The 115,343-nt window shown below is 50.7% G+C and carries 101 protein-coding genes (2 of these 101 cut by a window edge); 73 read left to right on the top strand and 28 right to left on the bottom strand.

The window, feature by feature from the left end; translation table 11 throughout:
* The 7 genes from ACQKPA_RS10620 to ACQKPA_RS10590 form a co-directional block, all read left to right on the top strand.
* Nucleotides 1–1,696 carry the 3' portion of a sensor histidine kinase gene (locus ACQKPA_RS10620; RefSeq protein ID WP_427491984.1) on the top strand. 104 nt of this gene lie to the left of the window's left edge, so the window shows 1,696 of its 1,800 coding nt (coding positions 105–1,800); the start codon falls outside the window, past its left edge; its stop codon occupies nucleotides 1,694–1,696.
* Nucleotides 1,697–1,700: 4 nt separating this feature from the next.
* Complete coding sequence (locus ACQKPA_RS10615) at nucleotides 1,701–3,341, top strand: response regulator (protein WP_427491981.1); 1,641 nt, start codon at nucleotides 1,701–1,703, stop codon at nucleotides 3,339–3,341.
* Nucleotides 3,342–3,538: 197 nt separating this feature from the next.
* A complete protein-coding gene (locus ACQKPA_RS10610; protein WP_427491979.1) occupies nucleotides 3,539–5,110 on the top strand; it encodes an extracellular solute-binding protein in 1,572 nt (523 codons plus the stop codon).
* A gap of 33 nt (nucleotides 5,111–5,143) precedes the next feature.
* Nucleotides 5,144–6,106 (top strand): ABC transporter permease, encoded by a 963-nt coding sequence (locus tag ACQKPA_RS10605; protein ID WP_427491977.1) that lies wholly within the window; start codon nucleotides 5,144–5,146, stop codon nucleotides 6,104–6,106.
* A 14-nt stretch (nucleotides 6,107–6,120) separates the two neighbouring features.
* On the top strand, nucleotides 6,121–7,014 hold the full coding sequence (locus ACQKPA_RS10600; RefSeq protein WP_427491974.1) for a carbohydrate ABC transporter permease: 894 nt from the start codon (nucleotides 6,121–6,123) through the stop codon (nucleotides 7,012–7,014).
* Nucleotides 7,015–7,066: 52 nt separating this feature from the next.
* Entirely contained in the window at nucleotides 7,067–9,082 is a 2,016-nt protein-coding gene (locus ACQKPA_RS10595) for an alpha-L-arabinofuranosidase C-terminal domain-containing protein (protein ID WP_427492776.1), read from the top strand.
* A 228-nt stretch (nucleotides 9,083–9,310) separates the two neighbouring features.
* Nucleotides 9,311–9,808: a pyridoxamine 5'-phosphate oxidase family protein gene (locus ACQKPA_RS10590; RefSeq protein ID WP_427491972.1), complete on the top strand. Its 498-nt coding sequence runs from the start codon at nucleotides 9,311–9,313 to the stop codon at nucleotides 9,806–9,808.
* Between the two features lie 82 nt (nucleotides 9,809–9,890).
* Here ACQKPA_RS10590 and ACQKPA_RS10585 read toward each other — a convergent pair whose 3' ends face one another.
* Nucleotides 9,891–13,007, bottom strand: coding sequence for a glycoside hydrolase family 2 TIM barrel-domain containing protein (locus tag ACQKPA_RS10585; protein ID WP_427491970.1), 3,117 nt, complete (start codon nucleotides 13,005–13,007; stop codon nucleotides 9,891–9,893).
* Nucleotides 13,008–13,285: 278 nt separating this feature from the next.
* Here ACQKPA_RS10585 and ACQKPA_RS10580 point away from each other — a divergent pair, with 278 nt between their 5' ends.
* From ACQKPA_RS10580 to ACQKPA_RS10540, 9 genes are all read left to right on the top strand, one after another.
* Nucleotides 13,286–13,879 carry a TetR/AcrR family transcriptional regulator gene (locus tag ACQKPA_RS10580; protein WP_427491968.1) on the top strand — a complete coding sequence of 198 codons (594 nt, stop codon included), beginning with the start codon at nucleotides 13,286–13,288 and terminating at the stop codon, nucleotides 13,877–13,879.
* 27 nt (nucleotides 13,880–13,906) lie between these two features.
* Nucleotides 13,907–14,686: an alpha/beta fold hydrolase gene (locus ACQKPA_RS10575; protein WP_427491965.1), complete on the top strand. Its 780-nt coding sequence runs from the start codon at nucleotides 13,907–13,909 to the stop codon at nucleotides 14,684–14,686.
* Between the two features lie 513 nt (nucleotides 14,687–15,199).
* Nucleotides 15,200–15,703 (top strand): GNAT family N-acetyltransferase, encoded by a 504-nt coding sequence (locus ACQKPA_RS10570; RefSeq protein WP_427492774.1) that lies wholly within the window; start codon nucleotides 15,200–15,202, stop codon nucleotides 15,701–15,703.
* Between the two features lie 109 nt (nucleotides 15,704–15,812).
* Entirely contained in the window at nucleotides 15,813–16,997 is a 1,185-nt protein-coding gene (locus ACQKPA_RS10565) for an acyl-CoA dehydrogenase family protein (RefSeq protein WP_427491963.1), read from the top strand.
* A gap of 297 nt (nucleotides 16,998–17,294) precedes the next feature.
* Nucleotides 17,295–17,963, top strand: a complete 669-nt coding sequence (locus ACQKPA_RS10560; RefSeq protein ID WP_427491961.1) for a hypothetical protein — start codon at nucleotides 17,295–17,297, stop codon at nucleotides 17,961–17,963.
* A 229-nt stretch (nucleotides 17,964–18,192) separates the two neighbouring features.
* The gene (locus ACQKPA_RS10555) at nucleotides 18,193–18,966 is read left to right on the top strand and encodes a hypothetical protein (protein WP_427491959.1); all 774 of its coding nucleotides are present in this window, start codon (nucleotides 18,193–18,195) and stop codon (nucleotides 18,964–18,966) included.
* 158 nt (nucleotides 18,967–19,124) lie between these two features.
* Nucleotides 19,125–19,895, top strand: a complete 771-nt coding sequence (locus ACQKPA_RS10550) for a MerR family transcriptional regulator (RefSeq protein WP_427491957.1) — start codon at nucleotides 19,125–19,127, stop codon at nucleotides 19,893–19,895.
* 285 nt (nucleotides 19,896–20,180) lie between these two features.
* A complete protein-coding gene (locus ACQKPA_RS10545; RefSeq protein WP_427491955.1) occupies nucleotides 20,181–21,605 on the top strand; it encodes an alanine/glycine:cation symporter family protein in 1,425 nt (474 codons plus the stop codon).
* 142 nt (nucleotides 21,606–21,747) lie between these two features.
* Entirely contained in the window at nucleotides 21,748–22,713 is a 966-nt protein-coding gene (locus tag ACQKPA_RS10540) for an anti sigma factor C-terminal domain-containing protein (RefSeq protein ID WP_427492772.1), read from the top strand.
* Between the two features lie 151 nt (nucleotides 22,714–22,864).
* Here ACQKPA_RS10540 and ACQKPA_RS10535 read toward each other — a convergent pair whose 3' ends face one another.
* From ACQKPA_RS10535 to ACQKPA_RS10525, 3 genes are all read right to left on the bottom strand, one after another.
* On the bottom strand, nucleotides 22,865–23,380 hold the full coding sequence (locus ACQKPA_RS10535; RefSeq protein ID WP_427491953.1) for a DinB family protein: 516 nt from the start codon (nucleotides 23,378–23,380) through the stop codon (nucleotides 22,865–22,867).
* A 74-nt stretch (nucleotides 23,381–23,454) separates the two neighbouring features.
* A complete protein-coding gene (locus ACQKPA_RS10530) occupies nucleotides 23,455–24,060 on the bottom strand; it encodes a class I SAM-dependent methyltransferase (protein WP_427491951.1) in 606 nt (201 codons plus the stop codon).
* Nucleotides 24,053–25,468, bottom strand: a complete 1,416-nt coding sequence (locus ACQKPA_RS10525) for an NAD-dependent malic enzyme (RefSeq protein ID WP_427491948.1) — start codon at nucleotides 25,466–25,468, stop codon at nucleotides 24,053–24,055. Before ACQKPA_RS10525 ends, ACQKPA_RS10530 begins: the two co-directional genes overlap by 8 nt.
* A gap of 205 nt (nucleotides 25,469–25,673) precedes the next feature.
* Between ACQKPA_RS10525 and ACQKPA_RS10520 the strand changes: the two genes are divergently transcribed.
* Together ACQKPA_RS10520 and ACQKPA_RS10515 are read left to right on the top strand one after the other, a co-directional pair.
* Nucleotides 25,674–25,973: a hypothetical protein gene (locus ACQKPA_RS10520; protein ID WP_113058223.1), complete on the top strand. Its 300-nt coding sequence runs from the start codon at nucleotides 25,674–25,676 to the stop codon at nucleotides 25,971–25,973.
* Between the two features lie 381 nt (nucleotides 25,974–26,354).
* A complete protein-coding gene (locus ACQKPA_RS10515; protein ID WP_427491946.1) occupies nucleotides 26,355–27,386 on the top strand; it encodes a lytic polysaccharide monooxygenase in 1,032 nt (343 codons plus the stop codon).
* A gap of 967 nt (nucleotides 27,387–28,353) precedes the next feature.
* On the opposite strand, the gene ACQKPA_RS10510 is transcribed toward ACQKPA_RS10515, so the two are convergent.
* A complete protein-coding gene (locus tag ACQKPA_RS10510; RefSeq protein ID WP_427491944.1) occupies nucleotides 28,354–29,115 on the bottom strand; it encodes a DeoR/GlpR family DNA-binding transcription regulator in 762 nt (253 codons plus the stop codon).
* Nucleotides 29,116–29,477: 362 nt separating this feature from the next.
* On the opposite strand from ACQKPA_RS10510, the gene ACQKPA_RS10505 reads away from it, so the two are divergent.
* The 11 genes from ACQKPA_RS10505 (at nucleotide 29,478) to ACQKPA_RS10455 (ending at nucleotide 42,438) form a co-directional block, all read left to right on the top strand.
* Entirely contained in the window at nucleotides 29,478–30,533 is a 1,056-nt protein-coding gene (locus ACQKPA_RS10505) for an ABC transporter ATP-binding protein (protein ID WP_427491942.1), read from the top strand.
* Nucleotides 30,526–31,404: a carbohydrate ABC transporter permease gene (locus ACQKPA_RS10500; RefSeq protein WP_326112029.1), complete on the top strand. Its 879-nt coding sequence runs from the start codon at nucleotides 30,526–30,528 to the stop codon at nucleotides 31,402–31,404. The genes ACQKPA_RS10505 and ACQKPA_RS10500 overlap by 8 nt, the downstream gene beginning before the upstream one ends.
* 38 nt (nucleotides 31,405–31,442) lie before the next feature.
* On the top strand, nucleotides 31,443–32,276 hold the full coding sequence (locus tag ACQKPA_RS10495; protein ID WP_427491939.1) for a carbohydrate ABC transporter permease: 834 nt from the start codon (nucleotides 31,443–31,445) through the stop codon (nucleotides 32,274–32,276).
* A gap of 61 nt (nucleotides 32,277–32,337) precedes the next feature.
* A complete protein-coding gene (locus ACQKPA_RS10490; protein WP_427491937.1) occupies nucleotides 32,338–33,654 on the top strand; it encodes an ABC transporter substrate-binding protein in 1,317 nt (438 codons plus the stop codon).
* A 26-nt stretch (nucleotides 33,655–33,680) separates the two neighbouring features.
* On the top strand, nucleotides 33,681–34,448 hold the full coding sequence (locus ACQKPA_RS10485; RefSeq protein WP_427491935.1) for a glycerophosphodiester phosphodiesterase family protein: 768 nt from the start codon (nucleotides 33,681–33,683) through the stop codon (nucleotides 34,446–34,448).
* Nucleotides 34,445–35,665, top strand: a complete 1,221-nt coding sequence (locus tag ACQKPA_RS10480) for a sn-glycerol-1-phosphate dehydrogenase (RefSeq protein ID WP_427491933.1) — start codon at nucleotides 34,445–34,447, stop codon at nucleotides 35,663–35,665. The genes ACQKPA_RS10485 and ACQKPA_RS10480 overlap by 4 nt, the downstream gene beginning before the upstream one ends.
* Nucleotides 35,666–36,120: 455 nt before the next feature.
* Nucleotides 36,121–38,088, top strand: coding sequence for a methyl-accepting chemotaxis protein (locus tag ACQKPA_RS10475; RefSeq protein WP_427491931.1), 1,968 nt, complete (start codon nucleotides 36,121–36,123; stop codon nucleotides 38,086–38,088).
* 213 nt (nucleotides 38,089–38,301) lie between these two features.
* Nucleotides 38,302–39,162, top strand: coding sequence for a transporter substrate-binding domain-containing protein (locus ACQKPA_RS10470; protein ID WP_119850065.1), 861 nt, complete (start codon nucleotides 38,302–38,304; stop codon nucleotides 39,160–39,162).
* 318 nt (nucleotides 39,163–39,480) lie between these two features.
* Nucleotides 39,481–40,701, top strand: a complete 1,221-nt coding sequence (locus tag ACQKPA_RS10465; RefSeq protein WP_427491929.1) for an ABC transporter substrate-binding protein — start codon at nucleotides 39,481–39,483, stop codon at nucleotides 40,699–40,701.
* A 52-nt stretch (nucleotides 40,702–40,753) separates the two neighbouring features.
* Entirely contained in the window at nucleotides 40,754–41,620 is an 867-nt protein-coding gene (locus tag ACQKPA_RS10460) for a carbohydrate ABC transporter permease (RefSeq protein WP_127594633.1), read from the top strand.
* On the top strand, nucleotides 41,620–42,438 hold the full coding sequence (locus ACQKPA_RS10455; protein ID WP_427491927.1) for a carbohydrate ABC transporter permease: 819 nt from the start codon (nucleotides 41,620–41,622) through the stop codon (nucleotides 42,436–42,438). The genes ACQKPA_RS10460 and ACQKPA_RS10455 overlap by 1 nt, the downstream gene beginning before the upstream one ends.
* Nucleotides 42,439–42,660: 222 nt before the next feature.
* Here ACQKPA_RS10455 and ACQKPA_RS10450 read toward each other — a convergent pair whose 3' ends face one another.
* Nucleotides 42,661–44,124, bottom strand: a complete 1,464-nt coding sequence (locus ACQKPA_RS10450; RefSeq protein ID WP_427491925.1) for a carboxylesterase/lipase family protein — start codon at nucleotides 44,122–44,124, stop codon at nucleotides 42,661–42,663.
* A gap of 277 nt (nucleotides 44,125–44,401) precedes the next feature.
* On the opposite strand from ACQKPA_RS10450, the gene ACQKPA_RS10445 reads away from it, so the two are divergent.
* The 7 genes from ACQKPA_RS10445 to ACQKPA_RS10415 all read left to right on the top strand — a co-directional run bounded on the left by ACQKPA_RS10445 (nucleotide 44,402) and on the right by ACQKPA_RS10415 (nucleotide 51,792).
* Nucleotides 44,402–45,400 (top strand): Gfo/Idh/MocA family protein, encoded by a 999-nt coding sequence (locus tag ACQKPA_RS10445; protein WP_427491923.1) that lies wholly within the window; start codon nucleotides 44,402–44,404, stop codon nucleotides 45,398–45,400.
* Nucleotides 45,397–46,392 (top strand): Gfo/Idh/MocA family protein, encoded by a 996-nt coding sequence (locus ACQKPA_RS10440; RefSeq protein WP_427491921.1) that lies wholly within the window; start codon nucleotides 45,397–45,399, stop codon nucleotides 46,390–46,392. Before ACQKPA_RS10445 ends, ACQKPA_RS10440 begins: the two co-directional genes overlap by 4 nt.
* Nucleotides 46,393–46,856: 464 nt before the next feature.
* Nucleotides 46,857–47,756 (top strand): helix-turn-helix domain-containing protein, encoded by a 900-nt coding sequence (locus ACQKPA_RS10435; protein WP_427491919.1) that lies wholly within the window; start codon nucleotides 46,857–46,859, stop codon nucleotides 47,754–47,756.
* Nucleotides 47,757–48,063: 307 nt separating this feature from the next.
* The gene (locus ACQKPA_RS10430; protein ID WP_427491917.1) at nucleotides 48,064–48,369 is read left to right on the top strand and encodes a hypothetical protein; all 306 of its coding nucleotides are present in this window, start codon (nucleotides 48,064–48,066) and stop codon (nucleotides 48,367–48,369) included.
* 223 nt (nucleotides 48,370–48,592) lie between these two features.
* Nucleotides 48,593–49,405: a MurR/RpiR family transcriptional regulator gene (locus ACQKPA_RS10425; RefSeq protein ID WP_427491915.1), complete on the top strand. Its 813-nt coding sequence runs from the start codon at nucleotides 48,593–48,595 to the stop codon at nucleotides 49,403–49,405.
* A 224-nt stretch (nucleotides 49,406–49,629) separates the two neighbouring features.
* Nucleotides 49,630–51,120 carry a PTS transporter subunit EIIC gene (locus tag ACQKPA_RS10420; protein ID WP_427491913.1) on the top strand — a complete coding sequence of 497 codons (1,491 nt, stop codon included), beginning with the start codon at nucleotides 49,630–49,632 and terminating at the stop codon, nucleotides 51,118–51,120.
* Between the two features lie 27 nt (nucleotides 51,121–51,147).
* Nucleotides 51,148–51,792, top strand: a complete 645-nt coding sequence (locus tag ACQKPA_RS10415) for an N-acetylmannosamine-6-phosphate 2-epimerase (protein WP_246059855.1) — start codon at nucleotides 51,148–51,150, stop codon at nucleotides 51,790–51,792.
* A 141-nt stretch (nucleotides 51,793–51,933) separates the two neighbouring features.
* Here ACQKPA_RS10415 and ACQKPA_RS10410 read toward each other — a convergent pair whose 3' ends face one another.
* From ACQKPA_RS10410 to ACQKPA_RS10385, 6 genes are all read right to left on the bottom strand, one after another.
* The gene (locus tag ACQKPA_RS10410) at nucleotides 51,934–52,776 is read right to left on the bottom strand and encodes an undecaprenyl-diphosphate phosphatase (RefSeq protein WP_427491911.1); all 843 of its coding nucleotides are present in this window, start codon (nucleotides 52,774–52,776) and stop codon (nucleotides 51,934–51,936) included.
* A 104-nt stretch (nucleotides 52,777–52,880) separates the two neighbouring features.
* A complete protein-coding gene (locus tag ACQKPA_RS10405) occupies nucleotides 52,881–53,492 on the bottom strand; it encodes a DedA family protein (RefSeq protein WP_427491909.1) in 612 nt (203 codons plus the stop codon).
* 41 nt (nucleotides 53,493–53,533) lie between these two features.
* Nucleotides 53,534–55,483: an FtsX-like permease family protein gene (locus ACQKPA_RS10400; protein WP_427491907.1), complete on the bottom strand. Its 1,950-nt coding sequence runs from the start codon at nucleotides 55,481–55,483 to the stop codon at nucleotides 53,534–53,536.
* Nucleotides 55,458–56,228, bottom strand: a complete 771-nt coding sequence (locus ACQKPA_RS10395) for an ABC transporter ATP-binding protein (RefSeq protein ID WP_427491905.1) — start codon at nucleotides 56,226–56,228, stop codon at nucleotides 55,458–55,460. Before ACQKPA_RS10395 ends, ACQKPA_RS10400 begins: the two co-directional genes overlap by 26 nt.
* Nucleotides 56,229–56,384: 156 nt before the next feature.
* The gene (locus tag ACQKPA_RS10390) at nucleotides 56,385–57,419 is read right to left on the bottom strand and encodes a HAMP domain-containing histidine kinase (protein WP_427491903.1); all 1,035 of its coding nucleotides are present in this window, start codon (nucleotides 57,417–57,419) and stop codon (nucleotides 56,385–56,387) included.
* Complete coding sequence (locus ACQKPA_RS10385; protein ID WP_427492771.1) at nucleotides 57,416–58,117, bottom strand: response regulator transcription factor; 702 nt, start codon at nucleotides 58,115–58,117, stop codon at nucleotides 57,416–57,418. The genes ACQKPA_RS10390 and ACQKPA_RS10385 overlap by 4 nt, the downstream gene beginning before the upstream one ends.
* Before the next feature lie 402 nt (nucleotides 58,118–58,519).
* On the opposite strand from ACQKPA_RS10385, the gene ACQKPA_RS10380 reads away from it, so the two are divergent.
* Both ACQKPA_RS10380 and ACQKPA_RS10375 read left to right on the top strand, forming a co-directional pair.
* Nucleotides 58,520–59,179 carry a TetR/AcrR family transcriptional regulator gene (locus tag ACQKPA_RS10380; RefSeq protein WP_427491901.1) on the top strand — a complete coding sequence of 220 codons (660 nt, stop codon included), beginning with the start codon at nucleotides 58,520–58,522 and terminating at the stop codon, nucleotides 59,177–59,179.
* Between the two features lie 112 nt (nucleotides 59,180–59,291).
* The gene (locus tag ACQKPA_RS10375) at nucleotides 59,292–60,437 is read left to right on the top strand and encodes a choline esterase (protein ID WP_427491899.1); all 1,146 of its coding nucleotides are present in this window, start codon (nucleotides 59,292–59,294) and stop codon (nucleotides 60,435–60,437) included.
* Nucleotides 60,438–60,637: 200 nt separating this feature from the next.
* On the opposite strand, the gene ACQKPA_RS10370 is transcribed toward ACQKPA_RS10375, so the two are convergent.
* Both ACQKPA_RS10370 and ACQKPA_RS10365 read right to left on the bottom strand, forming a co-directional pair.
* A complete protein-coding gene (locus ACQKPA_RS10370) occupies nucleotides 60,638–62,140 on the bottom strand; it encodes a sensor histidine kinase (RefSeq protein WP_427491897.1) in 1,503 nt (500 codons plus the stop codon).
* Nucleotides 62,137–62,823 carry a response regulator transcription factor gene (locus tag ACQKPA_RS10365; RefSeq protein WP_427491895.1) on the bottom strand — a complete coding sequence of 229 codons (687 nt, stop codon included), beginning with the start codon at nucleotides 62,821–62,823 and terminating at the stop codon, nucleotides 62,137–62,139. The genes ACQKPA_RS10370 and ACQKPA_RS10365 overlap by 4 nt, the downstream gene beginning before the upstream one ends.
* 237 nt (nucleotides 62,824–63,060) lie before the next feature.
* Here ACQKPA_RS10365 and ACQKPA_RS10360 point away from each other — a divergent pair, with 237 nt between their 5' ends.
* The 4 genes from ACQKPA_RS10360 to ACQKPA_RS10345 all read left to right on the top strand — a co-directional run bounded on the left by ACQKPA_RS10360 (nucleotide 63,061) and on the right by ACQKPA_RS10345 (nucleotide 66,223).
* Complete coding sequence (locus tag ACQKPA_RS10360) at nucleotides 63,061–63,825, top strand: pirin family protein (protein WP_427491893.1); 765 nt, start codon at nucleotides 63,061–63,063, stop codon at nucleotides 63,823–63,825.
* 335 nt (nucleotides 63,826–64,160) lie between these two features.
* Complete coding sequence (locus ACQKPA_RS10355) at nucleotides 64,161–65,048, top strand: C40 family peptidase (RefSeq protein ID WP_427491891.1); 888 nt, start codon at nucleotides 64,161–64,163, stop codon at nucleotides 65,046–65,048.
* Between the two features lie 193 nt (nucleotides 65,049–65,241).
* A complete protein-coding gene (locus ACQKPA_RS10350) occupies nucleotides 65,242–65,439 on the top strand; it encodes a YwbE family protein (RefSeq protein ID WP_053490029.1) in 198 nt (65 codons plus the stop codon).
* 169 nt (nucleotides 65,440–65,608) lie between these two features.
* Entirely contained in the window at nucleotides 65,609–66,223 is a 615-nt protein-coding gene (locus tag ACQKPA_RS10345) for a hypothetical protein (protein ID WP_427491889.1), read from the top strand.
* Between the two features lie 69 nt (nucleotides 66,224–66,292).
* Here ACQKPA_RS10345 and ACQKPA_RS10340 read toward each other — a convergent pair whose 3' ends face one another.
* Together ACQKPA_RS10340 and ACQKPA_RS10335 are read right to left on the bottom strand one after the other, a co-directional pair.
* Nucleotides 66,293–66,655, bottom strand: a complete 363-nt coding sequence (locus ACQKPA_RS10340; RefSeq protein WP_216532558.1) for an AMP-dependent synthetase and ligase — start codon at nucleotides 66,653–66,655, stop codon at nucleotides 66,293–66,295.
* Between the two features lie 75 nt (nucleotides 66,656–66,730).
* Nucleotides 66,731–67,216: a GAF domain-containing protein gene (locus ACQKPA_RS10335; RefSeq protein ID WP_427491887.1), complete on the bottom strand. Its 486-nt coding sequence runs from the start codon at nucleotides 67,214–67,216 to the stop codon at nucleotides 66,731–66,733.
* A 189-nt stretch (nucleotides 67,217–67,405) separates the two neighbouring features.
* Here ACQKPA_RS10335 and ACQKPA_RS10330 point away from each other — a divergent pair, with 189 nt between their 5' ends.
* On the top strand, nucleotides 67,406–67,711 hold the full coding sequence (locus tag ACQKPA_RS10330) for a hypothetical protein (protein ID WP_427491884.1): 306 nt from the start codon (nucleotides 67,406–67,408) through the stop codon (nucleotides 67,709–67,711).
* 101 nt (nucleotides 67,712–67,812) lie between these two features.
* Here the strand turns inward: ACQKPA_RS10330 and ACQKPA_RS10325 are convergent, their stop codons facing one another.
* Entirely contained in the window at nucleotides 67,813–68,835 is a 1,023-nt protein-coding gene (locus ACQKPA_RS10325) for an alpha/beta hydrolase (RefSeq protein WP_427491882.1), read from the bottom strand.
* A gap of 224 nt (nucleotides 68,836–69,059) precedes the next feature.
* On the opposite strand from ACQKPA_RS10325, the gene ACQKPA_RS10320 reads away from it, so the two are divergent.
* The 12 genes from ACQKPA_RS10320 to ACQKPA_RS10265 all read left to right on the top strand — a co-directional run bounded on the left by ACQKPA_RS10320 (nucleotide 69,060) and on the right by ACQKPA_RS10265 (nucleotide 85,266).
* Nucleotides 69,060–69,641: a GNAT family N-acetyltransferase gene (locus ACQKPA_RS10320; RefSeq protein WP_427491881.1), complete on the top strand. Its 582-nt coding sequence runs from the start codon at nucleotides 69,060–69,062 to the stop codon at nucleotides 69,639–69,641.
* Between the two features lies 1 nt (nucleotide 69,642).
* Nucleotides 69,643–70,401, top strand: coding sequence for an energy-coupling factor transporter transmembrane component T family protein (locus ACQKPA_RS10315; RefSeq protein ID WP_427491879.1), 759 nt, complete (start codon nucleotides 69,643–69,645; stop codon nucleotides 70,399–70,401).
* A 123-nt stretch (nucleotides 70,402–70,524) separates the two neighbouring features.
* Nucleotides 70,525–71,115: an ECF transporter S component gene (locus ACQKPA_RS10310; protein WP_427491877.1), complete on the top strand. Its 591-nt coding sequence runs from the start codon at nucleotides 70,525–70,527 to the stop codon at nucleotides 71,113–71,115.
* Nucleotides 71,116–71,119: 4 nt separating this feature from the next.
* Nucleotides 71,120–72,703, top strand: coding sequence for an ABC transporter ATP-binding protein (locus ACQKPA_RS10305; protein WP_427491875.1), 1,584 nt, complete (start codon nucleotides 71,120–71,122; stop codon nucleotides 72,701–72,703).
* Between the two features lie 168 nt (nucleotides 72,704–72,871).
* Nucleotides 72,872–74,392: an MDR family MFS transporter gene (locus ACQKPA_RS10300; RefSeq protein WP_427491873.1), complete on the top strand. Its 1,521-nt coding sequence runs from the start codon at nucleotides 72,872–72,874 to the stop codon at nucleotides 74,390–74,392.
* 261 nt (nucleotides 74,393–74,653) lie between these two features.
* On the top strand, nucleotides 74,654–76,444 hold the full coding sequence (locus ACQKPA_RS10295; protein ID WP_427491871.1) for a sensor histidine kinase: 1,791 nt from the start codon (nucleotides 74,654–74,656) through the stop codon (nucleotides 76,442–76,444).
* A complete protein-coding gene (locus ACQKPA_RS10290; protein WP_427491869.1) occupies nucleotides 76,425–78,062 on the top strand; it encodes a response regulator transcription factor in 1,638 nt (545 codons plus the stop codon). The genes ACQKPA_RS10295 and ACQKPA_RS10290 overlap by 20 nt, the downstream gene beginning before the upstream one ends.
* A gap of 97 nt (nucleotides 78,063–78,159) precedes the next feature.
* Nucleotides 78,160–79,848 (top strand): sugar ABC transporter, encoded by a 1,689-nt coding sequence (locus tag ACQKPA_RS10285; protein ID WP_427491867.1) that lies wholly within the window; start codon nucleotides 78,160–78,162, stop codon nucleotides 79,846–79,848.
* A 173-nt stretch (nucleotides 79,849–80,021) separates the two neighbouring features.
* Complete coding sequence (locus ACQKPA_RS10280; RefSeq protein WP_427491864.1) at nucleotides 80,022–80,912, top strand: ABC transporter permease; 891 nt, start codon at nucleotides 80,022–80,024, stop codon at nucleotides 80,910–80,912.
* Between the two features lie 21 nt (nucleotides 80,913–80,933).
* A complete protein-coding gene (locus ACQKPA_RS10275) occupies nucleotides 80,934–81,812 on the top strand; it encodes a carbohydrate ABC transporter permease (protein WP_427491862.1) in 879 nt (292 codons plus the stop codon).
* 40 nt (nucleotides 81,813–81,852) lie between these two features.
* On the top strand, nucleotides 81,853–83,925 hold the full coding sequence (locus tag ACQKPA_RS10270) for a beta-galactosidase (RefSeq protein ID WP_427491860.1): 2,073 nt from the start codon (nucleotides 81,853–81,855) through the stop codon (nucleotides 83,923–83,925).
* A gap of 321 nt (nucleotides 83,926–84,246) precedes the next feature.
* Nucleotides 84,247–85,266, top strand: coding sequence for a glycoside hydrolase family 53 protein (locus ACQKPA_RS10265; RefSeq protein WP_427492769.1), 1,020 nt, complete (start codon nucleotides 84,247–84,249; stop codon nucleotides 85,264–85,266).
* A 74-nt stretch (nucleotides 85,267–85,340) separates the two neighbouring features.
* Here ACQKPA_RS10265 and ACQKPA_RS10260 read toward each other — a convergent pair whose 3' ends face one another.
* Complete coding sequence (locus ACQKPA_RS10260; RefSeq protein WP_427491858.1) at nucleotides 85,341–85,811, bottom strand: MarR family winged helix-turn-helix transcriptional regulator; 471 nt, start codon at nucleotides 85,809–85,811, stop codon at nucleotides 85,341–85,343.
* Between the two features lie 207 nt (nucleotides 85,812–86,018).
* Here ACQKPA_RS10260 and ACQKPA_RS10255 point away from each other — a divergent pair, with 207 nt between their 5' ends.
* Nucleotides 86,019–86,750, top strand: coding sequence for an ABC transporter ATP-binding protein (locus ACQKPA_RS10255; protein ID WP_427491856.1), 732 nt, complete (start codon nucleotides 86,019–86,021; stop codon nucleotides 86,748–86,750).
* A gap of 14 nt (nucleotides 86,751–86,764) precedes the next feature.
* Nucleotides 86,765–88,027 (top strand): ABC transporter permease, encoded by a 1,263-nt coding sequence (locus ACQKPA_RS10250; protein WP_427491854.1) that lies wholly within the window; start codon nucleotides 86,765–86,767, stop codon nucleotides 88,025–88,027.
* A gap of 157 nt (nucleotides 88,028–88,184) precedes the next feature.
* Here ACQKPA_RS10250 and ACQKPA_RS10245 read toward each other — a convergent pair whose 3' ends face one another.
* A complete protein-coding gene (locus ACQKPA_RS10245) occupies nucleotides 88,185–89,462 on the bottom strand; it encodes an NAD(P)/FAD-dependent oxidoreductase (RefSeq protein ID WP_427491852.1) in 1,278 nt (425 codons plus the stop codon).
* A gap of 211 nt (nucleotides 89,463–89,673) precedes the next feature.
* On the opposite strand from ACQKPA_RS10245, the gene ACQKPA_RS10240 reads away from it, so the two are divergent.
* The 3 genes from ACQKPA_RS10240 (at nucleotide 89,674) to nadE (ending at nucleotide 93,173) form a co-directional block, all read left to right on the top strand.
* Complete coding sequence (locus tag ACQKPA_RS10240) at nucleotides 89,674–91,398, top strand: ATP-binding protein (protein ID WP_427491850.1); 1,725 nt, start codon at nucleotides 89,674–89,676, stop codon at nucleotides 91,396–91,398.
* A 325-nt stretch (nucleotides 91,399–91,723) separates the two neighbouring features.
* On the top strand, nucleotides 91,724–92,158 hold the full coding sequence (locus ACQKPA_RS10235; protein WP_071220893.1) for a BrxA/BrxB family bacilliredoxin: 435 nt from the start codon (nucleotides 91,724–91,726) through the stop codon (nucleotides 92,156–92,158).
* A gap of 205 nt (nucleotides 92,159–92,363) precedes the next feature.
* A complete protein-coding gene (nadE, locus tag ACQKPA_RS10230) occupies nucleotides 92,364–93,173 on the top strand; it encodes an ammonia-dependent NAD(+) synthetase (protein ID WP_427491847.1) in 810 nt (269 codons plus the stop codon).
* A 69-nt stretch (nucleotides 93,174–93,242) separates the two neighbouring features.
* Here nadE and ACQKPA_RS10225 read toward each other — a convergent pair whose 3' ends face one another.
* On the bottom strand, nucleotides 93,243–93,794 hold the full coding sequence (locus tag ACQKPA_RS10225) for a dihydrofolate reductase family protein (RefSeq protein ID WP_427491845.1): 552 nt from the start codon (nucleotides 93,792–93,794) through the stop codon (nucleotides 93,243–93,245).
* A 192-nt stretch (nucleotides 93,795–93,986) separates the two neighbouring features.
* Here ACQKPA_RS10225 and acpS point away from each other — a divergent pair, with 192 nt between their 5' ends.
* The 3 genes from acpS to ACQKPA_RS10210 all read left to right on the top strand — a co-directional run bounded on the left by acpS (nucleotide 93,987) and on the right by ACQKPA_RS10210 (nucleotide 96,856).
* On the top strand, nucleotides 93,987–94,382 hold the full coding sequence (acpS, locus tag ACQKPA_RS10220) for a holo-ACP synthase (protein WP_427491843.1): 396 nt from the start codon (nucleotides 93,987–93,989) through the stop codon (nucleotides 94,380–94,382).
* A gap of 25 nt (nucleotides 94,383–94,407) precedes the next feature.
* On the top strand, nucleotides 94,408–95,556 hold the full coding sequence (gene mutY / locus ACQKPA_RS10215; protein ID WP_427491841.1) for an A/G-specific adenine glycosylase: 1,149 nt from the start codon (nucleotides 94,408–94,410) through the stop codon (nucleotides 95,554–95,556).
* A gap of 64 nt (nucleotides 95,557–95,620) precedes the next feature.
* Nucleotides 95,621–96,856 (top strand): MFS transporter, encoded by a 1,236-nt coding sequence (locus ACQKPA_RS10210; RefSeq protein ID WP_427491839.1) that lies wholly within the window; start codon nucleotides 95,621–95,623, stop codon nucleotides 96,854–96,856.
* A gap of 100 nt (nucleotides 96,857–96,956) precedes the next feature.
* Here the strand turns inward: ACQKPA_RS10210 and ACQKPA_RS10205 are convergent, their stop codons facing one another.
* Nucleotides 96,957–97,565 (bottom strand): superoxide dismutase, encoded by a 609-nt coding sequence (locus ACQKPA_RS10205; protein ID WP_427491837.1) that lies wholly within the window; start codon nucleotides 97,563–97,565, stop codon nucleotides 96,957–96,959.
* Nucleotides 97,566–97,891: 326 nt separating this feature from the next.
* Between ACQKPA_RS10205 and ACQKPA_RS10200 the strand changes: the two genes are divergently transcribed.
* The 9 genes from ACQKPA_RS10200 to folE all read left to right on the top strand — a co-directional run bounded on the left by ACQKPA_RS10200 (nucleotide 97,892) and on the right by folE (nucleotide 108,372).
* The gene (locus ACQKPA_RS10200; RefSeq protein WP_427491835.1) at nucleotides 97,892–100,459 is read left to right on the top strand and encodes a hypothetical protein; all 2,568 of its coding nucleotides are present in this window, start codon (nucleotides 97,892–97,894) and stop codon (nucleotides 100,457–100,459) included.
* A gap of 27 nt (nucleotides 100,460–100,486) precedes the next feature.
* Nucleotides 100,487–101,254, top strand: a complete 768-nt coding sequence (locus ACQKPA_RS10195; protein WP_071220886.1) for an ABC transporter ATP-binding protein — start codon at nucleotides 100,487–100,489, stop codon at nucleotides 101,252–101,254.
* A 50-nt stretch (nucleotides 101,255–101,304) separates the two neighbouring features.
* Nucleotides 101,305–102,600, top strand: a complete 1,296-nt coding sequence (locus ACQKPA_RS10190; protein ID WP_427491833.1) for an ABC transporter permease — start codon at nucleotides 101,305–101,307, stop codon at nucleotides 102,598–102,600.
* A gap of 33 nt (nucleotides 102,601–102,633) precedes the next feature.
* The gene (locus ACQKPA_RS10185) at nucleotides 102,634–103,722 is read left to right on the top strand and encodes an efflux RND transporter periplasmic adaptor subunit (protein WP_427491831.1); all 1,089 of its coding nucleotides are present in this window, start codon (nucleotides 102,634–102,636) and stop codon (nucleotides 103,720–103,722) included.
* 438 nt (nucleotides 103,723–104,160) lie between these two features.
* Nucleotides 104,161–104,583, top strand: coding sequence for a GNAT family N-acetyltransferase (locus tag ACQKPA_RS10180; RefSeq protein WP_012819018.1), 423 nt, complete (start codon nucleotides 104,161–104,163; stop codon nucleotides 104,581–104,583).
* Nucleotides 104,584–104,787: 204 nt separating this feature from the next.
* Nucleotides 104,788–105,390 (top strand): signal peptidase I, encoded by a 603-nt coding sequence (gene lepB, locus ACQKPA_RS10175; protein ID WP_071220882.1) that lies wholly within the window; start codon nucleotides 104,788–104,790, stop codon nucleotides 105,388–105,390.
* A gap of 43 nt (nucleotides 105,391–105,433) precedes the next feature.
* Complete coding sequence (gene queG, locus ACQKPA_RS10170; protein WP_427491828.1) at nucleotides 105,434–107,275, top strand: tRNA epoxyqueuosine(34) reductase QueG; 1,842 nt, start codon at nucleotides 105,434–105,436, stop codon at nucleotides 107,273–107,275.
* A 142-nt stretch (nucleotides 107,276–107,417) separates the two neighbouring features.
* Complete coding sequence (locus ACQKPA_RS10165) at nucleotides 107,418–107,654, top strand: YneF family protein (protein ID WP_009594912.1); 237 nt, start codon at nucleotides 107,418–107,420, stop codon at nucleotides 107,652–107,654.
* A 124-nt stretch (nucleotides 107,655–107,778) separates the two neighbouring features.
* Nucleotides 107,779–108,372: a GTP cyclohydrolase I FolE gene (gene folE, locus ACQKPA_RS10160; protein ID WP_427491826.1), complete on the top strand. Its 594-nt coding sequence runs from the start codon at nucleotides 107,779–107,781 to the stop codon at nucleotides 108,370–108,372.
* Nucleotides 108,373–108,482: 110 nt separating this feature from the next.
* On the opposite strand, the gene ACQKPA_RS10155 is transcribed toward folE, so the two are convergent.
* From ACQKPA_RS10155 to ACQKPA_RS10135, 5 genes are all read right to left on the bottom strand, one after another.
* Entirely contained in the window at nucleotides 108,483–108,755 is a 273-nt protein-coding gene (locus ACQKPA_RS10155) for a hypothetical protein (RefSeq protein ID WP_076325903.1), read from the bottom strand.
* Nucleotides 108,756–108,788: 33 nt separating this feature from the next.
* Entirely contained in the window at nucleotides 108,789–110,063 is a 1,275-nt protein-coding gene (locus tag ACQKPA_RS10150) for a lipase family protein (RefSeq protein WP_427491824.1), read from the bottom strand.
* A gap of 71 nt (nucleotides 110,064–110,134) precedes the next feature.
* Nucleotides 110,135–110,413: a hypothetical protein gene (locus ACQKPA_RS10145; protein WP_071220877.1), complete on the bottom strand. Its 279-nt coding sequence runs from the start codon at nucleotides 110,411–110,413 to the stop codon at nucleotides 110,135–110,137.
* Between the two features lie 470 nt (nucleotides 110,414–110,883).
* Nucleotides 110,884–112,059, bottom strand: a complete 1,176-nt coding sequence (locus tag ACQKPA_RS10140; RefSeq protein WP_427491822.1) for a Fe-Mn family superoxide dismutase — start codon at nucleotides 112,057–112,059, stop codon at nucleotides 110,884–110,886.
* Between the two features lie 133 nt (nucleotides 112,060–112,192).
* On the bottom strand, nucleotides 112,193–113,185 hold the full coding sequence (locus ACQKPA_RS10135; RefSeq protein ID WP_427491820.1) for an alpha/beta hydrolase: 993 nt from the start codon (nucleotides 113,183–113,185) through the stop codon (nucleotides 112,193–112,195).
* A gap of 221 nt (nucleotides 113,186–113,406) precedes the next feature.
* Between ACQKPA_RS10135 and ACQKPA_RS10130 the strand changes: the two genes are divergently transcribed.
* A complete protein-coding gene (locus ACQKPA_RS10130; RefSeq protein WP_427491818.1) occupies nucleotides 113,407–114,147 on the top strand; it encodes an IclR family transcriptional regulator in 741 nt (246 codons plus the stop codon).
* Between the two features lie 202 nt (nucleotides 114,148–114,349).
* On the opposite strand, the gene ACQKPA_RS10125 is transcribed toward ACQKPA_RS10130, so the two are convergent.
* Nucleotides 114,350–114,505, bottom strand: coding sequence for a hypothetical protein (locus ACQKPA_RS10125; RefSeq protein ID WP_427491816.1), 156 nt, complete (start codon nucleotides 114,503–114,505; stop codon nucleotides 114,350–114,352).
* A gap of 183 nt (nucleotides 114,506–114,688) precedes the next feature.
* Nucleotides 114,689–115,343, bottom strand: partial view of an aconitate hydratase AcnA gene (acnA, locus tag ACQKPA_RS10120; RefSeq protein WP_427491814.1) — the end only. It continues 2,063 nt past the right edge of the window; the window shows 655 of its 2,718 coding nt (coding positions 2,064–2,718); its start codon lies beyond the right edge, outside the window; it ends in the stop codon at nucleotides 114,689–114,691.

The following is a 115,343-nucleotide window of genomic DNA, read 5'->3' as shown; positions in this document are numbered from 1 at the left end:
TACGGTCATCGTATATATGAGCATGCGCGAGACGATCATGCAGAATGCGATCACCTCGGTTTCGGACAGCATCAGGCAGGCGGATGAATCGCTGAATATGATGCTGGAAGAGATCGACCGGCTGAACACCGTCGTGGTGACCAACAAAAACACGGTGATCGACACCCTGCTGAGCCCTCATGAAGAAATTAGTTATGAATGGTTTCAAGAGCAGAAACGGATCGATGAGTTTCTATCCGTTCTGATCGATTACAAGCCTTATATTTCTCGGATTGCCGTAGTCGGTTTAAACGGCAAGGTGTTTTTCTCAGGTGGTCCGTGGCTGGATAAGACGGTCTTGGGGACCGGAATGATGGATTATATGCTCCAGAATGGATCGCGTCACGCGTACTTCAAGCAGACCGGGGTGTCCGATGTCATCACGGTCGGGCGGGAGATTCGATATAACCGTGAACCGATCGGGGTTGTCATGGTGGATTTGAATTATGATTTCATCCAAAAAACATACGGCGTGAAGCCGACCACCGATAGCATGATCTACGTGCTGGACAAGCAGGGCGGGTTTGTCTACGAGGCTGAATCGGCGCCGTCCTTTGCCCCTTCGTTCGAGAAGATCCTCAACATTCATGGGGAACTCGCAGGGGATGGGGACGCCATCAAGCAAGCCATTGACGGCAGAGACTATATCGTAGTCAGCCGCCAATCCGGTTATACGGGCTGGACCACCCTGGCTTTGATACCGATGGATTCGCTGCTTAGCGAATCAACAAAACTCCGTAAACTGTTGGCGGAGGTATCGGTTATCGTCTTCATTGTAGTCCTGATCGGTTCGCTGCAGGTGTCTTCCCGAATTACCCTCAACATCCGGAGGTTGAAATCCTTAATGATGTTCGTGAAGGAAGGGAATCTGACGTTTCCGAGAAAGGAGATAACCAGCGAGGACGAGACCGGGCAGCTATACCGCGTCTTTGTCAGCATGGTGGAGGAATTGAAGCGACTGCTCGAAGGGATTCGGGTCAGCGAGAAGGAGAAGCGGGAGGCCGAATTGACGGCGCTACAGGCGCAAATTCATCCGCATTTTTTATACAACTCGCTTAACACCATCAAGTATTTGGCCAAGATGAACGGCGTGCCGAATATCGAAGAGGTGTCCGGATCGCTGATTGAGCTCATGCGCGGCGTTCTGGGCAATTCTAGCGAATTTCTGACGGTGAGGGAGGAACTGGATTATGTTGAACGTTATATCTCGATCGTGAAGTACAGGTATATGGAGCCGATCCGGATGGTCACCCAGGTTGAGGACGATGCTTTGCTGGAATGCCGGGTGCTGAAGCTGATGCTGCAGCCCCTTGTGGAGAATGCCGTCATTCATGGTATCGGCGCGATGGAGCAGGAAGGGCTCGTGCTGATACGCGTATGCGATGAGGGCAGTGACCTGAAGATTGAAGTGATCGACAATGGCAAGGGCATAACGGAAGGGCAAAGGGCGCACCTGCTGGGCGAGACGGGCAAGAAGGGGGAAACCTCCCGTTTTAGCGGTATGGGCGTGCGGAGTGTGCATGAGCGGATCGTTCACATGTACGGCGATTCGTACGGCGTCAAGCTGTACAGTGAGCCGGGTTTATATACGAAGGCCGAGGTCCGGCTGCCGAAAAAAATGGAGAGTGCGGACAAATCCCGACAAGAGGTGATATAAAGTCATGTTTCAAGTGCTGCTCGTTGATGACGAGCCATTGGTACGGCATGATCTGCGCACGTTATTGGACTGGAATGAGCATGGATTCGAATTATGCGGCCAAGCGCATAATGGATTGATGGCCTTGGCCATGATTGAGCAGTCTCCCCCGCATATTGCGATCATTGACGTGAATATGCCCGAAATGAACGGCGTAGAGCTCAATCGGGCGATCCAGGAGCGGTTTCCGTTCATTCAGACGATTATGCTCAGCAGCTATGATGATTATGATTACGTCAGGGAGTGCCTAAAGAACGGCTCCATCGATTATCTGTTGAAGCATCGGCTGGACGGTGCAGCGCTGGTTGCCTTGTTAAACAAAGCAGTCCTGGAATTACGGCAGGAGGATCGGCTGGAAGAACGCATGACTCATGAGGCCGTGGCCGAAAGGCTGAATCCCGCGCTGATCCGCGATTATATCGTGTACCTGGTTAGCGGACGGAAGGTTGCAACCACGGAGGTTAAGGCTTTTTCACAAAAAAACAGCCTGTACACCCACGCGTTAAGCTATGCGGCAGCGGCCGTGCAGATTGTTCCGTTCCTGCTGCTGACGGAGTCATACAGCGACGTGCAAACGAACCGCCTGGTTCAGCAGGCGGTCGATATGATGCAGCAGAGCTTGGGGGATATTCAGGAGCGGACGGCAGCTTACGTGGAGGATGGGCGGTTTATCGTCGTGTTTGCGTTCAAGGAGCGGAGCGAACATGCCATAAAGAACGAGATCGCCGGACGGATGAGGAAGCTTCAACATGCGCTCGAGCTGTTCCTTAATTTAAAATGCGTGGTCTCCGTCGGACATGTGTGCACCAGCTTGTCACAACTCGGCTCAAGTTATAGCTCCGCTGAGCGGGTGCTCGACGCTTCCACCATGGAGCCGTCCGGAAGCAATGCGGTTTCAAGGATGCCGGGCCGGGCCGGGGGACTTGCCGGCGGAAACCATCAGCGCGTATCTTTGACAATCGAGGAACACAAGCAGCTTCTGCTTTCAATTGAAAGGCTGGATATCGATGACGTGCACGGGTTAATCTCCTCCATCTTTGCTTCGATCCGCCATCTGCCGGTCCATTCGCATACCATTCAGATGATCGTCAGCGAGCTCATGTTAACCGGGGATAAGGTATGGAAGACATGGTTGCCATCTGCGGAAGCCGTGAAGGAGAAGCTTCCTTCAAGAAGCGAACTTGGAAGAATCGGCAATGTCGGGGAGCTGGTGCAATGGCTGCAATCCTACTATGCAGGTCTGCTTGACCTGCTGAAGCAGCACCGTGCGGCGGGACCGTATTCACGGCATGTCACGCAGGCCGTTCATTTTATTCTGGAGAGGTATCCGGGTTATGTCACGCTGGAGCTGGCCGCGGGTGCCATCGGCTTGAACTCTTCTTATTTAAGCAGGATCTTCAAGGAAGAGACGCAGCGGACGTTCTCGGAGTATCTGAATCAGGTTCGGATCGATGCAGGGCGGAAGCTGCTGGAAAGCGGCAAATACTCGATCAAGGAAATCAGCAATCAAGTGGGTTTCACGACCCATAACTATTTTTTTAAAGTATTCAAGGAAATAACAGGGGTAACTCCGCAGGAGTATTTGAACCGCTTGGGAAGAGGATAGGCAAAAACCCCAGTATTCGGATCGGCAGGTGGAGCATGAAGCGATGCTGCCGTTCACAGATCGTAAAATATGTGGAGTAAATGGTCATATTTTTGTAATGGGCCGTCTTAAAGGGTGAATTATAATAATCACACACCAGGTGGTAAACGCTTACAAATGTCGCTTGGTGAATGAAGGGATATGGGGGTCGCTTATTTATGCGTAAACGCTGGGGAAGAAACGCGGTCATCACGATGATCGCTTCCAGCTTGATGCTGGCCGGATGCAGTTCCGATGGAGGTTCGAAGAAAGAAGCTGCACCCGAAGGTACAGAGAATGTTGTTCATACTACAGGGTTTCCAATCGTAGAGCAGACTGTAGATCTCAAAATGTTCACCCGGATTGCGCCCGTGAACGGTCCGTTCAAGGAGATGCCGGTGTTCCAGGATTATGAGAAATTGAGCAACGTCAAGGTGGAATTCATCGAAGCGCCGACGGACGGTTTTCAGGAGAAGAAAAACCTGCTGTTTGCTTCCAACGAGCTGCCTGATGCCTTGTTCCGCTCCGGTCTGTCGCCGCTTGAGGCTGTTCGTTACGGATCGGCAGGCCAGCTGATCCCGCTGGAAGGCCTTATCGATGAATATGCGCCGAACCTGAAAAAATTGATGGAGGAATATCCCGAAATTCGCGCGGGCATCACGACGCCGGAGGGGCATATCTATGCGATTCCGGGCATTGTGACGCTGGGCGCGGCGCGGACGGATAAGAAATGGATCAACCAGATGTGGCTGGAGAAGCTGAATCTGGAGGTGCCGGAGACGACGGATGAACTGTATGAGGTGCTGCTTGCCTTCCGGGATGGTGACCCGAACGGCAACGGGAAGCAGGATGAAATTCCGATGACGGCCCGTGTCGGATTGGCGATCGTGGCTGCGATGAGCGGCTCATTCGGATTGGATACGCAGCTCGGGTATAACATCAATATCGACAACGACCAAGTGAGAATCTGGATGGGCAGCGACAAGAATAAAGAGATGCTCATGTACTTAAACAAGCTTTACAAGGAGAAGCTTCTGGATCCCGAGATCTTCTCGCACACCGAAGCGCAATATTTGGCCAAGCAGGGCTCGGGAAATGCGGGATTCTTCTTTGATCAGACCAACAATAACTTCTTGTCGATCCAGGACCAGTATACCGGAATAGCGCCTCCGGCTGGCCCAAGCGGAGATCGAATGCAAAGCCAGGCCTTGCCGATTGCACGGGATTTTGGAGCTTTTGCGATCACGTCCATTAATAAATACCCGGAAGTCACGATGCGCTGGATCGATTATTTCTATAGTGACGAAGGTTCGACGCTTCTGAGGTTCGGCAGGGAAGGGGAGCACTACGAGCTCAAGGACGGAATTCCGTACTATACGGAGGACTTCCTAAAGGATATTACCAATCAGGCCAAAATCACGCCTTATGCGGGAGGAGGGGCACCTCACATCATTAGCGAACAGGTTGCCTCGTTCATCAACCCGCCGCAGGTACAGGAGGCGCAGCAGCAGCTGGATCCGTTCATGCCGAAGGTTCGTTACTCCGCCCCGATGTTTGATGAGCAAACCGCGCAGCAGGTCAACATTCTTCGCAACGATATCGACAAATATTACGAAGAGCAAAGCACGAAATTCATTGTTGGCGCGCTTAGATTCGACAAGTGGGGAGAATTCCAATCCACGCTCCAGAAGATGAAAATCGGCGAGCTGGAGAAATTGTATCAGGATGCCTATGACAAGATGCAGCAATAATGCTGCTACACCATGGATAAGGAGTGGATGCCCATGAAGCGTGTCAAAGCCGATTCATCGATGGCTCTGCCTCGAAGCGATTCGAGGCGGGGTTCCCGCCTATTAAGGCAAATGGCCAAGCGATATGACCTGTATCTCATGCTGCTTCTGCCGGTCGTCTGGTATCTGGTCTTTCACTATGGTCCGTTGTACGGGCTGCAAATCGCGTTTAAAAATTTCAATCCGGCAAAAGGTATCCTCGGCAGCAGCTGGGAGGGCTTCGGGCATTTCGAACGCTTCTTTGATTCGTATTATTTCTGGCGGCTGCTGTGGAATACGCTGTCCATTAATTTGTTTTCCTTGTTGATTGCCTTTCCGATTCCCATCCTGCTGGCGTTGATCATCAATGAAATACGCAGCAAAACCTTCAGCAAATGGCTGCAGAACATTACGTACATACCGCATTTTATTTCGGTGGTTGTGATCGTTGGCATTCTAAACGTGTTCCTCTCGCCCAATAGCGGTCCGATCAATCTGTTAATCGAGGCCGTCGGCGGTACGCCGATCCGTTTTCTCGAGGAAGCCGGCTGGTTCAAGACCATCTTTATCGGCTCTAACATCTGGCAGAACATGGGATGGCAATCCATTATCTATATTGCGGCGCTAAGTGGGGTGAACCCGCAGCTCTACGAGGCGGCTAAGATGGACGGGGCATCGAGGCTGCGGCGCATCTGGCACATCTCTTTGCCGGGAATCGCGCCTGTCGTTATCATTTTGCTCATTTTGGATATCGGCCATTTCATGAACATTGGCTTTGAGAAAATATTGTTGATGCAGAACAACCTGAATCTGGAATCGAGCGACGTCATCTCCACTTTTGTCTACACGACAGGCATTTTAAAGGGAGAATACAGTTACACGTCAGCGATCGGACTGTTTAATTCGGTCATCAATCTGCTCCTGCTGCTGTTCGTAAACCGGATTGCGCGCAAGACGTCAGAGACAAGCTTATGGTAAAGGGGGGACGCGCCATGTCCAAGCCGTCGACAGTAAAAGAGGCCACGAATGAACGGGTATTCGATGTCATCATATACGTGATCGCCGCGATCATTATCGTCATTGTGCTGTACCCGTTGATCTTCATTGTCAGCGCTTCGTTCAGTGATCCGACCAGGGTATTGAACGGCGAAGTCTGGCTGCTGCCGAAAGGCGTAACGCTGGATGCCTACACGAATATTTTGCAAAACGAAAAGATTTGGACGGGATATCGTAACACGATCTTCTATACGGTCGTCGGCACAGTGATCAATATCATCATGACGATTTTGGCGGCCTACCCGCTATCGAGGCCTGACCTTCCGGGGCGAAATGCGATCATGGTGTTTATCACGCTGACGATGTTCTTCAGCGGAGGGTTGATTCCAACATATCTGCTAGTTAAGGATTTGGGAATGGTCGATTCGATGTGGGCGCTGATTGTTCCCGGCGCGATTGCCACATACAATCTGATCGTGATGAGGACCTATTTCCAATCGAGCATTCCTTGGGAGCTGCAGGAGGCCGCCCATATCGACGGCTGCTCCAACTGGAGGCTGCTTTTCAGTATCATTCTGCCTCTATCCAAGCCGATTCTGGCGGTGATGGTGTTGTTTTATGCGGTAGGCCACTGGAATTCGTTCTTTAATGCGCTCATCTATATTCGTAACGAGAATTTGCACCCGCTTCAGCTGGTGCTGCGCGAAATTTTGCTGATCAGCCAATCGGATGCCGTGGACGGCAGCGTGGGACTGGAAGAAAGCATCCTGCTTGCCGAAAGCATCAAATACGCGGTCATTATCGTCTCCAGTTTACCTGTACTGCTGATGTATCCGTTCGTGCAGCGGCATTTCGTTAAAGGCGTCATGATTGGCTCGATTAAAGGTTGATTCCCGATACCGATGCACGGGCCAGCCTAAAATTCCTTTGGGAGGTTTTATGTTGAAAACGAACGCAACGATTACCATTGATTGCAGCCGAAAGAGCGAGCATGAGATTAATCCGTATCTGTTCGGTCATTTTGTGGAGGATATTCGGGATCATATGGAGGCGATGCTTGCGTTTCCACTGAGGGACATGGATTTTGAAAGCGAGCCGGAGACCAAGACGCCGGTATCGGGAAGCTGGCGCGCTTATACCAACGGGCGCAACACCGGGTACGCCATGGAAGCCCCGGCGCCCCGGCATTCGGGACGTGCCCAGCGCATCCGGATCCTGAGCGATGATGAAGCCTATGCCGGCATCGCTCAGAAAGCGGCATTAAAGGGCCCGATGAAGTATACGGTCCGGATTGTTGCCCGCGCTTCCATCGAGCTTCAATACGCGATGGTCGAAGCCGTGGACCGGCGTACGGAAGAATCGCTTGGACAGCTTCGCGTGGAGCTCGGCAGCCACAACTGGCATGAATATGCGGGTGAGCTGTCTATAACACGCGCTTGCAGCGATGCCGAGATCCGGGTATATGTTCCGGCTGAGCATCCAAGGTGGATCGATCACGTCTCCACCGGCATGCTCTGGATCGATCACGTGTCCCTGCTGCCGATCGATAGCATCGCGATGGTAAAGCGTGAAGTGATCGAGATGACGAGAGGGCTGAATGCGGGCATGATGAGGCTCGCAGGCAATTACATCAGCGCTTACCACTGGGAGCATGGCATCGGTCCGGTTCTGGAGAGACCGGTCATGTACAACGAAGCCTGGGGAGGATGGACCAGCAAATATTTCGGCACGGACGAATTCATCCGTTTTTGCCGAGAGCTGCAGGTGGAGCCCCTGATTTGCGTGAATGATGGATCGGGTGCCCCTGAAGAAGCTGCGCAGTGGATCGAATACTGCAATGGGAGTGTGGATACACCTATGGGCGCTTTGCGTGCCCGAAACGGTTTCCCTGAGCCATACAACGTGAAGTATTGGGAGATCGGCAATGAGGTATGGGGCCAATGGCAGGTCGGCACTTGTACGGCAGAACAGTTTGCGAAGCGGACCATATCGTTTGCCAAGGCCATGAAGGAGGCGGACGCTTCCATCGTGCTGCTGGCCTGCGGGCATTACGAGCAGGAATGGAACCGGACCGTGCTGGATCTGGCCGGCGAGTATATGGACTACTTGACGCTGCATTTATATCACGGCTATGGCCCCTTCGGCATGAACCGGGATACACCGGCAGAGGAACGCTATAAAGCGATTGCCTCTTATCCCGAGTGGACCCGGCACCATATCCGGAAGACAACGGAGTTGATCCGATCCCAGTCGAAGCATAGTCATGTGAAGCTGGCGATCACCGAATACAACACGATGTACTATCCAAATACGGTGCGAAAAGGGCTGCCGAACGAGCATACATTAGGTGCCGCGGTGGCCAATGCCGCCAACCTAAACGAAATGATTCGCTGCAGCGACATGGTGCATATCGGCAGCTTCTCCGATCTTGTGAATGGCTGGCTCGGAGGATGCATACGGGTCGGGGACTACTACGCGGATCAGTATTGCGGCAAGGAGCCCGGATGGAGCGGGCTTCCGCTCACGATATACGGGACGCCAACCTATGAAGTGTTAAAGCTTTACGCGAATCGCGACGTCCGTCGTCTTCTCCCCGTCCAAGCGGAATGCGGCACTTTCTCCGTGGCATCAAACAAAGAGACGCCTATGGAACTTGATGCGCTTCCGGAACTGGACATTGTGGCCGGGACGAATGACGACGGCAGCCAAGTCACCGTATTTATCGTTAACCGCAGCCTGGAGGAGGTAACGGCCGTACTGGATTTGCAGGCTTTCGAGGCTTCCCGGGAAACGACCCTTTATGAAATCACCGGCGATTCTTATGATGACATCAACTCCGTATTCCGGCCGGATCATATCGTGTGCCAGGAAAGTAAAGTGCCGGCAGAGGCATGGCAGCGGGGGCACCTGTTACGACCTTCATCTATTTACGCGCTTGAATTCAAAGCGCGCTCATAGTGTGGCGCAAGGTACAAAGAAGAAGTAAGCTTCACAACGAATCGATGCACCAAAAAAAGTCGGACTGCGCTGGCAGCTTCCGGCTTTTTTTGGTGCAGGCGACGGTTAAAACTTTGTCTAATCATAATGGATGACTTTCAAAGGAAAACGGAGTTCTAAAGGATTCATCGTTTAACTTATTTTGGGGAAGTGTAAATAGAGACTAAATACAAGGATGGGGTGATTGAGATGTCAAACGGAACCGTAGTGAACCAGGAAGCGGTTGAGACCGTAAAGGATATTATCAAGGATATCGAAACGGCGATGTTCTCCACGATATCGGAGGGCGGGATCAATTCCAGACCGATGCAAACGCAGGATATCGAATTCGACGGCGATTTGTGGTTTTTAACGAAAAGGGATACCAGCAAATATCAAGAAATTATGGCCAATCCCAACGTAAATGTCGCTTATGTCGGTAAATCCTACGTATCGATTCGGGGAACGGCCCAAGTCGTGGATGATGTTGAGCGGAAAAAGGAGCTCTGGAACGCGGCATATGAGAAGTTTCTGCAGACGTCTTACGACGATCCCAACATTATTCTGATCAAGGTGGATACGGACACCGCAGAGTATTGGGAAACCGGAAACAAAACCAAAACGGTGAAAGCCTTCTTCAAGAAAATGGTGGGCCAAGAGCCGGAGGGCGACTCGGATATTAACAAAACCGTTGATCTGAATTCATGATCGCGGAAAGATAGCTATAGCAAAAAGAGCAGCTTCGATCTTCAGAAGCTGCTCTTTTTGCATTTGTACTATATTAGAGGGTTCAGCGTGCCGCCCCCATCGTAAAGCCGAAGCTGTACGTACGGTTCGCGGGCAGCGTGAACTCTTTATGGATTGGCGCTCCCCAGCTGTCGTCGCCGCCTACGCCCATTTGTTTGTAGTTGATGCGGAGGACGGTTTTATCGCTTGGCGGGAGCTTGTACACATGGTCGCTGCCCTCGAGTTCATCCGGCGTCCACAGCAGGGCGCACAGCTCCATGAGGGAGGAGCTTTCGAACCGCAGACCTTCCCCGCTGTTTCCTTCGGTAAGGCTCGCGAAGCGGACATCCGTTTTGTTCCCGCATTCTTGAGGTCTCAGATAAGGAACGAACTGATCGGCTACCATGCCCGTATATCGACCGATTTTGGCTCCTGTCTTCCGGTCCCAATAGCTGTCATGAGGACCCCGCCCGTACCAGCTGAGAACATCGAGACCTTTATCCAGCAAGAACAGCATCCCGATTTCCGGAATGTCAGGCAGGCCGCTGCCCGGAACAAAGGTTTCTTGCACGCGGATGGTTCCATCCGGGAAGATTCGATACTCCAAGGTCAGTCCGGATATGGGAGTCGTTTCGATTTGATAGTGGCTGGAGACCACGACGACAGGACCTTCCGCATGCCAGCGCAGGGACAGCAGTTTTCGCTGATCATGGGCCGTTCTCCACACGCCGCAGCGTTCAGGGAGCCGGTTGCCGAGATCGTTATCGGTGACGGCCCGCCAGAAATTCGGTCTGGCCGGTGCCAGCAGGCATTCCTTGCCGAACAGCGCATAGGATGTCAGATCGCCGGTGCCAAGGTGGAAGCGTAACGAAACGGCAGGACTCGTGATGCGAAGCTCTTCATCCGACTTGGTAACTTCCAGAGCCTTCGCGCTTGAAAGAGCGTCTGTTTCCGGTTGATCCGCTATATACGGCGTCAGCACAAATTGCTCCCAAGCCTCTTCATGTCCTGCAGGTGCCCACTTGGCGCTCTCCTTCCGAACCAGGGAGACGGTGAGAACCGCTTCTTTTCCACCGTCCTCTATAGGGGAATACGGAATCTCGATATCCGTTTGCTCACCAGGCTGGAGCGAGAGCTGGAGCGTGCCGGATTGGCTGACTTCTCCGTTTAGCGTTACGTCCCACTTTACAAGATACTGTTCGAGATTGGTAAACAAGAAACGGTTGCTGACCCGAATCCGACCAGCAGCAGCGTCCAAACATTCGAATTTGACGTTCTGGTAGCATTTTTTTACTTCGTCCAGCTTGGGGGTTTTGCTGCGGTCCGCGAAGATCAGGCCGTTTCCGCTGAAATTGCCGTCATGCGGCCTTTCGTTGAAATCCCCGCCATACGCTAAATATTCGATACCGTCGGCCGTTTGGGTGCGAATCGCTTGATCAATCCAGTCCCATATAAAGGCTCCCTGTAAAATGTCATACTTCTCAAACAGCTCCCAATACAGGTGAAGCCCGCCGCAGGAATTGCCCATCGCGTGACTGTATTCGCAAATGATGTAAGGCTTGCTCGGGTTGCTGATTGCATACTTCTCCACTTCCTGGGGTTTTGCATACATGGTGGATTCCATATCGCTGGCCGCCTCGGACGCCCTGTAATGGAAGATCCCTTCATAATGAACGAGCCGCGACGGATCGGCCTCCTTCAGGAAATCGTGCATCGCAATGAAGTTGTCGCCCCCGAAGGATTCATTGCCAAGCGACCAGATGATGACGGAAGGGTGATTCTTGTCTCGTTGAAACATCGAATTGCAGCGATCCAAAACATTGTCGCGCCACTCGAGCTTGCTGCCGGGGACCGTTTCTTTCAGCTCCTGCTGCCCGTACTCCCATGTTCCGTGCGTCTCCAGATTCGTCTCATCGATCACATATAAGCCATATTCATCGCAGAGGTCATACCATGCGGATTGATTCGGGTAATGTGAGGTCCGTACCGCATTAATGTTATGCGTCTTCATCAGCTCAATATCGGTGATCATGTCTTCGCGGCTAAGCGCCCGTCCGGTATCGGGGGAGAATTCATGCCGGTTCACGCCTTTGAATAGAATGCGCTGACCATTAATCCGCATCAATCCGTCCTTCAGCTCGAAGCGGCGGAAGCCGGTGCGGCAGCTTACGGCTCCGCGGCAAACTCCATCCGTATCCTTCAATGCCAGAACGACGGTGTACAAATAAGGTGATTCCGCGCTCCATTTTCTTGGTTCGGGGACGTTCATACTCAGGGTGAAGGTGCTCTCCTCCATAATGTAATCCGCTATGGTGAGCGTTTGTTTCCGAACCAGCTGACGGTCCTGGTCGTATAGAAGCGCCTCAAGCTGAAGCTTGTCCTTATCGATGGTTTCATTAAAGTAATTCGTAACGGTTGCATCGATCTCCAGCTCGGCATCCCGATATTCTTCATCAAGAACTGGCCGCACGAAGAAATCGGAGATATGGACGGCAGGGACCGAATAGAGGTAGACTTCACGGAAGATCCCGCTAAGCCTCCAGAAATCCTGATCCTCCAGCCAACTCGCGTCACACCAGCGATACACTTCTACAGCCAATTTATTCTCGCCATCGATCAGATAGGGCGTAATATCGAACTCGGCCGGCGTAAACGTATCTTCGCTGTATCCGACCATCTCGCCGTTCACCCATACATAGAAAGCGGATTCAACACCTTGGAAGCTTATATACACGGGCTGTTCCTTCCAAGTGTCCGGCACCGTGAATTTACGGATGTAGGAGCCTACGGGATTGTATCGCGTTGGCGCGAAGGGGGCTTTCAATTCAGGCTCCGATTCGGACCAGGGGTATCTAACATTGGTATATTGAGGATAGTCATAGCCTTGAAGCTGCCAATGGGAAGGGACGGGCATATCGGCCCAGCTGCCGGAATCATAATCGGCCTCGTAGAAATGTTGAATGCGCTTGTCAGGGGTTTCGGCAAACGAAAACTTCCACATCCCGTTCAATGACTGATACCAGGGGGACATGGAGTGGGCACGGTTCAGCGCCTCAGACTCCGACGGGAACGTCATCATGTAAGCATGGGCTTTGTGACGGTTCAGTTGAAAAATATTCGGATTATTATTCCATTCGGGATAACCGTTTGCAGGTGCCTGGTAAATGAATTTGGTACGCAATGTGCTCAGCTCCTCCTAGATTATGGTTTCCTTCTACTGTCAGTATAGAGGTTAATTCGCTCCAAGAGTATACAGAAGTTGCGTTTTTCTATTAAAAATGGCGCCGGATTAACGCACCGGAACGGACCGGTAGTGATGAACAGGGCTTTTTTGCCGGAGCCAGGCCGTATTTTGACGCTCAATTTCACCTCTAGGCATTTCACGGTTTACATTGGAGAAGGTTTATGAAACAATGATTAGTGAATGATCATTCACTAATCAGGAAGAGGAGATTAAACATGGTAAGACCTCGCGAGTTTCAAGATGAGGCTATCTTCTACGGTGTCTACCGGGCATTGTGCAAAAAAGGATACGGACAAGCAGCATTAACCGACATCACGCATGAAGTGAATATTTCACCGGCAGCCTTAATGAAGCGATTCGGTTCGAAGAAGAATTTGTTCCTGGCTTACAGCGATTATGTCATTGAATTAACCAGGAATGCCTTTCAGGAGGCTAGCCTATCCGATCAATCTAGACTTGATGCACTAAAGGCCGTATTCAAGCATGCGGTTTTACATATGAAAGATCCCGTTGAATTGGCTAACCATACTTCCTTCTATCTGGAAGGGACGAATGACCCCGATTTGATGGAGAAGACCCGGTACCGACTGCAGCTGATCGATGAGTTTACCCGGCAGATGCTGAGCCAGGCGATTACGAACAAAGAAATCGCAGAATGCGACGTGGCGATGGTTAGCCGGGTACTGCAAGCCGCCATCAGCGGGGCTATGATGATCTGGATTAAAGAGTCAAACCGAACGCTGGAGGAACTGTTTGATGAGTGCTTTCAGGTGATATTTGATCCGTTACGGAATGCCGGTACGCAATAATTCAAATATAGCAAGGAGGATGGTTAGATGCCGATTTTCAAAGGAAGGGAAGTCGATCTGTACTATGAAGTAAAGGGAGAAGGAAAGCCGCTGGTTTTTACGCATGGTGCCTCATGGAATCATGAGCAATGGCGGCCGCAAGTCGATTATTTCTCACGTCAGTATCAAACCGTGGTGTGGGATGTTCGGGGGCATGGTTCGTCTTCTTTGCCGGGCGGAAAGGTGGATTCGGAGGATTTCAGCAGGGATCTGGCGGATTTGCTAAGCGGACTGGGGATTGAAAAAGCGATTCTTTGCGGGCTGTCCCTGGGCGGGCATATTTCACTGCAGACTGCCGTTCGCTATCCTGAGAAGGTTGCAGCCCTGGTACTGATCGGTACGCCGTTCACGAATGCGTTCAATTGGTATGAGCGAATGTTCGTGCCGCTGAATCGCTGGTCAAGTTACTTGATGCCGATGTCCTTATCGGGAAAAATGCAGGGGAAAATGCTATCCAAGTATAACAAGAACAATCAAGCTTATATAGAGAAAGCCTTTCGATCCATCCCGCATTCCAACTGGGTTCGGATATGGGATGCGGTGACCCGGATGGACAGTACGCAGGATCTGTATAAGATTCATTGTCCAACCTTGCTTCTTCAGGGTGAGAGCGACACGATGATCCGAAGGCAGCAGGAGTTCATGCGGAATAGAATTGCGAATTCACGATTGAAAATCATCCGGAATGCTCACCATGCAACGAATTTGGATAACCCGGATGAAGTTAATGAAGCCATTGCTTCATTTCTGACAGAGAACGCGATGTAGACTTATTATCAGAAGGGGTCTATACAGCTTGACGCGCTCATCTGATAATAGGTACAATATGTAAAACCTACTTTAAGGAGAGATTTGTTGTTCTTAACTTTGTTTGAACCTATAGGTTCTGAGGAACGCCTGACATAGCCGCAATTGGCTAGGTTTAGTTCAAGGTGCATTCTTCGGCCGGATATGGAGGAGTTAAGAACTGCGGAGATCAAGGAAGCCTTGGGTAGTCTATCCTATTGCGTCTTGTATCCGCGTTGCTTCTGCAGCGCGGTTTTTTTATTAGATTATTGAATTTGTAAGTTTTCAGCGAAGCTGAACCATTCGATAATCGCAAGAAAAACTTCTTCTAAACGCGGGCTGTCTTCTATGAAGTGCGTCGATGGATGTTTTTCTTATGGATGCAATTAGCACATAGACTTCATATAGAGGCGGAGAATGACTCGAGTTCATTTTCCGTCTTTTTATGTTTTCTAATAGAAATAATCAAAATCTTGAGAAGGACAGGTGAACCACATTATGGAACTGGAAACAAAGCGTTTACTGCTTAGAACATTGGATCTGGATTTGATCGACGCGGCGGCGCGCCGAGATCCGAAGGCATTCGAGGATTTAGGCTACCATAGTAACGGCGAATGGCCGGGACCCGACTTTTATGAGGCATTGCCTTTTTTTCGGGAATTGTTGATCAAGAATAATGGCAGTCGGGGCTTTGACTCATGGATTATCGTGGACAAAGCTACGCGCGATATTGTCGGCGGCATCGGATTTCTGGGAGAGCCTGATCCGGAGGGCAGAATCGAAATCGGCTTTGCCACCAATCCAAGCCATCAGCGGCAAGGGTACTGTCATGAAGCGGCGCAAAAACTATTGGGTTGGGCTTCTCGTCAGCGGGACGTCAAATCCATCATCGCGAGATGCGAACCCGGAAATACGGCTTCTCAGCATGTTTTGCTTAAACTGGGATTCCAGAAGAGTCACGAGGATTCGGAATTCATACACTGGATATATCCGAACTAAAGGGGGAGCGGCGATCGGTGATCCCCTTCATTGACACCCTAAAATAGGGTTGCTACAATTTTAAGTATATATCCATCGGAATACAAGGGTTAGCAAGGAGGGGACGAACTTGAATCGATCCGGTTCCACAGATCCATTCATACGTAATGAACGCGAAGCCATGATCGCAGCTCGGGCCGATAAGCTTGGGGCAAAATTCGCGGAAAGAGCTCCTCGGCACGATTTGGAAGGATCGTTTCCGTTCGAGAATTTTGATGACCTGAAGGAGTCGGGTTATCTGAAGCTGACCGTACCGGCATCCTTTGGAGGAGAAGAAGCCTCCGTATACGAAATGGTGCTTGCCCAGGAACGACTCGCCAGAGGTGACGGCTCTACGGCGCTGGCGGTCGGTTGGCATATCGGGCAAATCCTCCAGCTGCGCCTATCCGGGGCTTGGCCGGAGCCTTTATTTGAGAGGCTGTGCAAGGACGTTGTAGCTGAAGGCGTGCTCATTAATGAACTGGCGAGCGAACCTGCAACAGGAAGTCCCAGCCGGGGTGGAAGGCCGGAGACCACGGCACGGCGAGTGTCGGGCGGCTGGCGCATTACCGGACGCAAAACCTTCAGCACGTTAAGCCCGATCTTGAAGCAGTTTGTGGTTACGGCCGGTATCGAGCATAGCGAGAAGGTTGGTGCATTCCTCGTTCGAAGTGGACCCGGGGTCAAGGTCGAGGAAACCTGGAATACGATGGGCATGCGTGCAACGGGAAGCCATGACATGATTCTGGAGGACGTCTTCGTGCCGGAGGCGGAGGTCATTCGTGGACCCGATTATGAGAAACCTGAATTTCCCGTGCCGACGGAAGGCATTCTGCTTCACATACCGGCATGTTATATGGGGATTGCTTATGCCGCGCGCAATTTTGCCATCGATTTTTCCCGTCATCATAAACCGAACTCCTTGACGGTCCCCATTGCCAAATTGCCGAATATCCAAAGACATATCGCCGAAATCGAAGTGGACCTGCTTACGGCCCGGAGTTATTTGTATCAAACCGCCGACCGCTGGGACAAGGAAGTGGAGAATCGCGCTGCGCTTAAGCCTGAGCTGGGTCTTGCTAAATATGTTGTGACCAATGCAGCGCTCCGGATTGTCGATCATGCGATGCGGATCGTTGGAGGGTTGAGTCTCTCCCGGCAGCTTCCATTGGAACGAATGTACAGGGATGTTCGGGCGGGTCTTCATAATCCGCCCATGGACGATGTCGTGCTGACGAATCTTGCCCGTCGTGCCATTTCGGAAGCGGAAGAGTAGGGGAAGTCAGACGATTGACCGAGTGGGTTGAAAGCATGGAATTCTATATGAAATCGCGAAGGATCTACGAATAAAAACCGCTGGAGAGGGATGTCTCCGGCGTTTTTTTTGCGCTGGACAGAGGATCCTTCTTCGTGACTCCATTAAAAATATCCACATCGTTAGTCCCCCCTGCTTCATATACATACACTTGGGTTAGGATGGCGGACTAACGGGTATAAAACCTATCAGTACGTGCTGCAACAGGATCAATCAAAATCCGATCGTGAGGAGTTAAGATGAAAGGAGATATGGACCATGGATTCTGTACTGTATTTGGGCTTGGCCGTTGTATATGCTGCGCTGCTTCTGTATGGGTGTGTGCTGTTGAAGCGTGATTCTTCGCCGGGTCTTCGGTATTTGCTGCTGATCGTGACGGCCGGACTGGCTTGGGATAACGGCGTGATCGGTATCGGGAAATACATCGGGGAGGGAGATCTGCTGGAGGGGCTGAACGTTACCCGTTTCTGGGTGCATGCGTTGGCAACGCCGCTGCTTGTGCTCGTGTCGTTCGATCTGATCCGCAAGACAGGAAGCCCTTGGGCCAGCAGGCAAGCCGCCGCATGGGGAGCCTGGCTTCTCACTGCAGCTCTAATCGCGCTTGAGGTGATGACGGAGACGCTGCCGCTTAAGCTCCAGCCATCCATGGAATACGGAGCGCTTCGCTACGTTCCGAGCGAATCCGCGGGGCCGCCGCTCATGGTCATCCTGATCCTGATCCCTTTGCTGATGGCAGGCGTTATCGTATGGCGGAGGAAAAAGACGCCGCTGTTGTTCATCGGTACGGTGCTGATGGCTGCCGGGAGCGCCATTCCAATTCCGATCGAAAGTTCGGCTGCCACGAACGTATTCGAGCTGATTCTCCTCTTATCCTTGTGGCTGACGGTTCGCAAGCTGGCCTCCTACCCCACGTTGTCTTTTCGATAGAGAATGGATGCAAGCTGCGTTTACGCTCCGAGGTGAACGCGGTATTTAGCGTCTCGAAGCATGCCCAGGGCCACCCATCGTGTGCACAGGGAGCAGCGCGTCTTCTGGCATTCAGCAAACCTTCAGCTGAGCCTAAGCCTGGCATAACGTTCCCTTAAGTTTACTTTCAGATTCCCTCTCTATACTTCAAATTGTAAGACAAACCATGAACCTAGAAGGAGAGATGACGATGAATCCGATAAGTAAAAAAGTATTAGTAAGCAGTATGGCAGCAGCGATTGTGCTAGGGGGAGCCGGGTATCTTCAGAGCAAAGCTTTTGCCGCGACGAGCACAGACGCTTCCGCCTCGGTATCCGAGGATGGACAGACGGGGACAGGCTCTTCAGCTGCCGATGCAGGCAAGAACCGAGATGGAAAGTGGATGGAACGTAAGGGTGGCGGTCCTCGCGGCGGCAACATCGTCAAAGAGACGGCCGAAGTTCTTGGGCTCACGGAGGCAGAGATTCGCACAGCGCTTGAAGCGGGCAGCACGTTTGCCGAAATTGCTAAAGGCAAAGGAATGACCCAATCTGTGTTCGTTCAGAAGCTGATCGTTCTGGAAACCGCCAAGATTGATGAACGCCTGAGTGAAGGCAGCATTACGGAAACCGAAGCAGCCGAGTGGAAAGAGGGGCTGAGCGACCGCCTTACTCAAATCGTGGAGAGCAGCGAAGCCGGTTTTGGAAAAGGCCATGGCAAAGGCGGCCAAGGCTTCGGCAAATTCGGTAAACCGGAGGAAATCGCGGCTTTGCTCGGACTGTCGGAGGACGAGCTGAAGGCAGAAATGAAGGAAGGGCAGTCGCTAGCCGAGATCGCGGCCGCGAAGGGGATTACGGAGGATCAATTGATTCAGAAGCTGAAGGATCAAATGACCGAGCCGTTGAAGCAGTGGGTGAACGAGAAGCATACGAACGCTGATGAAGCAGCAGATCCTGCGGCAGACACGGAAGCGGACACGGAGTAACATACTGAATTGGATCGTTGGGGAGACTGGATGATATTCTGTTAAGAATACATTCAGTTTCTTTTTTATTTAAGAAAATTATAATTTTTTTCTGTACAGAGTGTTGACCTTAACGTTACGTAAAGGTGTACATTGATGTTGTCAGGAGGTGAGAAACCATGGAATACACGGTGCAGAAGCTTGGAAGGTTGGCAGGAATAAGTACCCGTACGCTCCGTTATTACGATGAGATCGGTATTCTAAAGCCGGCCAGAATCAACTCGTCGGGATATCGGATCTATGGGCAGGAGGAGGTCAATCAATTGCAGCAGATCTTGTTTTACCGGGAGCTCGGACTTCAATTGGACGATATCAAAGCGATTATGACCTCACCCTCCTTCAACCGGACCAAGGCGCTCCAAGAACACCATGCGCAGCTCCTAGACAAAAGAAGGCAATTGGATTTGCTGATTACCAATGTGGAGAACACGATCGCCTCCGCCGAAGGGAGAATAACCATGAGTGACCAAGAGAAATTTGAAGGATTCAAGCAGAAGCTGATTGATGATAATGAGAAGAAATACGGTAAGGAAATTCGCGAGAAGTATGGCGATGAGATTGTAAATAAATCCAATGCCCAGCTGAAAAATATGACGCAAGAACAGCATGAGGAAGTAACGCGTCTGGCCGATGAGCTGTACGAGACGCTGGCCGAAGCGTTCAAGCAAGGCGATCCTGCCAGTGAGCTGGCTCAGAAGGCGGCCGATCTTCACAAGCGCTGGCTCACTTATTATTGGAACGATTACAGTAAAGAGGCCCACGCAGGCCTCGCCCAGATGTACGTTGACGATGAGCGTTTTACCGCCCATTACGATGAGAAGCAGCACGGAACGGCAGCATTCCTCCGCGATGCAATTCTGATCTACACGGGCACGAATCCTTCATCATAGTAAGGCAAAGTTGTAGTAGCAGCCTTGCCATACTGACAAGACCCTTTCCCTGCGCTAAACCCGCGGAGGAGAGGGTCTTTTTTAATATGAATGTTCGAAAATCCCGCCTTGAGATCAACAAAGGATCGCCACGAATAAGAAATGAGGTAACCGCCCAGGTTAGGTGCAGCATTTTCCACAATTAACCTCTTGTATTGGAAGGGGAAGTAATGGTTAGATGAAACGTGGACTATTTTACACAAAACCTACACCATGGGTGATGACTTATATAGCGAGGGTAGAATTATGGATCAAATTGTACAGCATGTAGTGAATATCTTTAATGATTTTTTATGGTCTAAGCTGCTCATCGTATTGCTGATTGCCGTTGGCCTGTATTTCACGGTGGGGACCAAGTTTCTGCAATTTCGCCTAATCGGCGAGATGTTCCGGGTCATCCGCGAACCCAAGAGTAAAGCGAAGGGGAGCATTTCGCCTTTTCAGGCATTTGCCATCAGTATGGCAGCCCGTGTCGGGACAGGGAATATAACCGGGGTGGCTCTGGCCATCTCGCTTGGAGGACCCGGGGCCGTATTCTGGATGTGGATTATTGCGCTTATCGGTTCGGCATCCAGTTTTATCGAGAGTACGCTGGCCCAGATTTATAAAGTAAAAGATGGGGCGGGTGGTTATCGCGGCGGTCCCGCTTATTACATGCAGCAAGGATTAAAGAAACGGTGGATGGGCGTGTTGTTTGCGATCCTGATCACCTTGTCCTTCGGTCTTGTCTTTAATGCGGTTCAATCCAATACGATTACGATTGCCTTCGAGAATTCATTCGGAACCGATCGATTAACCATCGGCATTATTATGGCGGTTATCTTCGCGGTTATCATCTTTGGCGGCGTGAAGCGGATTGCCAAAATGTCGGAGCTGATCGTTGTGGTATTGGCTGTCCTATATGTCGGTGCCGCGCTGTTTATCGTATTGGCGAACATCACCAAGCTGCCGGAAGTTTTTGCGCTTATCGTCAAAAGCGCGTTCGGCTATGAGCAGGTTGTTGGCGGGTCGATCGGTGCCGCTCTCATGAACGGGATCAAAAGAGGGCTGTTCTCCAACGAAGCCGGCATGGGGAGCGCGCCTAACGCAGCGGCTACCGCAACAACAAGCCATCCAGCCAAGCAAGGGCTGGTGCAGGCGCTGGGCGTATTGATCGATACGCTGGTCATATGTACAAGCACCGCCTTCATCATTCTGTTTACCGGTGCCTATCAGCAGACCGGACTTGATGGAATCGCCCTGACGCAGGCCGCGCTGGGCATGGAGATGGGGGCATGGGCGTCCGACTTCCTGGCCGTTATGGTCTTCCTGTTTGCGTTCAGCACGCTGATCGGCAATTATTACTACGGGGAAACCAATATCGAGTTTTTGAAGTCGAATCGGGCATGGATATGGGTCTATCGGGCTTCTGTGCTGGCCATGGTCATCTTCGGTTCCGTTACCAGCGTGAAGCTGGTGTGGGATTTGGCTGACCTGTTTATGGGATTGATGGTGATTGTGAATCTTGTGGCTATCACGCTGCTATCCCGAACCGCCTTTGCTGCGCTTCAAGATTACTTGAAGCAGAAGCGGGCAGGCCTGAATCCTGTCTTCACCAAGGATAGCATCAAAGGGCTTGATGATGTGGAGTGCTGGGACGGACAGAACGCCCCATTCACTGAAGTGAAATAATATACAATATTCGTCATATGGAATCGTTACGGTAGCTGCGTGTCTTCAGCTGCTGTAACGATTTTTCTTATTTTACCGTAACATTTGCGGGATCAAACCGTTGTCTACATGAGAAGGTAGAGAGGAGATGGATACGGAAGTGATGAATCGGATAACCTGGCGGACAAGGGTGAAGGAGCTTATGAATGCTTTGTTAGCTGTGTTGATGGTATTTTTGATTTATGGCTTGTATTATTCAGCCGTCTACATCTATCATGAACAATTTGGCCTGAACGATAAATTTTTAAGGTCTGTCATGACAACGGTTGAATTGCATGAGAGTGGACTTATGGTAGATAAACGCGGCTTGTCTTCGGTAGAAGTGACGCCCTTCCTCACCCAGAAGAAAACGCTGAAAGTGTATAAGGATGTGGGGGAATGGCAGTTGATTGTCGGAGAGCTTCACGCGAAGAAGAGGTTATGGGGAGAACTAACCTATTCAGTTGAAGAACAGGGGCCTTATTTGAACCGAGATGAAAGGGATCCTTATGTTCTGCACTCTGCGCTGCTGGAGGGTGGGAAGATTACAGACTCCTCTCATCCGAATGGTGCAATGAACCAGTTAGAGAAACTTGAAGACGGCAACGTAGCGGAATTATTCTTCTCGCTTCAAACGCTTAAGTCACCGGAGCAGGTCTTGGAACTCCTGTCGGACTATGATGTTAGAGCGACTAATATGGCTGTTTATGCTGGTGAACTGAGGGAAATCAAGCTGGGTAATTATAGCTCTAGCAGCGCTGGTCACACGATTCCCCATCTTACATTGAGGCCTAGGCATCAGTTTGACGATAACCACTTCCTTTCTGCATGGCATACTTTTTTCTCGTCGGAGGCAGGAATATCGGACGATGTGCAGCAGCTGATCGCCGACGTTGAATGGATGACCAACAATATCAAATATAACGGTGTGGATGAAGACGCAAAGCGTCTGGCTTATTTAAGAAAAAATGGGGTTCAAGTTTACGGAGCAACCGTCACGGGACCTGTGCGGGAGCTGGAGAAGCTGAAGGAGGAGTCGGAATTCTGGGGATTCCGTTTGGGCCGCATTGAGGTGTGGAATTGGAGTTAAGACAGCCATGCTCTGCTAAATCATTCACATAATATGGCAGGAAAAAAGGCCTCAGCTTGAGGCCTTTTTAAAGGGGGAGTGAATGTGAATCGGCAGCATGCCAAGGGGCATCCTTCCAGGCCAAATGCCGTGCAAGGATGCCCCTTATAAACTAAGTTAAATATTTATCCCGTAGAATATTCAGGTGATGAAGCTCATGACCGGCAATGACATAGGCGGCTGCCCGGGCGGAGAGCGGGTAATTGTTGAATGTGCCCTGACGCAGCAATGCTTCCTCCGTTAAGCTTCCAACCAGCGTAATGGTAGACTGCCGAACGGCAGCATAATCCTTAAGGGCTTCCCGTAACGGAAGATGGCTGAAGGGTGAATTTTGGACAAAAATCTCCCGGTCGTACCCCGAGAATTCACGGGCATCTCCACGCGCGATGTAGAGAATGCGGTAGTTCCATAAGCGCTCTACATCGGCGATATGTCCGACCACCTGTTTTAGACTCCATTTCCCTTCCGCATAGCGAACATTCGCTTGTTCTTCCGTCAGATCGCTGAGCGATCGTAACGTTTCATCATGCTGGCGCTGCAAAACTTCGGCAATATGGCCTTCGGGGACAAGAGAGACGTATTTTTCGGCGAGGGGCAAATATTCATTAGATTCAGGCCTTGTGTTCATAACAAGTTCCTCCAGATTAATTAATAAGAGCTTACGTTAAAATTTATGCAGACAGGCCAAAATGAATGAATGGATCAGGTTGCCTGCGCCCAGATCAGATGAACGATGCCGTTCCAATAGCGTTCCGTCTTCACGATGTTCAGTTCCGAGGCATTCGCAATCTGGATCATGTCCCTATTATAATGACAGCCGGATATCCGCCGTGCTGCAGGGTTAATCAGATGCTGCATGACGCCAAGGAATCGGTTCGTGCTCATGCCATGCTCCAGTAAATAAACGCGGCCGCCAGGCTTGGCCCAGCGGTTGATTTTATTCAAAGCTTTGACCGGATCTTCATAGCCGCATAGCGAAAGGGTAGATACAACGCAATCATAGGAACGTTCCGGCAGCTCCAGCGTTTCGATATCCCGTTCCAGGAAATGGGCCCGAATGCCAAGCTCGGAGGCCATACGCCGCGCACGGCTTAACATCTCGGGACTGAAATCGACAGCTGTTATGTTCACCATGTCGGGATGATAAAAGGGGAAGTTCGCGCCGGCGCCGACAGCTACTTCAAGCACGTTGCCCTCTACATCCTGAAGCAGCCGCTGTCTCCATTCACCGAGCCTGCGCTGTCTGGTGTTTCTTTCATATATCGCTGCCTGCTTATTGAACTTCCGAATGAGGGTTTTCTTATTCACGCGGGATTCTCCGGGCAACGCCGGTTTTTACCGCCGCTTTCACGACAAGCTCACGAATGGCTTTCACGACGTTCTGGTTAAATACGCTTGGAATAATATACGACGGGTTGCGTTCCTCATCCGATACGGCGGATGCGATGGCTTCGGCTGCGGCCAGCTTCATCTCCTCATTAATCGTGGTCGCTCTGCAGTCCAGGGCCGCACGGAAAATACCCGGGAAGCAGAGGACGTTGTTAATTTGGTTCGGATAATCCGAACGCCCGGTTGCAATGACGCCTACAATATCCTCGACCTCTTCCGGCTTAATCTCAGGCGTAGGGTTAGCCATTGCGAACACGATCGGATCTTTAGCCATGGCTTGTACATCCTCACGACGCAGGAGCCCGCCGGCAGAGAGGCCGATGAATACGTCGGCACCTTGGATCACTTCGCGCAGGGTACCTTCGACTTTATTCGGATTCGTATGCTCTGCGTACCATTGCCACATACTATTACTATATTCTTTTCCAGCAACCAGCGCTCCCTCGCGGTCTACGCCAATGATGTCCTTGACACCGGCCGACAGGAGGATTTTGCTGCATGCCACGCCCGCAGCGCCGATTCCGCACACAACGATCCTAACGTTATCGATTGATTTTCCGACAATTTTCAGGGCATTGATCAGTGCCGCATACAGAACGACCGCTGTGCCGTGCTGGTCATCGTGGAACACGGGAATATCCAGCTCATCCCGCAGTCGTTGTTCGATCTCGAAGCAGCGCGGGGAGGAGATATCCTCCAGGTTAATGCCGCCAAAAGCCGGAGCCATTGCTTTGATGCAGGCAATAATCTCTTCTGTATCCTGGGTATCCAGGCAGATCGGGAAGGAGTCTACGCCCGCAAACTGTTTGAAGAGCATCGACTTTCCTTCCATGACCGGCATGGCCGCATAAGGCCCGATGTTGCCCAAACCGAGCACGGCGCTACCGTCCGAGATGACGGCCACCGTATTTCTTTTAATGGTAAGTGTAAAGGCTTTTTTTGGGTCCTCTTGGATGGCTGCACATACGCGGGCAACATCAGGCGTATAGACGCGCGACAGATCATCGCGGTTTTGGATTGGAATTTTGGGCTGGGTTTCGATCTTGCCGCCGAGATGCAGCAGGAAGGTACGATCCGAAACGTTGACGAGCCGGACGCCTTTTAGATTTTTTACGGCATCTGTAATTTTTCCGATATCGACGCTGTCCGTTACCGTAATGGTAATATCGCGTACGGTAATGTGGCCGCTCGCCTGAATGACGTCGATGGCGACCATGTCTCCCCCGGCTTCAAATATGGCGGATGCTACCTGACCGAATTTGATTTCTTGTGTATTCATTTCTAGTCTGAGGATAATGCTCTTTCCTCCGAGTCCGTTGTTTTCCATTGTTACCTCCAAATGTTTGATCGATTTCGTCATTCTCAGTGTATGTAACTGTGCAAAATGTTAACGTTATCATAGTTCGCTGAGCAGTGGTCAATTTCCTGTTTCATTGCAAAGAAACCGTGATATATATAAGAAGGATTTTTTGGAAATGCAAAATGTCAGGGAAGTATAATCAAAAGCAGCTTATTGTGAAGGAGAGAGCGCCATGAATGCCAGAATCGAGGAACTTGAAAAGCGTCTGACGACCCAGCATCATAAGGACCTGTTCCTTCAGATGAAGCATACGTTGAAAGCCGTTGACGATTTGGCCGAACAGCACCGGATCTACCAGGCCGTTCAGGCACTCAGCGGCACACGCATTGTAGGATCGGAGGAGAACGTGTATTTTGATACGTTGAATCAGGTCAAGGAACAGATCATTCATACCCTGGAGCTTACGATCGAGGATTTGGAACACAAAGGGGATAAACATTATAAGAAGCATTTTAAGGACGGTGTGGAATAGGAGTCGTTGCGCGGTTTGAACGGATAGAACAGCATGGAATGAAAGCATGGTTCCCCCAGGGGAGGCATGCTTTTTTTGTGATTTTTTTCTGCAATTTCTGTGTGTTTTCATAACATTTCAGGTTACATATTTATCCAATTTCATTGAAATGTGTAACAAATCGTTGATTAGTGTTATGGGATACGGCTTTCAGATGCTTTAAAATAATGATAGTACTGGTAAAGCTTGGACGATGGTTGTGGAAGATTTCCAAGTTCAGTCAAGTTATCAAGCAAGTTAAGAGGGCAACTAAGGTATCAAAGAGAGGGAGGTGGCCTGATCAGCCGGAGGTTATGTAAGCGTTTTATTTATTATCTTTTATATTAAAGGAGGATTAATTGTATGACTTTAAGTTTACCGAACAAAGCTTGGCTCAAGCATCTAATCATTGCCGGTTCCACGATGTTAGTGATGACCTTGTTCATGGTTTTATTTGCAGATAAAGCTTTTGCCCACGGATATGTCGATTCCCCAGGCAGCCGCGCCATTCTGTGTAAGCAGGGGCAAAACACCGATTGCGGCGCAATCGTGTATGAGCCTCAAAGCTTGGAAGCTCCTAAAGGCTGGCCGAACGCAGGCCCTGCCGATGGCAAAATTGCCAGTGCAGGCGGCGCGTTCCCTAAACTTGACGAGCAATCCGCAACTCGCTGGAGCAAAGTAAGCATTTCCCCGGGAACCACAACGTTCCAATGGCATTTGACAGCCAACCATGCGACGGCAAGCTGGAAATACTACATTACAAAAGACGGCTGGAATCAAAATGCTCCGCTGAGCAGAGCTTCGTTTGATCTGACGCCTTTCTGCTCCATTGACTACGGCGGTGTAAAACCTCCGACAAACTATGCATCCACTTGTAACGTTCCTGCAAAGTCCGGTTACCATGTCATTCTGGCGGTATGGGAAGTAGCTGACACAGCTAACGCTTTCTATAACGTTATCGATGTGGACTTTGGCGGTGGAACTCCGAATCCAGGCGTACCAGCACCGACAGGACTTACTTCCCCATCCCAAACCAACAACAGTGTTTCCTTGGCATGGGCAGCTTCCACAGGTGCTTCCAGTTACGAAATCTACCGTGACGGATCCCTTGTAGGTACATCCACTACAACCTCCTATACCAATACGGGGTTAGCCGAAGGAACGTCCTATACGTATACTGTGGTAGCCGTAAGCAGTACGGGCAGCAAATCATCAGCATCCCCTCCGCTTACCGTATCAACATCCGGAAGCGCAGCGACCTATCCGGCATGGAGCGCAACAGCCGTTTATTTAGGTGGCAGCAAAGTCAGCCACAACGGCGTGAACTATGAAGCAAGATGGTGGACTCAAGGCGAAACTCCTGGATCTGCCGAAGTTTGGAAGGTCATTCCTTAATCGATAGTGTGAGAGGTCCGGCGTCTTATGACTGCCGGATCTTTTTTAAGCAGCCGGCTGGAAATGAGAGAGTGGGGGAATCTTTCCTTTTGTTGCTTCCATTAATAAGTGTAGAGGAAATAGCTTCCATCTGTACGCATTGACCCTGGTGGCGCTTGGAATTACCTATAGAAATGTTGGGTGGGTTCACGGACTGTCGATGTTCTTCATTCGATGATTTCATGGCTTTCGTCAACTTTAACGGACCCTAGTTCCGTTATTTAAGATTATAACCCGATTTTTCACAATGTACCGGACTCCAGATCCGCTATTATGAGAATTACGGGAGCAAATACCGATTAAAACAGCAAATAAGGTCCGCTGGGTCCGCTAAAGTTACTAAAAGGGTTGTTTTCTATGAAATAAGGTATTCTGAGTCCGTTAGGAAGTCCTTATACCATTGAACAAGTACATCGTGCGCACTGCTCCCTGTGCGCACGGTGCGTGGTCCGGGGCATGCTTAGATTGGCTGTCGACCGTTGAGTTTTGGACATATTGAATGATATGGCGATCGTATTTTGGGGCGTTCAGTGAATTTCTGCTTATTGCTCTTTTGGTCTAAGCTAAGGGGGGGATCGCGAAAAAAAGCGAGTATGGATGGTAAACATAACAGTGGAATAAAAATAAACAAGCTGCCGGCAAGCAGCAGCTTGATCAGGCACCCCTAGGGGTGCCTTTTGTGTTTTCTGCAGGAAGGATATTCAGATATGCCGAGGTACGCCAAGGTATGCATTTATGAAAAGTATGCCAAGGTATGCAAGGTGTGCAAGGTACGCAAGGTATGCAAGGTGTGCAAGGTACGCAAGGTGTGCAAGGTACGCCAAGGATGCAAAGGTACGCAAAAGGTACGAAGGTATGCAAAGGTGCGAAGGTATGCAAAGGTACTCAAAGGACGCAAGGTATGCAAAGTGTGCAAAGTGTGCAAGCCTCAAACCCTGTACACGGTAATGCCCCGTTCCTGAAACGGCTTGATATCCGAGTCGGAAGCCTCGCTGCCGGTGACAAGGGTATGTATCGCGCTGTTGGGAGCGACCGTGTGCAGAGACAGCTTGCCGATCTTGCTGTGGTCGGTGACAACGACAATTTCGCCGGCGGCCTGAATCATGTTCTGCTTGGCCGGGACGAGCAGTGCTTCCGGGTGCATGAGACCATGCTGAGGATGCAGGGCAGGGGTACCGATAAATGCTTTCTCGACATGCAGGGATTTCAGCACATGGTCGGTAAACATGCCGTTTAGCATGTAACTCGAGGGGTACAGCTCCCCGCCGGTCAGGATGACTTTGATGCCTGGAGCATCACGAAGTTCGACGGCGACGTTCATATCGTTCGTAATGACCGTAATGTCCGAGCGGTGCACAAGATGCGTTGCAATATGAAGGGTGGTTGTTCCCGAATCAATGATGATATTCTCCCCGTCTTCCACAAGTGAAGCCGCGAGCTGGCCGATGCGTATTTTCTCGTCCCGGTGAAAGTTGGTTCTCTCATTAAAGGACGGCTCGTTATGCGTCCATTGCTCCATGATGACCCCGCCATGCGTGCGCTTCAAAGCGCCTTCCTGCTCAATCTCCGCCAGATCGCGGCGGATGGTGGCCGTGTGAACACCGAATTCAGATGCCAGCGCAGCAACCGTTGCCGTTCGATATTGCCTTACATAATCAATAATCCTTTTCTTTCGTTCATGTGCCAGCAATCGATAATTTCTCCCTTCCTAAATAGACAATGAGCGGTGCAGGTACGTTAGTACATACAATGCGCACTTTTGCTCTTTTATGCTTAAGGATTCCATGTCTATCTAGTGTACTCCCATTATGTTAATGCCATGTTAAATCCCTTGCTGCGAAGCGAATTTACACAATCCGTACGAAGGTCTAACACTCTCCTAATATTGCACATCTACAATCGAATTAAATAAAAATGAACAAAAGTGATCATTACCTGTGCATTTGATGCGTACTTATTATCAGATGCATGTAAGGGATTTCATTTTTATGGATTCATTTATTTTTCGCTTGTCATGACAGCATCATTACACTTTCGTGAGGGGGATCGCTCTTGGCATCCATTGAATTTGTGAAAGTAAGCAAGTCGTTTGATCGTCAAACCGTCATACAGGACCTGGACCTAACCATCGAGGACGGAAAATTCACCGTGCTGGTCGGTCCGTCAGGCTGCGGGAAAACAACGCTCCTAAGGATGATCGCGGGCATTGACCCTCAAACCTCCGGTTCCGTTCTTATCGATGGCAAGGATGTTACGCGCATTGCGCCGGGTAAACGCGGCGTGGCCATGGTATTCCAGAATTACGCGATCTACCCGACAATGTCGGTCCGCGAGAATATTGAGTTTGGTCTCGTGAACAACAAGGTTCCCAAAACCGAGCGAACACGTCTGGTGGAGACCATAGGGGCAACCGTTGGACTGAACGATTACTTGGATCGCAAGCCATCCACCTTGTCCGGCGGACAACGGCAGCGGGTGGCTTTGGCCCGGGCGATGGTTAAGAATCCGTCCGTTTTCCTGATGGATGAGCCGTTGTCCAATCTGGATGCCAAGCTCAGGGTTCAGATGCGGATCGAGCTGATTGAGCTGCACAAGAAGCTGGGAACGACCTTTGTCTATGTGACCCATGACCAAATCGAGGCCATGTCGATGGCAGACACCATCGTGCTTATGAACAAAGGCGTCATTCAGCAGGAAGCGCCGCCAGAAGTAGTGTACCGGGAGCCCAGCAATCTGTTTGCCGCCCAGTTTATCGGGGTTCCCCCCATGAACATTGCGCCGCTTGGCGACGATCGCTCCACATTCGGATTCCGTCCGGAGAGCGTCGTGATTGGCACAGAACCGGAGTCGTTTCTTTATACGACCAAGGGGGAGGTCATCACGCGCGAAATGCTGGGATCCGAGACGATTTATCAGGTGAGGACAACGGAGGGCCAGGCATTCATGGTGAAGTGTCAGGATGACCAGTTCCATGTCGATCAGGAGGTATATCTCGGCGTACCGGCGGATAAGTTGTTTTTCTTCGGAGCGGATGAGAACCGGATCGAAGCGCAGGACGTCCGCTATAGGGAGTTCATGGAGCGGCTGAGAGGGCTGGCTCATGGATAAGAAGCGGATCTGGGAAGGGATCAGGCCCTATGTGCTGATCGCGCCGGCCATGGCGGGTATCATGCTGTTTGTGATGTATCCGGTAGGTTATCTGATTTACTTAAGCCTGTTCAAATACAACCTGATGAACAAGGACAAGAGCAAGTTTGTCGGACTGGACAATTTCACCCAGATTCTGGGTCGCGGGGATTTCTACAAAGCGCTCTGGAACACCTCCGTCTATACAGTTGGCGTCGTGATTCTTACCATGCTGCTGTCCCTGTTGATTGCGGTGTGGCTTAACAAGAAGGGCCGTTTCAATTCGGTCGTTCAGGCCGGGATTTTCACGCCGCACGTCGTTTCGATTGTGTCGATCTCACTGGTCTGGCTGTGGCTGATGGAGCCGAATCAAGGACTTCTCAACTATCTGTTCAAGCTGGTTGGGCTCCCGCCGTCCGCATGGCTGCAAAGCTCCAAGACCGCATTGATATCCGTCATTATCGTATCGGTCTGGCAGGCCATCGGTTATTACACCCTGATTATCGTGGCAGCCCTGCAGAGCATATCGCCAAGCATCTATGAAGCGGCAGCGCTGGATAATGCCAGCAGGTTCAAGGTGTTTTACAAAATCACATTGCCGATGATTTCGCCGCAGCTGTTTTTTATCCTGATCATCATGACGATCGGTTCCTTCAAAGTATTCGATACCGTTCAGGTGATGACGGGCGGAGGACCGAACAATGCAACGACGACGCTTGTGTATTACATATACGGATTCCGAACGACCAATATCGGTTATTCGGCCGCGACAGGCGTTGTGCTCATGGCCATTATCGGATTGCTCACGTTCATCTATTTCCGGCTGTTATCCAAGAAGGTCCACTATCAATAAGGCTGTAAGGCTTTGGCCACGAAGAAAGGAGGCGCGGTTTGAAGACCTTTGACTTAAAAATCGTATGGACGGCGCTGGGCTATTTGCTGAAGGCGGCAGTGCTCATGATATTCATCTTTCCGTTCCTGTGGATGATCTCCACATCGCTCCAGACATTCCGGGAGACGATGACGTTTCCGCCGACGTGGATTCCGGCATCGCCGCAGTGGGGCAACTTCGCGGAGGCGATGAATGCGGGGCCTTTCCTGACCTATTTCAGGAACTCGGTTGTCGTCACCGGTTCTATCATCGTACTGCAGTTCCTGATCATGATTCCAGCCGCGTATGCATTTGCCAAGTATAAGTTTCCGGGAAAAACGCTGCTGTTCGGCATGATTCTGCTGGCCTTCATGATCCCGGGACAGGTTACGTTCATTCCAGTTTATCTGATGATGGCGGATTGGGGATTGGTCAAAACCCTGCTGCCGCAGATCATCCCGTTCATCTCGAATGCCTTCGGCATCTTCCTGCTGCGGCAGTACTTCATGCAGATTCCGGAGGAAATCATTGAAGCGGCCCGTCTTGACAATGCGAGTGAATTCAAAATTATTCGGAAAATCATGATTCCCATGTCGAAGCCGGCACTAGCTACCATCGCGCTGTTCAGCTTTGTCAGCCACTGGAATGACTATTTCTGGCCGCTCGTCATGACCGATTCAGCTGCTGTCCGGCCGTTGACCCTGGGGATCGCCATGCTAAGGGAGACCGAGGGCATCAGCAACTGGCATATTATTATGGCCGGGAATGTGATTCTGGTGGTGCCCATCCTGCTTGTGTATGTATTCTGCTCGAAACACATCGTGAAGGCTTTTGTTTATTCAGGCATTAAATAATTACAGGAAATGACAGGGTTCAGCAATTCATAATCGAATAATTAATGGAGGAATGAGTCATATGAAATCCAAATGGTATACACTGCTATCCGTCATCATGCTGTTCAGTTTGCTTGCCGCATGCGGTGGCGGGGGAACTTCCAGTGATCCTGGCGAAGCCCCGGGCAGCGGGGGAACCGAAGCACCGTCCGGAGACAAAGGAAAAACCACGGTTCAGTTCTGGCACTCGCTGGGCGGCAAGAACGGGGAATATATGGACGCTCTCATCCAGCGTTTTAATGCATCCCATGAGGACATCGAAGTGATAGGCACCTTCCAGGGAAGTTATGACGAGACGGTAACCAAGCTGCAGCAGGCGATAGCATCCGATACCGGTCCGGATGTCAGTATGCTGGAGCGAGCCTACGTTCAGATGTTCGCCGATTCGGAAGTGCTTGAAGATCTGACGCCTTATCTTGAAGGCTCTGGCATCAGCGTCGATGACTTTACGCCGGGACTGATGGGACACTCCACCTTCAATGATCAATTGGTATCGCTGCCGCTGAACCGTTCCACCCCGATTCTGCATGTGAACAAAACCTTGCTGGATGAGCAGGGCCTTCAAATTCCGACCACATGGGAGGAACTGAAGGAGGTCGCCAATGCGCTGGTGGTTAAGGAAGGCAGCGAGTATAAGCGCTACGGCGTTACGATGCCTTATGACACTTGGTATCCGATTGCCATGATCTCGCAGGCGGGCGGCACTTTCTTCAATGATGATAATACGTCGATCGGCTTTTCGGATAACGGTGCAGGCGTCAAGATGTTCACTTACCTTAAAGATCTGCAAAGCACAGGCGCCTTGTATTATCCGCCGGCTCAGGATTCCGGCAACATTGTGAACAGCATGTTTGTGGAAGGCAAGGTCGGAATGATGTATCAATCTACGGGATCGATTGGCGGGCTGTCCAGCGCGGTGGATTTCGATTACGTGACGACATTCCTGCCTAAGGACGAAGTGTATGCGAATCCGACCGGAGGCGCAAATGTGACCATGCTGTCCTCTTCCAAGAACAAGGAAGCGGCATGGGAGTTCATCCGGTGGATGGAGATGGAAGAGGAAGGCGGTCTTGAATTTATTTTACAATCCGGGTACCTGCCTTTCACGAAGAAGATGGTGGAGTCGGAGAAGATCCAAGAGCTGTGGGCCAAAGAACCGAACCGCAAAGTCGCCTATGATCAGCTGGAATTTGCTACAGATACCAATAAGGACGTGGCATGGCCTGAGATTATGCATGAGTTCTTCTCGGCCATGGAAGCGATCATGTATGACAGCAAGGATATTCCGGCTACGCTGGATACCTTCAAGAAAGAGACGGAACGGATTTTGGCCCAATAACAACTGGTAAAGGAGTGGCAGGACATATGATCGAACGACTACGGGAACCATCCTGTACGATGGTGGCTGCACACCGCGGGTATAAATCAGCTTATCCGGAAAATACGCTGCTGGCTTTTCGCAAGGCGCTGGAGTTAGGGGTAGATATGCTGGAGTTTGATCTCCGGCTGACGCGGGATAAGGAAGTGGTGGTTATCCATGATGCAACGGTTCAGCGTACGACGAGCGGCACTGGCGAGGTGAGGGATTATACGCTTGCAGAGCTGAAATCCCTCGATGCGGGCAACTGGTTCGCTCGGGAGTTTGAGGGATTGAAGATTCCGACGCTTGCGGAGCTATGCGAACTGCTCCGGGAATATCCCGAAGTTCTGTGCAACGTGGAGATTAAGCCCAGTCCCGATGCCCAAGAGGCCGCCGACCTGGCGATTGACATACTGAACCAGTACGGGTACCTGCCGCGCTGTGTATTCACCTGCTTCGATGCAGAAGTTCTGACCCATATTCATGATACGCATGGTCTGAAGACACAGGGTTTTCCTGGCGAGAAAATGTCCCGATTTGTCTTCGGCGAGGATGGAACCTACTCCAAGATGTGGGCAATCGGCGTGGAGATGTCGCTGCTTACGCCGGAGCTCGTTGCCCGGTTTCAGGAACAGGGGCTGCTGGTCTGGAGCTATTGTCCGGACGATGAGAAGGGTGTTCGCTATTCGCTGGAATGCGGGGTTACCGGCATGACCTGCAATGACCCGCTGCCGGCGATGGCTGTGATCGGAAAGAAGGGCACCCCGATATGACCTCCATTTTATCGAATGTCCGAAGTTTGGCGGCGAACTTACCTGCTAGGCAGCTTTCGAATCTGGACGAAGTGGAGCTGGTTCAGATCCAGTCCGGAGCTCTGCGCGAGGTCGCGGGTTACCTTGAGACGAAACGCTGGACCTCGGCGGTGATGGTCGTAGACGGCAATACCTATGACGTAGCGGGCCAGGCGCTTGCGAGCCTGCTCACGAAATCCTCGATTCAGGTCCAAGTCACCAGGCTTCTTCCGGACCGGAAGGGAGATGTTATAGCGGATGAGGTTTCCCTGATTCAGGTCATACTGGATATCCAGCAAAGCGGGGCGAAGGCGGTGCTGGCGGTAGGCGGGGGAACGATTCACGATATTAGCCGGTATGCTGCTTATACCGCGGGCATTCCGTTCATCTCCATACCCACGGCCGCTTCGGTGGATGGATTTAATTCCAAGGGAGCACCCGTCATTATACGAGGGGAGAAAAAGACGATACCAGCCATTGGACCGAGCGCGATTTTTGCTGACGTCGATATTCTCATGTCGGCTCCCCCACAGCTTACCGCGGCAGGGTTCGGGGATATGCTGGGCAAATATACCTCCCTGTTCGACTGGAAATTCGGAAGCCTGGTGGCCGATGAACCCTATTTGCAAATCTCAGCGGATATTACGCGATCTGCGCTTAACCAGTGCGTGAAAGGGATAGAACAGATTGCGGAGCGAACCGAGGAGGGGGTACGCCTCTTAATGGGTGCGCTCGTCGAATCCGGCTTAGCCATGCTGCTGTTCGGTCAATCCCATCCGGCTTCAGGCTCGGAGCATCATCTGTCCCACTATTGGGAGATGGAGTTTATCCGGCTGGGGGAGAAGCAGCTGCTGCACGGTGCCAAGGTAGGTGCCGCCTGCGTGGAAATCTCGAAGCTGTATCATCGTCTGGGGGAACAGGGGCTTGAGATGAACAGAGACGCCTCCCAGAGTGCGAATGATGCTGCACTTCGGATCACGCAGCACTGGAATGAAATCCGGTCGCATATAACACAAATCCCGGAACCGGCTGAGCTGGCTGAGATGATGCGAACGGTCGGCGGACCGTCTGGGGTGTCGGAGCTTCCGATCAAGAGCGAATTGTTGAAGCGGAGCCTGGGTGAGGCCCACAAGGTTCGAAACAGCAGGTACACGCTGCTCCATGCCTATAATGAACAAGGATATCTGTTCGTAAATTAAGAATCCATTGCAATGAAATAAGGCTGGTTCCCTAAAAGCAGATCATTCTGCTTGATAGGGGACAGCCTTATTTGCTTTTATCCAGACGAGCTTCTATTCCTCCGTTTCATATAAACTCAAGAATTTCTGGAATCTGTTAGCAGGGACTAAAGATGTATGAAAATATTTATATATATTTAAATCTTTTGAACTAGATGGACACCTGAACTTTCGCTTTCTTACGTTAATGTCGAATTGTGTAAAATGTCTCATTAACCTCTCAAAAAACGAACATACCCTACCGATAACTAATAAAGTGGAGTCTTATTTCACCATTTTATACCATGATTTTTCGACGTAATTTGTTCATTTTTGTTTGTAGAGAGAAAGTCCTTACAGAAAAAAGAGCACTTGCAAAAATTTTGGACGAATGATCAGATAGGACCCAGGCACTATTTTTGGGGAGGGTTTACAGCATGCTAAAGAGTCTCAAGCAAAAAATGATTACAATGATTTGTTTGCTCTTGCTCGTCAGTCTTGGATCCGTCTTTGCCGTAACTTACAACCGGTCCTCCGTATTGCTTCAGGAGAGCCTGGACAAAGAAGCGCAGCTTAGCGCGGAGAAACTTGCGCTTCAGATCGACCAGTTTCTTGACGTGGAAATTGCCAAGGTTGAAAGCGTGGGGAAATTCGTCACAGGGAATAAAGCGCAAGACTTGCAATTGATACAAGCGGCGCAGGAAGTGAACCCGGAATTTGAAACCTTTTTCTTCTCGTACGATTTGACCGGGAAGAATGTCATTAACTTTCTGGGTGAAGTGACTGATGTATCCGATCGCGTTCACTATCAGGAGGCCGGGAAGGGCGAAGGCAAGCTGGTTGTATCGGAGCCGGTGCTTTCCAAGCGTACGGGCAACAACATCGTAACGATGATCATTCCGTTGATGAAGGATGGAAAACAGTACGGTTACATGGGCTCAACGCTTCCGATCAACGAGGTGCAGAAAAAAGTATCCTCCCAAACCTTTGGAGATACCGGGTACGCATTTCTTCTAAGCAAAGCGGGAACGTTCATGTGGCATCCATCAGAGGATTTCGTCCTTCAAAAGAAGGTCGAAGACGTGGAGAGCACGGAATTATCCCAAGCTTTTGACAAGGTGCGTCAAGGAGAGATGGGAGAATTCGAATATGTTCTGGATAACGTCGAATACACGGCGGCTTTCGCTCCATCCAATTTGAATTGGGGCATATTCGTAACGGCACCGACCAAGGAGCTGAATGCTCCGATCACGGAGATGTCGGTTACGTTAGTCATTATTTCGGTTGCCGCGCTGGTCGTTTCCGCCGGTGCAGCGGTCTGGTTCACGGCACAGATCGTCCGGCCGATCCGCAGGCTCAACACGGCAGTTAAGGAAGTTGCGGCAGGCGATTTGACCAAGACCATTCAGGTTAGCGGCAAGGATGAGGTTGCCGTCCTTTCCGGCGATTTTAACCAGACGGTGTCGCATCTGAAACATCTGGTCCTCGGTGTGAACGATTCTTCCCGACAAGTTATGTCGGTAACGGAGACCGTTTCGAGCGGGGTGGAGACGGCTATGGACAGCGTGGATCGTATCGGCGCCTCCATTCGTCAAATTGCCAGCGGCGCGAATGCTCACGCCTCAAGCTCCAACGAAATCGCAGTATCGATGAGTGACATGGCAAGCGGGATCGTCAAAATAGCCGAAACGTCCTCCATGGTATCCGAAGCTGCACAGGAGGCGGCAAGTCAAGCGGAGACCGGATCGGTTGTCGTTGAACAAGCCGTGAAGCAGATCGGCAACATCGGCGCGGGCACGACCAAGGTCGGCACGGCAATTGAGCGCTTGAATGAGCGTTCTTCCGAAATCGAGCAGATTTTGAGCTTCATCACGGAAGTGACCTCCCGGATTCGTTTGCTATCCTTGAATGCTTCGATTGAAGCAGCCAGAGCAGGCGAGCATGGACGCGGCTTTGCAGTCGTGGCTGAGGAAGTCAAGAAATTGGCTGGACAGTCCGAGGTATCAACCGATCAGATCGCGAAGCTGATTACGGAAATCCGCGAGGACACAATTAACGCCGTACAGGTGATGGACGTAAGCCGGAAGGATGTACAGGATGGAATTGCGCTGATTGAAGAGGTGCGCGAGAAATTCGATAACATTTTGAGTGCGACACGCAACGTGGCTGACCACATTCTGGAGGTATCGGCAGCTTCCGAGGAAATGTCGGCGGGATCCGAACAGGTCAGCGCTTCGGTGGAAGAGCTGAAATCCATCGCAGATCTGACTTCAAGCGACGCCCAAAATGTGTCTGCCGCAGTGGAAGATCAAATCTCAACCATCAAGGAAATTTCGAACTCCGTCAAACATCTGGAGACAGTCGCTCAGGAGCTTAGCAAAGAGCTTTCCAAATTCAGGCTTTAACATTCCGTTCTTATGGACCGCACGTATGGGTACTTGAGAGGGGGGATGCCTGGAAGAAAAGAGGCTCAAATCGTAACGTGTAAGGCAGTAAGTCAGTAAGTCAGGGAAAGTACCAGCAAGACGATGATCAGAGTGTTTCAGGCAGGTCGATGCCGCTGCCAACCAAGGGGCATCAGGATGTACAACTAGATGAAAACTGGAGGAAACGAAGACATGGCTAAGAATTGGAAAAAGGTATTACTTGCAGGGGTAGTCAGCTTATCATTGGTGGCAACGGGTTTTGCTGCAAACGAAGTGCTTACATCACCGGAGGTATCCGCTAAATCGGCTTCGACCAATGCACCTGGACAACTAAAGAAACAAGCGGCTTCCCAGCTTGACGAAATTATCGAAAGAGGCTACATCCGGGTTGGTATGACAGGGGATTACAAACCGTTTACATATTTGAATCCTGCTACAAAAGAGTATGAAGGTTATGACGTCGACGCTATGGAAGAGCTTGGTAAGGATCTTGGCGTGGAAGTTCGCTACGTCAACACCACTTGGTCCAATATGATGAAGGATCTGCAGGCTGATAAATTCGACATCGCAGTGGGCGGCGTTACCCGCAACACGGCAAGACAAAAAACGGCTTATGTATCCCAAGGGTACATTTCCTTCGGTAAAGCACCGTTGATCCGTGCAGAAGACAAGGACAAATACCTGACGATTGAAGACATTAATAAACCTTCGGTTCGCATTGGCGTCAATCCGGGCGGAACGAACGAAGTATTCGTACGCGAGCATCTGACAAAAGCTAATGTAACCGTCGTTCCAAATAACCTGGATATCCCGCATTTGGTAGCAGACGGTACGTATGACGTCATGATTACCGATACGATCGAAGCGATTACGTATGCAAAAGCAGATTCCAGACTGTATGCTGCATTGACGGATAAGCCTTTCACGAACAGCGAAAAAGGCTACATGATTCCTCGCGGCGACTTTGAGTATGCAAGCTATCTGGAAATGTGGATTGACGAAATGAAGCTGCAAGGCAAGTTTGCTGACATTCATAAAAAATGGTTGGAGTAGGTTGAATCGGGCTATGAAATGACAGCCGATTCTCGCCAGCAGATCAGGATGAAGACCCTGATCTGCTGGTTTTTTTTATGTTTATGGAAGGTATCCGTTTCAACGAATCCGAACCATAGGATACTCGCAAAAAAGCTTCCTTTAAACGTAATCTGTCATGGGTGAAGGAACGTCAAATAGACTTTTTTTCTGTTGTCTTACAAGGTATCCGGAGCGCTGTCTTGGAGTCCATGAGGTTTACCAACCAAGCAAAAAGGGTAGTAAATAGACATGGACTTTGACCAAAACTACATCAGGATATGAAACGGGGGGCAGACCATGAAGCTTGGTAAATGGTGCGCGGCGTGTTTGGTGACTGTATTGATGCTGACCGCTTGCGGTGCAAAAGAGGAATCGGGACGCGTGCAGCTTGAATTTTTTCAGAATAAGCCTGAAGCGAAAGGCTCCTTTGATGCACTAATTGAGAAATTTAATCAATCCCAATCCGAGATCAAGGTTGTTCAGGTAAATCCGCCGGATGCGGAGACCGTACTCAAGACAAGAGTCGTCAAGAATGATATTCCTGACATTATCGGGATGGGTGCAACCGACACTTATTCATTGCTGGCGCAAAGCGGCATATTTATGGATTTGACGAATAACCCGCTGCTGAGTCAGGTGGATGAGACCTATGTCCAGATGCTGAAAGACGTAGCCGGGATGGACGAGGTTACGGGGATTCCCTTTTCCACGAACGCTAACGGCGTGATGTACAATACGGAAATTTTCAAGGAATTGGGGCTCAGCGTTCCCAAGACCTGGGACGAGCTGTTAGCTACGGCGCAGAAGGCCAAGGATGCCGGGAAAATCCCGTTCTATTTCACTTATAAAGACGATTGGCAGACGGTGCTGCCGTTTAACGCATTGGCATCCAATCTGGAAGGCATCGAATTTTACATGGATCGCCGGGAAGGCACGGTAACGTTTGCCGAGAAGTATCGAGAGATTGCGGAGAAGCAGCTCGCGCTGATGGACTATGGCCATGGGGATAACTTCGGCAAGAACTACGCGGACGGCAACCGGGGGTTTGCGAGGGGAGAATCCGCCATGTATATCCAGGGGACCTGGGCAATTCCGGAAATCCGGAAGGCCAATCCGGATGCGCCGATCGGCTTCTTTCCGCTGCCAACCGGCGATAATCCGGAGGAGAATAAACTGATCTCGGGCGTTGATACTCTGCTGGCTATTTCCGAGGACTCGAAGCATAAAGAGGAGGCTCAGCGTTTCATTCAGTTTCTGCTGGAGCCTGAGAATAGCAAGCAATATATAACAGAGCAAACGCTGTTCTCCACTGTTGAGGGCGTGACGCAGGATGATCCTGCCGTTGCGGAGCTGCTGCCATATCTGGAGCGGGGCCAAGTCATCGATTTTGCCGATCACTATATTCCTGCGGCCGTGCAGCTGAACTCGGTGATCCAATCCTTCCTCCAGAATAGGGATATCGACGGGTATCTAAAGAAGCTGGACACCGAATGGGACAAAGTAGCGGACAGGCGCTAACGGAGCGTCGACGCTGTTACACGATAACCACGAGCATTGAGGAGGACCCAACATGAACAAGCGTCTTATGCCTTATTATTTGATGACCGTGCCAGCGGTCGTGCTGTTCTTCGTATTTCTGACACTGCCGGCTTTGCAGGGGGTGTATTACTCCTTCACGAACTGGAATGGATTCGGCGATAACTTCGATTTCATCGGATTCAAGAATTACGTCAATCTGTTCAAGGACGGCAATGTGGGCAATGCGTATTGGTTCACATTCAAATTCGCGGTCGTGGTAACCATCCTGATCAACATCTTCAGTCTGCTGATTGCCATGGGGCTGAATGCCAGAATCAAAGCGAGGAATTTCTTCAGAGGCATCTACTTTCTTCCGAATATTCTGAGTGTGCTGATCGTTGGTTACATATTCAACTATCTGTTCTCGAATGTGTTCACCATCTGGGGGCAAAACCTCGGGATCGAATGGCTGTCCACCAATATCCTTGGCAGTGAACAGCATGCTTGGATCGGGATCGTGGTGGTGGCGGTATGGCAGGGAATAGCTTATAACACGATCCTGTATCTCGCGGGGCTCCAGACTATCCCTCACACACTGTACGAGGCGTCCAACCTCGATGGAGCAAACCGCTGGCAGGAATTTTGGAAAATAACGTTTCCGCTGATCGCGCCGTTTTTTACGATCAACATGGTGCTTGCAATGAAGAATTCCCTGATGGTCTTTGACCAGATCGTAGCCCTCACCAACGGCGGTCCGGGCCGGGCGACGCAGTCGATCTCCCACTTGATCTATACCGGCGGCTTCGAGGGAGGGGAGTTTGCTTATCAATCCGCGAACTCCGTGATCTACTTCATCCTGATTGCCACAATATCGATTGTGCAGATTCGGTTCCTGCAGCGAAGAGAGGGGGACATGTAATGCGGACGAAAACCAACTGGACGGTAATGATTCTCATCACATTGGGTACGATATTGATTCTGTTCCCGCTCTACATGACGATTACGATTGCGCTCAAAACGCCGGAGGACATGCTGGCTTCCGTATTCGGCTTGCCGAAGGAGCTGCATTTCGAGAATTTTGCGAATGCCATCCGAATGACCAATTTCTTCAACGCGCTGGGCAATAGCGCGTTGGTAACGACGGCAACGGTAGTACTGACCCTGCTGACCAATTCGCTCGTCGCTTATGCTATTGCTCGCAATATGAACCGGAGGTTCTTCAAGGGTTTATACTTCTACTTCATCAGCGCCATGTTCATTCCGTTCCCGATCATTATGCTGCCGCTGGTCAAGCTGACAGCCGGGTTCAATATGACGAATCTGGTCGGGCTTACGATCCTGCATACTGTATATGCATTGGCATTTAACGTATTTGTGTACGTGGGTTATATCAAATCCATTCCGGTGGCGCTGGAAGAGGCAGCCCGAGTAGACGGTACGTCGACTTGGGGGACATTCTGGAGGATCATATTCCCGATTATGGCGCCAATCAATGCGACAGTAGGCATTCTGATCTGCCTCTCGACCTACAATGACTTCCTGCTGCCGCTCATCATTATCAGCGATACGGATTCCTACACGCTGCCGCTTGTGCAGTATATTTTCCAGGGGCAGTTCAATACAGATTTCAATCTGGCTTTTGCTTCATATCTGATGGCGATGCTGCCGATGATCATCATTTATCTGTTCGCGCAGAAGTGGATCATCAACGGCATTACGCAGGGAGCTGTGAAATAAAGAGTGCTCGGTTCCGATTCAGGGTTCCTAATACGGAGGCTGAACCGGGCGTTGTAAGAAGTACGCCAGAGGTTAGCGGCGTATGTGCATGTGCCGCCTGCAAATAACAAAAAGCTGTATTCCGGCATGATATCCATGATGTCATGCCTGGAAATACAGCTTTTTTGCTGTTATAAGGATCCCCTCCCGCAAAAGAGGGCCCTTGCTTAGGGCTTGTCCATTTTATAATTGCAGCAATTCCCGTTTCTCCGCATCCGGATCCTCGATGATCCTGCTGTCGTTGTTGAATATCATCGTTGAGCGCGACACGGGATCATAAGCTGGCCACGGCAGTGCCTCCGTATCCGGTGAGCCATTGCGCGCAAATGCAATCCATGCATCCTGCATCCGGTCGGACAGGGCTTGCGTGGCAGCATCGACTTGAACACCGATGTTCTGAAACAGCGCCAGCGTGTTGAATACAAACGGTATTTCCAGAGCGTGCATCGCTTTGCCGAGAACCGGATGATTCGGCAGCGTCCAATCGAATCGGTACATCCATACCGGCGCGTGCTTGCTCTGAGCGGAAGCGAACTGCAGGGCCGAGCGCCAGAAATACAGGTCAGTCATAATCTGGGCATGTCCGTCGATGCTGTACGGGTATTCCTTGGTGATAGGGGCAGCATCATGGATGCCGGTCATCATTTCAACGGTGCGGACAAGATCGTCCTCCTTGACAAGCGGCATGTCCGGCCGGAAGAACAAGGCGCCTTCATCGAGATTTGTTCCGATCAGGATCGGCACGTCCTTGGCCCAGCCCGATTGAATAGCCTGCAGCGGATCATGAGGCAGCGTGTCCGGCTCCAGCACCGGCTGGAAGATCATGTTTACGCCGGGTCCGATCCGTTTCTTCAAGCGTTCCCCGGCTTCGAATATTTCTTCACCTGTCAGGGATTCCAGCTGATGGATGTGGTCAGGCGAGATGTCCAGCTCTTTAAGCAAACCAGCCGTTACCATCTTTGCCTGTTCCGGAGCCATGACTTGGGCAGCACCGCTTTGCATGATGGCCCGGTGAAACAACCCTTTGGCTGCCGGCATTGCAAGTAAGGCTGCGATGCTCATGCTGCCGGCCGATTCCCCGAATACGGTAACCCGTTCGGGGTTGCCGCCGAAGCCCGCAATATGATCCCGTACCCATTGTAGGGCCGCTATTTGGTCCAATAAACCAGTATTGGAGGAAAAGGATTCGCCGTATGGGGAGAGATGGAGAAAGCCGAGCGGACCCAGTCGGTAATTGATTGTTACCACAATCACGTCGCCTCGGAGTACGAAAGGCGTGCCGTTATAGCTTGGCAAGCTGCCGGAGCCTGTGACGAAAGTGCCCCCGTGAATCCATACCATGACCGGCAGCGGCTCCGCTGGCGTGTTCAGGGGTGCCCACACATTGAGATAGAGGCAATCCTCGGACACCGTTTTGGTCACTCCTCCGCCTAGCATGCTTGAGGTGGATTCAAGCGGTTGAAGACACATGGGGCTGAAGGCAGTGGTATCTTTTATCCCGTCCCATGGATCGGGGGGCACGGGAGCACGGAATCGAAGCGGGCCAACCGGGGGCTTCGCATAAGGAATTCCCTTCCATACGCGTACTCCGTTTTCCGAACCGCCTTGAATACGCCCGGCTTTCGTTTGAACGACAAGTTCTGACATGTTCACTCTACACCCTTTCTCTCTGTGGATCTTTCCTGTCGACCCTATTCGAATGTTATTCATAAATGGCTGAAGCGTCATATAGAAGATTTTTACTACTCTATGTATACACTTTACCAAGTTAGCCGCATAAGTTCAAAAAAGCACGAATCATGCGAAATAGAGGCAGGAATGTCATGTCACATGAAGAATGTAACAGGGTGGGTCGTATTCGCGGATAACGATTACGGTATCACCTTTTGGTCCAAGTCATTATAGGTATACTGGAGGGATAAGCATGAACATAGCGATTTTGGGCTGCGGAACGATGGGGACAGCCTATGCGCACAATTTGGCGAAAATGCCGGGAGTAACGGTGACAGGTGTGGTTGATATTAACGCCGGGCGGGCTGAGCGGGCAGCAACTTTGACCGGGGCGAAGGCATACACGGATGTAGAGTCGCTGTTTGAACAACAAGGTTTGGAAACGGTTGCGGTGTGTCTGCCCACCTATCTCCATAAACCGTTTGTGCTGAAGTTAGCAGAAAGAGGGCTGCACGTCATCTGCGAAAAGCCGGCAGCATTGACCCTGGAGGATGCACTGGAAATGAAGGCAGCCTGCGAAAAGCATGGAGTCCGCTTGTTTATCGGACATGTCGTTCGATTCTTCCCGAATTATCATGATGCCTATCGGCAGGCCAACTCCGGGAGCATCGGAACACCAAAGATGGCTCACTTTAAGCGGTACGGTTCGTATCCGCAGGGCATGGATGGATGGTATAACGATCCGGGCAAGAGCGGCGGTGTTATCATGGACCTCATGATTCACGATATCGATTTTGCCTGCTGGCTGTTCGGGGAAGTAGAGTCGGTATATGCTTCCACCGTTAAGCGGGCTGAGCCTGAGATGGAGTATGCTCAGCTTACGCTTCATTTTAAAAATAGAGCAATCGCAAGTCTAACCGGCTATTGGGGGTATCCCGGACCGTTTACGACGCAGTTCGAAATTTCGGGAAACCAAGGAATCATAAGATTTGATAGCAATCAGGTGCAGTCTCTGGACATTAAATTGGTGAATGCGGAGGCAGGAGAGGGAGCAGCCGTGCAGGTTCCTTCAAGCCCAAGCTTGTATGACCCATATTATTACGAGGTGCAGCATTTTATCGAGTGCATCCGGAAAGGCAGCGAGCCGCTTGTCAGTATCAAGGATGCTTGTTATGCCGTTGAAATCGCTCAGGCAGCGGAGCAATCGGCTCAGACTGGACAGCCCGTGATGATCGGAGGGACAGTTTCATGAAGAAAGTTAAAGTAGGCTTTATGAGCTTTGCTCATATGCATGCAGCGAGTTATCTCTTAGGCATGCTGAAGCGGGATGATGTCGAGGTGGTCGGAGTCGCGGATGAGAACGCGGAGCGCGTGCGTCCTTACTCTGTGGACCGGGGAATACCGTATTATGCAGACTATAATGAATTGCTGGCACAGGAACTGGATGCGGTTGTCATCTGTTCGGAAAATGCACGACATGCGGAATTTACCAAGCTTGCCGCTGCGGCGGGTAAGCATGTGCTGTGCGAGAAGCCGTTAGGTTTGTCCGAGTCTGAGATGCTGGAGATGATTCAAGTGTGCAAGGATCATGGCGTTCAGCTCATGACGGCTTTTCCTTGCCGTTATATTACCTCCGTGCGTCAGGCGAAGGAAGCGATTGACGCGGGACAAATCGGTGAGATTTTGGCCATGAAGGGAACCAACCGGGGTAGCATGCCTGGCGGATGGTTTATCGAACGGGAGAAGTCGGGCGGCGGAGCCGTATTGGACCATACCGTCCATGTGATGGACCTGATGCATTGGTTTACCGGCAGCAAGGCAGAGGAAGTGTACGCCCATGCGGAAACGCTCTTCAATGACACGGAGATTGACGATGCCGGCATGGTCCACGTCAAATTCGCGAATGGCGTTGTTGCTGTACTGGACCCAAGCTGGTCCCGTAATCGCACCTTCCCGACCTGGGGAGATGTAACGCTTGAGATCATCGGCACCAAGGGTGTGCTGAACATTGATTCCTTTGCCCAGAAGAACGATGTCTACAGCGATGTAACTGGTAAAGCTGCGTGGAGCTTCTGGGGCGATGATATGGATGCAGGTCTTGTCAACAGCTTTATCGACAGCATCCGCGACGGCAAGCCGGTCGAAATAACAGGGGAAGACGGGTACTATTCTGCCCGTGTAGCCATTGCAGCGTATGAATCCGCAAGCACCAAGCGTACCGTTCAGCTGAAACCGCTGGGGTAAATGCGATTTTTCGGCTTTAGCCGTGCAGCAGGATGCACGCTCGGATACGTGTCGCCGTCTACGACACGTATCCTCAAGACGTGAGGTCATGTCGAAATGTCCGACACGCATCCGGCAATATTTGATGCACACTCCCTAAAGGCATGTAATGCGGGAGTGTACCGGGATTCCGGGGTGCAGCTCAGGTTATGCAGGTAGTCGTGATCGATGATTTGCACGATAACCGGCCTTGAGCACTCCTGCAATCGTTGAGAGTAGGGATCGTCGCTAACGATGAATGCAGTATGAGCGCGGTTATAGCTTCTTCATGGCAGGAAGCCTTTCCCGGGATCCATAATGAGAATCGTATCATGGCAAAAGCCTCTTCGATCATTGCAATCGAAGGGGCTTTTTGATGTTGGCAAAAAAGATCAAAAACGTCCTTCTTCCATTTGGTATTCTTAATAACAAAGGAGGGCCTGACCTTGAGTACCCAGCGTATCATCCAAAAAAGCATAGCGTACATGGAGCAGCATCTGGAGGAGCAGCTGACCCTCACGGATATTGCATCCTATGCCGGTTTTTCGCCATATCACTTCCACCGCTTGTTTCGGAAGGAGGTTGGCATGAACATCGCGGATTACCTTAGAAAAAGAAGACTCTGTTATGCAGCACAGCTCTTGCTGCACTCCGAGGCTGCGATAATCGACATTTCCCTGCACTGTCACTTCGAGAGTCAGGAGTCGTTTACGAGAGCATTCAAAAAATTGTACGGCATGCCGCCGGGGCGTTACCGGAAAATCTTTGCGGTTCACGCTCAACACTCAAGCTACCAAAAAGGAGAGGATCATATGCAGCAGAAAACGCAATCCGCATTAAAAGGCTGGTTTCTGAGCGGAAGCCACCCGCATGATTATGAAATCGGCATCGACCGGTCCACTGTCCACCAAGGAAGCACTTCCGGTTACCTAAAAGCTCTTACCCCAATGGAGGATGGCGCTTTTGCCACCATGATGCAGCAGTTCAAAGCCGACAAGTATACGGGCAAGCGGATGCGGTTCTCCGGCTTTGTCAAAACCGAGAACGTCAAAGAATACTGCGGGCTGTGGATGCGCGTTGATAACCGTGCGGAAGACGTGCTTCAGTTCGATAATATGAATGACCGACGCATTGTGGGCAGCACGCACTGGAATCACTATGCGATCGTGCTGGACGTACCCGAGGACAGCGCCACGATCTCGATCGGTGTCCTGCTGATGGGGGGAGGCAAGGTGTGGGTGGACAGCTTCCGTTTTGAAGAGGTGGATCTCAGCGTTCCGACGACGAACCTTGACGTTCATTATGAACTGCTTGAGGAGCCTGCTAATTTATCGTTTGAAGAGTGAAGCGACGGGGTTGCGCCCATCTACGGAAATAATTGATCTTGGCTCGTTGATGGATAGGGGAGTCCCCGTACAACCATTAGGCAGAAGTCCCTCCTTATCGGAGGGCTTTTTCTTTTTTTCTTCATGGATGGATGGTTGCGTTGCACCATATTTACTCCTATGATGGTCTTGAGCAATTATCCCTATCATTATGGCAATCATAGAGAGCATTTAGCGCATTAGAAACCACTTTTATCATCCGCATCTCTTCTTGTCCACGATATTTCTGAAGAGTACGAGCATCTGTTTGCCAAAAGGAGGGTGTACCATGCAGGTAATAACACTATGCGGCTCGACCAAGTTTAAAGCACAGTTTCGGGAAGTCGAAGCTGCGCTTACGTTAAGCGGACATATCGTTCTTAGTGTCGGTTTTTTTGAGCAGAGCGACGGAATCGAGATTACGGAGGAGCAGGAGCGCAAGCTTAAAGAGCTGCACTTCCGCAAAATCGATATGTCGGACGAAATCTTTGTAATCGATGTGAATGGCTATATTGGAGACAGCACTCGGGCCGAGATTGAATACGCCAGCTGTCATGGTAAGAAGATACGGTATTATTCAAAGGACCAACTGTAGTAGTCTGCTCCTCGAAGTCCCCGCATTTATGATATTCGTTGACGGACAGAGCGGACGTTGTTTACTAAAAATCGGTCTTCCAAAACGAGCTCGATATCATTCTCTGTATACCCGTTTTTACGAACTAGGATTCAGGATGGGCACTAGCATTCACGCCCATAGCAATAATATTGAATCCATATGCTTTTTTTGTTATAATTCCCAAATGGCGGTGGTGGATTCAATGGATATTTATATGGTTATTCAGCAGTTATATCCGAATTTCTCGAAGAAAGAACAGTTGGTTGCGAATTATATTCTTCAAGAAGGTCAATCAATTAATAACATGAATATATCTGTGCTGGCGAACCATGTTGGTGTCTCGAATGGGACAATCACGCATTTTTGCAAGAAGATTGGTTGCAATAATTTTGCCGAATTGAAGGTTCAGTTGGGCAGGCTTCGTACTGCGACGGCTCCTTCAGCGGAGGACAATATTCTCATTCAAGTATCTAAATTCTATCAGACGGTCATTGAGCGTTCGAATCAATTGCTGGACATTACATATTTGCATCAACTTGCTGAAGCGATTAAGAGCGCAGCACGAATTTATATATACGGAATCGGGAGCTCGGGACTTTCAGCGAAGGAAATGATGCTTCGCTTGCTGCGTATGGGCTTCAATGTGCAGAGTATTACGGATTCTCATTTAATGCTGATCAATAGTTCGATAGTGAATGAGAATGATTTCGTTATTGCGATTTCCAGTTCAGGGGAAACGTCTGTCATTGTCGATGCAACCAGAATTGCAAAGAATAATGGGTGCAAAGTCATCTGTCTGACCAGCTTCTCCGAAAGTACGCTGGCGCAACAAGTGGACTCTTTTATTTTGGTCTCCAACACATTGTTTGTTGATAAAGAAAGGTTTGTAAATAGTCAATTTTCCGTCATGTATGCGATAGATATTTTATGCATGATCTTACTCGCGGATCCGGATTTAAATAGTCGGATGCAAATTACTGTTAATACGATTCTTGAACACAATCGAATGGATTAATAATAAAGCTTTCATCGTACCTGTGAACCTTAGAAGTTGACGTATTTTTCGTCTACTGGAGGGGCACAGGTTTTTTTATTGTCATTGTTCATACTAAGTGTCATAGATTAATTACCAATTAATAAAATTATTTTAGTTAAATTATATTTACTAAAATAATTTCATGATGTAGAATTGACATATCGCGATGGAATACAATGATTGATCCAATAGGAGGAAAATCCATGTTTAAACAGTTGCAAAAGCTTGGTAAGTCATTTATGTTACCGATTGCAATCCTACCTGCTGCGGGTTTGCTGCTTGGGATTGGGGGAGCCTTATCGAATGCGAATACGATTGCTGCATATCCGATTCTGAATACGCGGTTTTTACAAGCTGTTTTTCAAATTATGTCGGCAGCCGGCAATGTTGTGTTTGCCAACTTAGCGCTAATCATGTGTATTGGTCTTGCCGTGGGGTTAGCGAAAAAAGATAAAGGTACTGCTGCGCTGGCGGCAGCCGTCTCGTTCCTGGTTATGAATGCATCGATTGGTGCAATGATCACGGTATTTAATCCAAGCGTTGAATCCATTGACACCGGAGTTGTAGGGGCTATTGTCATCGGTATCCTGGTTACTTATTTGAACAATCGATACCGGGGGATTCAATTACCTTCCTTTCTTGGATTTTTTGGAGGCTCGCGGTTTATTCCGATCGTCTCATCTTTCAGTGCTATTTTTGTAGGCGGGATTTTCTTCTTAATCTGGCCCACATTTCAAGGCTGGCTGGTAGCGGCGGGGACTGCTATAGCCGGAATGGGATATTTCGGTACCTATTTATACGGATTCTTGCTTCGTCTTACAGGTGCTGTCGGTCTACACCATATGATCTATCCGATGTTCTGGTTCACAGAGCTGGGCGGCGTCGCCACGGTTGCAGGTCAGCAAGTGGTGGGTGCGCAGAAAATCTTTTTTGCCGAGCTGGCTGATCCGAATCATGTTGGAATGTTCTCCGAAGGAACCCGTTTTTTTGCAGGACGTTTTGCTACGATGATGTTTGGTCTTCCTGCGGCATGTCTTGCGATGTATCATTGCGTTCCGAAGCACCGTCGCAAGCTTGTGTTTGGTTTGTTCTTTAGTGCAGCGCTGACATCGTTCCTGACAGGGATTACGGAGCCGATTGAGTTTATGTTCTTATTCGTCGCTCCCTGGTTATATGTGATTCATGCGGCTCTAGATGGTCTATCCTTTATGATCGCGGATATGTTATCCGTTCGAATCGGGAATACCTTCTCTGGCGGGGCCATCGACTTCATGCTCTTTGGGGTTCTACAGGGGAATGCCAAAACTAATTGGATCTATGTCATTATTGTGGGGCTCTTCTGGGCTATCATCTATTACCTTGTGTTCCGCTTCTTAATTACGAAATTCAATGTGGCGACACCTGGACGTGAAAGTGATGGGGAGAGCGTATCGGTTGAATCCAAGGACAGCATTGGAGAGACCGCGATGAAAGTGCTGAATGCGCTTGGTGGCAAGGAGAACCTGGAAGATGTCGATGCATGTATTACAAGACTTCGTGTTGCAGTCAAAGATGTATCGAAAGTAGATAAGGACACAATTAAAGAACTGGGTGCTACTGCAGTGTTGGAAGTAAAAGGCGGGATTCAGGCTGTATTTGGCGCAAAAGCCGACTTAATTAAACAAAAGATAAATGAGGCTATTGGAGAAGAATAAAGAGGATTGGCATGGAGGGAACATATTGTGAAACGAGGATTAATTGTATCATGTCAGGCTTTGCCAGGCGAACCGTTGCATAGTTCATTTATTATGGGACGTATGGCCATTGCGGCAGCCGAATCCGGTGCGGTGGGGATCCGTGCTAACAGCGTTGAAGACATTGAGGAAATAAAGAAGCAAGTTGAGCTGCCCATTATTGGTATTATCAAAAAAGACTATCCGGGCATGCAATCGTTCATTACAGCGACCATGACCGAAGTGGATGCGCTTGTTGGTACGGGGGTTGAGATTATTGCTGTGCAAGCAACGATGGATCAGGATGAGGCATTCCTGCAATCGATCTTTACAAAATATCCTTCGCAGAAGTTCATGGCGGATATCTCCACAACGGAAGAGGGGTTGCGAGCAGATCGATTGGGGTTCCACTACATTGGAACGACACTTATTGGTTATACACCGCAGTCTCAGCATGTGGAGAAGTTCACCGTGCTGGAAGAACTGATTAAGCAGTGTAAGAAGCCAGTCATTGCAGAAGGCAACTTCAACACACCGGAGCAGGCTGCAAAAGCGATTGAAATGGGAGCTTATTGCGTGGTTGTAGGCAGCGCCATAACAAGGCCGCAAATCATCGCGAAATGGTTCTCGAATGCGGTAAACGAAATTCTATAACAAAAGAGATACAGTTGGTACGATAGCTATCCGCGCACCCTTAATAAAAGGCGGGGCTGTCCCAAAAGACATTGAAGATGACTTAGGGACAACCCCGCCTTTTTTCAATCTTGTGCATTCAATAAACATGAACGAACGGTTTTACAGATAAAGCACCAACGCAATAACAGCAGCGAGCACGATCCGATAGATCGCAAACGGCACCAGCTTGATCCGGTTAATCAGCTTAAGGAAGAAGCGGATGGAGATCAAGGCGAAGACGAAGGCTGCTACGAAACCGGCGATGAAGAACGGAAGAGCCTCCAGCGTGAAGTATTCCCAGTTCTTCAGGAGCGACAGCAAGCTGGCTCCGAACATGATCGGCACAGCCATAATGAAGGTAAAGTCAGCCGCCGCGCGGTGACTCATGCCGAGCATGACGCCTCCGGAGATGGTGGAGCCGGAGCGGGAGAAGCCCGGCCAGAGCGATAGACATTGAATCAGACCGACGCTGAATGCCTGTCTGTACGTAATTTGGTCGACAGTGACCACTTTCGGCTCTTTTTTCGAGCTGACTTTATCGGCAACGATCATGAAGACGGCTCCGATCACAAGTCCGATAAGCACCGTTTCGGTAGAAAATAAATGCTCGTCAATAAGGTCTTCGAACAAGACGCCCAGAACACCGGCCGGAATCAAACCGACAATAACCTGGCTGAGCTTCAATCTGCCTGTACCCGCCGGTACGCCGGCTTCAGGCTTTTTGCGTTTGAGTCCCAAGAGATCCAGGAAGCGGTCCTTAAACACAACGAGGACGGCGAGAATGGAGCCAAGCTGAATGACAACCTTGAAGGTGTTGGCTACGTATTTCGTCAGAAACTCCTCGGATTTCAGCCACATATCATCAACGATGATCATATGACCGGTAGAGGATACAGGAGCGAACTCGGTCAGTCCCTCGACGATTCCCAGAATAATTGCTTTGAGGATAGTTAAAAAATCCATGACCTATAGTCTCTCCCTTACAAAAAATATTAAATGTAATGATATGAATGATGAATGGCATGAAGTGCGTGATCCAATCTTCAACTTTTCAGCGGCACCCGATTTTAAGCTGACTTTCTCCGCTTGCGGAAGAAAAGGAACAGAAACGCAATCACGGCCACAGCTATTACAGCATAAGCGATATTGGAATAGACGTCCATGAAGGCCACGATTTTTTCCCATGAACCGCCGACAGCGGCTCCCACGCATACCAGAATAATGTTCCAGATCAGTGTACCGATCGTCGTGAAGAGGAGGAACATGCCGAACTTCATGTTGGACATCCCCGCCGGGATGGAGATCAGGCTTCGGATCAGCGGAATCATGCGGCAGAACAGGACGGTCCAGTAGCCGTATTTATCAAACCACGCATCCGCCTTGCGGATGTCTTCTTTTTTGACGCGGAGGATATGTCCCCAACGATCCACGATTTTTTCAAGCCGCTCGACATCGAGCAGGCGACCAATCCCGTACAGAATAACAGCACCGGCTATAGATCCGATCGTAGCTGCAATAATAACGCCTGGCACCGTCAATTTCGTGTAGGTGGTCATGAATCCGCCGAAGGTAAGAATGACCTCGGAGGGGATTGGAGGAAACACGTTTTCCAGGGCAATCATCAGCAGGATGCCGATATAGCCGAACTGCTCCATAATATCCGTAATCCAGTTTTCCAAAAGATACACCTCTTTCAAAGTAAGAATGCTGCTTGCATCCTTTATATCAGGGTCTGCTTCAGCTTGCGCAGATATTGACTGCGGATGAAGAAGAAATACAGGACCTGCATCATCAGAAAGCTGATCAGCACGATGCCCATTTCTGCCGCAATAGATAAATAGAAGTAGCTCTGCAGCGCGACAAAAGCAAAGATGCTGTGCACAATCGCAAGGCCGATCGGTACAAAAAACAGCAGCGCCAGCTGTCCGGTGACGATCCGCCGGAACTCCTTATCGGTCATTCCAAGCCGGGATATCGTGGCATAATGCCTGCGGTCATAATCCAAATCGGCATAGAGGCGGAAGTACAGGAAGCTTCCCGCCGCGATAAAAAACACCGTACCCACAAGCAGTGCCGCGAACAGCAGCATATTGTACAGGCTGTCCCGGAGGGCAAACAGCGTGCCGCTGACCGCCAGCGCATAAGGCTGGCCCATCTCATAACGCACCGCCCCGCGTGGGGCCAGATGAGGGACGATGCCCTCAGTCTTCGTGAAATCATCCACATAGAAGCCGGTGTAACGCTCTAGCCTGACCGGATTCGTGATGGCGGCGAAGGCTTCGTCACTGACCACAAGCCCGCCAAAACGGGAATCGTTGTCCATTTCCGGCAGCAAATATTCCGGTACGCCGACATGATCGGAATAACCGGTTTCATGCAGGAGGATTTCGGAATCATGGATCCGGTAGGAAGCGTGCTCCCGATGGCGAATATAAGCCCTGTCATTTTGCGAGGCAATGAGGACAAGAGCATCCTCACCGATCAGCGGCTGTTCATCAAACGGCAGCCCCGCCATCACGACGGCCGCCTTATAATCGGAGAACGAGATCAGTGTCAACGGAATCTCCGATGGACCGACCTGCGCCGATGCCAGTACGGCATCCGTATATTTAACGCGAAACGATAGCGTTTCAAACGGTATTTTTCTCGATTCAAGCTCATACCGGATCTCGTTCAAATGCTGCTCCTCGGAGGCATCTCCCGTTATGGCGAGATAACCGATGGCGGCTGGGAAGTCCTCGTTGAACTGCTTCGTGAGCACCGGGATGGAGGCGAATACGCCTACCGAGCAAAAAGACACGGCCAGCACGATCGTTACCATCGAGAACATCTGGGCATGATCCTTAAGCCGGTATTGCAGGCTGGATAGCGAGATCAGCTTGGTCCTTCTCCAGGCTAATCGGCGGCTCTGCCTCAACCTTCGCACGAGAGCGACCCCTAGCTGCGTATACAACAGATAGGTGCCGATCATCGTCATGAAGGTAACCGGGAACATGCGCAGCGCGAGGGTCGACGCGCTTGTCGTAGCCGCCAAGCTGTAGCTGACTACCAGCAGCACGGCTGCCAACATGGATAACCAGGGCGATGTCCTGGGCGCGGTTTTCGGCCGCTGTCCGGACTGAAACAGATCGATCAACGCTTTAGGACGCAGCAGCCAGGATGTGCACAGCGAGATAATGATAAACAGCAGCACGTAACTTGCGACCGTCAGTCCAAGCGCACGCAGGGGCAGTCGAAACGGCAGGGGCGGGATTCCAAGAAAGGCCGAACCTGCCATCAGAAACAGCTTGCCTGTAATGACGCCGAACAGGATGCCCGTTGCAATGGCGCTTACGCCGATGATCATATTTTCGAGAAACACCATCTTGTTAAACTGTCGATCCGTCATGCCATGCATGAACAGAATGCCGAACTCGCGCTTGCGCGTCTTCAGAAAGGCCCCGACGGAATACAGCACGAAGAAAAATGAGAATACATACATGATCAGCTCGGCGCCGAGCATCGCTTGGATAACAACCGGATAGAACATCTCGTCGGCTATCGAAGGATGGAACAGGAACAGCGCGCACACAAAGAATATCATGACGGAGAATGCGCTGCTTAAGAAATAGGCAGCATAGGTCCGCTTATTCCTCAGGACATTCCTAAAAGCGAATTGTCGAAAGGTCATGACTTCCTCCTCCCAGCAGCGCCAGCATGTCGATGATTTTCTGGAAAAAGGCTTGGCGGTTGTCACCGCAATACATTTCATTATATAGTTGTCCGTCCTTGATGAACAAGACGCGGTCACAGTAGCTGGCTGCCACCGGATCATGAGTGACCATGAGAATCGTTGCGGAAGCCTCTTTACTAGAAGCGGAAAGCGTCTGCATCACCTCTTTGGAGGCTTTGGAGTCCAGATTGCCGGTGGGCTCGTCAGCGAGAATCAAGGAGGGCTCCTGAATGAGCGCTCTGGCAATGGCAGTGCGCTGCATCTGTCCGCCGGAAATCTCATAGGTATGCTTATGCAGAATGGACACGATGCCGAGTCGATCTGCGATCCGGCTCAGCCGGCTGCCCATTTCGTCCAGCGGCATGCCTTCCAGCGTCAACGGGAGAACGATATTTTCCTCAACGGTGAGTGTATCCAGCAGATTGAAGTGCTGGAAGACGAAGCCCAGCTCCCGGCGCCGAAACAGAGCGGTGTCGCTTCTGCTGAGGAGATGAGGATTGCGCCCATTGATGATCACTTCCCCGGCCGTGGGCTGATCAATGGTTGCAATCAGATTGAGGAGCGTGGTTTTTCCGCTGCCGGATGGGCCCATAATGCCGACGAATTCCCCTTTGGCGACGTTGAAGTGAATATTGCTTAGCGCTTGGAACGCCACTTTACCCTCGTAGATTTTGGATAGATGCTTGACGCTCAGGATGGGCATATCTTCACTCCTCTATAACGATGATATCATTGTAAAAGATTCGGTCGCCGCCATGCCATATTCGTAACTTACAGTTACCTTACAACCTTGTAAGGTTTCTTGAACTGCCGTAAGTTTGATCAGGGACTGGTCACCGCCATAGTATCCGAACGGGCACTAATCAGCTGCTCTGCTTGCCATTAAGCTATTGTGCGATGTGCCTGCAGAATCCGCAAAAACGATGCGGACCGTCGTTCCTTCATCGACCTTGGATTCGATCTCGAAGGCATGTCCAAGCTTATCGCATATTTGTTTGACCAGAAACAGCCCCATGCCTGTCGATTCCTGGAACCTGCGACCGTTCTCTCCGGTGAAATAGGGATCGAATACCCGCGGCAGGTCGCTTTGGGGAATGCCGATGCCTTCGTCCCGGATCTCAAGCACAACTTGATTCTCCCGGGTGTAGCCGTTAAAAAAGAGGGTGCCTTGTTCCTTCAGCGTATATCGAACCGCGTTGGTCAGCAGCTGCGTCAGCACAAAGGAGAGCCATTTCTCGTCCGTGGCTACCGTTAATCCGGAATCGATCCGGATGGACGGGTATATTCTCCGCCGGATAAACAGCCGCTTTTGCTCGGACGTGACATGACGGACGATTCGCTGAAGAGGCAGGTTTTCCACATGGAAATCATGCTCGAACGTATCGAGCCTGGCAGTATACAGCACCAGATCAAGCCCTTTTTTGAGCCGGTCCAGCTCGTCGCCGATCGCGGCAAAACGGGGCTCATCGTCATCCTGAAGGATCAGGTGAATAACCGAAATCGGCGTTTTCATCTGGTGGGCCCATTGGTTGATGAACTGTAGATGGCCTTCAATCTTATGCTTATAGTTATGCAGATCCGTGGTGTAATGCCGGAACTGGGTTTTCAGCAGCTGATGAAGCGCTTCGGCGAGCGGGGTATGGGAGGATTCTGCCGAGGATTCGCCGGTTAGGGAGTCTCCCGGGAGCGGCTGCTCTAATCGTTTATAGAAGGAACGGTTGGCAATGAACCGGAAGGCCAGATAGCCGAGCAGCAGCAGCAAGCTGATGATGCCCGCGTACAGGCTGACCGTCAAATTGCGATAACCATCCAGCCTGTAGATCAGGGTTACGACAAGGAGCTGGGCGATATAGACAATCATTAAGGGACGCTGCTCTTGCAGAAATAGCCTCATGCTTCGTCCCCCCAGCTCGGTACCAGCCGATAGCCGCGCCCGCGCACGGTTTGAAGATCGTCCTCGATTCCGAGGGCGGTGAGTTTCTTGCGGACGCGGGTGATGTACACATTCAGCGTATTATCGTCCACAAAGGCCTGATCATCCCATATTTTCTCCAGGAGCCGGTCCCTGCTGACGATCTGCTCGGGCTTCTTCATTAATTCGTCCAATATTTTGGCTTCGGTGTGGCTGAGCTCCGCTTGGGTCTGTCCGAGCGAAACGGAGAGACGCTCAACGTCAAGCGTGAGTCCGGCAACGCTGAGGACACGATCATTCTGACCGGCAGCATAGGACCCGTAGGCCCGCCGGAGCTGGCTTTTGATTTTGGCCATGACAATCTCGTAGTCAAAGGGTTTGGTTATATAATCGTCGGCACCGTTCTCCAGCGCCATCACCTGATCCATTTTCCCGTCGCGGGCGGAGATGAAGATGATCGGGCAGGTGGAGAGGCTGCGGAACTGTCGGCACCAATAATAGCCGTCGAATTTAGGCAAATTGATATCCAGGAGCACAAGATGAGGCTCATAAGATTCAAATTGATCGCGTACCGTCTCGAAGTCATGAACGGACTGCGTCATGTAACCGAATTTATGAAGATACTCTTTCAGCAGGTTAACCAGTCCGGTATCGTCTTCGACAATGAAAATTTTGAACATATCGATAATAGTCCCTTCATTTGACATTCTCGTACCGTCTGTATTGTACCAAATTGTCAGGATATAAGGAAAAATTACGTGAGCGAAGACAGTAGGTGACATTAGGGTGTTAATTTAAGGTTTATATTGCACTTATTTGAAATTTTATTTTGCACTAAAAAGCAAAAAGAGGATTTACGAATAATTTAGCTCACAATCCTTTTGGGTTAACTATTTAAATCCCTATAACTAAGCTATCTCTCGGAGCCTCTACAACAACTCCATTAACTTATCTCTTTTGGAAGGATAATGTTCTATGCAATGGTTTTAATCTTTTATATTAATATTTCAATACTACTTGACATGTGAATCAATTATCAGTATGGCGTGAATGGATTCACACTTCACATTAAGGAGTAATCTATGCCAAAAAGTACTTTCTTTCGTTTAGATGAAGCAAGGCGCGAGGAAATATCTAATAGCGCTATGCATCTTTTTGTAGATAATTTTTACGAGGATATAACTATGAAGATGGTTTTGGATAGCTTGTCCATGCACCCCGGAACATTTTATCGGTATTTTGAAGACAAAGATGACCTTTATTGTCTCTTAATACGTAATGTGACCCAGAAAAGAGCTGCGTATTTTAATAACATTAATGAAGATTCCCTTTTCCGGTTTTTCCTTACTGGCTTATTCGGTAACGTTAATGGCATTGTGACCGAGCCACTGAATGAGTTGGAAATCAAACTCACTAAAACATTTTTATACATTCCTGAGAACATTTTGCTCAAAATATATCTGAATGTGCTAAAGGGCGAGTCATTCCCCTTAATCAAGGACATTTTACGCCGTATGAGGGTTGATGGATATCTCCGACCTGATATTGACGACGACCTGATTTCTTTTATGTTTGAGTCAATGCAGTTTAATTTAGTCATGTTTTTTAGGGAATTCGATATTAAGGACTCTAAGCTGCAACATAAGATTAGCAAGTACTTTGCTGACTTTATGAGTCATGGGCTGCTTGAAGATCATAAATATTCTGAAATTGTTAGCGATATCAAGAAAGCCAAGGAGTAGATATGATTCACTGAAGATAGGATGTAATCGTTTCACAGTTTTGAAAAGCGCTCATAGAACAATGTATGTATTTCACATTCGCCACTTTTATTAATTAAGGGGGAACAAGAAAATGAAAACTTATGACGCATTTCCAGAACCAATTGGCGGCTATACTGTCGGTCGAACCCAGATGGATTTTGAGTACACGGCATCAGATCACTCAAAAAGAGAACTGACGGCGTTTGTGTACTATCCGTCCAACAGTAGCGAAGGTAAGACTACATCAACGTACATGTTTCCTGAAGTCTACGAAATGCTTAATGAGCAGCCACTTATCACTGCGTATCTTAAAGGGAAGGATGTTTTCTCTATAGATATCAAGACCCAGTGTTACGACGACCTTGCTCTCTCCGGGAAGGAAAAGCGCTATCCGGTGTTATTCTATGTTTGCGGCGGGGGCGGTTCTCCAGAATGGGGTACAGTGATCTGTACAGACTTGGCAAGCATGGGATATGTTGTGGTAAGCATCGGCCATCAGAATAGCACGATGTATAAGCGTAAAGATGGGCGCCTGGTTAATGTATCAAAGGATTTTTCAGATGTCATTATGGCGTTTTCTGAAGATCCGGAGATGCTGGCGTTGGCTGGTAAAATGGAGATGCGGCCTGACGATGAAACTGCCATTGAGATGTGTCATAACGTGCTTACACTGCCGATACTTGCCAAGTTAACAGAGTATAGTGAATTACAGGCAGAAGATGTAAGGTATGTAGCGGATTATCTTTACAAACTGGACTCTGGAGAGCTGAATTCCATCCTTAAGGGCAGATTGTTGCTTGACATCGGCATGGGCATAGTCGGACATTCTTATGGAGGGCCTACGACGGCGATTGTTTGCCGGGACGACGACCGGTTCGCCTGCGGGATTGGCTTGGATAGCGGTGCGTTCGGCCTTCAGGGCAGCGACCTTAAGAAACCCTTCTTGCTACTGTTTTGTGAACCTAACTATAACATGAATGCGATAATTGGCGCTAACAATAGCATGGAAACCTATTATTTCTCTGTTGATCGTGTTGCGCATTTAGATTACTGTGACATCGTGTTTACCAGTGTTAATGAGGAACTCAGAGGCGAACGGGATGCTATGGAGATGCGAAATCTTGTTACAGACTATACGAAGAACTTTTTTGATCATTACTTACTGCAGAAGGCTGCAAGTGTGGAAAGTCTGGCATACGATGGCGTAGACTTGATCAAGAAGACCAGCAACAAGTGACATAACCGAGAGGGTGCTGATAAACGCATATCAAAGAGCTAGCCGTACAGACACAAAGCCGAGAACCCTATTACGCGGTTATCGGCTCTCTCATATTTCAGGCATTTTTTTCTATTTGAGTATCTATCGACCGGTCTATTGGAGATCATGATCATTCATGATCTCTTTTTGTTGTTTTCTGATTTCGTGTTATTTAGCAATCAAGGAGGGGATGAATGGATACCCGGCCATTCCGCACGAAAAACCGTTCCTTGGTTGACCGTGCTGTTCACGCTCATCTGCCCCCCATGAGCGGAAATGATGGATTGGGTAATGGATAATCCAAGACCCGCACCACCATACTGTCTGGTCCGGGATTCGTCGATTCGGTAGAAACGCTCGAACAGATGAGGGAGATGCTCCTTCGGAATCCCGGCTCCGTTATCGGCAACCAGCAATACGACCAGCTCCTTGGTTTTATTAACCGTTACGGTAATCTGCCCTGTGGTAGAGTCCGTATGCTGTACCGCATTATGAAAGAGGTTATAGATGACCTGTTTGATCTTATCGGGGTCACATTGGCACAGCACCGGTACCGCTTGAATCGCTACACTCCTGCCTTGGGCAAGCATCCTGAGATGAGGCTCCATTTCAAGCAGCAGCTGATCCAGCCGGGTTTCCTGCAGATGGAGCTCCGGCTTGCGATCAAGCTTGGCTAACAGAAGTAAATCCTCGACCAATTTCTTCATGCGCTTGGATTCCCCGTGCATGCTGGATAGTGCAGCATGCAGCTGCTCCGGGTTGTCGGCGGCGCCGCGGCCCAGCACCTCCAGAAAGCCGTGAATCGAAGTCAGCGGCGTTCGCAGCTCATGGGAAGCATCGGCAATAAACCTCCGCATCTGCTCTTTGGCTTCGCGTTCGGCTTCAAACGCATCCTCGAGCCTTTCCAACATGCCATTAAACGATTCGGCCAAGCGGTCAATTTCCCGTTGACCCTGAACGGCGGGAAAACGCTCCGCCAAGTTTCCGGCATCCGTGCGTGCTACCGTTTCGACCATTCGGTTCAGCGGGTGGAGCGTCCGGCGCAGCAAAGGCAGGTACAATGCAATCCCCGCAGCCATGGCAAGTAAAGCCAGTACGGCAAAAATCAGCAGCTGCCGCAATAGAACGGCATGCAGCGGCTGCGTATCCAATCCAAGCTGCAGCACACCTGAGGGGCTGTTTGGGTTGCCGTAAGGACGAAAGACTATGATCTGCTCGGTGCCTTCGGCATTATCGATCACTTCATACGAAATAGGCTGACGCCCCTGAAATTTCTTCAGAATCGCTGAATAAGCCTCTGCTGTCAGCTGTGGTGCGGACAGACCATTGCCAGCAGCGAGGTCGGTGTAGCCTCCGTCAGCTTCTATCTTGGCAAGCGACATATTCGGCAGAAAAAACATAGGTCTGTCTCCCTGACGCGGATTTTCCGGAAGGGCTTCGTTATTTCGCCCTGCAGACCGATTGCGCGGCTCCCGATCAGGCTCCCACACCTCCACGGGGATAGAGCGAGCCTGAAGGGAAAGCGCCTCGGCTTGATTGCGGAACAGGGCATTTTTCATTAACACATATTGCAATGCGCCGATCAGCACGAGCAGAAGCGCCAAGACGATGAGGGATCGTGACAAGAGCTGCGTACGTAGAGACGTAGGTCCGGATGAACGTGTACGATTTCGCAAACTCATGGCAAATCAACCCGGTAGCCGGCTCCGCGAAGCGTGCGAATGACCCGGTGTTCCTTATCGCCGAGCTTCTCGCGCAGGGATCGGATATAAACCTCCACGATGTTGTCCTCTCCGCCAAAGTCATAATCCCACACAATATTCAAAATGTTCGGTTTACTCAAAACGCTGCCGTGTTTGGTCACAAGCAGCTTAAGCAGCTTATACTCCGTGGGTGAGAGCTCAAGAGCCTCCCCTTGGTATGCAATTTCTTTCTTGCGGTCATCGACGGTGAATGGGCCAAGCTGGAGTTCACCCAGCAGGCTCGGGAACTGATTGCGCAGCCTTGCTTGAATTCGGGCAAGCAGCTCTTCGAAACTGAAGGGCTTGGCCATATAATCATCCGCGCCGATCAGGAGGCCCTTCACACGGTCATCAATCTCGTCCTTTGCGGTAAGCATGATGATCGCGACATCCCGGCCCTCCTCCTTCAACCGTCTGCATACCGCAAGTCCGTCTATTCCCGGCATCATCACATCGAGAACGATGATATGCGGCTCGAATAGGCTTGCTTCCATTATTGCACGTTCCCCATCGGGGGCTGTTCGCACCTCAAACCCTTCATTATGGAGACCAAGCTCCAGAAACTGCAGGATATGCGGCTCGTCATCCACGAGCAAAATGCGAATACGATGCATTGATTCCATAACACAAAACTCCCCTTATCTCATTCCTTCAACTTTATCATACGTGCTCATCCTGAATGAAGACTGAACGTAAACTGAAAATATACTGAAAAGTGATTCGCAAATATGCATCCTCAATAAGGGAATTTAAGGATGTTGATATATATTCTGTTATCGTGGATACTATCTTAAAGCCGAGACAATCAAAGCAGCACCTGTTCAAGGTCATCATGGATGGGTGAAAGGAGGAGACTGGACATGATAGGAAGTGTATATCCACCCGAGGATCAGAGCAAGGGCTCTCTCGATGGAGGAAGGATAACGGAGCAGAAGCCGATCGGTTTCTCCGGAGAAGGGTCTGCCGTGACCCGGGTGGGGCCGCTTTTCTATTGGTCCTGGTTCCGTTCGCCCGTCGAAGGTTATATCGCGCCTCATCCCCATCAGGGTTTTGAAATCGTAACTTATATGATTCAGGGGAAGGGCGTTCATAAGGATTCGCATGGCACGCACAATGAGTTGGGGCCTGGAAGCCTGCAATTGATGAGGGCGGGTTCCGGACTAACACACGAGGAACGTCTCACTGGGCCGGATGCCGAAGGATTTCAGATTTGGTTCGAGCCGTATCTTCGCGATTCATTGAAACAGAATCCTGCCTGTCGTCAGTATCGACCGGATTCCTTTCCGGTAACCCGTATACAGGGTGGGCTGGTTAAAATGATAGTTGGCGGTTCTGCACCAACTGATTTGTCCGTTGATGTGAGGATGCTGGATATTCAGATTCTGGCCGGGAACGAAGCTCAGTATGAATTGAAGTCCGGCAGGAGAGCGGCTGTGCTTGCGGTGAGGGGAGCGGGCAGCTTTTGTGCCGAAGAGGAAAGTCTCCTATTTCGTCAGCGGGACTTTATGGTAATGGATACGGAGCATGGCGAGACGTTAAGCCTTAAGGCGCAAGAGAATGTCAGGGTCATCCTGATTGACGTACCGGAAAACCCTGGATATCCGCTCTATTCCAAGAGGCCATAAGGTTAAATGTTTACAAAATTGTAGTGGAATGAAATTTAGGATGTACGATAAACTAGAGTCTGTCAGATGGGTACACCCGTCTGGACAGGCTTTTTTTAGCTGTCGGAAGGATCCAAATATATTCTCTCATGCAACAATAATAAGAAAAGTTACGTATATATGGTAAGTAGAAAGACCCAACAGAGAAATCCGGAGTTCGTTATACCGGATTAGTTGGGTTATTTTGGTATGTTTTATTTCTAAAATAATCTATTTATACTAAATTAAAGTATAAAAAGTGACTATAGTCCCCCTCTTTACCAATAGTTGGCATGCGTTTTTGTGAGGATGGTAGCATGCGTCCCGAGACATGGCCTGTCTATAATGATTGCGGGATCACGAAAAATGACAATTTCGTCATTCCACAATCTAACGAGATGGGGGAGATCATTATTTTCTCGAAAAAAAGCTTTAAACAATTGATGGCCGGAGCGCTTCTATCAGCAGCGGTTCTTGGTTCTTACGGATATGGGTCTGTGAATGAAGTGGCTGCTGCCAGCGTGCAGTCAGTAACCAAAGGTGTAGCAAGCTCGAATGTGTATATGCGCAATCAGCCTTCGACTTCGGGTAAAGTCTTGGACCGTGTGTATAAAGGTGACAGCGTTCAAATTTTGGGCAGCAGCTCAGGCTGGTATAAAATCAAAACTTCGGACGGCAAGCAAGGTTATGCTTCGTCTAAATATATTAACCAAAGTAACGGCTCTTCTAACAATTCCGGCAATTCGGGAAGTACCGCGCCCTCTACCAATGCCAGCGTTGAAAAAGTAATCAGTGCAGGGATGAAGTATCTGGGCACGCCATATGAATTCGGTTCTAACCGCAATTCAACGAAAACCTTCGACTGCTCCGCATTTGTTCGCCGTGCATTCATGGACGGTGCTAACATTACGCTGCCAAGCGATTCCCGCAAGCAAGGGCAGTACATCAAGGACAAAGGAACAGCTGTTTATAACGTGAATCAATTAAAACGCGGGGACCTGGTATTCTTTATGAGTTATAGAGGTTCATCGGCGTCCGCTTATGCCGGATTGGACAAGTCCAAACAGCGGATCACCCATGTAGCTATTTATCTGGGAGACAATAAGCTGCTGCATACGTACTCGAAACAATCCGGTGGTGTCCTTGTAGGTACCTTCGGTGATTCCTGGAAAAATCGCTTCGTGCATGGCGGAAGCGTCCTGTAACGCATCATTATCATTTTTTTTCATTGAGTATATTCCATACTTAGAATGAGATAGAAGGACTGTCCGATTAGGAGATCTGAATGATCTTTAACGGGCAGTCCTTTGTTATTTGGGATTTGCTTTTCACCTTTGATTTCAGTAAGGTGGACAATAGAGAACGGACAGCACCAAGAAATGGACAGGAGGGACGACGATGAATGGTGGGCAGCGTTCCAATATCAAACCGGGACTTGAGGTTGATATCGTATTGAAGCAGGATCAGCGAACGGGCAAATTAACCCGCGGCGTGGTCAAGGATATTCTGACCAATTCCCCGAACCATCCGCATGGCATTAAAGTACGCCTTCAAGATGGCCAGGTGGGACGGGTAAAGAACATTTACGAGTCTTGAAATTCGATGCAGTCCTGCGGCTTCACAATTCAGGCTGCCATTAATTAATAGTACAGTTTGATTATAAGTCGATCCAAAACTTCGCAAATCTGAGGAGTCTTGGATGCGGATTTTTTGCATTTCTATGCAACATTGCCCTCAGATCATCCGTCTGGAGGTTGAGGTGAAAATGAAGATGAAAAGATACCTTTATATGGGGTTTATCTTGATGTTGATTATGTTAACAGGTTGTGTGAAGCAGGAGACACTAGGGGCGGCTCCGTCTGATCCTGCATTGAATAAATCTGCCAGGGGAAGTCAGGCGGAAATGACCGACGGCGACTTCGTGTATCGACTCGTTAGCGAGAAAGAGAAGTATGAACGGGGAGATCAGGTTCAAGTATACGGGGAGCTGGAGTATATCGGAGAAAAAGATGAGATTACGATCGGCCATGCGGCCTCCGCTTTTTATTTCCCGATGAAAGAGCTCACAAGAGACTACAACATCAGTTATGCCATGAACGAGCCCTATATTACAACCAAGCTGAAAAAGGGCGAGCCACTCCGCGAATATTACAAAATCGGCGGTGGATACGACAGCAGGGACGACAAGAAATTCAAAGATTTCATCCATTCGCTGAAGGATGGTTTCCCGGGCGGGCGCTACGTCGTCTACGGATCCGCCGATTTCGTGATTGATTCACAGTCGCACGGGGCGGACCAGGGCGGTTCGAATGGGGAAGAGCCAAAGAGGTATAAGATACAAGCCGAGATCGAATTCAGCGTAAGTGAAGAGAAGAAGTAAATAACGATGGAAGGGGTATCTCGCAGGTCTTATCGACCTATGAGATACCCCTTTTTAACATTCTTATGCTTATTGGAAGCCTTGGCCTTGATGTGTGTTAGGAAAACCCTGTTGGCCAAACGAAGGCTGAATGTGCTGTGTTTGGTTATGAGCTTGCACGGAATTCTCGACTTGCCGAACGATTTGGGAGATTTGCTGATACTGCTGCATCGCTTGTTGATGGCCTTGAAGGGCAGACTGGATCATCTGTGCCGCTTGGCGCTCACGTTGAGCGAGCTCCTCCAGGCGGGCTGCATTTTGCTGCTCCTGCTGCATCAGCTGCTGGTACATAGCCGAACCCTGCTGCGTTTGCTGTGTCAACTGCTGAAGAATCTGCTCGCACTGACGAATTTGCTGCGAAAGTTGCGAGTAGTTGTTATTCATTTGATACATAGCGTGTATTCCTCCTAAGAATTGTGGTTTCAAATCCTTGGTTAGTGTACGGAAGAATACGTGAAAACATCCTGATTATAAAGTGAGCTGGCCCTCCAATATATGGACAAACTCCTCCAGAAAAGATTGGTCCTCCTGGTCGAAACGGTTCTTTAGCGGACTATCGATATCGAGAACGCCATACAATGCCCCATCCACCATGATCGGAACGACAATCTCGCTGTTCGAAGCTGCATCACAGGCAATGTGCCCGGGGAATTCATGTACATCGGGAACAAGCAGTGTCGTCTGTTCAGCCGCAGCCGTGCCGCAAACGCCACGATTCATCGGAATCCGAATGCAAGCGGGCAGTCCTTGGAACGGCCCGAGCACCAGTTCTTTGCCATCATAGAGATAGAAGCCGACCCAGTTCGTATCCGATAGAAACTGCTTGAGGAGCGCAGAGGCATTGGACAAATTGGCAATGGCATTGGGCTCATCGTGTATAAGTGCTTTTAACTGGTTCAGGACCTGGGCGTACTGCTCGCTCCGGGTGCCTTCATAAGGTGTGTTTTGAAACATGTGGATTTCCGTCCTTCCTATAATCGCGTTGGTTCAATGACCTTAGTATAAGTATATGATATTCGTCAAGGGACAAGCCACGAAGAAGAGAAGAATCAAGTGGATCCGGCTGATTCCTCTTCCAGGTGCAAGGGTAATGTATGACATGACCAGGTGTTTATTTTAATCAGATGGAGGGAGAGAACCTTAATGCGGGCAGACGTACAGAATTTGTTTATCGGTATTCATATGCTCTATCACGCCCATGAACGGGACCTAACGATCAGCGAGATGCAGCCCGAGCTGGAGCGCCATGGATATAAGGTAGGCGACCGGGAGGTTAAGCATGAGCTCGAACGCTTGACCGAGGAGAACTTCCTGACGGCGCACGGGGAAGGATACAGCCTAACGGGAGCCGGGATCGAGGAATTCAAGGAAATTCAGAGCAGGCTTAAGGAGTTATGTGATGAGGTGCTTAAACCGGTGAATCCGAAGAAGGCAGACTCCATGGTGTAGTTAGATAACAGCATAACATTAGAAGAAGCCCTCGACTCACGCTGGTTCCTATGCGTGCAGGCGGGGGCTTTTTTGAAGAGATATAAAGTATCAACACCGGTCTATATCGTTTCAAGTGAGCCGTCCAACTCCAGCTGGAAAGGATGAGGGGCAGGCGCAGCTTCCGTTTCCGGCTGTGAGACTCGTTCAGCGTCCACCTGCGGTGCTCTTACGGGTTGAGCTATATGTTCACGAAGGAAAGAGTGCACGCTCTCCCGATATTGCTTGGGATCAACATGATAAGCGTTCGCATGGATAGCGCCTTCGATAAGAAGAAGTTTTTTCGGTTCCGGTTTGGCCTCAAACATCTCGATACTCATCCGGGTAGGCACGTAATTATCCTTGGTACCATGAATAAACATAACCGGCAGCATGCTGTTCCGAACAGCACGGATCGGACTGACTTGATCGAGGCTGAACCCGGCTTTGCGCCGTATTCTGGCATTGACCCAAGACAGGAACGGCACCGAAGGGATTTTGTTGATGCGCGTAAGCTGATGCCGCATTAAATCCGTCAAATCGGAATACGGACAATCGGCGATGACTAGCTTGACCTGCGGCTCGGCAATGGACAAATATTCAAGCACGGTTCCGCCTCCCAGCGATTGACCATGAAGCCCAATGGCCACATCCTGGCCATACTGTTGAATAAGCCAGCGCACCCACGCCTGCACATCGTGTTTTTCATAATAGCCGTACGTGGTATAACGTCCTTCGCTTCGTCCATGCCGGCGTTGGTCGATGAGAAGGACATTGTAGCCCTCTTCTGTGAACAAATCGATGAATTGGCTGGATACGGCTCGGGATCCGGTATAGCCGTGTGCGAGAAGCATCCAATGCTTGGAGCCGGGATTGTTCTCAATGGCTGCGCCGCACAGCTTCAATCCGTCAAAACTCGTGATGACCACTTCGTTCTTCTGAAGGGACTCATATTGCTCTCTGCTGTACAGTCCGGCTTTTTCCAGCACGGTGAACAGCTTGAGATCGTTCTTTACTCTCATCCTTGTAATCTGCAGATATCCGATTTGTGTAATGGCAGCGGGAATGACAACGACGGCGAACAGCAAGACAATCGCGATATTCATACTCAGATGACTTTCCTCCTTCTTCCGTACTGTACAACGGGGCTGTAACATGCATATTGACGGAAGCCTCCCGAATCCATCAATATAGATACATCCAGCTTCTAAAGATACTGAAGGATGACCAGGACACGGGTTAAATATTCGCTATACTCTTTTATACACGACATAGTATCACCGGAAACAGCCGATACAAGTCAGATTTTTTGCAAGGAGGTGCAAAAACCATGTATGTCTGCAAGGGAATCATTTCGGAAATGAATGGCCGGCGAATACGGCTGCGCAGGATGGAGACGGATGATGCGGAAGCGATGTTCCGCTGCTGGTCCGATCCGAATACGACCGCTTTTCTGGATTTGCCCGCCATGCGTTCGGTTGAGGACGCAAAGGCATTGATTCATTGGCTGCATCTGCTTGCTGAGCAGGACGAGGCCATCCGCTGGGGCATCGAAGCCATCAACACAGGCCAATTGATCGGCAGCTGCGGGTTTAATATTTGGCAGCTGGATGGCGCGTTCAAAGGCGAGTTCGGCTGTGAGCTCATAAGCGCTTTTTGGGGGCAGGGCTTCATGTCGGAGGCGGCCGAAATGGTTGCGGCATTTGGGTACACATCCATGGGACTAAACCGGATTGAAGCTTTTGTTGATTCGAGAAATGAACGGGCATGTCGTTGGTTTACGAGGATCGGCTATACGCGCGAAGGCGTCTTAAGAGATTATCGCCATACGCCAAGCGGTTATGTGGATGCCGTCGTTTTTTCACGGTTAAGAAAAGAATGGGCAAGGCCGATAGAAGGGCAGGAGTTGTAATATGCTGATTCAATATGAGAAGGGTAACACGCTTCTTCATCGATATGATCCATTAAGCAAGCTGGTGATATTATTTTGCACCGCTGTGATAGCCATGCTGCTTGATCAGGCCTGGCAGCAGGCGTTATTCCTTCTGTTATGCATTGGACAAGCTCGATTTGCAGGCCAGGTGTCAGGCAAGCGGCTACTGGGAGGGATCCGGCTGATTGCGATCGTTGCAGTACCCTATTTCATTCTGACCAGCCTGACGGTCAAAGGAGAGACCATATGGCTGCAGTGGGGACCCATCTCCCTGACGGTGGAGGCGCTAAACGCTGCGGGTGCCATGACGCTCCGGATGTTTACCTTGTTTCTAACCTCGATGGCTTATATTTTGACGACAGATCCGAGAGAACTGGTAGCCGAATTGACCAGACGTCTTCGAATTCCTTACCGGTTTGCGTTTGGCATATCCGCTGCGTTAACCTTTATCCCGCTGTTGGAGGAAGAGGGAACCCACATATTAGCTGCCCAGCAGGTAAGGGGCCATCGACCACCCAAGGGCCTTGGTAACCGCATTCGCTACGGCTTGAAGTTTGTATCGGCTGTTCTGCTCAATGCGCTGCGGCGTGTGCAGCAAACGGCGGGCGCTATGGAGTCCAAAGGCTTTGGCGCGTATCCGGAACGAACGTATCGTACGGAGGTTAACATTCCTTTATGGGCGGTCATATCGGCTGTCATATATGTGCTAGCAACTGTTGTTGTGTGGTTGATTGCTTGAATTGTTAACCGTTTATATTCGAAATTAGGTTGACGATTGGGGCGGAAGCATGCAAAATATGAAATGAAGCATCCGAAAGTGCTAGTTACAGCCAATCATGGCTGGAAATAAGGAGGACTACATTTGAATTCAACATCATCCCCAAAAAAATGGTTTGCTTTTACGACGCAGGAAATAATCCTGATGGCGATGCTGGCTGCCGTCAATGCCGTTCTAACTGTATACATAGGGCCGGTTAACAAGCTGCTGAATAGTCTTGGCGGACCCATCGCAACTTCGACAACGACGGGCATCTACATGGTGTATGGGCTCTTGGCATATTACATCATTCGTAAACCGGGGACGGCGGTCGTCACCTTTGCGATTGGCGGCACGATTCAAGCTCTGACCGGTACGGTATACGGCATTGCCTCGTGTTTTGTGGCCGCAGGCTGCTACATGATCGTGGCGGAGACGATTTTCGCGATCTACCGATACAAAAAGTGGAGCGCCGGCGCGCTCATGCTGGTTGGCGGGGCGATGGTACCGCTCTGGTTCCTGTTCGCGGCCAACATGTTCGGATATACGTCCTGGCCGCTCGAAGTGCTTGGCATTGCGCTGGTGGTGCGTATTCTGAGCGGCGTGCTCCTCTGCGGCCTGTTAACCAAAGTGTTAGGAGAGGCGTTAGTGAAGACGGGCCTGCTTCGCCGATTCGCTGTTGCCGTGAAGGGATAGTTCCATGTCGGGAACAACGGTAACATGCCGGGACCTCGGATTTCTTTACGATGGAGATGAGCGCCCGGTTATACAGGATCTCCATCTGGAGATCGAGCAGAACGGGTGGGTCGCGATCCTCGGGGCAAGCGGTAGCGGGAAGTCAACGCTGTGCCAGCTGCTGTGCGGTCTTCTTCCACGGAGCGGCGGAGGTACAAGAACTGGGGAAGTGCTATTGGATGGTTTCGATCCCGCAACAGCGCCGATTGCCGACGTGGCCGAGGCGGTAGGGGTACTGTTTCAAGATCCGGATGCACAGCTCGTTCAGGGCATCGTAGAGGACGAGGCGGCCTTCGGTCCTGAAAATATGCGGGTTTCACCCGCTGAAATCGAGGAGCGGGTGGTGCAGTCCCTTACGGCGGTCGAGCTGCTGGAGCGCCGGATGGATCCGGTGCGCAGCCTGTCCGGCGGACAGCGGCAGCGCACGGCCATTGCCGCGGTGCTGGCGCTGCGCCCGCGGCTCTTCGTCTTCGACGACGCCTGCGCCAGCCTGGATGCCGCGGCGCAGGCGAACTTCCTGCAGCTTTGCCATAAGCTGCAGGCGGAGGGCCGGACGCTCATCACCGCGTCCGGCCGCTTTGACGATGCCGCGCGCGCCGCGGGGCGCGTCATCGTCCTGGACGGCGGGTCCGTCGTGCTCGACGGGCCGCCGGAGGAGCTGCTGCACCGCTGCGGGGAGCAGCTGGTGCAGCTGGGCTTGCTGCCTCGGCCCGCAGGCGAGGCAGCGGGTGCCGCCGCTGGGGACAAGCGTGTCCCGGCGGCAACTCCCCCGCATCTGGCAGCGCGCCATGCGGAAGCGCCGATCCCCGCAGGTTCCGTGCCTGCGGCGGTAACCCGTGCGGAAGGCGCGAGACTGTCTACCGTCTCCCCGCTGCTCCAGATCAATTCGCTGACGTTTGCCTATCCCGGCGGCCGGGAGGCGCTGCGCGATATCGATGCGAAGATTGATCCCGGCGACTGGGTGCTGCTGACCGGGGAGAACGGGTCCGGCAAAACGACCCTCAGCCGGCTGATCATGGGACTGCTGCCGGCTCCGGCAGGCAGCATACGCTGGCAAGGGGAAGATACGAAGGGAATGGCCGTCTACCGCAGAGCCGAGATGATCGGCTATGTGTTCCAGCAGCCGGAATATATGTTTACCGCCCCGAATGTGTGGGAGGAGCTGATTTACAGTCTTCATGGAGGGCTGTCCGTGAAGAAGCGTCCGGAGCTGTCTGCTGGCCAGCAGCAGCGCGCTAGGTTTCTTTTGGAGAAAGCGGGACTTACGGATCGGCTTCAAATGTCTCCCTACCTGCTCAGTCAGGGGGAGAAGCGCCTTCTGAGCATCATCAGCCAATTGATGCTGCAAAGAGCGCTGTACATCCTGGACGAACCGACGTCGGGGATGGACTATGCCGCCATCGATAAGGTGATCGAGCTGTGCCTTTTTGTCATTGGGGAAGGTTCGGCCATATTGATGATTACGCACGATCCCGAGCTCATGAAGAGACATGCCACTTCCTATATTCATCTGCGAAGCGGGAAAATGACTGTGCAACCTTCGCTGTAACCCTTATAATAGAAATGTTACATGATGTGAAAGCGCTCCTGGTATCGGGAGGCGCTTTTATGCTGTTGGCCCCGGTTTTTATCCTAATTAGAAGGACATATCGGAAACCTGATACAGCAGGGACTGGAATCATGCCGGGGCTTTCTAGAGTAAAGGGGACGAAGGAACGTGGGTGTATTAAAACAAGACAAACGCAGTTATATCCTGGTCGGTATTTTGTTATCCACCTTTATGGCTGCGATTGAAGGAACGGTAGTCGGCCCGGCGGGTCCGGCCATTATCAGCAGCTTCGGCAGCGTAAGCCTCATGAGCTGGATTTTTACGGCCTACCTGCTGACGATGGCGGTAACGACGCCGATTTTCGGTAAAATAAGCGATTTATATGGACGCAAGCCCGTATTTTTATACGGCTCGCTGATCTTTCTCGTAGGCTCATTGCTGTGCGGCCTGTCGCAGAACATGACGCAGCTGATCATATTCAGGGCAATCCAAGGAATTGGGGCCGGTGCGGTTATTCCGGTGACCTTCACGATTGTCGGAGACATTTACAATCTGGAGGAACGAGGGAAGATTCAGGGGATGATCAGCTCCGTATGGGGAATCTCTTCTCTGATCGGACCGCTGCTTGGCGGGTATTTCGTGGATTACCTGTCCTGGCACTGGATCTTTGTTTTTAATGTACCGTTTGCGCTGTTATCGATATGGCTGATTTTCCGTTATTTCAAAGAGGAGCGCACCAACCGCGAAGTATCGATCGATTACGGGGGAGCGGCCCTGTTTACCGTGGGAATGACGGCGCTGCTGTTTGCGCTCGCGGTAGGCGGCGGAGAGAGCTATTCCTGGAATTCTCCGTTCATGCTCGGTTTGATGATCGGTTCCGTGGTGCTGCTCGCTGCGTTCCTGGTGGTGGAGAGCAGGGTGAAGGAGCCGATGCTGCCGCTCCATCTGTTCAAGATCCGGGATATTACGGTATCGACGGTAGCCAATATTCTGGTAAGCGCGCTTATCATCGGGCTGACCACGTATTTACCGCTGTGGATTCAAGGGGTTCGGGGCGGCAACGCGACCTTGTCGGGCCTGACATTAGCCCCGATGTCGATCGGATGGTTGATCGGATCGATTATCAGCGGGCGCCTGATCATTAAATCCGGTTCCCGGAAAACGGCGATTATCGGCGTCGTATTTCTAATCATCGGAGCGGTGGGATTGGCGTTCATGCATAAGGATACGATGCTGGGCGTGCTGCTGGTTTTTACGTTCATTTATGGGGTCGGCTTCGGATATATCTCCACCTTGTTTCAGATCATCGCGCAATCCTCGGTGGGTTATGAGGTCCGGGGAGCTTCCACGGCGCTGAACTCCTTCATCCGCACGTTCGGTCAGACCGTGGGCGTAGCGGTGTTCGGATTATGGGTAAATGCGGGAATTGCGGGCAGACTTGCGGCGGAGCCGGATGCCGCAGGCATTACCAGCGACGATATTAATAAGCTGCTCTCTCCGCATAGCATGGCTGAACTGCCGGAAGGGTCAGGCAGCCTGCTGAGCGGAATACTGGAGGGCAGCTTGAATTCCCTGTTTGTGGTGATGGCCGTGATGGCGGTGATCTGTATGCTGATCGTGGCCGCCTTCCGCAATGCGCCTCCTGAGCCCGAGGCGGGAACGGAAGAGACACAGCCGTCAGGCCATTGATGGATGGACTCATGTAAGGCATATATTTTTTCATAGCATATTTAACAGGATCCCGGTCTCTTTGAGGCCGGGATCCTGTTTTTTTGTTTAATGCTGCTCTTTGCGGACTGCAAACGGCCATCTCGCCAACAATCCCCTTCGAAAGTGTCTGAAATCTTGCTTATATGCCCTACACGGCGCAGGGTGAACTCCGATATAATAAACATATTTCGCTCTATAAATGAACTTCTCATACTACATAACCCAAGGGGCTGCCTATGTATGTCCAAATTTAATCTGTTCCGAAAAATCATTCTGTTTATTTTTCTGATGTTGATTCCGATTGTCGGCCTCTATTTCTATTCGAACCAAACCACGACGAACGTGCTCAGCAAGGAGCTCAGCCAATCGAATACGAACCAGCTCGTCTTCTTTCAGAATCAGGTGAATACCAATATCGATATTTTGGCATCGTGGCCGAATTTGCTGCTGCATGACCCGGACATTTCAAGCTTTCGGGATATTTATTTGCAGGATAAATATCTGAACCTGGACGCGATTAACCTGGTGAAGCAGATTCAGACGAAGCTGAGCATACAGGAGAGCTCTTCGAACTGGCGCAGCCATCTGGCCATTTATTCCCCGTCCCTTGGGCGGGTGGTCACCGAAAGCGATGCCGGGTTTTACTCGCCAGAGGAGCTTGCGGAGGACGTGAAGCCGGGCTGGCAGGTCACTCCTTATGATGAGGGGAGCGATCGGCGTTTCCTGTTTGTCTGGTATTCGGTGGCACCGTATTCCACCCAGCATCATACAGGCAGGTCAAATACCGTGATCAAGGTTGAATTCGACAGCACCAACATTCAGGATATGCTGGACCGCTTTAAAAGCGACGGAAGGAGCGATCCGTTCTACTATAAACCGGATACCGGCGTTATATACAACCGTACCGCGGACCAGGAACTGATTAACCATATGATTGCGGAGCTGGGTCGGGAGCCGCTCCAAGACGCGGAGAACCGCGTGAAGGAAGTGGGCGGCAAAACCTATTCGGTCAGCATCGTGTTATCGGAAACGACCGGATGGTATTTGATAGACTATATTCCGCTAACGGACATTGTGAAGCCGATCCATACGTCCAACAGGCTCTTTTATATATCGATCGCCGCACTGCTCTTGATGAGCTGCCTCGCCGCATACCTGCTGTACTCCCAGGTTCAGGTTCCGATCAAGCAGCTGGTTTATGTGTTCCGCAGGCTGCAGGCCGGGGATTACGCGGTGAGGATGAAGGTATCGGGCCGAAACGAGTTCAGTTTTCTGGCTACGCGATTCAACTCGATGGTGGAGCAGATCCAGGAGCTGTTCGAGCATGTATACATGGAGAAAATTCATGTCAGGGAAGCGAAGCTGAAGCAGCTGCAGTCTCAGATCAATCCCCATTTCTTCTATAATTGCTTCTCGTTTATCACCAGCATGGCGAAGCTTCGGAAATACGAAGCCGTCGTGGCGATGTCGCACAACTTGTCCCGGTATTTCCGCTATACCACACGTCAGGAAAGGGAGCTGGTTCCCTTGCCCGATGAGATGGAGTTCGTTACGCATTATTTGGAAATTCAGCAGATGCGGATGAGGCGTCTGCAATATCATCTTGATTTGACGGAAGAAGCCGAAGGCATGGAGATCCCGCCGCTGGTCATTCAGCCTTTGGTAGAGAATGCCGTACTGCATGGTATTGAACCTCATTCGGGTGACGGCGAGATCAGGGTAACCTTCCGAATTCTGGACGGCGTGGCCTGCATCCAAGTGGATGATAACGGAATCGGCATGAACGGGCAAAAGCTGGCCGAGCTGGAGGCTCGGTTGAACAAGCCGATGGATCAGGAGATGGGATGCGGCGTCTGGAATGTTCACCAGCGCATGCGCCTGCGTTATGGCGAAGAAGCCGGCCTGCGGTTTGCGGCATCTCCGCAGGGCGGGGTACGGGCTGTGCTCTATTGGCCGCTGCCGGATCGCTTGGGAGGAATCAATCAAAGTCAGGGCAGGGGGCAGGGAATTAATGAATATCTTATTGGTTGATGACGAGAGTTATGTCACGGAAAGTTTATATCAGACCATTCCATGGCGTGAGCTGGATATTGAAGAAGTGTATCAGGCTTCTTCCGCCTTGGAGGCGATCGACCTGCTGGAGGAGCAGGACATCGATGTGGTGGTCACGGATGTTCGGATGCCGGTCATGACCGGCCTGGAGCTGGTGGAGACCATAACCGAGCGCTGGACGCATATCCGCTGCATTTTACTTACGGGTTATTCAGATTTTGAATATGCCAAGCAGGCGATTCGGCTGCAGGCATCCGATTATATTTTGAAGCCGGTGGATGATGACGAATTCATACGGAGCGTGAGCTCCGCCTTGGCGTCAATCAAGGAGGAGCGGAAGGAGCTTGGGCAGTACCATCAGTTGATGTACAGCCGCAAATCGGATCTCGGCATTCTGCGAAACAGCCTCATGCATGATCTCTTGCTGGGACGCGAGATACCGCGCCCTTCACTCGAACATAAGCTGCATGAATACGAGATCCCACTCCGAACAGACCGGCGGACGGTCATGCTGCTAATCCAGCTCGGGCAGAAATTTACAAGAATGGACGACCATTCGGTGGGCCTGATGGAATATGCCATCGGCAACATTGCGGAGGAGGTATTTGCCGAGCTGCTCCATGTGTGGTCCAGCAAAACGCCGCATAACGGCTTGATTCTGTTGGCTCAGTCCAAGAGCGGGTCCAAGGCAGAGGAAATGGAAACATTCGCGGATTCCGACGCATTGAAACGGTATGTAATCCAGTTTCAACAGGATGTGGACAGCTATCTGAAGGGAAGCATTTCAGTTCTCGTGTCGGCCTCCTTTGATTTTCCAGAGGAATTGGCATCCGTTTATCGGTCGGGATTAAGCTCGCTTTACCTCTGGGGAAACGGAGATTTTGAAGCCATCCGGTTTGCTGAAGACCATGATGGCCGGCTGCGTGAGCCTGTATGGGACGTTACCCAGGCATTTGCCAAACCGCCCAGCCTGCTGCATCTGCTGGAGACAAGGCAGTGGGATGCCGCCCGGGACAAAATAGAACAAGTCTTTGCAGAGCTTGAAACCGCATTCATTGGGCAGACGGCGTTGTATGAAATGTTTTTATCGGTTGCGAATGCCTTTATGTACCTGGCTCATAAGCAGGGCCATTACGTTCATCAGCTGGACCAGGCCGGCTGGGATCCCCTGTATATTCAGCAGGTGGTTCAGTCGGCTGTGAAGCTGCGTTCCTGGTCGCTTGATATGCTGAACAAACTTCATGATATCTCCTCCGAGCAGGAGACAACGAGCAAGAGCCATATCATCAAACAGGTTCAGGAGATGGTGACTGCCGATTCGGGTCATGACCTGTCCGTCAAGACGATTGCGGACCGGGTATTCCTGCATCCGGTGTATTTATCCAAGATTTATAAGAGTGAAACCGGAGAGGGACTTGGCGATTATATCATCCGCAAACGAATGGAGCGGGCGTTATACCTGCTGAAGCATACAAACAAGAAGATTTATGAAATTACCGCTGAGCTTGGCTACCAGAACCCGCAGTATTTTAGCAAGATGTTCCGGAAGCACTACGGGATGACGCCGAACGAATACAGAGACCAAGGATGTTGCTAAAGGTGCAGAAATCTTCGATTCGTGACATAGGATGCAGCTGCCAGCCCCTCTATAATTAAACATGTAATCCATAAGGTGGTAGAAGGGGGATTTAGATATGAACGCTAGAAGAAAGAAATGGTTCCCGATCTTGGCCGCGTCCTTGCTGCTGGCCGGATCCTTGGCCGGATGCTCCGGCGGCGGGGAGTCGAAGCCGGAAGCGGGGCAGCAGCCGGCCGAATCCAAAACTGAAAACGTCTACAAAGAGAAATACGATCCGGAAGTTACGATTACAACGGTGTGGGGCGTCGATCCAACGCTGCAATTCAAGAATGGGGAAACGATCGAGAACAACGTGGCTACGAAGTGGGCCAAAGAGAAGTTCGGCATCAACATCAAATCGCTGTGGTCCATTACGGATACCAACGGCGCTTTTGCAACCAAGCTGCGTCTGGCTATGTCCTCCGGACAGGAGATGCCGGATATCGTCACGCTCGGCACCGAAAATCAGCAGCTGGCCCAGGATTTGATCGATTCCGGCATGTTTGCTGAGGTCGGCACGCTGTTTGACCAGTATGCATCGGAAACGTGGAAGAACGCGATGAATCTGGATTCCAATGTGTGGAATCAGTACAGCCGGGACGGTAAGCGAATGGGGCTTCCGGTACTGGATTTTGCCTATAATCACGACTATGTATTATGGATCCGGCAGGATTGGCTGGACAAGCTGGGGATGAGCGCACCGAAGACGATGGATGAGCTTGAGCAGGTGATGGATGCTTTCAAGAATCAGAACCCATCCGGTCTTGCTCCGGATAAAGTCACCCCGCTGAGTATCGGCTTCAAAACGTCCATGAGCACCTGGATGGGCGATCCGTCGTGGATATTCGGCGCTTACGGAACGCTGCCGCAGCAGTGGAACGTGGCAGAGGACGGAAGTCTGGAATACGGCTCGGTCCATGCAGGGATGAAGCAAGGCTTGGTGAAGCTGAACGAGTGGATGAATAAAGGATATATTCCGAAGGAAGCCGCACTGTGGGATGAGAATAAGACTGCCGAGCCGGCTGTAGCCGGAACGGCCGGGATCATTCCGGGGCCCTATTGGATGAGCGGCTGGCCGCTGATCGATACCGTGAAGAATGCGCCGGAAGCCGTCTGGAAGCCTGTGCAAATTCCGGCTGGTCCTGATGGTACTGCGATGCGGCATGGAACGCAGTATACGAATGGCGTTACCCTGATCCATAAAGACATGGAGCATCCTGAAGCCTTCTTCACGTATCAGAACTACCTGTTTGATAACTTTGCGGTGTCCAAGGAAGGCGGCGAATTTGCCAATGGACTGTTTGAAGGCTATGACTTCGAGCTCGATGCCAATGGCGAAATGGTTCCGAACGATCAAATCGAAGGCGGTTATGTCAATGTCGTCCGTTATTTGCTGGTCCGCGACGGCGCCCGGATTCCGGACGAGCAGATGAAAGCACTGCTGAAGCTGGCAAAAGGGGAGAAGCCGGAGAGCCGTCTCGAAAAAGATGTCGCGGTCAACTATGGCAAGGATACGCCGGCCGCTGCCGAGGTGCTCCTCTCCCAAGAGGAGATCTCCAAGAAGAACATGTTTACGGGGGCGGTTACCGCCACCATGAAATCGAAGTGGGATTATCTCCTGAAGATCGAGAATCAAACCCTGAACGAGATCATTTACGGCAAGCAGCCGGTTGAATCGTTTGATAAATTTGTAGAGACGTGGAAAGCCGGAGGCGGTGAACAGATCACCAAAGAGGTTAACGAATGGTATCAAAGCGTGAAGTAGTTATGGTTACCGATTAATGACGGGCGGCCTGCCAAAGGCCGTCCTTTTTATGCCATTGGGGCCGCCGCAAATTGATTGCTATCGTGCCATGAATATTGGTTTTGTGGGCTACTGCGTCCCGTGGGACGGGTCCTATAATCAAGAGGTAGATTGATTTAACGGGAGGATCTTGGATGAAGAGGATGAAAAAAACATGGCCTTTCCACGTCATGCTGCTGCCAGCCCTTATCTGTCTGTTTTTATTCAGTTATTTGCCGATGGGCGGCATCATCATGGCTTTTCAGGACTATAAGCCGTGGGAGGGCGTTGGCGGCTCCGCATGGGTGGGCTTGGACAATTTTCGTTATTTGTTTGAAAGGCAGGACAGCATGCAGGTCATATGGAACACCTTGGTCATCGCGGTGATGAAAATCGTGTTCAATCTGCTGATTCCGTTCGTGTTTGCCATCCTGCTGAATGAAATCCGAAAAACGGCGCTTCAGCGGAGCATCCAGACGATGATGTATTTGCCCCACTTTTTGTCCTGGGTCATCCTGGGCGGAATTTTGATCGAAATGCTTGCCGTGGACGGCTTTGCCAATCGGATTCTGGCGGCCGTCGGCATCGACCCGATCTTTTTCCTCGGAGACAATAACTGGTTCCGGTTCACGGTGATCGTGTCTGACGTATGGAAGGAGTTTGGCTACAATACGATTGTATTCCTGGCTGCGCTGGCCGGCGTTAGCCCGACCTTGTACGAAGCTGCGGAGATGGATGGGGCGGGACGCCTGAAACAAACGCTTCATATCACGATCCCTTCCATGATTCCCATCACGATCGTTGTCGGAACATTGGCGCTGGGCAACATCCTGAATGCCGGGTTCGACCAAATCTTCAACCTGTACAATCCGCTGGTATACGAGAAAGGCGATATTATCGATACCTTTGTATACCGTACAGCAATCCTGAATGGCGAGATGGGGTTCGGAACGGCCATCGGCTTGTTTAAATCGGTGATCAGCATGGTCCTTATTCTCGTATCCTATCGGCTGGCCTCCAAGTGGGCGGGCTACCGTATATTCTAGCAGAGCGAAAGAGGGAGAGCCATGTACCATAAAACGATGGAATACCGCATATTTAACGTGTTTAATACCTGCTCGCTTGTCGCGCTGGCCATTCTCTGCATCATTCCGCTGCTTCATGTGCTGGCGATTTCGTTCAGCTCCAAAGCCGCTGCCGACGCCAGTCTGGTGGGATTATGGCCGGTCGATTTTTCGCTGGAGGCTTACAAGAAAACGATCAATAACCCGGCGTTTTTGCACTCGATCTGGATCTCTATTGCGCGTACCGTATTAGGAACGGCTCTAACGCTTGCCGTAACGTTCCTGGCCGCATACCCGCTGTCCAAGGAGAACCGCGTCTTCCGCAGCCGCAGCATATACTCCTGGTTGTTTGTGTTCAGCATGGTGTTTAATGGCGGCCTGGTGCCGTTCTATATCGTGATTCAGAAGCTGGGCTTGATCAACTCCTTCTGGGTGCTGGTCATTCCCGGCACGGTGAATACCTTTCTGGTGATCCTGATGCTGAACTTCTTCAGGGGGATTCCTAAAGAACTGGAGGAAGCGGCTTTCATCGATGGAGCCGGCCATTTCAAAACGCTGTTTAAAATTTATTTGCCGATCTCGCTGCCCTCGATTGCCACGATTGCGCTGTTCAGCATGGTGTTCCATTGGAACTCATGGTTTGACGGGCTGCTGTATCTGAACAATGCCAAGGACTTCCCGCTGGCGACCTTCCTGCAGACGGTTATTATCCAGCGGGACATGAGCTCGATGAGCATGAGCCCGAAAGAGATGGAGCTGTTGTCCCAGACGACGGTGAATGCCGCGCAGATCTTTATCGGCGCGGCGCCCATCCTGCTGGTCTATCCTTTTTTGCAGCGTTTTTTCGTTAAAGGGATGACGCTGGGTTCTGTCAAAGAATAAGAGATGCGATCCTATCAGGAAACAGGAGGTTTAACTTACTATGAAACGAACGTTTAATCCGATTAGCTCGCGCGTACCGCACATGCTGCATGGCGCCGATTATAATCCGGAGCAATGGCTCCGTTATCCCGAAGTGCTCGAAGAAGACATCCGGCTGATGAAGCTGGCGAATTGCAATGTGATGTCTGTCGGCATATTTTCATGGGTTTCATTGGAGCCCGAGGAGGGGGTATTCACGTTTGATTGGCTTGACGGCGTTTTGGACCGTTTTGCCGCCAATGGGATTTATGCTTTTCTGGCTACGCCAAGCGGCGCAAGACCGGCCTGGATGTCGGAGAAGTATCCCGAAGTGCTGCGCGTAAACGAGAGGCGAGTCCGTAATTTGCACGGCTTCCGGCATAATCACTGTTATACTTCGCCAGTCTATCGGGAGAAGGTTCATACGATCAACAGGAAGCTTGCGGAGCGGTACGGCAACCATCCAGCCGTGATCGGCTGGCATATCTCGAACGAGTTTGGCGGCGATTGCCATTGCGGCTATTGTCAGGACGCATTCCGGTCTTGGCTGCAGGCGAAGTACGCTACGCTGGATGAGCTGAACCATGCCTGGTGGACCGCATTCTGGAGCCATACGATTACGAATTGGAGCCAGGTTGAATCTCCGGCACCACACGGAGAGACGCAGGTTCATGGAATGAACCTGGATTGGAGACGGTTTGTAACCGATCAGACGGCGGATTTCATCCGACACGAAATAGAACCCCTCCGCAGGGTCAATCCATCCCTTCCGGTTACGACTAACCTGATGGAATATTTTGAAGGACTGAATTACTGGAAGTTTGCCGATCTGCTGGACGTGGTGTCCTGGGACAGCTATCCGACCTGGCATGACCAGGGCGGGAATGAGGCCGTGCAGGCAGCCCGCGTTGCCATGATGCATGATATCATTCGCTCGATCAAAGGCGGACAGCCTTGGATGCTGATGGAGAGCACGCCAAGTCTGACCAACTGGCAGCCGGTGAGCAAGCTGAAGCGTCCGGGTATGCATTTGCTGTCTTCCATGCAAGCCGTTGCCCATGGTTCGGATACGGTGCAATATTTTCAATGGCGCAAGAGCAGGGGATCGAGCGAGAAGCTGCACGGCGCCGTCGTCGATCATGTCGGTCATGAACACACCCGGGTGTTCAGCGATGTGGCCGAGGTCGGGGACTATCTCAAGAAGATGGATGCCGTTGTAGGAACGGGCATTCCGGCGGAAGCGGCGGTCATTTTTGACTGGGAGAACCGTTGGGCTATCAATGATGCGCAAGGTCCACGGAACAAGGGAGTCAAGTATGAAGAGACTGTACAAGAGCATTACCGGGCTTTATGGAAGCAGGGAGTGCCGATCGATGTCATCGATATGGAGCAGGACTTCTCCAGATATAAACTTTTGGTAGCGCCCATGCTGTATATGGTTCGCCCAGGCGTGGGCGAGCGGATTCAACAATTTGTGGAAGCGGGCGGCACGTTTGTTGCAACGTATTGGTCGGGAATCGTCGACGAGTTTGACCTTTGCTTCCTTGGCGGATTTCCGGGTCCCCTCCGTAAGACGCTCGGCGTATGGTCGGAGGAAATCGATGCTCTCCATGATCACGATGTCAATGGGATCGTAACGAATGACGGAGGGGGGCTTGGCTTGGCCGAGGCCTATGAAGCCGTTGAGCTGTGCGACCTCATTCATCTGGAGACGGCGGAAGCACTCGCCGTTTACCGGTCCGATTTCTATGCGGGACGGCCAGCATTGACGGTCAATCAGCTCGGGAAGGGCCGGGCCTATTATATCGCCTCCCGGAACAAGGAGCTGTTTCATTCTGATTTTTACAAGAAGCTTGTTGAACAGACTGGCGTCCTTCGGGCGCTGCCGGTGGAGCTGCCTTCGGGCGTTAGCACATCCATTCGTACGGATGGAGAGTCGGACTACATTTTCGTGATGAACTTCTCTGGCGAAGCAAAGCGGGTCACGCTGGACGGAACCCGATACAACGATTTGATCTCGGGCGAAGCCATAGGGTCAGAGCTTGCGTTGGCGCCTTACGGAGTGAAGGTGATTAAGAAAGGGGCGAGTACGTAAGCCGACTTAGCCTTCCATGTTCCGATTCGTTTCACAACATGCTTCTTCCCAGGGACAGGTGCCTTCGTACGGTGCCTGTCCTTTCTTCAAATACCGCGCAGCTCCTTTGTCTATACCATATGATCGTCTTACCTGCACCGGATCTGACATTTCGCCCCCTTGCGCACGGATTCATTTTGCTTGGAAAAGGACCGGAAATGTTGGCATTATGCCCTGTGGCTACATTTGGAGAGCGCTTACAATAGGGGTGTCACTTGCGCAGTGAACGAAAACCAAGGAGGTATCATGATGACTGAAGTTGCGAAAGGAGTTTGGTTCAGGATGTTTCTATGCGTATCGATGCTTGCGCTATCGTTTGGCTTTTCGGGTAACGGCTCCGCCGAGGCGGCGCCTGCTTTTGCAAAAGGAGCGGACATCAGCTGGGTTCCCGGTATGGAAGCTCAAGGGTATAAGTGGAAGGACAAGTCAGGGGTTCAGCGCGATATTCTGGACATTCTGAAGAACGATTACCAGATCAATTCCGCACGGATTCGAGTCTGGGTCAATCCCAACATGAATGATTACATGAACGGTTATCTGAATGCGGAAAAAGCCGCCGAGCTGGCCCAGCGTGCCAAGAACAAAGGCATGAGCATTATGCTTACGCTGCATTACAGCGATTCCTGGGCGGACCCGGGACAGCAGAACAAGCCCTATGCCTGGCGTAATTTCACCTTTCAACAGCTGATGGATGCGGTCTATTCCCATACCGTTTATGTGATGAACACCATGAAGAACAAAGGCGTGACTCCGGATTGGGTGCAGGTCGGCAACGAAACCAACAACGGGATGCTGTGGGAGGGCGGCAAAGCCTCGGCGAACATGAAGAATTACGCCTGGCTCGTCAATACGGGGCATAATGCGGTGAAGTCCGTCAGCAGCCAGACCAAGACGATCGTTCATTTATCGAATGGCTACGACAATGAATTGTTCAAGTGGAACATTGGCGGCTTGATCAGCAACGGCGCGAACTTTGATATTATCGGCATGTCGCTGTATCCGGAAGCGGGCGATTGGTCATCGAAGGTCGATCAGACGATTGCCAATGCCAAAGACATGACCGCCAGATATGGGAAAAGCATCATGATCAGCGAAATCGGCATGGATTACAATCAGCCGGCGGCAGCCAAGAGCTTCATCCAGAGCATTAAGACCAAGGTGAGAGGCTTAGAGGGAGGTACGGGGCTGGGCGTGTTCTACTGGGAGCCTGAAGCCACGCCGGGATACAATGCGGGATACAACAAGGGAGCCTGGCAGGCGGACGGGAAGCCAACCATTGCCTTGGAAGGCTTTAAAGACTGAGCGTTTCTAACCAGTACATTGAGCAAGAAGAACCCTGTTTCCGAGAAGGAGGAAGGGTTCTTCTCTTTGTTTTTTCAGCCCTGCTGGCGCACGATTTGTACCTGTTCCGCATGTTTCCCCATTTTACTCAGAAGCCCAATCAGTTGATGCTTCTCTTCCTCATCCAATCCACCCAGGGCATGCTGGATGTGACGTTCATGCAGGGGGTAAAGCTTCTGCATCAATTGCTCTCCGGGCGGAGTCAGCTCGGCGTAAATGACTCTTCTGTCCTCGGGACAGGGTTTGCGGCGCACATAACCTTTTTCGACAAGCTTATCAACCACGTAAGTTACGTTTCCGCTCTGCAGGAGCAGCTGGGCCCCGATCTGCTGGATGGGCTGGCGGCCTTTATAGAACAGTACTTCCATTACGGCAAATGAAGTTGGATTAAAGCCTTCGATTTTACTGCCATTCACGACATGTTCGTTGACGCTCTTGAATGACTTGGCAAACACCCGATACAGGTGCATAGCAAGCTGTGTATCGCGTTCATATGACACCTTCATACATTCTCCCGCCTTTGGTATGGACTCATGTCCTGAATTACTTCAAATCTAAGATTACGCTGAAATGAGTAAATTCAACATGTGATTTGTCACAATCCGGCCGAAACATTTTCATTCTAGTATAATGTAAGAATGTTTCGCTAAATGCAACGAATCCTTGTCCATCTGCGTAATACTGGGATAAGGATTAACGGATGGGGTGTTAGGATGCATAAGATTCAAGAGAATGAATTGGATACCGAGCCGGTACTGAAGGTGGATATTCAGCAGGCGGGTTACGAACCAGGCCGCCCGCGTATACGGGATATATCGTTTCAAGTGGCACCCGGCGAACTGCTGGGGTTGATCGGACCGAATGGAGCCGGAAAGAGCACGACCATTAAGACGGTGCTGGGGCTGCTTAAAGATAGTAAAGCCGACGTCTTTATTGCAGGTCAGCCGCCCCGATATGCTTACGTTCCCGAGCAGCCGGTGTTTTATGAGGATTTGACGCTGTGGGAGCATCTGGATTTGGCGGCTGCTGCATTTGGAATGGATGATGAACATTTCGAGAGACAGGCCGATCAGCTTCTTCGTCAGTTTGGAATGGAGTCGGTGCGCAATGAACTGCCGGGAGGCTTCTCCAAAGGGATGAAACAGAAGATGATGCTGATGATCGGATTTCTCTCCAAGCCGGACGTCTATATTGTAGATGAACCGTTTATTGGATTGGATCCCCGGGCCACCCGAGATTTCTTGAATCTGCTGCTTGAGGAGAGACGTCGGGGAGCCGGCGTATTGATGTCCACCCATGTGCTGGATACTGCAGAGAAAATTTGCGATCGCTTTGTGCTCATATCCGCAGGCCGGATTGCCTCGGAGGGCACGTTGGAGCAAATCCGCCAGGCCGCTGATCTTCCCGGTGCATCGTTGTTTGATTGCTTCGATGCGCTGACATGAGGGAGGGAATGGACATGGATCGGTCCTATCATTTTAGCCATCCGGGCGCCCTCTTTTGGCGAAGGGTGACCGCTCATTGGAAGAATCAACGCGACAATCTGGCCACCGTGGTCGACTGGATCGTAATGCTGTACATCATTGTTCCGGGTCTGCTGCTGGGAGGCGGGCTCTACCGCGAGTTATGGACGAGCCCGCTTCCCGGATGGGCACAGTTCTTCCCGCTGCAGGCGGTGGTAGGCCTTCTGCTCTTTATGTTCTCAGGCAGAGTGCTGCTGTTCCTGGAAGAAGCTGACGTATTGTTTCTTCGCCAGCAGCGAGGCTGGATGAAGGGGTTAATGATCAGGGGCATGGCATACAGTCTTACGGTCTCAGCGACCAAGGGATTGGTCGTTACAGTGCTTGCGCTGCCAATTCTGGTCAGGGAACATGAGATAACCGGCATTGCCCTGGTGACCTTGCTGATGATGACGGCTGTATGCGCCTGGTGCGCAAATTTATTAACCGCTATGATTCGCTCCAGCTATAAAGGCTGGCGGAAACATGTAATGACTTATCTCGTACGCTGGCTCTCATTCGGACTGTTAGCGCTGCTGGTTACATTCTGGCTTGAGTCCTATGCTGTATTGTGGGCAGCTGCCTTGATTCTGCTTATGGTGCTGTTTCTTCTTAGCCGCAAGCGGCTTGCCATGCAAGGAACCTTCATCGCAGATGCGCGTGAGGATGCGAAGACAAGGGTCCAGTTGACGGAGAAGCTGCTCGTTCAAGCCGTCGGCAAACCACCAAGTGTACGAAGCAGGACCTGGTTTATGCGCAAGTCCGGCCGATTGTTCAAAGGTACAGCGGAGAAGAGGCTGGCCGATGCGGGGTTAAAGGCGATTTTGCGCCACCCTGAGAGCTTGTTACTGTACATCCAGATTACGTTGGTCGGTATTCCGGCTGTCTGGCTGCCGCCGCCGATCATCAAAATCATCGTATACCTTGCTTTGGTATTGATGATGTCGTATTGGCTGAATACAAGATGGGCGGTGTTCGCCAAAGCCGAGTTTATGCAGGTGCTCCCGTTTACGAATCAGCAGCATCGTTCGGCTGGTGTTCTCGCGGTCCGAACCTTGCTCGCTCTTCCCGCATTTCTTTATTCGCTCGTGGCTGGGCTAACGCTTTTCCAAGGGGGATTGGGATGGCTCGCTGTGCTTGCATTGACTGCGCTGGCAGTCATGGTCGCGCCATCGCTCATGTCTTGGCCGGTCTACAAAGAGGAGAGACACCCGCAAGAATAATAAAAAGCGCGCTGGAATGCTCCAAGGGAATGGGGCATACAGCGCGCTTTTATTCAAGATATCAGAAAGTATAAACTTCGAAGCTAGTGACTTCCTGATATCGCAAGAAAAATTACTTCTAACTGCGGTCGGCCATCTGTGAAAGTACGTCGATAGATTATGATTTGTTTACTCCTGCTGCTTCGGCAGCATGCTTGCCTGCCGTATAACCGGTTGCAAAGGCGGCCGTAATATTGTAACCGCCGGTGTATCCGTGAATATCCAGAATTTCACCGCAGAAGAATAGGCCGGGCATCAGCTTGGATTCCATGCTTTTGGGCTGGATTTCCTTGAGGCTGACGCCGCCGCCTGTCACGAAGGCCTCCTTCAGCGAACGGGTGCCCGACGCGCGGAACGTGAACTTTTTTAGAATGGAGATAAAGGTTGTCAGCGCCGTTTTGGAAATACCGCTGCAGATCATGTCGCTGTCGATGGAGGACTTGGATAGCAGCAGGGGGATCATTCGTTCCGGCAGCATGACCTTGAGCACGTTTTTGATGTTTTTTCTCGGCTCATCCTCCAGCCGCCCTTTGAGTTCGGCCTCAAGCTCCGCTTGGGAGCGATCGGGGAACATATCGATGGCCATGTCCACATTCACGATATCAAACTTTCGCTGCACCTGGCGGATGAACTGACTGCAGCGCAGCGCGATCGGACCGGACACCCCGAAATGGGTGAACAGCATATCTCCCCGGTGGGCAATCACTTTTTTTCCTTTCGGATTCCAGACGGACAGCTCCACATCCCGCAGTGACAAACCTTGCAGCTCTTTAGAGGCAATAAAAGGCTCGGTGGAGACGATAGGCACTTCGGTTGGATACAGCTCCGTGATCGTATGTCCTGCCGCCTCAGCCCAAGGATACCCGTCCCCCGTCGAACCGGTTTGCGGCACAGACTGTCCGCCGGTTGCAATGATCACGCAGGAAGACTTGAACACTTCCCCGGATTTCAGTTCGATCCCGGCCGTCCGGCCGTTCTCATAGAGAACTTTTTTCACCGGACTGTTTGTCCGGATGTCGGTGCCGAGCTCCTTTACTTTGCCAATCAAGGCATTCACGACACTGGAGGCTTTATCCGTCACAGGAAACATGCGCCCATTGTCTTCTTCTTTAAGGCGAATGCCAAGCCCCTCGAAAAAAGACATGATATCCTTATTGTTCCAATGCTGAAAAGCACTATATAGAAAACGGCCGTTTCCCGGGATGTTGGCAATCAATTCATCCTGTTCTTTGGCATTTGTCACATTGCATCTTCCGCCGCCCGAGATGCCAAGTTTACGCCCTAGTTTATCTCCTTTGTCGATCAGCAGAACGGAAGCTCCTCTTTCCCCTGCAGCAACGCAGGACATCAATCCGGAAGGTCCGCCGCCGACGACAATAATATCATAATCAAGCATGTTTGCTCATAGCTCCTTTGGGGGTATATCAATTAATAGATGAATCTTATTATATAGGATTTTTGCGAATTATCCCAAACCTCATGAATAGGACATAGGATGGAGTTTACCCGGGCTTCGAAAGAGAAATTACAAGATATTGTAATATGATGTCGCCTATGCTTTAATCAGAAATATTAGATGCGTCGTCCAATTGAGGTGATCGATCACTGTGCTGAGCCTATGGAAAGATATTTTGCTGCAAGTTTTGCTGTCTGGTACACTCATCTTTCATCTGCCGCTTCTCCTCGACAGACATCTAAAGTGCCTGAACAAGAAGAATCCGGATGATCTGCTTCGATTTCGCAAACATATTGTCATTGCATGCGGAATCAGCACTGTATTATGTGTCTTGATCTCGGCCATGAACGATTATTACGTACCGATCAACCTTGGCGTAATTCCGTTATTTTTAGGCATATTATATGGAGGTCGTCGTTCAGGGCTATTTCTTGCAGCTATGTATATCACAAGCCAAGGGCTGATTAACGGTTGGTCCACGATCGGCCTCATTCTGAATATGCTGGTTCTGGGTTATTCGCTATTACCTTGGATCACCTCTAATTTCAGGAAAGGCTCCATGACCGAGAAAATTTGCTGGCTGTGGAGCGCGCTTATTCCGGCCATGCTGATTATTGTAGCCTCCCACGCGATTGAAGGAAAGGTTAAGAATGATGATCTGAATCCGGATACGATATTGGTGACCATTTTGTATATGCTGATCGGCATTTTTTATTCTGGAATGATTGTGTACTGGATCGAATTAACCAATCAGCGTCTGGGCACGGGCCAATATGATGTGAAGAACAGAGAGTGGTCATCTTTAACCAAAATGATGGAGATGATTCCTTTAGGGATGGTCGCGGTGGATCGAAGCGGCAATATCATCGCCTTTAATCAACCGCTTATCCGCAGCTTTCGAAACGTGTTTCCTAATCTGTCGACCAACGATGTCATCGGCAGACCGTTGTTTGACTTATTGGATGGCATGATTCAAAAGGAACATTTGCGCAGCCGGTTTCAGAGAGCCATAGATGGAATCGAAAGCACCGGCGAGATTATGCGAAGCGCTACCCGGGTGTATTCCACTGGTATCTATCCGCTTATACATAACGGGAACGGCGACATCTTGGGCGCGGTAGGTATTATGGAAGACATTACGGAGCTGGAGCGGCTTCGCACGGAATTTATTAATGTAGAACGTTTAAGTTTGGTTGGCCAAATGGCGGCAAGCATTACCCATGAGATTCGCAATCCGATGGCTGTCGTGCGTGGATTCTTGCAGCTGATGCAGGAGAAGAGTCCGGATACGCTGGACCATTATTACCGGATCGTTATGGAGGAGCTCGATCGGGCCAACAGTATCATCAGCGATTTTTTATCCCTCGCCCAAAACCGGGTTGCAGAGAAAGAAGAGTGTCACCTGCATGACATTATACATGAGCTCAGTCCCCTCTTGTGGGCTGACGCGAATTTGCGCGGACAGAGCATTGAGCTGAAACTCGGAACCGAAATTCCCCATCTGCACCTGAATGCCAAGGAGATGAAACAGCTGATTCTGAACCTGTGCCGAAACGGGATGGAGGCTATGGAAGACAAGGGGACGTTGACGATCGAAACCCGGCTCGAAGGGGATCAGGTCCAGCTTTATGTTGCGGATACGGGAATTGGCATCTCCGAGAATGAGCTGGAGCGTTTGTTTGAACCTTTCTTTACGACGAAGAGCAAGGGAACGGGGCTGGGACTTGCCCTGTGCATGAGCATTGTACAGCGACATAACGGGACCATTGATGTGAAGTCGCGGCTAGGCGAAGGAACGGTTTTCATAATTTCCTTTCCTGTCCACTCGTTCCCGCAAAGCTTACCGGAAACCCAGAGCGCGGCCGCTTCCGAATAAACGGACTGGTAATTAGGCATTCTAAGGTAGAGCTTAGGGTAAAGGAGGGATTCGGATGAGTAAAAATGATTCCAAACAACAGGAGCAGCAGGAGCGTGAAAACAAAGAGCGCCGTGGCGAGCCCATCGTTGACAAGAAAAAAGATGGGGTAAACTATCCTGCTACCTAGTTCAAAGAGTGAGACAATGAAAGACGGGCGGTATCCTATTTTGTGATGCTGCTCGTTTTGTATTTTCTTGCTTTCACTCTTTAGGATTGTATAATATAGATATCGATGAGCTGTTATAATTCGAACAATCTTGTTTATATAAGGAGTGAAGCAGTTATGGGTATGTCTTTTGACCGATATATGCGCGATATGGTTCAACCGATGCGGGATGAGCTGACCAGCTTGGGAATCAAGGAGCTGACAACACCTGAAGAGGTGGAGGAAGTGCTTCCGGCAGCGAAAGGCACAACGCTGGTCGTTGTAAACTCCGTATGCGGATGCGCAGCTGGGCAAGCACGTCCTGGTGTAGCCATAGCGCTTGAGAACCAGGTGAAGCCGGATCATTTGTATACCGTGTTCGCCGGACAGGATAAGGAAGCAACGGCGAAAGCCCGCGAGTATTTTGCTCCGTATCCTCCATCCTCCCCATCGATTGCGCTGTTGAAGGACGGGGAATTGGTGCATTTTATCGAGCGTCATCAAGTGGAGAATCGTTCTGCAGAAGAAATCGCGGCGGATTTGACCGACGCATTCAATCGCTACTGCCAGTAATCCGGCAGTTACATAGGCCCCGAAGCATTCGGCATATTCCGAAGCCGCGGGGCTTTTGTTATAGATATAGAATGAAATTCTATATCGCAAGAAAAACTTCCGCTAAATGCGGTCTGTCTTCTGAGAAAGTGCGTCGATAGACGTTTTTCTTATAGCAATGAAGTACTTCATAAAAGAGAGAACATACTGAAAGGAGTCATCTATCATGAGCCTACAAGAACAAATTATCGCCGAACTGGGTGTCAAGCCTACCATTAATGTGGAGGAAGAGGTACGCAAGCGCGTTGATTTTCTGAAAACCTATGTGAAGAACTCGGGTACTTCCGGATTGCTGATCGCCATTAGCGGCGGGATTGATTCGGCCGTGGCTGCCGGTCTGTGCAAACGGGCTACTGACGAGCTTACGGAGGAGACCGGTAAGGAATACAAGACACTAGGGGTGTTCCAGCCATACGGCGAGCAGGCTGATATTTCCGACAGCTACGCCACGGCGAAGGCCTTCGATTTGAAATATACCGTCGAGACCAATATCGAGGAAGCCGTGAACGAGGTTGCACTGGAGGTTGAGCATGGCCTGAAGAATATCGGCGTCCATAAGCATATGAGCATTCCCGGCAAAGGCAATGTGAAGGCCAGAGTGCGTATGGTGGTACAATATGCGCTGGCATTCGAACAGAATTTGATCGTTGTCGGTACGGATCATGCTTCCGAGGCGATTACCGGCTTCTATACCAAGTGGGGCGATGGAGCAGTGGACATTACGCCGCTGAGTTCCCTGAACAAGCGTCAGGTTCGTATGCTCGCATCCTATTTGGGGGTTCCGCAATCGATTCTGGACAAAGCGCCTTCTGCCGGCCTTTGGGAAGGTCAGACAGACGAGAAAGAGCTCGGAATCAGTTACGAGGATAACAGCGATTATCTGGAAGGCAAGACGATCAACCCTGAGGTTCAACAGAAGCTCGAGAGCTATTACAACAAAACCGCGCACAAGCGCAATACGATTCCAGGTATCTAACATACGAATATCCAGGCAAACAGCCTTCCGGAGGAATACCCTCCGGAAGGCTGTTTATTTAGCGAGGCACTAGGTATACATGATGTTGTAGGTCGGTTTGAGAACGCCGTTGGCATATTGCTTCATATCGACCAGTTCGAGTCTTAACCGGGGTTTGACACTGCCGAACAACGGAACGCCGTCACCAACCATTACCGGGTTGACCTTTAATACAAGCTGATCGATCAGTTGATGCTGAAGCAGGCTTCCTGCCAATTCCCCGCCGCCGCACAGCCAGAGCTTACCGTCTGTGCGTTGTTTGAGATTATGGATGTACGGGATGGCGTCCTCCTTGACTAACTCAACTTCATCATTGGATTCGAATTCTAATGACCGTGAGAATATATAATGTTTGAGTCCTTTGTAACCAGGCTCACCCGGCTTAGCCCCCATCTTAAATCCAAACTCATACGTTTTACCGCCCATCAGCACAGCCTCAAACTCCTGAATTTCTGCCAAGAAGTCCGGAACATGCTCCCCATCAAATAAAAAGAGAGTGCTGTCGATCCTTCCATCCATCATGGCTTGATCTGCGATAAAATAGTCAAGCGAAACGGCAACGTGATAAATCAATGAGCCCATTAATATGCTTCCCCCTTACACTATGCTATTTTGTACAGTCTATATGGATAAAATTTGAAATACAACAATTTTTATTTAATTCATGTTGTTGTAACATCGTTGGTCTCGCGTTGCGGTACATCGACTGATACAATAAGTAGGAGTATATTTTTTGGACAGGAAGACTGGATCCATGAAGGAGAGCGGACGATTGTGATCTACGGAATCGGACATGACGTGCTGGACATGAAGCGAATGGAGATGTTAATGACAGGCCCGCATGGAGAGAGGTTCATGCAGCGCGTGCTTACGCAGGACGAGCAGGTCATTGCCGCCGGCAAGGGGGCGAAACGCACCGAGTTTGTTGCCGGGCGCTTTGCTGCCAAAGAGGCGATATCCAAAGCCTTTGGCTCCGGAATCGGGGGGGTAATCGGGTTTCGTGACATCGAAGTGCTGCCGGGTGCTCTTGGCAGGCCTGAGACACGCTTATCCCAGGAAGCCTGGGACCGCCTTGGAATGGAGGAGTCCGCCCATTATGCGATTCATTTGACGATTTCGCATCAGGCCACGCTGGCTTCCGCTTTCGCCGTGGTTGAGAAGATAAAGTAAGGATGACGAAGGAGATTACTTACTGATGTACAACAAGGAACACAAACAATACTTCAGCCACGAGCTGCTGGATTGGTATGAGATCAACAAAAGGGATTTGCCATGGCGCAGGCATCGCGATCCCTACTATATATGGGTATCTGAAATTATGCTGCAGCAGACCCGGGTGGACACGGTAATTCCTTACTTCCACCGGTTTATCGAAAGGTTTCCAACGATTCAGTCGCTTGCGGATGCGCCGGAGGACGATGTATTGAAATGCTGGGAGGGCCTCGGCTATTATTCCAGGGCACGCAACCTTCAGGCTGCCGCTAGGCAGGTGACAGAGCAGTATGGGGGCGTTATGCCGAGCGGCAAAGAAGAAGTGTCGGGACTTAAAGGCATTGGTCCATATACCTCGGGTGCCATTCGCAGCATCGCATTTAACATTCCTGCCGCAGCAGTGGACGGTAACGTCATGCGTGTGCTGTCCCGCTATTTTTTGATTGAAGAAGATATTATGAAGGTGAAAACCCGGACCAAGATGGAGGATCTGGTGCTGACGCTGGTTCCGGACGGACGAGCATCGGATTTCACTCAGGCGCTGATGGAACTGGGGGCATTGATCTGTACGCCGAGGTCCCCTAAATGTCTGGTATGCCCGGTGATGGAGCATTGCACAGCGCGGTTTGAGGGCAAAGAGGAGTCTCTTCCTATTAAGACGAAGGCCAAGCCGCCGCGTCCTGAATACCGCCTTACGGCGATTGTAGAGGGCACCGGCGTGCACGAAGGAAAGATTCTGATCCGTAAGCGTCCATCCACCGGTTTATTGGCAGGGATGTGGGAGCTGCCGCATGTGATTGTATCGACCGAGGGGAGCGGCGTACCGGCCGCGATGTCCGAGGAGACAACGATGAGACGCTTGAGAGATGCCCTACTGGAGGAAGGGGTTCCAGTTCTGCCGATCGGCCATGTGATGGACGCTGAGCATACCTTTAGCCATATTCAATGGAATATGGGCGTGTACCGCTGTAAGTGGCAGGATGTGCCGCCGGCAGCCCTGCAAGCAGCAGAGAGTGCAGCGGCTTATGAGACAGGCGAGGAGAACTTTCGCTGGATTCACGTTCATGACATGGAACGCTACGCATTTCCGAATGTGTTCATTCGGATTCTGAACTCGTATTTCTCATCTTAAAGCCGTAAGCCCCTTGCAATGGGGGATATAATGAGGGAACGGCTCGTAAGGAGTAGTGGAGCTTTTGCATAGCTGGAAGAATGCGCTTCTTTATATTTTTGGCATCGGGGTGTCCAATCTTGGGAACTGGATCTATCTAGTTGCCATTAATTTGCTTGTGCTGCACATGACAGGTTCTCCTGCTGCAGTGGCTGGATTGTTTATCATCCGTCCGCTTGCAACCCTGTTTACCAACTCCTGGGCTGGCAGTTTGATTGACCGGGCGAATAAGCGCAGGCTTATGATCACTACCGATGTGATCCGGGGGGCTTTGATTGCCCTTATCCCCTTCATGTCCTCGGTTTGGGCCATCTACTGTATCATGTTTCTGATTAACGTGGTTGGCGCTTTCTTCGGGCCTACCTCCATGACGTATATAACGAAACTGATCCCGGCAGAGGAACGAAAGCGATTCAACGCATGGTCCAGCTTTACGACATCCGGCGCGGTGCTGCTTGGACCCGCAATATCCGGTCTATTGATCGCTTATACGGACATTCGGATCAGCATCTTCATCAATGCCGTATCTTTCTTCATCTGCGCGCTTGTCATTTATTTCCTTCCCGATGTGGATGGAGGGGAGAGCACAGGTAATAGACGGGAAGCAATCACAATGAAGACGCTGTTTCGGGACTGGGCTGCGGTTATTGATTTCGGGAAAGCGGCGAAGTATTTTATGCTCGTATACCTGTTGTTTCAATCTGCCATGCTGCTCGGCTTCGCGCTCGATTCCCAAGAGGCCACCTTCATTAAACAGGTGCTGTTCCTCGGAGACGAGGATTACGGATTGCTCGTCAGCGTAGCCGGAGCGGGGTATCTGGCAGGCTCAGCGGCTGCGTCTCTAACTGTCAAATGGCTATCATTGCGCATGTTTATTGGGGCGGGTGTACTTCTGTCCAGTGCCGGGTATATGATCTTCTATGCCGCATCGGGCCTCCTGACGGCCGTTATCGGCTTTATCGTGTTTGGTTTCTTCTCTTCGTATGCGAATGCGGGATACACCACTTTTTTTCAAAATCAGGTGCCTATTGATCTGATGGGGCGCTTTACGAGCGTGACCCGCTTGCTGGAAGGGATGCTGCAGATTCTGTTAACGCTTCTGCTCGGTTTTGCCGCCGATGCCTGGCCGCTGCAGGCTGTATGCCTGATCGGTGCAGGTGCTGCCGTCCTGATCTCGGCCATCCTGCTCGCGGTCATCTATACGCCGTCCAAGGCCCGATATTATGAGTCTGGCCCTACTGCAGCGGTAAATAACACGTAACAGCATGATATCGATATAAAAAGGCTGCTTTCGCGGTAGACGGGGTCTACAGCTGAAAGCAGCCTTTTTTGGTATGATATCGGTTTTTAGTTAAGCGATATTATTTCGCGTTATCGTAACGTTTGCCGACTTCTTCCCAGTTCACTACATTCCAGAATGCGGAGATGTAATCAGGGCGTTTGTTTTGATATTTCAGGTAGTAAGCATGCTCCCAAACGTCCAGGCCGAGGAGAGGAGTTTGACCTTCCATGATCGGGCTGTCTTGGTTCGGTGTGCTGGTTACTGCCAGTTTGCCGTCTTTAACAACGAGCCAAGCCCAGCCGCTGCCGAAGCGAGTTGTAGCCGCTTTTGCGAAATCTTCTTTGAATTTATCGAAGCCGCTGAGCTCGCTGTTGATGGCATCAGCCAATGCGCCAGTCGGTTGTCCGCCGCCGTTTGGTCCGATAACTTCCCAGAACAGGGAGTGGTTAGCATGGCCGCCGCCGTTGTTGCGAACCGCTGTGCGGATGCTTTCCGGTACAGCGTCAAGGTTAGCGATCAGATCCTCAAGGGATTTGCCTTGAAGCTCAGGAGCGTTCTCAAGAGCAGCGTTCAAGTTGGTTACGTAGGTATTATGGTGGCGATCATGGTGGATCTCCATCGTTTGTGCGTCGATATGAGGCTCGAGCGCGTCGTTTGCGTAAGGAAGTGCTGGTAATTGAAATGCCATAGTAAAAACCTCCTGTAAATTTAGTTTTTGGTTATGATGAAAGGGTCTTCCTTCATCAGGAAGTCTTTATCATCCCGGAGAAACGTAATATGTAATCCGGCTACACTACATATATTAAACCGTTTTGGGTGATTAAATCAACTTTTATGTTTGAAAAGTCCGAGAGGGCTGATTTATTGCACGATGGAAAGTTGTTTAAGCGCAATGAATATTAATGGAAAACTTTTCTTTGAAATTTGTCGTTATATATATAGTCTTGAACAAATCTATGATTAAACGTCGATATAGAAGAGATATGTCGAGGTAGAAAGGGGTCGGTACATAACATGAATAGTACAAAGCTCAGAGTGACTGCCATTCTGATGGCTGCCATTCTGGCTGCGGCACCGCAAGTGGAAGCTGCAGCATCTAAGACGCAGCCATCGCAAATCACGAAGTCGACTGCGCAGAAGGGTGCAGCGCTCGCCTGGAGCGTGAAACTTGGCAACAACGTCACGGCAAAGCTTGACCATGCCGACGTATGGCAGCAAACCGGCACGAATGTGGCGGTATTTACACTGACTTATAAAAACGGAGGGAAAAGCGCAGCTCGCCTGGTATCTTATTTTCCCAAGGTGGTGCTTCCCGGCGGTTCCGTGACGGCAGCCAATCCCATTTCCAAGGATCTTACCAAGAAGAAGGTAGAACCCGGGCAAAGCCTGAGTGTAACCTACTATGCGAAGACCGATAGCAGCTCCTTGTCCGGCATGAAGCTGGTGATGGACGTATGGAATCCGCAGGTCAAAGGCTACCTGCAGCGTGTCGGAACGTACAGGATGCCGGCCAACTATTCAGCCGCCGTACCATCCGGTTCGAGCTCCAAGCTGCAACTTGGCGGCAGTCCGGTTACCGTACAGGCTGAATCTTTGGAGATCATCAAGTACGACGGCAAAGTCATCGCCAAAGTCGGGATGTATATGACGAACCATGGCGGAAAGGTATGGAATGACCGGGGGTTCGAACCGTATTTGGTGACGGCAAGCGGCAGTTCATTCCTTCTGCGCCATGAGGCAGGGGCCGAGGGTGTGCCTGTTCAGCCGAAAGAGAAGAAACTGGTTTATTACATAGCGGAAGTTCCCTCCTATCTTAAAACGGCGGGTTTGCGTTTCTTGTGGACCGAAAACGATGAAACGCTGAAGCTGTCTTTGCCGGTCGCATCCTTCAAGCTGCCCGCGGCAACAGCTCCAAAGTGGGATGTCGCGGCTGGTGCGGCCAAGAAGTTGACCATCAAGGGCATTCCGGTCGATGCCAGAATCCGCCAAGCTTCGCTGCGCGCCGCCGGGGGACAGGGCATATGGAATATCGAAATGGCCTTCAAGAACAAAGGGAAAAAATCGGTGGAAATTCCGGCCTACGAGTATGCGATTAAAGCATCCGAAGGTTCCTTCCATCCTTACACACCGGATAACAAGGCGGGTTTGACACTGCGTCCCGGGGAAGAGAAAACGATGGTGATGGAAATCACGCTTCCGCTTGATCTTAAGCAGGACCGGTTAAAGCTGCAAATGATCGGGGCATCTGGCCCGGTCAGCCCATCCAAACCGCCGGCGAACTCGGGTGAACCGGACGGTGAGTCGACCATCGAGGTCCAGGAGTCGTTGACCCTGCCGATTGCATACTTTGCCATCCCTTATCAAACGGAACGCAAATCATCGATCGGCGTGGAGTACGATGCGCAGACGGCCAAAGGATTTGCGTACACGCTGGAATCCATGCAGCGTCTGCCATGGCAGGATCAGGATCTGATCGTTGCGAAGCTGCGTCTGCGGAATACCCAGGAATCCAAATCGCTGCCTCTGCCTGAGCTTAAAGTGAACGTCACAGCGGACGAAAAAACGACGCTGGCCGGTTCGGAGGTTATTGCGGAGGAGCAGGGTTCCCTGATTGCCCCGGGGTCATCAACCGAGGTATATGTCATGGCGCGAATCCCTTACACCAAGGATATCCGTTCGCTCCGCTTCGAGCTGTTTACGCAGCAGGATACAGCCAAAACGTCGTTCCTTACCATGACCACGTCCGGCATGACGCAGTCGATCAGCACGTTGGAGAAAGGGAAGCCGTATACAGTTACCGCGATTGGTAAGCGCGCAGAGGCGCAGGAACGGCGGACGGTCATCTATGAAGGCGTGGACTCCGATATTGTCTATTCCGAGTTCTTGCTGACCAGCAATGAACAGCGCCGCGTTCAAGCAGCAGTGCTGAAGGGGTATTTCCAAAGCACGGATGGCAAGATCTATGAAGCGGAAACCATTCAGCCGGAAGCCTCGCTTCAGCCGGGGTCCAAGCAGTCGATCGTCTTTTGGGCCAGAGTCCCGAAGGGGGCTGCAAGCGAACTGGGGCTTGCTCTGGGTACGGCAATGACCGGAGGCAAGCTTGCGGAGTCGGGCAAAGACGCTACCGGTGTCATGGGCGTGAAAAAATTGATGCTGAATCCAATCAGACCAGCGATAAGCTCCGGACTGACGAACCTCGATTGGTATCCTTACCACGTTTCGGTTACGAAAGCGGTAGGACATCTGCAGGAGGGCAGTTCTTCCATTCCGCTGAATATCACGTTTGATGTGAAACGCAGCGAGAGCATCATTGCGGCGGACTCCGGACACAAGCTGATTTTAATCATCAAAGACAGCCTCGGACAGACACAGGAGCGTACGCTCACGCCAGGTACCGATATCCAGGTGCCGGGCACCCGGTCGGTGTCGATGGAGCTGTCGGATGAGCAATACAAAAAACTTCGCGGCGGTTGGTTTAACTTAACCCTGGTGGACGAATTCCAGAATGAGCGGATCACGCTCGGCAGCCAAAGCTACAATCTGATATTCACGCCTACTGCAGTTCCCGACGAGGAGAGTTAAATTAAGAACTGGAAAGGAATAGCGAACATGTTGCGTTTGGAAAATGTATCGCACAGCTTTAAGAACGGTAACGAAGTGTTAAAGGTGCTCCATAATATCCAGTTTGAAGTCCAGAAGGGAGAGATGATTGCCCTGCTCGGCAGTTCCGGCTCGGGCAAATCCACGCTGCTCAACTTAATGGCAGGACTGATGAAGCCGACGGAAGGCCATATTTATATTGCCGATCAAGATATTGTCAAATACGGGGAAAACAAGCTTGCTGTTTTCCGGCGCAAGCATATCGGATTTATTTTCCAGGCCTATGAGCTAATTCCGACGCTCACGGTTCGGGAAAACGTGGAGCTTCCACTGGTCTTTCAATCCGTTTCTCCGTCCAAGCGCCGCAAGAAAGCGATGGAGCTGCTGGAGATGACGGGGATCGGCGATAAGGCTTCATTGTACCCGTCCCAGCTGTCAGGCGGACAGCAGCAGCGCGTCAGTATTGCGCGCTCGTTGATTACCGAGCCTTCCGTTATTTTTGCGGACGAGCCGACGGGCAACCTGGACACCAAGACGGAAGAGGAAATTATCCGAATCATGATGGCGCTGAACGAGTCCATGAAAACGACGTTTGTCATCGTTACCCATGAGATGGAAGTTGCTGCTCAAATGAAAAAAACGATTATGCTCCGCGACGGTTATTTGGTTCAGCCGGAGGACTATACAACGCCAGCAGCAGGTCAACGGGGGCCAAACGCCCCCTCGTCCCTGCCTGGGGTTCCGGTTCATGCGGAGGAGGCAGGTGAGGTCAGCTGATAATTTTAGACAGCATACGGCTGGCATGGGGACAGATCAAACGCCGTAAAGTGGTGACAGCTCTGTGCATGACCGGTATTTCGATTGGATGCGCGGCTATTATCGTAGCGATCAGCATTGGCAACGGCGCCCAGAATTATTTGGAGACGGAAATTATAGGCGGCATGAAGCTTGACGAAATTACGGTGACTCCGCAGGGCTCAAGCGGGCAAGGTGAAGGCAGCGGCCCCACGGTCGGAGCTGACCGGGGATTGCTTACGGATGATAAGGTTCAGGTGATTCAGGGCTTTGATCATGTCAAATCCGTTATAGCCACCAAGCAGCTCGGGTATTTTAGAGCCATTTCGTCCGACAACCTGATCAACGACGGCTTCAACGTTGTGGCCGTGGACCTGTCAAAGCTCAAAGAGCAGGGTAACAGGTTCAAGGAAGGCGGCCCGCTTGATCAGATCGGTGCTATGGTGCTCAATTACGGAGCAACAACCGGATGGAAGGATGCAGAGACGAGCGAAAGATTAATGAATATGATCAATAGCGATCCCAACAATCCGAAGATATGGGAAGAATATCAGATGTATGAGAGCACCGTATCGGAAATGAACGGTAAAAATATTCAGCTGGAGCAGATGGACGCTGATAAGAAGCAGCTTAGCCCGGCGCTTTATGTTGGAGGCGTGCTGGACGTGCCTACGGGAAGAGATGCCCAGTTTGCGATCTACGATCGTCAGGCCTACATTTCCTTTGATACAGCGGAATGGCTAACAAACAGTTTGAAACTGCAAAATGGGACAGCTTCGAAACAGCGGGTATACGATAATCTAACCGTCAAAGTGGATGATCTGCAGAATATTAAACCGCTCGAGGATTTGATCTCAAAGCTTGCGCTGAATGCGAGCGACAATCTGGCTATGCGTGATCAGGTCGCTTCCCAATTGGATACATTCAAAGCGATCGCTCTCGGCATCGGCGTATTTATCCTGTTATTGGCCTCGATATCGATCATCGTAGCGATGACGATGTCTACGCATCAGCGCCGTAGACAAATCGGCATCATGAAGGTCCTGGGGGCGAATATGCCGCAAATCCGCAACATGTTCATTATAGAAGCCAGCCTGCTCGGTTTGCTTGGCGGATTGCTTGGCATCGTATTCGCATTTTTGATCATCAAGGGGCTAAATTCATTCATTATGGCTTCAGCGGGCATGTCAGGGCTGCAAATTGCGGTTACGCTGGAGACGCTGCCTATCGGCATTGCATTCGCTGTGATGACCGGAATCTTCTCAGGGATCTATCCGGCGATCAGTGCAGCTAGAACGAATGCACTTCTGGCCATTAAGCGGGATTAGGATAATGAGTTTCGGAAAGGAAGCTAAATCGGTATGATAAAAAAAATCATAAAATGGACGGTTATCGTTGCCGTGCTGGGCTTGGTGGGATATTGGGGATACGGACAGGTGAAACCGAAAGAACCCGAGATTCCCATGATGGAAGAGCCGCAGGTCATCTCATTTCCCGTAACCGAGGAAACCATCGTCTCGACCGTGCAGGTCAAGGGAACGTCCGAATACGGGCGGGAGACCAATGTGTACGCACCTTTTGAAGCGAAAGTGGAGTCATGGAACGTAGAGAACGGCCAGCAGATCAAGAAAGGCGATGCGCTTTTTAAGTTGGAGCAAACGGCCATTCGCCAGCAGCTTCAGCAGAAGGAAGCCGAGCTGCAGAAGCGGAAGCTGGAGCAGGAGCTGAAGGAGTTCACGTTAAATCAGGACCTCGATAGCGCCCCGGCGTTAGCAACGGAGGCCGAGCGCCTTAAAATGCTGGCAGACCAGGAAAATGCTCGGCTGAGCAGTCAGCTCGACGAGGTTACCAACGATATTGAGCGCCAGACGCTGGCCGACTTGAATGACAGGCTGAAGAAAGCTACATACCTATCGCCTGCAACAGGCCTGTTTCTGTTCGATCCGACGCAGCAGCGGCCGCAATCAGTGACGGCGAACCAGTATATCGGCAAAATTGTCGACCTGGATTCTCTTCGATTAGTGGCATATGTCGGGGAAAACGATATTTTCAGCATTAAGCAGGACATGGCGGTCGAAGTAAAGCTGCCGTCCATCAAGGATCTAAAGCTGAAGGGAAAGGTGCTGGAAGTGGCCAAATTTGCCGAGACGACGGCTCAGGAGAAGCAAACCTCCCAGACACCACAGTTTAAGGTAATTATCTCGCTGCCGAAGGAAGATCGTTTGATTGGCGGGCTGACGCTAAACGGAGACATTGTAACCAAACGAAAAGATAAGGCGGTTGTAGTTCCTAAACTTGCCGTTATGACGGACGGAGGCACCTCCTATGTCATGGTAGACAAGGGAGGCGGTCAGATTGAACGGCAGGATATCGAGACCGGCTTGCAGACGCTGGATAAAGTCGAGGTTTTGTCAGGGCTGAAAGTGGGCGACACCGTCGTTCTCCAGTAAATATCATGAACGAAAACACAGCGTTGCTCAAAGGCACATAGCCTAGAGAACGCTGTTGTTTTTTTACTTGCCTGTATCAACGGAAGGACTAGGAAAGTCCGGTTTTTTTATTAAAATATAGATCTCAATCAGAAAGAAAAGACTTGGAAATTAATGGGTGTGATTTTAACAGTGAGCTAATGGTTGAACAGCAGGAAACAAACCTATCATTCAACAAAAATATGGAATATTATCCAGCTAAAAAGATGAAAACGCTTCATATAAAGCGCTTTCAGAAGAAAACTCGTGAATTTACGAGAAAGATGTGGTTTAATGGACAAGGAAAGAGGATTTTCGGGTTTTTTGTAGTAACCTAAATGTCAGGTTTGCGTTAACGGAATACTAGATTTTTGTAAACCGGGTAAACCGCATCATGCTAACGAAAAGGGAGATTTTGAAATGCATGTTCGTTCCTTTCAGTTGAGTGACTGTAACCCCGTAACCGAGCTTCTGCAGATTGCTTTATCGGAAGAATGCTACGAAAACACGATGGAGCCCTTCTCCAGGCAGCTTGCTTGGGACTCCGATCTGATTATGGTGGCTGAAGAAAACGGTGAAATCGTTGGTGCCTTAATCGGTACGATCGAACGCAATCATGGTTGTTATTACCGCATTGCCATTCATCCCGACTATCGCAGAAAAGGGATTGGCAAAGCATTGATTTCGGCAATGGAACAGCGTTTTCAATCACGGAAAGTCAGTCGGATCATGGTAGCCGGAGACGAGCACAACGCCGCAGCCATGCCATTTTATGAAGCTATGGGATACGGTGCCAGCCAAATCCTGCGGTCGTTCCAGAAGCTCAGTATCCTTGGTCAATAGTAGTCATGACGAGAGTGGTACATACGAGCGACGCAAACGGCGGCCTTAAGCTTCGACAGAGATAAGAAACGACATTTTTTCGATATGAAGCATATCTTTCAGCCGTTGCAAATGGGTGGGAGATATGCTTTTCTATTAATGTACCTTTTTTGAAGGTGCCGCCTTTGGTACCCGAAGGCGAAATCGAAGTAAAGTAGGTGTAGCATGGGACAAGTGATTTCTCCGGATTCAACTGAGCATGGCGAGAACAACGGACCTCAGAATCAACCTGGCAAGAAGAACAGCTGGGCTGCCGAGCTTTGGGATTGGGTAAAGACGATTGCGATTGCATTTGTTATTATGGTGCTTCTAAATATGTTTGTGTTCAACCTTTCTATGGTTAAAGGTGAATCTATGCAGCCGACACTGGTAGCATCGGAGCGGCTATTTATTAATAAAGTGGTATATCGCTTTGCCGAACCGAGCCATGGCGATGTCATTGTGCTTAAGGACCCGAGTGATGGTCCTGATAAGAAGGAGTTTCTTGTAAAGCGTGTCGTTGGCGTACCTGGGGACACCATTGAGGTGAAGGACCAGAAGCTGTACGTAAACGGAGTTGCACAGCAGGAAGGATATACCGATGTCCCGATCGAGGACCCGGGCTTTGAGCCCATAACCCTGGAAGAGGGCCGCTACTTCGTTATGGGAGATAACCGCCATCTTGGAAAGAGCAAGGACAGCCGCATGTTCGGCAGCGTGAAGGAAAGCGACATCGTGGGCAGGGCCGAATTTATATTCTGGCCGTTGTCCGAGATCAAAAAGCTGTAGCTGAAAGGACAGAACATCATCCCAGGAAAGGAGGCGCTGGAGAATGACCTACACACTCGGCTCGTATGCTCCTCCGCCTTCGGTATGGGAGGAGCTTAAGCAGGAGCTTAAGGCCGTTGCACCGGAGCTTGGCATTGATGATATCGGCTTTGCTTCGGCGGAGCCGTTCGAATCCTTGAAGGGAATCTTGCAAAACCATCGGGATAAAGGGTATGAGTCGGGCTTTGAGGAGTCGGATCTGGATAAGCGGGTTACTCCGGCCCTTCCCGGTACGGAGCCGAAGTCCCTGATCGCCATCGCCATAACGTACCACTCCAAGATGGAGAACCCGCCCAAATCGGAGCCTGGCAAGTACAGGGGGATTATGGCACGATCAGCTTGGGGAAGGGATTATCATCAGGTGCTCCGGGAGGCCATGAGCCGTCTGGAGGAATACATCAAAGAACGCGTGCCGGATGCGAAGCTTGAAAGCATGGTGGACACGGGCGCGCTTGTTGACCGGGCGGTTTCGCAGCGAGCCGGGATTGGCTTTAGCGCTAAGAACTGCGCCATCATCTCTCCGAAGTTCGGTTCCTGGATATTCCTCGGCGAAATGGTAACCAATATTCCGTTTCCGCCGGATACGCCGGTAACCGAGGACTGCGGGGAGTGCACCAAGTGTATTGACGCTTGCCCAACCGGCGCGCTTGTCGGTCCCGGGCAGCTGAATGCCCAGCGCTGCGTTTCTTTTCTAACCCAGACCAAAGGGTTTCTGGACGAAGAAGCCATGCGCAAGATCGGTAACCGGCTGTACGGCTGTGATACCTGTCAAATAGTTTGTCCGAAGAACCGGGGCAAGAATTGGACTCATCAAGAGGACTTTAAGCCCGATCCTGAAAAAGCCAAGCCGCTGCTCCTGCCCATCCTGGATATGACCAACCGGGAATTCAAGGAGGCATTTGGAGATACTTCGGCCGCTTGGCGCGGCCGAAAGCCGATTCAGCGCAATGCTGTCATCGCGCTTGGCAACTTTAAAGATATTTCAGCCGTACCGAAGCTGAGCGAGGTACTGCTGAAAGACCCGCGCCCGGAGCTGCGGGGAACCGCTGCATGGGCTCTGGGCCGTATTGGAGGCGAAGAAGCGTTGAACAACTTAGAGAAAAGCATGAAATCAGAAGGGGATTCCCAAGTACGAGATATGCTGCAGCAAGCCTTGAATAAACTGAATGAACCGAGAGAGAAAGAAGCGCCTGCCGGATCCGCGGCTGATGCTTCTTCCACCAGCACTCCTGCTGCGGGTTCCTCTAATAGGGACAAGCCGGAACAGGAGAGTCCTGTTATTCAGGGAGTTGAGCCGATGGCCATCCCTGAAGGAGGACCGGAAATGCTGTATTATGATGAACTTCAATCTCCGATTGGACCGCTGACGGTCTGCGCAACGGAGAAGGGATTATGTCTTATTGAATTTGGCAGCTTCTATGTGAAGGAAGCGGTGATCCAGCAGTGGTCACGGACCTGGGCCGGTAACGGCGGCTACCAGCGTGACGAGGCAAGGTTAGCTCCTGCGATCACGCAGTTGAAGCAGTATTTTGCAGGGGAGCTAAAGGCGTTCGACGTACAGCTGGACATGCGCGGAACCTCATTCCAATTGCAGGTATGGGAAGCGCTGAAGTCCATTCCTTATGGAACGGTGTGTTCCTATAAGGATGTGGCTGAATCCATCGGGCGTCCTAAAGCGGTTCGTGCCGTAGGCGGAGCGAACAACAAGAACCCGGTTCCGATCATCGTGCCATGTCATCGTGTGGTAGGTTCTGACGGAGCTCTCATCGGATATGCCGGCGGGCCGGAGATCAAACGCACTCTGTTAACGATTGAAGGAGCTATGCCAGGCCGAAAAGGGTCGTAATGGATCCAATATGCATGACTAGGGCCGCTTGCTGCCATGTATCCGTTATTTTCATTTGCTGTGGCGAAAAGGACATGCTATGATAGGTTCGTGTATGCGCCATTAAATGGTAGATATTAGTATAATAGAAGGTGGTCAAGTGATGGATATAGTCATTCCGATTATTACATTGATCGTGGGTCTGGTTGGCGGATTTTTCATCGGCGTATTCTATCTCCGCAAGCAATTGGAGAAGATGCAGAACGATCCGCAAATGCTGCAGAAGATGGCAAAACAAATGGGCTATAACATGAACAGCAAGCAAATGCAGCGCGCACAGCAAATGATGAAGAATCAGCCTATGCCGGGTAAAGGGCAAGGCCGTAAACGCAAATCATAATGAAAAAAAGCCCGCTCCCGTCTAAATGAAATGACGGAGGGGCATTTCTATTTAAAAAGGCCGCTAACAGCGGCTATAAGTTAACCGTTTGCTTTTTCTATGGAACGAAAAGGGGGATTGTACTGTGGCGGGCGTAAAGGACTATGTGAACCATAAAGTAGGCCAAAACCGGGAGCAGATCGAGTACCATGTAGAGCAAATATTGAAACTGATCGGTGAAGATCCCCAGCGTGAGGGACTCCTTGAGACACCGGCCCGTGTGACACGCATGTATGAGGAGATCTTTGCTGGATACGAAGTGGATCCCAAGGATGTTCTCGGGGTTACCTTTGACGAGAATCATGAGGAATTGGTTATCGTGAAGGATATCGTATACTACAGCCAGTGCGAGCACCATATGGCGCCGTTCTTTGGGAAAGTCCATATCGGTTATGTCCCTAGCGGCAAAATCGCCGGCTTGAGCAAGCTGGCGCGTCTGGTAGAGGCGGTTACCCGCCGTCTTCAGGTGCAGGAGCGCATCACCTCGCAAATCGCGGACATTATGGTGGAGGCGCTGCAGCCAAACGGCGTGATGGTCGTTGTGGAAGGCGAGCATCTGTGCATGTGCGCGCGCGGTGTGAAGAAGCCGGGCAGCAAAACGGTCACGTCAGCTGTACGCGGTACCTTCCAAAGTGATTCTGCACAGCGTTCAGAATTTCTGTCTTTGATTAAAGACTAAGCAGGATCCAGACCATTGAAAAAGGCTTCGCCCACGGAGGCGAAGCCTTTTTTTTGTGCTCAGCAACGAATGTGAAGCTCATATGTTAATCGATGCATGGTAAGGGCTTCTCAAGAAGCCCCATCCACTTGTTTCATATACTGCACATATTGGATGAGTGCGTGTTTTTGCTCCTCGATATCCCGGATGCGGCGGGACATCTCCATGAAGAAGGTTTCAATCTGATCGCGCAGCACATTGGCGGATTGTCCCTTCCAATCCTGCAGACGGGCGTACATGACCCGTGCCTCCTGTTCGTCCGCCCGAATGGCTGCCAGCAGTCCTGACAGCTCGCGTTCGGCCTGAAGCAAATCATCCAGCTCCAGCAGAATCTCTCGACTCATCTCCATCCCTCCCGGTAGTTTTCGTATTGATGCTTACCCGCTGTTGTCTGTCCGTTCAAATAAATCCGCTTTGAATTTAATATACTGAACGATGTCGGTGGTATGCTGCAGATGCCATTGACTCATCGACATGATGGATGTATCCAGCTGCTGGACAATCGGCTGCAGACGTCTGCTGTGGCTGGAGAACATGTATTTGGAGAGACGCTGCCGGATTCCTTGGATTTCGGCATCACTTTGATGGGCGTGTGCTCTCCATTTCTCGGCTACGCTTCGCAGCTCAGCAGGGGTTACCTGGATGGTACCGGAGGAGCCTCCGACGGAGCCGCCCAGGGCTCCCAGCGAGCCGCCTAAACCTAAGCCTAAATGGCTCATCGGCCCACCCATGCCGAACAAGAGACTGCCATGGGCAGGTATTCTTGGTGAATCAACGGCTTTGTCGGTAGCGCCGTCATACAGAGGATTTGAGATGTAGCCATCCTCGAATCGATAGCGGTCAAGCTGATGATAATTGGGGCCGCCCAGTGTATTATCAATTTTTTCTTTTATACTAAGACCGTCATTGGCGTCTTTATAACTGGAGTCTATGTAATAGGTAGAACCGACGTGGCCATCGAAGCCGCCGAGCGCGCCACTGGCAATAATGTCGCCAGGATGGGCGAAATTAATGATTTGAGAATCGAATTCCCCGTTCTCTGCCTTTCTTCTGGCTTCAGGGGAGAGGCTTCCGATGACCGACGGAGCACTGAAGGTGACAGCCGACATGCCCGTATAGGCTGCAGCATATTGCGCGTTGGCTCCCCCTAGGGAGTGACCCGTGAGGGTGAAATCAACACCCTTGTATTTCTCCTTCATCTCCAGCGCATAATCCTCGGCTTGATACAACTGGTTAGTTCCCAATATATCCGTTTTTTTATCGATCTGCCGCGATTGTTCACCGAACCAATCCGTGACATCGTTAATCCCCGTGGCTTCTTTGACTTTGTCTACATGGTCAGCCCAAGGTGGCCGAAATTCCGGGATTTTTCTTTTGATCTCTTCAATACCAATGTCCGCATCGGCCAAATAATCGGGGAGAGCATGGGATAAGTCTTTGCCTGCCTCGGTACCCCGGTAAGCGATAACGGCCTGATTTGTTTCCTTGTTGTAAAAAGTTACCGCATCAAAACCTGATATGCTGTTGCTCTTATAGTCCTCAAGGACCTCCCACCCAGGCAAGTCCTCAACGGTATCTTCTTTTTTCAGATCGAGATAAGCCGCTTCTGACATCAATCGGTACGTCTCGTCATCCACTTGCGGTGAACTCAAATATACTCCCTCCTTAACATGACTCAGCAGGATCAGAACCTTTAGTTACAGCCAAAAGGCAGCACAACCCATCACTCGCCCTTAATCGCTTTTCTGAGCTCCGGGTTCATCACGAAATTGGATGTCTCGCCTGTGTTGAAATCGACGGATATTTTAAAGGTTTGTTCCGGATGATCTACAACAAACCCTTCAAGGTTGACCTTGTCCGCTACGATAGAAGGCATCATCTCTTCTTTGGTAATCTCTACATCTAAATTGTATTTCTCTTTAAAATGCTCAACGGCTGTGGTTTTAGCCTTCGTTATGACTTCATCCGAGCTGTCGTCTGTATTGGCTTGGTTATTGTTCACTGGCTGGCATCCTCCAACAATTAAAATGATAAGCACAAAAGCAAAAATGAAAACACGTGATTTGAACCTACTGTTCACACTGACCCATCCCTTCAGTGGTGATGTTCTGCTCTTACAGGCATGCTGAATCTTGCAGTCTTAGTTTGGAACGCATCGCTTCTCTTCGTTTCGCCTTAGGCAATGTAGAAGTGGCGCACCAAGCTTACTGTCATATCATAATCCAGCATATGGCAGCGTTCAACCGAATAAATAACCAGATATGTGGTAAAAAAGACCTAACAATAGGCTCGGGTTACTCCTTAGCTTGAATAATCTTGTCCAATTCTGGACTCATGTCCAAGTGCCCGGTTTCAAGTGTTACCCCTTAACTAAGGATAAAACCCTCCTTAAACTCCATAAGCGAAGTAAGGAGGGCTATAGACATCATACCCAATATTAACCAATGTGAAGCAACCCAGCAAGGCTTTGAATTAAAAAGGCCTCCATTTCAGCTCACTGGCATGCTTGAAACGCTCTGCAACTGCTGGCCAGAAGACCACGTTCCACCAATCCTTGATGTAATCCTTGCGTTTACTTTGATGTTTGAGGTAGTAGGCGTGTTCCCATACATCCAGTGCCAGAAGAGGTACGACGTCCCACTGGGAGAGGTTCTGATGCTTCTCGGCCTGCAGAATTTCCAGTCGATGGCTGCGCGGACTCCAGACGAGGATCGCCCAGCCACCGCCTTCCACTTTGTCTGCCGCTTCGGAGAAGTGCTTTTTAAAGCGATCGAAGCTTCCGAAATCCTTCTTGATCTGCTGGGCAAGCTCCCCGCCCGGTTCGCCACCGCCCTGCGGGTTCATAATGTCCCAGAAGATCGTGTGCAAATAGTGGCCGGCTCCGTGAAAAGCCAGCTCGCGTTCCCAATGCTTCACCAGTTCGAAATCGCCGCTTTTTCTGGCCGCCTCTAATTTTTTCTCCGCTTTGTTTAAACCGTCGACGTAGCTTTGGTGATGGATATCGTGATGAATCCGCATGGTTTTCTCGTCGATATGAGGCTCCAGCGCATTATATGCGTAAGGCAGCGGAGGAAGGCGATGTCCGCCAATCGGTACGGCCTTGCCGCTGTCTCCCATGCCTTGAATGGACAGATCAGTCTCAGAGCGAGATGGCGGTGGGGAGGAGGCCTCATGAAGCGTCATGGATTGCACCGGCATCTCCACATCCATAAATCTCTCCAGCGCTCCAGCGGAGTTGAGCGTCTCCAGCGCGTTCAGGAAGTATTCGGACTCCCGAATCACATGGTGCAGGACTGTGCTGGCGAGCGGCACTTTCCGAACAGCCTCACTATGCTCCTTCAATCCGTGCAGTTGGCGGATGAACTCTCTGGATTGCTCGCAGGAAGCGCGCAGCAACTGTTCGACCTGGGCCAGCACCTGCGGCGAAGGAGGCCCGTCATAACGGAGAATGTGGCGCAGAAGTTCGTCTGCTGCTTTTTCTGTATCGGAGAACACCACGGCCCATTGATCCAGCATTTTGACATAGTCCGGCTCCAGATCCCGCACAACGGCTTTGATGAGCCCGGTATGCTTCCTTTCCTGATGCTTCCAATAGCGAATCTCTTCGAGTAATCGTACCGGGAGCTTTGCTCCGTAAATAAATAACATGTCCGTTCCCTCCAGTATCAGGTTCACTAAACACACTATATTCACGCGGCAGCCTGTATTATGAGGGGGAAATAAAAATACCCCCGCCGCATCAAAGCAGCAGGGGGAAGTGGATCGTATGATCAATAAAGCATCAGAATTCATCCGGAGTTTCGAGTTTTCCTAGAAAGGTGGATACTCTGCGCAGATATTCTTTAGGGTGCTCACGGAAGATAAGCTCATGATGCGCATCCTCTACAATCCAGGAATCCGAATCCGTATGGGTTTGATTGGAAGCAATCTTCTCGGCGATCGGGTAAGGTGCCTTGTCGTCTTTCGTTCCGTGGATGAACAAGGTCGGGAACGGATAATCGTGCTTTTTCACCTCATTGTACGGGATCTGATCCAGGCTTGTGCCATTGAGCACCGGGAAGAGCAGCTCCAGAATCTCCAGGGACGGATGACGAGGAAGATTGATCTGGTTGTGAATGTTGTGGTAAAGCGTGTCCGGCTCCAATAAAAAGGCGCTGTCCAGAATCATGGCATCTACATCCTTGGTCTCAAGCCCTGCCTGCAGCGCGGTACCGGCACCCATGGAGAAGCCCCAGACGACAATTTGCTTTGCGCCGCGCTGCTTCACATGTTCAATGGCCCCGAGAAGCTGGCGTTTCTCTTCCTTGCCTCCGGTCGCCACTTCCTTGCTGGTCTGTGAGGCAAAACCGTAATCAAACATCAGCACATTAAAATTCATGTTGTGCGCGTAATGGGCGATATCGTACATCGGTACCCAGGTTTCCTCCCGATTGGCGCCGTATCCATGGCTGAGCACGATGGTTTTGGAGGAGTTCTCGGCCGGGATATACCATCCATTTATATTTCGTTTGCCGTCAATCGAGTGGAACGTGACATTCTCGTAATGCATATCTTTAGCAAGCTTGGGGTTGGAATAGAGCGGAGCAACCGTCGGATTCGACAAAACCCAAGCAATATAGGCATGAAGCGCAATAAAACAGAAAACAAGGAAAAAAACGACAGATAATAACAACGCCAATATAATATGCTTTAAACGAACCAAGCCCGTCGACAGCTCGGCCGGCGTGTCATTTAATTGGGAGAGTGGGGCATTACTACCAGTCGTTGTGCTCATAAGTGGCCCCTCCTTACCATATAGTCTGGATATGTTTCGTTAACATGAAAGAGTTGAAATTATAATAATCGTATGCCCGGATGCCTATAAAGTCAATGCAAATCCATAGATTGTAAGACAACTGTAAAGTCCCTGTCTCCATGGTTTACTTTTGAGAAGAATTCTCATATAATTCTTGTAACCAGGTTTCATAGAATGAAACAGGAGAGGAGCTGGTCGGGATGGAAGACCGTAAACTGACGGTGCGTGCTGTAGAGCGGGCGCTTGATATATTGATGTGTTTTACGAAAGACAGTGAACTTGCCCTCACGGAGATTTCTACCCTTATCGGATTACATAAAAGTACCGTTCATCGGCTGCTAACAACGCTGGAAGACAAAGGATTCGTTGTTCGTAACAAAGAGACGGAGAAATATCGACTTGGCTTGAAAATATGGGAGCTGTCTATGCATTTGTCTCAAAGCGACGACCCGGCGATTCGCCTTCTGCCCGCGATGGAGGCCTTACGGGATCGGCTTGGTGAAACGGTGAGCTTGTATTTAAGAGACGGTTCGGATCGTCTTCGGATTCAAGCGGTTCAGAGCAACCAGGGCATTCGGCGGGTCGCCCAGGTCGGAGTGCGACTGCCGTTGTCGGTTGGCGCTTCCAGCAAGGTACTGGTGGCCTTTGCGCCACCGGCCGACCAGGAGGAGCTGCTCAATGCGCCGGATTGGCCGGAATCTGTCGACCGGATCGTTTACCGGCAGCAGCTGGCCGAAATACTGGAGAATGGATACGCGATCAGCATCGAAGAGCGCGAGCCTGGAGCCGCTGCGGTATCGGTTCCCATCTTTGACCGGAATGGTCAAGTGGCGGCAGCACTGTCGATGTCAGGGCCAGTCACCCGCCTGTCAGCGGAAACGCTTCGCGAACATGCGCCAATCCTGATGGAGGCGGCACGGGAAATGGGAATGATGATTTAATTCATTCTATTGCGAGAGTGCGGACAGCATCACTATAAGTTATTGAATGACCGGGCGGCTCCATGTGATACAGCTGCCCGGTCATTTTTTATGCGGGGACGACTGTTCGAAAACGAGCCAAAAGACCGTACCCATGATCTTGGTGATCGTAGGAACGGTCTTTTTGCCGTGACGGCATCGCTATATAACAGGCAAGGGCAGCTTAAGTCAGCTTCACGTTCTTTTCCTTCATTTTCTGATTAAGGATCTCTTGAAAGGTGAGGGCTTTATCCGTCGTGCCCTCCTTCTTAGGCGCTGCCACTGGCTGCGGCCGTTGGTATTGATATTGGAACGAAGCCATCGTATGTATTTTGATCATAGGTACTTTCCTCCTGGGTATGGATTTCCGAAAATGTTTTTTACCAATTAACCTTCTTGGCATCATTCGAAACGGAATATCCAATATTCAGGAAAGAAGTACCGAAAAATAACAAAATCCCCATCATCCATAAGCGGATGATGGGGATTTGTTCCTAAGGCTAAAGCGCCTATAGGGATTGTCTTATTGGTTCGATGCGATCATTTGACGCAGTACCGTTTGGAGGATACCTCCATTATGGTAGTAGTCCACGTCCACCATGCTGTCGAGGCGTGCGATAGCTTGGAACTCGAATTGGGTTCCGTCTTCACGCGTAACGACAACGGTCAATTCCTGGCCTGGCTTCACATCGTTGCTGAGGCCCAGGATATCGAATGTCTCGCGGCCGTTCAGACCAAGGCTCTTCCAGCCATGACCTTCCTGGAACTGGAGCGGAAGAACGCCCATGCCCACAAGGTTGGAGCGGTGAATACGCTCGAAGCTTTCAGCCAGCACGGCTTTGACGCCGAGGAGATACGTACCTTTTGCCGCCCAGTCACGGGAGCTTCCTGTACCGTATTCTTTACCGGCGATAACGACGAGGTTCTGTCCGCCTGCTTGATAATTCATCGAAGCATCATAGATGGACATCACTTCTTCCGTTGGCAGGTAAGTCGTAACGCCGCCTTCCGTACCTGGAGCTACCTGGTTACGGATCCGGATGTTAGCGAAGGTACCGCGCATCATGACTTCGTGGTTACCACGGCGGGAGCCGTAGGAGTTGAAGTCTTTGCGTTCCACGTTGCGGTCGCTGAGATATTTGCCGGCTGGGCTGTTCACTGCAATGTTACCCGCTGGG

The sequence above is a fragment of the Paenibacillus sp. NPDC093718 genome (assembly GCF_050279985.1).
Lineage (GTDB): Bacteria > Bacillota > Bacilli > Paenibacillales > Paenibacillaceae > Paenibacillus_AQ.
The sequence above is the reverse complement of the archived record's forward strand: the minus strand, read 5'-3'. Positions and strand labels throughout refer to the sequence as shown.

Coding starts and splice junctions, on each gene's coding strand:
- ACQKPA_RS10250 (WP_427491854.1), top strand. CDS start 86,765: ATGGATCGGTCCTATCATTTTAGCCATCCGGGCGCCCTCTTTTGGCGA.
- ACQKPA_RS10420 (WP_427491913.1), top strand. CDS start 49,630: ATGTTTAAACAGTTGCAAAAGCTTGGTAAGTCATTTATGTTACCGATT.
- ACQKPA_RS10200 (WP_427491835.1), top strand. CDS start 97,892: ATGAATAGTACAAAGCTCAGAGTGACTGCCATTCTGATGGCTGCCATT.
- ACQKPA_RS10470 (WP_119850065.1), top strand. CDS start 38,302: ATGGCTAAGAATTGGAAAAAGGTATTACTTGCAGGGGTAGTCAGCTTA.
- ACQKPA_RS10290 (WP_427491869.1), top strand. CDS start 76,425: ATGAATATCTTATTGGTTGATGACGAGAGTTATGTCACGGAAAGTTTA.
- ACQKPA_RS10370 (WP_427491897.1), bottom strand. CDS start 62,140: ATGAGTTTGCGAAATCGTACACGTTCATCCGGACCTACGTCTCTACGT.
- lepB (WP_071220882.1), top strand. CDS start 104,788: ATGGGACAAGTGATTTCTCCGGATTCAACTGAGCATGGCGAGAACAAC.
- ACQKPA_RS10365 (WP_427491895.1), bottom strand. CDS start 62,823: ATGGAATCAATGCATCGTATTCGCATTTTGCTCGTGGATGACGAGCCG.
- ACQKPA_RS10390 (WP_427491903.1), bottom strand. CDS start 57,419: ATGAGGCTATTTCTGCAAGAGCAGCGTCCCTTAATGATTGTCTATATC.
- ACQKPA_RS10355 (WP_427491891.1), top strand. CDS start 64,161: ATGCGTCCCGAGACATGGCCTGTCTATAATGATTGCGGGATCACGAAA.
- ACQKPA_RS10285 (WP_427491867.1), top strand. CDS start 78,160: ATGAACGCTAGAAGAAAGAAATGGTTCCCGATCTTGGCCGCGTCCTTG.
- ACQKPA_RS10450 (WP_427491925.1), bottom strand. CDS start 44,124: ATGTCAGAACTTGTCGTTCAAACGAAAGCCGGGCGTATTCAAGGCGGT.
- ACQKPA_RS10500 (WP_326112029.1), top strand. CDS start 30,526: ATGGATAAGAAGCGGATCTGGGAAGGGATCAGGCCCTATGTGCTGATC.
- ACQKPA_RS10580 (WP_427491968.1), top strand. CDS start 13,286: ATGGTAAGACCTCGCGAGTTTCAAGATGAGGCTATCTTCTACGGTGTC.
- ACQKPA_RS10590 (WP_427491972.1), top strand. CDS start 9,311: ATGTCAAACGGAACCGTAGTGAACCAGGAAGCGGTTGAGACCGTAAAG.
- ACQKPA_RS10480 (WP_427491933.1), top strand. CDS start 34,445: ATGACCTCCATTTTATCGAATGTCCGAAGTTTGGCGGCGAACTTACCT.
- ACQKPA_RS10400 (WP_427491907.1), bottom strand. CDS start 55,483: ATGACCTTTCGACAATTCGCTTTTAGGAATGTCCTGAGGAATAAGCGG.
- ACQKPA_RS10275 (WP_427491862.1), top strand. CDS start 80,934: ATGTACCATAAAACGATGGAATACCGCATATTTAACGTGTTTAATACC.
- ACQKPA_RS10515 (WP_427491946.1), top strand. CDS start 26,355: ATGACTTTAAGTTTACCGAACAAAGCTTGGCTCAAGCATCTAATCATT.
- ACQKPA_RS10605 (WP_427491977.1), top strand. CDS start 5,144: ATGAAGCGTGTCAAAGCCGATTCATCGATGGCTCTGCCTCGAAGCGAT.
- mutY (WP_427491841.1), top strand. CDS start 94,408: ATGTACAACAAGGAACACAAACAATACTTCAGCCACGAGCTGCTGGAT.
- ACQKPA_RS10430 (WP_427491917.1), top strand. CDS start 48,064: ATGCAGGTAATAACACTATGCGGCTCGACCAAGTTTAAAGCACAGTTT.
- ACQKPA_RS10195 (WP_071220886.1), top strand. CDS start 100,487: ATGTTGCGTTTGGAAAATGTATCGCACAGCTTTAAGAACGGTAACGAA.
- ACQKPA_RS10460 (WP_127594633.1), top strand. CDS start 40,754: ATGAACAAGCGTCTTATGCCTTATTATTTGATGACCGTGCCAGCGGTC.
- ACQKPA_RS10180 (WP_012819018.1), top strand. CDS start 104,161: ATGCATGTTCGTTCCTTTCAGTTGAGTGACTGTAACCCCGTAACCGAG.
- ACQKPA_RS10425 (WP_427491915.1), top strand. CDS start 48,593: ATGGATATTTATATGGTTATTCAGCAGTTATATCCGAATTTCTCGAAG.
- ACQKPA_RS10575 (WP_427491965.1), top strand. CDS start 13,907: ATGCCGATTTTCAAAGGAAGGGAAGTCGATCTGTACTATGAAGTAAAG.
- ACQKPA_RS10205 (WP_427491837.1), bottom strand. CDS start 97,565: ATGGCATTTCAATTACCAGCACTTCCTTACGCAAACGACGCGCTCGAG.
- ACQKPA_RS10255 (WP_427491856.1), top strand. CDS start 86,019: ATGCATAAGATTCAAGAGAATGAATTGGATACCGAGCCGGTACTGAAG.
- ACQKPA_RS10295 (WP_427491871.1), top strand. CDS start 74,654: ATGTCCAAATTTAATCTGTTCCGAAAAATCATTCTGTTTATTTTTCTG.
- ACQKPA_RS10550 (WP_427491957.1), top strand. CDS start 19,125: ATGGAATACACGGTGCAGAAGCTTGGAAGGTTGGCAGGAATAAGTACC.
- ACQKPA_RS10410 (WP_427491911.1), bottom strand. CDS start 52,776: ATGGATTTTTTAACTATCCTCAAAGCAATTATTCTGGGAATCGTCGAG.
- ACQKPA_RS10445 (WP_427491923.1), top strand. CDS start 44,402: ATGAACATAGCGATTTTGGGCTGCGGAACGATGGGGACAGCCTATGCG.
- ACQKPA_RS10610 (WP_427491979.1), top strand. CDS start 3,539: ATGCGTAAACGCTGGGGAAGAAACGCGGTCATCACGATGATCGCTTCC.
- ACQKPA_RS10350 (WP_053490029.1), top strand. CDS start 65,242: ATGAATGGTGGGCAGCGTTCCAATATCAAACCGGGACTTGAGGTTGAT.
- ACQKPA_RS10125 (WP_427491816.1), bottom strand. CDS start 114,505: ATGATCAAAATACATACGATGGCTTCGTTCCAATATCAATACCAACGG.
- ACQKPA_RS10245 (WP_427491852.1), bottom strand. CDS start 89,462: ATGCTTGATTATGATATTATTGTCGTCGGCGGCGGACCTTCCGGATTG.
- ACQKPA_RS10340 (WP_216532558.1), bottom strand. CDS start 66,655: ATGTATCAAATGAATAACAACTACTCGCAACTTTCGCAGCAAATTCGT.
- ACQKPA_RS10265 (WP_427492769.1), top strand. CDS start 84,247: ATGTTTCTATGCGTATCGATGCTTGCGCTATCGTTTGGCTTTTCGGGT.
- ACQKPA_RS10520 (WP_113058223.1), top strand. CDS start 25,674: ATGAATGCCAGAATCGAGGAACTTGAAAAGCGTCTGACGACCCAGCAT.
- ACQKPA_RS10455 (WP_427491927.1), top strand. CDS start 41,620: ATGCGGACGAAAACCAACTGGACGGTAATGATTCTCATCACATTGGGT.
- ACQKPA_RS10165 (WP_009594912.1), top strand. CDS start 107,418: ATGGATATAGTCATTCCGATTATTACATTGATCGTGGGTCTGGTTGGC.
- ACQKPA_RS10235 (WP_071220893.1), top strand. CDS start 91,724: ATGGGTATGTCTTTTGACCGATATATGCGCGATATGGTTCAACCGATG.
- ACQKPA_RS10465 (WP_427491929.1), top strand. CDS start 39,481: ATGAAGCTTGGTAAATGGTGCGCGGCGTGTTTGGTGACTGTATTGATG.
- nadE (WP_427491847.1), top strand. CDS start 92,364: ATGAGCCTACAAGAACAAATTATCGCCGAACTGGGTGTCAAGCCTACC.
- ACQKPA_RS10360 (WP_427491893.1), top strand. CDS start 63,061: ATGATAGGAAGTGTATATCCACCCGAGGATCAGAGCAAGGGCTCTCTC.
- ACQKPA_RS10345 (WP_427491889.1), top strand. CDS start 65,609: ATGAAGATGAAAAGATACCTTTATATGGGGTTTATCTTGATGTTGATT.
- ACQKPA_RS10475 (WP_427491931.1), top strand. CDS start 36,121: ATGCTAAAGAGTCTCAAGCAAAAAATGATTACAATGATTTGTTTGCTC.
- ACQKPA_RS10395 (WP_427491905.1), bottom strand. CDS start 56,228: ATGCCCATCCTGAGCGTCAAGCATCTATCCAAAATCTACGAGGGTAAA.
- ACQKPA_RS10185 (WP_427491831.1), top strand. CDS start 102,634: ATGATAAAAAAAATCATAAAATGGACGGTTATCGTTGCCGTGCTGGGC.
- ACQKPA_RS10385 (WP_427492771.1), bottom strand. CDS start 58,117: ATGTTCAAAATTTTCATTGTCGAAGACGATACCGGACTGGTTAACCTG.
- ACQKPA_RS10540 (WP_427492772.1), top strand. CDS start 21,748: ATGAATCGGATAACCTGGCGGACAAGGGTGAAGGAGCTTATGAATGCT.
- ACQKPA_RS10140 (WP_427491822.1), bottom strand. CDS start 112,059: ATGTTATTTATTTACGGAGCAAAGCTCCCGGTACGATTACTCGAAGAG.
- ACQKPA_RS10270 (WP_427491860.1), top strand. CDS start 81,853: ATGAAACGAACGTTTAATCCGATTAGCTCGCGCGTACCGCACATGCTG.
- ACQKPA_RS10135 (WP_427491820.1), bottom strand. CDS start 113,185: ATGAGCACAACGACTGGTAGTAATGCCCCACTCTCCCAATTAAATGAC.
- ACQKPA_RS10225 (WP_427491845.1), bottom strand. CDS start 93,794: ATGGGCTCATTGATTTATCACGTTGCCGTTTCGCTTGACTATTTTATC.
- ACQKPA_RS10305 (WP_427491875.1), top strand. CDS start 71,120: ATGTCGGGAACAACGGTAACATGCCGGGACCTCGGATTTCTTTACGAT.
- ACQKPA_RS10315 (WP_427491879.1), top strand. CDS start 69,643: ATGCTGATTCAATATGAGAAGGGTAACACGCTTCTTCATCGATATGAT.
- ACQKPA_RS10440 (WP_427491921.1), top strand. CDS start 45,397: ATGAAGAAAGTTAAAGTAGGCTTTATGAGCTTTGCTCATATGCATGCA.
- ACQKPA_RS10600 (WP_427491974.1), top strand. CDS start 6,121: ATGTCCAAGCCGTCGACAGTAAAAGAGGCCACGAATGAACGGGTATTC.
- ACQKPA_RS10155 (WP_076325903.1), bottom strand. CDS start 108,755: ATGAGTCGAGAGATTCTGCTGGAGCTGGATGATTTGCTTCAGGCCGAA.
- ACQKPA_RS10280 (WP_427491864.1), top strand. CDS start 80,022: ATGAAGAGGATGAAAAAAACATGGCCTTTCCACGTCATGCTGCTGCCA.
- ACQKPA_RS10560 (WP_427491961.1), top strand. CDS start 17,295: ATGGATTCTGTACTGTATTTGGGCTTGGCCGTTGTATATGCTGCGCTG.
- ACQKPA_RS10330 (WP_427491884.1), top strand. CDS start 67,406: ATGCGGGCAGACGTACAGAATTTGTTTATCGGTATTCATATGCTCTAT.
- ACQKPA_RS10490 (WP_427491937.1), top strand. CDS start 32,338: ATGAAATCCAAATGGTATACACTGCTATCCGTCATCATGCTGTTCAGT.
- ACQKPA_RS10325 (WP_427491882.1), bottom strand. CDS start 68,835: ATGAATATCGCGATTGTCTTGCTGTTCGCCGTCGTTGTCATTCCCGCT.
- ACQKPA_RS10525 (WP_427491948.1), bottom strand. CDS start 25,468: ATGGAAAACAACGGACTCGGAGGAAAGAGCATTATCCTCAGACTAGAA.
- ACQKPA_RS10320 (WP_427491881.1), top strand. CDS start 69,060: ATGTATGTCTGCAAGGGAATCATTTCGGAAATGAATGGCCGGCGAATA.
- ACQKPA_RS10335 (WP_427491887.1), bottom strand. CDS start 67,216: ATGTTTCAAAACACACCTTATGAAGGCACCCGGAGCGAGCAGTACGCC.
- queG (WP_427491828.1), top strand. CDS start 105,434: ATGACCTACACACTCGGCTCGTATGCTCCTCCGCCTTCGGTATGGGAG.
- ACQKPA_RS10130 (WP_427491818.1), top strand. CDS start 113,407: ATGGAAGACCGTAAACTGACGGTGCGTGCTGTAGAGCGGGCGCTTGAT.
- ACQKPA_RS10535 (WP_427491953.1), bottom strand. CDS start 23,380: ATGAACACAAGGCCTGAATCTAATGAATATTTGCCCCTCGCCGAAAAA.
- ACQKPA_RS10555 (WP_427491959.1), top strand. CDS start 18,193: ATGAATCCGATAAGTAAAAAAGTATTAGTAAGCAGTATGGCAGCAGCG.
- ACQKPA_RS10375 (WP_427491899.1), top strand. CDS start 59,292: ATGAAAACTTATGACGCATTTCCAGAACCAATTGGCGGCTATACTGTC.
- ACQKPA_RS10485 (WP_427491935.1), top strand. CDS start 33,681: ATGATCGAACGACTACGGGAACCATCCTGTACGATGGTGGCTGCACAC.
- ACQKPA_RS10380 (WP_427491901.1), top strand. CDS start 58,520: ATGCCAAAAAGTACTTTCTTTCGTTTAGATGAAGCAAGGCGCGAGGAA.
- ACQKPA_RS10545 (WP_427491955.1), top strand. CDS start 20,181: ATGGATCAAATTGTACAGCATGTAGTGAATATCTTTAATGATTTTTTA.
- ACQKPA_RS10260 (WP_427491858.1), bottom strand. CDS start 85,811: ATGAAGGTGTCATATGAACGCGATACACAGCTTGCTATGCACCTGTAT.
- ACQKPA_RS10615 (WP_427491981.1), top strand. CDS start 1,701: ATGTTTCAAGTGCTGCTCGTTGATGACGAGCCATTGGTACGGCATGAT.